The 115,343-nt window shown below is 62.5% G+C and carries 105 protein-coding genes and 2 tRNA genes (2 of these 107 running past the window's edge); 55 read left to right on the top strand and 52 right to left on the bottom strand.

Annotated features, from left to right (window positions below; all coding sequences use genetic code 11):
• The 12 genes from G489_RS0117305 to G489_RS22640 form a co-directional block, all read left to right on the top strand.
• Window positions 1-157: the 3' end of a phage major capsid protein gene (locus G489_RS0117305; protein WP_029042572.1), read on the top strand. The gene continues 1,013 nt to the left of window position 1, outside the view; only the last 157 of its 1,170 coding nucleotides appear in the window; its start codon lies beyond the left edge, outside the window; the stop codon is at window positions 155-157.
• 3 nt (window positions 158-160) lie between these two features.
• Entirely contained in the window at window positions 161-547 is a 387-nt protein-coding gene (locus G489_RS0117300; RefSeq protein ID WP_029042571.1) for a hypothetical protein, read from the top strand.
• Window positions 548-901 carry an HNH endonuclease signature motif containing protein gene (locus tag G489_RS22345; RefSeq protein ID WP_029042570.1) on the top strand — a complete coding sequence of 118 codons (354 nt, stop codon included), beginning with the start codon at window positions 548-550 and terminating at the stop codon, window positions 899-901.
• A gap of 2 nt (window positions 902-903) precedes the next feature.
• A complete protein-coding gene (locus tag G489_RS0117290; protein ID WP_029042569.1) occupies window positions 904-1,386 on the top strand; it encodes a phage tail tube protein in 483 nt (160 codons plus the stop codon).
• Between the two features lie 111 nt (window positions 1,387-1,497).
• Window positions 1,498-1,812: a head-tail connector protein gene (locus G489_RS0117285; protein ID WP_029042568.1), complete on the top strand. Its 315-nt coding sequence runs from the start codon at window positions 1,498-1,500 to the stop codon at window positions 1,810-1,812.
• Window positions 1,805-2,236, top strand: coding sequence for an HK97-gp10 family putative phage morphogenesis protein (locus G489_RS0117280; protein ID WP_029042567.1), 432 nt, complete (start codon window positions 1,805-1,807; stop codon window positions 2,234-2,236). The genes G489_RS0117285 and G489_RS0117280 overlap by 8 nt, the downstream gene beginning before the upstream one ends.
• Window positions 2,233-2,643: a DUF3168 domain-containing protein gene (locus G489_RS0117275; RefSeq protein ID WP_029042566.1), complete on the top strand. Its 411-nt coding sequence runs from the start codon at window positions 2,233-2,235 to the stop codon at window positions 2,641-2,643. Before G489_RS0117280 ends, G489_RS0117275 begins: the two co-directional genes overlap by 4 nt.
• A complete protein-coding gene (locus tag G489_RS0117270; RefSeq protein ID WP_029042565.1) occupies window positions 2,643-2,960 on the top strand; it encodes a phage head closure protein in 318 nt (105 codons plus the stop codon). The genes G489_RS0117275 and G489_RS0117270 overlap by 1 nt, the downstream gene beginning before the upstream one ends.
• On the top strand, window positions 2,957-3,370 hold the full coding sequence (locus G489_RS21290; protein WP_051332780.1) for a phage terminase small subunit P27 family: 414 nt from the start codon (window positions 2,957-2,959) through the stop codon (window positions 3,368-3,370). Before G489_RS0117270 ends, G489_RS21290 begins: the two co-directional genes overlap by 4 nt.
• A complete protein-coding gene (locus G489_RS0117260; RefSeq protein WP_029042564.1) occupies window positions 3,342-4,979 on the top strand; it encodes a terminase large subunit in 1,638 nt (545 codons plus the stop codon). Before G489_RS21290 ends, G489_RS0117260 begins: the two co-directional genes overlap by 29 nt.
• Before the next feature lie 9 nt (window positions 4,980-4,988).
• Window positions 4,989-6,869: a phage tail tape measure protein gene (locus G489_RS0117255; protein WP_029042563.1), complete on the top strand. Its 1,881-nt coding sequence runs from the start codon at window positions 4,989-4,991 to the stop codon at window positions 6,867-6,869.
• A gap of 28 nt (window positions 6,870-6,897) precedes the next feature.
• On the top strand, window positions 6,898-7,239 hold the full coding sequence (locus G489_RS22640) for a phage tail assembly chaperone (RefSeq protein ID WP_162142451.1): 342 nt from the start codon (window positions 6,898-6,900) through the stop codon (window positions 7,237-7,239).
• 1,242 nt (window positions 7,240-8,481) lie between these two features.
• Here G489_RS22640 and G489_RS0117245 read toward each other — a convergent pair.
• Window positions 8,482-8,556 (bottom strand) — tRNA-Val (locus G489_RS0117245).
• Between the two features lie 48 nt (window positions 8,557-8,604).
• A tRNA-Val gene (locus tag G489_RS0117240) sits at window positions 8,605-8,679 on the bottom strand.
• Between the two features lie 277 nt (window positions 8,680-8,956).
• On the opposite strand from G489_RS0117240, the gene G489_RS0117235 reads away from it, so the two are divergent.
• Together G489_RS0117235 and G489_RS22090 are read left to right on the top strand one after the other, a co-directional pair.
• Entirely contained in the window at window positions 8,957-9,853 is an 897-nt protein-coding gene (locus G489_RS0117235; protein WP_029042561.1) for a fatty acid desaturase family protein, read from the top strand.
• Window positions 9,850-10,812, top strand: a complete 963-nt coding sequence (locus G489_RS22090; RefSeq protein ID WP_051332779.1) for an alpha/beta fold hydrolase — start codon at window positions 9,850-9,852, stop codon at window positions 10,810-10,812. Before G489_RS0117235 ends, G489_RS22090 begins: the two co-directional genes overlap by 4 nt.
• 1,289 nt (window positions 10,813-12,101) lie before the next feature.
• Here the strand turns inward: G489_RS22090 and cpdR are convergent.
• Window positions 12,102-12,461, bottom strand: a complete 360-nt coding sequence (gene cpdR / locus G489_RS0117225; protein ID WP_029042560.1) for a cell cycle two-component system response regulator CpdR — start codon at window positions 12,459-12,461, stop codon at window positions 12,102-12,104.
• Between the two features lie 152 nt (window positions 12,462-12,613).
• Here cpdR and G489_RS0117220 point away from each other — a divergent pair, with 152 nt between their 5' ends.
• Both G489_RS0117220 and hisN read left to right on the top strand, forming a co-directional pair.
• Complete coding sequence (locus tag G489_RS0117220) at window positions 12,614-13,543, top strand: N-formylglutamate amidohydrolase (RefSeq protein ID WP_245578958.1); 930 nt, start codon at window positions 12,614-12,616, stop codon at window positions 13,541-13,543.
• A 62-nt stretch (window positions 13,544-13,605) separates the two neighbouring features.
• Window positions 13,606-14,421 carry a histidinol-phosphatase gene (gene hisN, locus G489_RS0117215; protein ID WP_245578957.1) on the top strand — a complete coding sequence of 272 codons (816 nt, stop codon included), beginning with the start codon at window positions 13,606-13,608 and terminating at the stop codon, window positions 14,419-14,421.
• Here the strand turns inward: hisN and G489_RS0117210 are convergent, their stop codons facing one another.
• Window positions 14,422-15,396 carry an alpha/beta hydrolase gene (locus G489_RS0117210; RefSeq protein WP_051332778.1) on the bottom strand — a complete coding sequence of 325 codons (975 nt, stop codon included), beginning with the start codon at window positions 15,394-15,396 and terminating at the stop codon, window positions 14,422-14,424. It lies immediately after the preceding gene.
• Window positions 15,397-15,821: 425 nt separating this feature from the next.
• On the opposite strand from G489_RS0117210, the gene G489_RS0117205 reads away from it, so the two are divergent.
• The 3 genes from G489_RS0117205 to G489_RS0117195 all read left to right on the top strand — a co-directional run bounded on the left by G489_RS0117205 (window position 15,822) and on the right by G489_RS0117195 (window position 22,890).
• A complete protein-coding gene (locus G489_RS0117205) occupies window positions 15,822-16,286 on the top strand; it encodes an Hsp20 family protein (protein WP_029042556.1) in 465 nt (154 codons plus the stop codon).
• 431 nt (window positions 16,287-16,717) lie between these two features.
• Entirely contained in the window at window positions 16,718-21,436 is a 4,719-nt protein-coding gene (gene gltB, locus G489_RS0117200; RefSeq protein ID WP_029042555.1) for a glutamate synthase large subunit, read from the top strand.
• Window positions 21,437-21,459: 23 nt separating this feature from the next.
• A complete protein-coding gene (locus G489_RS0117195; RefSeq protein WP_029042554.1) occupies window positions 21,460-22,890 on the top strand; it encodes a glutamate synthase subunit beta in 1,431 nt (476 codons plus the stop codon).
• Window positions 22,891-22,963: 73 nt separating this feature from the next.
• Here G489_RS0117195 and G489_RS21275 read toward each other — a convergent pair whose 3' ends face one another.
• The 3 genes from G489_RS21275 to galE form a co-directional block, all read right to left on the bottom strand.
• Window positions 22,964-24,205, bottom strand: coding sequence for an SGNH/GDSL hydrolase family protein (locus tag G489_RS21275; protein WP_051332777.1), 1,242 nt, complete (start codon window positions 24,203-24,205; stop codon window positions 22,964-22,966).
• Between the two features lie 76 nt (window positions 24,206-24,281).
• Window positions 24,282-25,502, bottom strand: a complete 1,221-nt coding sequence (locus G489_RS0117185) for a lytic murein transglycosylase (RefSeq protein ID WP_029042553.1) — start codon at window positions 25,500-25,502, stop codon at window positions 24,282-24,284.
• 41 nt (window positions 25,503-25,543) lie between these two features.
• Window positions 25,544-26,545, bottom strand: a complete 1,002-nt coding sequence (gene galE, locus G489_RS0117180) for a UDP-glucose 4-epimerase GalE (protein ID WP_029042552.1) — start codon at window positions 26,543-26,545, stop codon at window positions 25,544-25,546.
• Between the two features lie 156 nt (window positions 26,546-26,701).
• Here galE and galU point away from each other — a divergent pair, with 156 nt between their 5' ends.
• A complete protein-coding gene (gene galU / locus G489_RS0117175) occupies window positions 26,702-27,607 on the top strand; it encodes a UTP--glucose-1-phosphate uridylyltransferase GalU (protein WP_029042551.1) in 906 nt (301 codons plus the stop codon).
• A 15-nt stretch (window positions 27,608-27,622) separates the two neighbouring features.
• On the opposite strand, the gene G489_RS0117170 is transcribed toward galU, so the two are convergent.
• Complete coding sequence (locus G489_RS0117170; protein ID WP_029042550.1) at window positions 27,623-28,927, bottom strand: outer membrane beta-barrel protein; 1,305 nt, start codon at window positions 28,925-28,927, stop codon at window positions 27,623-27,625.
• Window positions 28,928-29,163: 236 nt separating this feature from the next.
• Between G489_RS0117170 and G489_RS0117165 the strand changes: the two genes are divergently transcribed.
• Both G489_RS0117165 and G489_RS0117160 read left to right on the top strand, forming a co-directional pair.
• The gene (locus G489_RS0117165; RefSeq protein ID WP_029042549.1) at window positions 29,164-29,934 is read left to right on the top strand and encodes a motility protein A; all 771 of its coding nucleotides are present in this window, start codon (window positions 29,164-29,166) and stop codon (window positions 29,932-29,934) included.
• A gap of 23 nt (window positions 29,935-29,957) precedes the next feature.
• Window positions 29,958-30,812 (top strand): OmpA/MotB family protein, encoded by an 855-nt coding sequence (locus G489_RS0117160; RefSeq protein ID WP_029042548.1) that lies wholly within the window; start codon window positions 29,958-29,960, stop codon window positions 30,810-30,812.
• A gap of 35 nt (window positions 30,813-30,847) precedes the next feature.
• Here G489_RS0117160 and G489_RS0117155 read toward each other — a convergent pair whose 3' ends face one another.
• From G489_RS0117155 to hemH, 3 genes are all read right to left on the bottom strand, one after another.
• Window positions 30,848-31,306: an NfeD family protein gene (locus G489_RS0117155; protein WP_029042547.1), complete on the bottom strand. Its 459-nt coding sequence runs from the start codon at window positions 31,304-31,306 to the stop codon at window positions 30,848-30,850.
• 5 nt (window positions 31,307-31,311) lie between these two features.
• Complete coding sequence (locus G489_RS0117150; protein ID WP_029042546.1) at window positions 31,312-32,292, bottom strand: SPFH domain-containing protein; 981 nt, start codon at window positions 32,290-32,292, stop codon at window positions 31,312-31,314.
• A 119-nt stretch (window positions 32,293-32,411) separates the two neighbouring features.
• On the bottom strand, window positions 32,412-33,473 hold the full coding sequence (gene hemH, locus G489_RS0117145; protein ID WP_029042545.1) for a ferrochelatase: 1,062 nt from the start codon (window positions 33,471-33,473) through the stop codon (window positions 32,412-32,414).
• Between the two features lie 278 nt (window positions 33,474-33,751).
• Here hemH and G489_RS0117140 point away from each other — a divergent pair, with 278 nt between their 5' ends.
• Both G489_RS0117140 and G489_RS0117135 read left to right on the top strand, forming a co-directional pair.
• Window positions 33,752-35,263, top strand: coding sequence for a bifunctional metallophosphatase/5'-nucleotidase (locus tag G489_RS0117140; protein WP_029042544.1), 1,512 nt, complete (start codon window positions 33,752-33,754; stop codon window positions 35,261-35,263).
• A 145-nt stretch (window positions 35,264-35,408) separates the two neighbouring features.
• Window positions 35,409-36,005, top strand: coding sequence for a LysE family translocator (locus G489_RS0117135; protein ID WP_029042543.1), 597 nt, complete (start codon window positions 35,409-35,411; stop codon window positions 36,003-36,005).
• Here G489_RS0117135 and G489_RS22085 read toward each other — a convergent pair.
• Genes G489_RS22085 through G489_RS0117120 form a run of 3 tightly spaced genes read right to left on the bottom strand, consistent with a single transcriptional unit; the run spans window position 36,002 to window position 39,311 of the window.
• Window positions 36,002-37,606 carry a HoxN/HupN/NixA family nickel/cobalt transporter gene (locus G489_RS22085; protein ID WP_051332776.1) on the bottom strand — a complete coding sequence of 535 codons (1,605 nt, stop codon included), beginning with the start codon at window positions 37,604-37,606 and terminating at the stop codon, window positions 36,002-36,004. The genes G489_RS0117135 and G489_RS22085 overlap by 4 nt on opposite strands.
• Window positions 37,603-38,502 carry a LysR family transcriptional regulator gene (locus tag G489_RS0117125; RefSeq protein ID WP_029042542.1) on the bottom strand — a complete coding sequence of 300 codons (900 nt, stop codon included), beginning with the start codon at window positions 38,500-38,502 and terminating at the stop codon, window positions 37,603-37,605. The genes G489_RS22085 and G489_RS0117125 overlap by 4 nt, the downstream gene beginning before the upstream one ends.
• Complete coding sequence (locus G489_RS0117120) at window positions 38,499-39,311, bottom strand: creatininase family protein (RefSeq protein ID WP_029042541.1); 813 nt, start codon at window positions 39,309-39,311, stop codon at window positions 38,499-38,501. The genes G489_RS0117125 and G489_RS0117120 overlap by 4 nt, the downstream gene beginning before the upstream one ends.
• A gap of 149 nt (window positions 39,312-39,460) precedes the next feature.
• Here G489_RS0117120 and G489_RS0117115 point away from each other — a divergent pair, with 149 nt between their 5' ends.
• Both G489_RS0117115 and G489_RS0117110 read left to right on the top strand, forming a co-directional pair.
• Window positions 39,461-39,901, top strand: coding sequence for a hypothetical protein (locus G489_RS0117115; protein ID WP_029042540.1), 441 nt, complete (start codon window positions 39,461-39,463; stop codon window positions 39,899-39,901).
• A gap of 87 nt (window positions 39,902-39,988) precedes the next feature.
• The gene (locus G489_RS0117110; RefSeq protein ID WP_029042539.1) at window positions 39,989-41,329 is read left to right on the top strand and encodes an MFS transporter; all 1,341 of its coding nucleotides are present in this window, start codon (window positions 39,989-39,991) and stop codon (window positions 41,327-41,329) included.
• A gap of 80 nt (window positions 41,330-41,409) precedes the next feature.
• Here G489_RS0117110 and modC read toward each other — a convergent pair whose 3' ends face one another.
• From modC to eda, 4 genes are read right to left on the bottom strand one after another with little or no spacing between them, the layout of a single operon-like run.
• Complete coding sequence (gene modC, locus G489_RS21265; protein WP_051332775.1) at window positions 41,410-42,471, bottom strand: molybdenum ABC transporter ATP-binding protein; 1,062 nt, start codon at window positions 42,469-42,471, stop codon at window positions 41,410-41,412.
• The gene (modB, locus tag G489_RS21260; RefSeq protein WP_051332774.1) at window positions 42,464-43,165 is read right to left on the bottom strand and encodes a molybdate ABC transporter permease subunit; all 702 of its coding nucleotides are present in this window, start codon (window positions 43,163-43,165) and stop codon (window positions 42,464-42,466) included. Before modB ends, modC begins: the two co-directional genes overlap by 8 nt.
• Window positions 43,162-43,941: a molybdate ABC transporter substrate-binding protein gene (gene modA / locus G489_RS0117095; RefSeq protein ID WP_029042538.1), complete on the bottom strand. Its 780-nt coding sequence runs from the start codon at window positions 43,939-43,941 to the stop codon at window positions 43,162-43,164. The genes modB and modA overlap by 4 nt, the downstream gene beginning before the upstream one ends.
• A gap of 4 nt (window positions 43,942-43,945) precedes the next feature.
• Complete coding sequence (gene eda / locus G489_RS0117090; protein WP_029042537.1) at window positions 43,946-44,584, bottom strand: bifunctional 4-hydroxy-2-oxoglutarate aldolase/2-dehydro-3-deoxy-phosphogluconate aldolase; 639 nt, start codon at window positions 44,582-44,584, stop codon at window positions 43,946-43,948.
• 146 nt (window positions 44,585-44,730) lie between these two features.
• Between eda and nadA the strand changes: the two genes are divergently transcribed.
• Window positions 44,731-45,789 carry a quinolinate synthase NadA gene (gene nadA / locus G489_RS0117085; protein WP_029042536.1) on the top strand — a complete coding sequence of 353 codons (1,059 nt, stop codon included), beginning with the start codon at window positions 44,731-44,733 and terminating at the stop codon, window positions 45,787-45,789.
• 167 nt (window positions 45,790-45,956) lie between these two features.
• Window positions 45,957-47,309: an oxygen-independent coproporphyrinogen III oxidase gene (gene hemN, locus G489_RS0117080; protein ID WP_029042535.1), complete on the top strand. Its 1,353-nt coding sequence runs from the start codon at window positions 45,957-45,959 to the stop codon at window positions 47,307-47,309.
• Window positions 47,310-47,312: 3 nt separating this feature from the next.
• Here the strand turns inward: hemN and G489_RS0117075 are convergent, their stop codons facing one another.
• The gene (locus tag G489_RS0117075) at window positions 47,313-48,011 is read right to left on the bottom strand and encodes a DUF4336 domain-containing protein (protein ID WP_029042534.1); all 699 of its coding nucleotides are present in this window, start codon (window positions 48,009-48,011) and stop codon (window positions 47,313-47,315) included.
• A 146-nt stretch (window positions 48,012-48,157) separates the two neighbouring features.
• Here G489_RS0117075 and G489_RS0117070 point away from each other — a divergent pair, with 146 nt between their 5' ends.
• On the top strand, window positions 48,158-49,747 hold the full coding sequence (locus G489_RS0117070; protein ID WP_029042533.1) for an L-aspartate oxidase: 1,590 nt from the start codon (window positions 48,158-48,160) through the stop codon (window positions 49,745-49,747).
• Window positions 49,748-49,776: 29 nt separating this feature from the next.
• Window positions 49,777-50,178 (top strand): hypothetical protein, encoded by a 402-nt coding sequence (locus tag G489_RS0117065; protein ID WP_155889430.1) that lies wholly within the window; start codon window positions 49,777-49,779, stop codon window positions 50,176-50,178.
• Between the two features lie 401 nt (window positions 50,179-50,579).
• Here the strand turns inward: G489_RS0117065 and G489_RS0117060 are convergent, their stop codons facing one another.
• Window positions 50,580-51,413 (bottom strand): TerC family protein, encoded by an 834-nt coding sequence (locus G489_RS0117060; protein ID WP_029042531.1) that lies wholly within the window; start codon window positions 51,411-51,413, stop codon window positions 50,580-50,582.
• Window positions 51,414-51,657: 244 nt separating this feature from the next.
• Here G489_RS0117060 and G489_RS0117055 point away from each other — a divergent pair, with 244 nt between their 5' ends.
• Entirely contained in the window at window positions 51,658-52,086 is a 429-nt protein-coding gene (locus G489_RS0117055) for a GFA family protein (protein ID WP_162142450.1), read from the top strand.
• 21 nt (window positions 52,087-52,107) lie between these two features.
• Here the strand turns inward: G489_RS0117055 and G489_RS0117050 are convergent, their stop codons facing one another.
• The 9 genes from G489_RS0117050 to G489_RS22080 all read right to left on the bottom strand — a co-directional run bounded on the left by G489_RS0117050 (window position 52,108) and on the right by G489_RS22080 (window position 60,481).
• Entirely contained in the window at window positions 52,108-52,989 is an 882-nt protein-coding gene (locus G489_RS0117050; RefSeq protein WP_029042529.1) for a c-type cytochrome, read from the bottom strand.
• Window positions 52,990-53,107: 118 nt separating this feature from the next.
• Window positions 53,108-53,512, bottom strand: coding sequence for a thioredoxin family protein (locus tag G489_RS0117045; RefSeq protein ID WP_035873255.1), 405 nt, complete (start codon window positions 53,510-53,512; stop codon window positions 53,108-53,110).
• A gap of 22 nt (window positions 53,513-53,534) precedes the next feature.
• Window positions 53,535-54,251 carry a cytochrome c biogenesis CcdA family protein gene (locus G489_RS0117040; RefSeq protein WP_210162627.1) on the bottom strand — a complete coding sequence of 239 codons (717 nt, stop codon included), beginning with the start codon at window positions 54,249-54,251 and terminating at the stop codon, window positions 53,535-53,537.
• Window positions 54,252-54,349: 98 nt separating this feature from the next.
• The gene (locus G489_RS0117035) at window positions 54,350-55,309 is read right to left on the bottom strand and encodes a carbohydrate kinase family protein (protein ID WP_029042526.1); all 960 of its coding nucleotides are present in this window, start codon (window positions 55,307-55,309) and stop codon (window positions 54,350-54,352) included.
• Window positions 55,310-55,312: 3 nt separating this feature from the next.
• Window positions 55,313-56,689, bottom strand: a complete 1,377-nt coding sequence (locus G489_RS0117030) for a TRAP transporter large permease (protein WP_029042525.1) — start codon at window positions 56,687-56,689, stop codon at window positions 55,313-55,315.
• Window positions 56,686-57,300 carry a TRAP transporter small permease subunit gene (locus G489_RS21255; RefSeq protein WP_051332772.1) on the bottom strand — a complete coding sequence of 205 codons (615 nt, stop codon included), beginning with the start codon at window positions 57,298-57,300 and terminating at the stop codon, window positions 56,686-56,688. Before G489_RS21255 ends, G489_RS0117030 begins: the two co-directional genes overlap by 4 nt.
• A 78-nt stretch (window positions 57,301-57,378) precedes the next feature.
• The gene (locus tag G489_RS0117020) at window positions 57,379-58,479 is read right to left on the bottom strand and encodes a TRAP transporter substrate-binding protein (protein ID WP_029042524.1); all 1,101 of its coding nucleotides are present in this window, start codon (window positions 58,477-58,479) and stop codon (window positions 57,379-57,381) included.
• 203 nt (window positions 58,480-58,682) lie between these two features.
• On the bottom strand, window positions 58,683-59,873 hold the full coding sequence (locus G489_RS21250; RefSeq protein ID WP_035873252.1) for an FAD-dependent oxidoreductase: 1,191 nt from the start codon (window positions 59,871-59,873) through the stop codon (window positions 58,683-58,685).
• Entirely contained in the window at window positions 59,870-60,481 is a 612-nt protein-coding gene (locus G489_RS22080) for a TetR/AcrR family transcriptional regulator (RefSeq protein ID WP_029042523.1), read from the bottom strand. The genes G489_RS21250 and G489_RS22080 overlap by 4 nt, the downstream gene beginning before the upstream one ends.
• Window positions 60,482-60,804: 323 nt before the next feature.
• Between G489_RS22080 and G489_RS0117005 the strand changes: the two genes are divergently transcribed.
• Entirely contained in the window at window positions 60,805-61,368 is a 564-nt protein-coding gene (locus G489_RS0117005) for a VOC family protein (RefSeq protein WP_051332797.1), read from the top strand.
• Here G489_RS0117005 and G489_RS0117000 read toward each other — a convergent pair.
• Complete coding sequence (locus tag G489_RS0117000; RefSeq protein WP_155889439.1) at window positions 61,365-61,745, bottom strand: RidA family protein; 381 nt, start codon at window positions 61,743-61,745, stop codon at window positions 61,365-61,367. The two genes, G489_RS0117005 and G489_RS0117000, sit on opposite strands and share 4 nt — an antisense overlap.
• 190 nt (window positions 61,746-61,935) lie before the next feature.
• On the opposite strand from G489_RS0117000, the gene G489_RS21240 reads away from it, so the two are divergent.
• From G489_RS21240 to G489_RS0116985, 3 genes are all read left to right on the top strand, one after another.
• Window positions 61,936-62,523: a tetratricopeptide repeat protein gene (locus G489_RS21240; RefSeq protein ID WP_051332771.1), complete on the top strand. Its 588-nt coding sequence runs from the start codon at window positions 61,936-61,938 to the stop codon at window positions 62,521-62,523.
• Between the two features lie 10 nt (window positions 62,524-62,533).
• A complete protein-coding gene (locus G489_RS0116990) occupies window positions 62,534-62,839 on the top strand; it encodes a GNAT family N-acetyltransferase (protein WP_029042520.1) in 306 nt (101 codons plus the stop codon).
• A gap of 158 nt (window positions 62,840-62,997) precedes the next feature.
• Complete coding sequence (locus G489_RS0116985; RefSeq protein ID WP_029042519.1) at window positions 62,998-63,690, top strand: nitroreductase family protein; 693 nt, start codon at window positions 62,998-63,000, stop codon at window positions 63,688-63,690.
• A gap of 23 nt (window positions 63,691-63,713) precedes the next feature.
• Here the strand turns inward: G489_RS0116985 and G489_RS0116980 are convergent, their stop codons facing one another.
• The 5 genes from G489_RS0116980 to G489_RS0116960 all read right to left on the bottom strand — a co-directional run bounded on the left by G489_RS0116980 (window position 63,714) and on the right by G489_RS0116960 (window position 69,827).
• Window positions 63,714-64,373 (bottom strand): DUF4396 domain-containing protein, encoded by a 660-nt coding sequence (locus tag G489_RS0116980; RefSeq protein ID WP_051332770.1) that lies wholly within the window; start codon window positions 64,371-64,373, stop codon window positions 63,714-63,716.
• 94 nt (window positions 64,374-64,467) lie between these two features.
• A complete protein-coding gene (locus tag G489_RS0116975; RefSeq protein ID WP_029042517.1) occupies window positions 64,468-67,008 on the bottom strand; it encodes a membrane-bound PQQ-dependent dehydrogenase, glucose/quinate/shikimate family in 2,541 nt (846 codons plus the stop codon).
• 232 nt (window positions 67,009-67,240) lie between these two features.
• Window positions 67,241-68,008 (bottom strand): MerR family transcriptional regulator, encoded by a 768-nt coding sequence (locus G489_RS0116970; RefSeq protein ID WP_029042516.1) that lies wholly within the window; start codon window positions 68,006-68,008, stop codon window positions 67,241-67,243.
• A gap of 78 nt (window positions 68,009-68,086) precedes the next feature.
• Complete coding sequence (gene arfB, locus G489_RS0116965) at window positions 68,087-68,509, bottom strand: alternative ribosome rescue aminoacyl-tRNA hydrolase ArfB (RefSeq protein WP_029042515.1); 423 nt, start codon at window positions 68,507-68,509, stop codon at window positions 68,087-68,089.
• Window positions 68,510-68,570: 61 nt separating this feature from the next.
• Window positions 68,571-69,827 carry a M24 family metallopeptidase gene (locus G489_RS0116960; RefSeq protein ID WP_029042514.1) on the bottom strand — a complete coding sequence of 419 codons (1,257 nt, stop codon included), beginning with the start codon at window positions 69,825-69,827 and terminating at the stop codon, window positions 68,571-68,573.
• A 231-nt stretch (window positions 69,828-70,058) separates the two neighbouring features.
• Between G489_RS0116960 and G489_RS0116955 the strand changes: the two genes are divergently transcribed.
• From G489_RS0116955 to G489_RS22075, 10 genes are all read left to right on the top strand, one after another.
• Window positions 70,059-71,456, top strand: coding sequence for a glycine cleavage T C-terminal barrel domain-containing protein (locus G489_RS0116955; RefSeq protein ID WP_210162626.1), 1,398 nt, complete (start codon window positions 70,059-70,061; stop codon window positions 71,454-71,456).
• A 22-nt stretch (window positions 71,457-71,478) separates the two neighbouring features.
• Entirely contained in the window at window positions 71,479-72,372 is an 894-nt protein-coding gene (locus tag G489_RS21235; RefSeq protein ID WP_051332769.1) for a methylenetetrahydrofolate reductase, read from the top strand.
• Window positions 72,373-72,396: 24 nt separating this feature from the next.
• Complete coding sequence (locus G489_RS0116945; protein WP_035873250.1) at window positions 72,397-74,130, top strand: formate--tetrahydrofolate ligase; 1,734 nt, start codon at window positions 72,397-72,399, stop codon at window positions 74,128-74,130.
• Entirely contained in the window at window positions 74,127-75,020 is an 894-nt protein-coding gene (locus tag G489_RS0116940; protein WP_029042511.1) for a hypothetical protein, read from the top strand. The genes G489_RS0116945 and G489_RS0116940 overlap by 4 nt, the downstream gene beginning before the upstream one ends.
• Window positions 75,017-77,452 carry a GcvT family protein gene (locus G489_RS0116935; RefSeq protein ID WP_029042510.1) on the top strand — a complete coding sequence of 812 codons (2,436 nt, stop codon included), beginning with the start codon at window positions 75,017-75,019 and terminating at the stop codon, window positions 77,450-77,452. Before G489_RS0116940 ends, G489_RS0116935 begins: the two co-directional genes overlap by 4 nt.
• Before the next feature lie 123 nt (window positions 77,453-77,575).
• The gene (locus G489_RS0116930; protein WP_029042509.1) at window positions 77,576-78,559 is read left to right on the top strand and encodes a GlxA family transcriptional regulator; all 984 of its coding nucleotides are present in this window, start codon (window positions 77,576-77,578) and stop codon (window positions 78,557-78,559) included.
• Window positions 78,560-78,693: 134 nt separating this feature from the next.
• A complete protein-coding gene (locus G489_RS0116925) occupies window positions 78,694-79,950 on the top strand; it encodes a sarcosine oxidase subunit beta family protein (RefSeq protein WP_029042508.1) in 1,257 nt (418 codons plus the stop codon).
• An 11-nt stretch (window positions 79,951-79,961) separates the two neighbouring features.
• Window positions 79,962-80,363: a sarcosine oxidase subunit delta gene (locus G489_RS21230; protein WP_051332768.1), complete on the top strand. Its 402-nt coding sequence runs from the start codon at window positions 79,962-79,964 to the stop codon at window positions 80,361-80,363.
• The gene (locus G489_RS21225; protein ID WP_035873247.1) at window positions 80,360-83,371 is read left to right on the top strand and encodes a sarcosine oxidase subunit alpha family protein; all 3,012 of its coding nucleotides are present in this window, start codon (window positions 80,360-80,362) and stop codon (window positions 83,369-83,371) included. Before G489_RS21230 ends, G489_RS21225 begins: the two co-directional genes overlap by 4 nt.
• The gene (locus G489_RS22075; protein WP_051332767.1) at window positions 83,368-83,991 is read left to right on the top strand and encodes a sarcosine oxidase subunit gamma; all 624 of its coding nucleotides are present in this window, start codon (window positions 83,368-83,370) and stop codon (window positions 83,989-83,991) included. Before G489_RS21225 ends, G489_RS22075 begins: the two co-directional genes overlap by 4 nt.
• Window positions 83,992-84,361: 370 nt before the next feature.
• Here G489_RS22075 and hpaD read toward each other — a convergent pair whose 3' ends face one another.
• The 10 genes from hpaD to G489_RS0116860 form a co-directional block, all read right to left on the bottom strand.
• Entirely contained in the window at window positions 84,362-85,219 is an 858-nt protein-coding gene (gene hpaD / locus G489_RS0116905; RefSeq protein WP_029042507.1) for a 3,4-dihydroxyphenylacetate 2,3-dioxygenase, read from the bottom strand.
• Between the two features lie 115 nt (window positions 85,220-85,334).
• Window positions 85,335-85,706 carry a GFA family protein gene (locus G489_RS0116900; RefSeq protein WP_029042506.1) on the bottom strand — a complete coding sequence of 124 codons (372 nt, stop codon included), beginning with the start codon at window positions 85,704-85,706 and terminating at the stop codon, window positions 85,335-85,337.
• A 148-nt stretch (window positions 85,707-85,854) separates the two neighbouring features.
• On the bottom strand, window positions 85,855-86,565 hold the full coding sequence (locus G489_RS0116895) for a DUF4386 domain-containing protein (RefSeq protein ID WP_029042505.1): 711 nt from the start codon (window positions 86,563-86,565) through the stop codon (window positions 85,855-85,857).
• A gap of 53 nt (window positions 86,566-86,618) precedes the next feature.
• On the bottom strand, window positions 86,619-87,521 hold the full coding sequence (locus G489_RS0116890) for an alpha/beta fold hydrolase (protein WP_029042504.1): 903 nt from the start codon (window positions 87,519-87,521) through the stop codon (window positions 86,619-86,621).
• Between the two features lie 116 nt (window positions 87,522-87,637).
• Entirely contained in the window at window positions 87,638-88,645 is a 1,008-nt protein-coding gene (locus G489_RS0116885; RefSeq protein WP_029042503.1) for an AraC family transcriptional regulator, read from the bottom strand.
• 105 nt (window positions 88,646-88,750) lie between these two features.
• On the bottom strand, window positions 88,751-90,265 hold the full coding sequence (locus G489_RS0116880; RefSeq protein ID WP_029042502.1) for a sugar ABC transporter ATP-binding protein: 1,515 nt from the start codon (window positions 90,263-90,265) through the stop codon (window positions 88,751-88,753).
• A complete protein-coding gene (locus G489_RS0116875; RefSeq protein WP_081691646.1) occupies window positions 90,262-91,305 on the bottom strand; it encodes an ABC transporter permease in 1,044 nt (347 codons plus the stop codon). The genes G489_RS0116880 and G489_RS0116875 overlap by 4 nt, the downstream gene beginning before the upstream one ends.
• Window positions 91,306-91,321: 16 nt before the next feature.
• Window positions 91,322-92,314, bottom strand: coding sequence for an ABC transporter permease (locus G489_RS0116870; protein ID WP_029042500.1), 993 nt, complete (start codon window positions 92,312-92,314; stop codon window positions 91,322-91,324).
• A gap of 78 nt (window positions 92,315-92,392) precedes the next feature.
• Window positions 92,393-93,190: an SDR family oxidoreductase gene (locus G489_RS0116865; protein ID WP_029042499.1), complete on the bottom strand. Its 798-nt coding sequence runs from the start codon at window positions 93,188-93,190 to the stop codon at window positions 92,393-92,395.
• A gap of 73 nt (window positions 93,191-93,263) precedes the next feature.
• Complete coding sequence (locus G489_RS0116860) at window positions 93,264-94,217, bottom strand: sugar ABC transporter substrate-binding protein (protein ID WP_245578956.1); 954 nt, start codon at window positions 94,215-94,217, stop codon at window positions 93,264-93,266.
• A gap of 265 nt (window positions 94,218-94,482) precedes the next feature.
• Here G489_RS0116860 and G489_RS0116855 point away from each other — a divergent pair, with 265 nt between their 5' ends.
• From G489_RS0116855 to G489_RS0116815, 9 genes are all read left to right on the top strand, one after another.
• Window positions 94,483-96,261, top strand: coding sequence for an ABC transporter substrate-binding protein (locus G489_RS0116855; RefSeq protein WP_245578954.1), 1,779 nt, complete (start codon window positions 94,483-94,485; stop codon window positions 96,259-96,261).
• Between the two features lie 21 nt (window positions 96,262-96,282).
• Window positions 96,283-97,089, top strand: a complete 807-nt coding sequence (locus G489_RS0116850; RefSeq protein ID WP_029042496.1) for an SDR family NAD(P)-dependent oxidoreductase — start codon at window positions 96,283-96,285, stop codon at window positions 97,087-97,089.
• Between the two features lie 79 nt (window positions 97,090-97,168).
• Window positions 97,169-98,470 carry a M24 family metallopeptidase gene (locus tag G489_RS0116845; protein ID WP_029042495.1) on the top strand — a complete coding sequence of 434 codons (1,302 nt, stop codon included), beginning with the start codon at window positions 97,169-97,171 and terminating at the stop codon, window positions 98,468-98,470.
• Window positions 98,471-98,480: 10 nt separating this feature from the next.
• Complete coding sequence (locus tag G489_RS21215) at window positions 98,481-99,509, top strand: thiamine pyrophosphate-dependent dehydrogenase E1 component subunit alpha (RefSeq protein WP_035873244.1); 1,029 nt, start codon at window positions 98,481-98,483, stop codon at window positions 99,507-99,509.
• A gap of 10 nt (window positions 99,510-99,519) precedes the next feature.
• Window positions 99,520-100,515, top strand: a complete 996-nt coding sequence (locus G489_RS0116835) for an alpha-ketoacid dehydrogenase subunit beta (RefSeq protein WP_029042494.1) — start codon at window positions 99,520-99,522, stop codon at window positions 100,513-100,515.
• Window positions 100,505-101,866, top strand: a complete 1,362-nt coding sequence (locus G489_RS0116830; protein WP_029042493.1) for a biotin/lipoyl-containing protein — start codon at window positions 100,505-100,507, stop codon at window positions 101,864-101,866. The genes G489_RS0116835 and G489_RS0116830 overlap by 11 nt, the downstream gene beginning before the upstream one ends.
• Window positions 101,867-101,882: 16 nt before the next feature.
• The gene (locus G489_RS0116825; protein WP_245578952.1) at window positions 101,883-103,346 is read left to right on the top strand and encodes an NAD-dependent succinate-semialdehyde dehydrogenase; all 1,464 of its coding nucleotides are present in this window, start codon (window positions 101,883-101,885) and stop codon (window positions 103,344-103,346) included.
• A 9-nt stretch (window positions 103,347-103,355) separates the two neighbouring features.
• Entirely contained in the window at window positions 103,356-104,264 is a 909-nt protein-coding gene (locus G489_RS21210) for a 2-oxo acid dehydrogenase subunit E2 (RefSeq protein WP_051332766.1), read from the top strand.
• Between the two features lie 7 nt (window positions 104,265-104,271).
• On the top strand, window positions 104,272-105,039 hold the full coding sequence (locus G489_RS0116815) for an SDR family oxidoreductase (protein ID WP_029042491.1): 768 nt from the start codon (window positions 104,272-104,274) through the stop codon (window positions 105,037-105,039).
• 147 nt (window positions 105,040-105,186) lie between these two features.
• On the opposite strand, the gene guaA is transcribed toward G489_RS0116815, so the two are convergent.
• The 7 genes from guaA to guaB form a co-directional block, all read right to left on the bottom strand.
• On the bottom strand, window positions 105,187-106,749 hold the full coding sequence (guaA, locus tag G489_RS0116810) for a glutamine-hydrolyzing GMP synthase (RefSeq protein WP_029042490.1): 1,563 nt from the start codon (window positions 106,747-106,749) through the stop codon (window positions 105,187-105,189).
• Between the two features lie 9 nt (window positions 106,750-106,758).
• Window positions 106,759-109,662, bottom strand: a complete 2,904-nt coding sequence (locus G489_RS0116805; RefSeq protein ID WP_029042489.1) for a DUF2339 domain-containing protein — start codon at window positions 109,660-109,662, stop codon at window positions 106,759-106,761.
• Window positions 109,663-109,745: 83 nt separating this feature from the next.
• A complete protein-coding gene (locus G489_RS0116800; RefSeq protein ID WP_051332765.1) occupies window positions 109,746-110,231 on the bottom strand; it encodes a TspO/MBR family protein in 486 nt (161 codons plus the stop codon).
• A 44-nt stretch (window positions 110,232-110,275) separates the two neighbouring features.
• Window positions 110,276-111,568 carry an RsmB/NOP family class I SAM-dependent RNA methyltransferase gene (locus G489_RS0116795; RefSeq protein WP_029042487.1) on the bottom strand — a complete coding sequence of 431 codons (1,293 nt, stop codon included), beginning with the start codon at window positions 111,566-111,568 and terminating at the stop codon, window positions 110,276-110,278.
• Complete coding sequence (locus G489_RS0116790) at window positions 111,568-111,936, bottom strand: VOC family protein (protein ID WP_029042486.1); 369 nt, start codon at window positions 111,934-111,936, stop codon at window positions 111,568-111,570. The genes G489_RS0116795 and G489_RS0116790 overlap by 1 nt, the downstream gene beginning before the upstream one ends.
• Complete coding sequence (locus tag G489_RS0116785; protein WP_051332764.1) at window positions 111,936-112,373, bottom strand: MAPEG family protein; 438 nt, start codon at window positions 112,371-112,373, stop codon at window positions 111,936-111,938. Before G489_RS0116785 ends, G489_RS0116790 begins: the two co-directional genes overlap by 1 nt.
• A gap of 14 nt (window positions 112,374-112,387) precedes the next feature.
• Window positions 112,388-113,890, bottom strand: coding sequence for an IMP dehydrogenase (gene guaB / locus G489_RS0116780; RefSeq protein ID WP_029042484.1), 1,503 nt, complete (start codon window positions 113,888-113,890; stop codon window positions 112,388-112,390).
• Window positions 113,891-114,319: 429 nt separating this feature from the next.
• On the opposite strand from guaB, the gene G489_RS21205 reads away from it, so the two are divergent.
• On the top strand, window positions 114,320-115,343 hold the 5' portion of the coding sequence (locus G489_RS21205) for a globin-coupled sensor protein (protein WP_081691644.1). It continues 542 nt past the right edge of the window; 1,024 of the gene's 1,566 nt are visible here — the first part of the coding sequence; the start codon lies at window positions 114,320-114,322; its stop codon lies off the right edge, out of view.

Here is a 115,343-nt window from a genome sequence, read left to right as displayed (position 1 = left end):
GCGGGCGTACCGCATCATTGATCGCCTCGCCATGAGCGTTTTGGTCAATCCCTACCTGCTGGCGACCAAAGGGCTGACCCGCATCCATGCCACCCGCCGCGTAGGCGGCCGGGTGATCCAGCCTTCCGCAATCCGCAAGTTTCGAATGGAGGATTAAGCCATGCGAGATCTGGCACACAATATTGGAGCCGTGGCGGCCGTCGTCCCCCAGGTGCTCAGCGCAACCGACACTTCTGCAGCAATCGACCTGTTGGGCTTCGAGTCCGCGGCATTGGTGATCAACACCGGCGCCATTGCAGGAAGCGGCAACTTTACCGCCAAGCTGCAGGAATCCGACACCGGCGAAACCGACGAATTCGACGATGTTGCCGCCGCTGACCTGATCGGCACGCTGCCGACAGCTTTGGCTGCCAGCACGGTCTACAAGCAGGGGTATATCGGCACGAAACGGTATCTCCGGACGGTGATCACGAAGAACAGCGGCACCTCGATCGCCGCCGGCGCCGTGATCGTCAAGGGCCATCCTCACGATGCGCCGGTGAGCTAAATGCCGGTCCGCGCTCCCCAGGTCTGTGGGCACTGCAACCAGGTCCACACGTCGCGGCAGAAGTGCCCAACGGCTCAGGCACTCGATAGGGCCCGAAAGGCCCGCTTCGATGCCAGGCGACCGGGGGCGCGGCAACGCGGCTACAACGCAGAGTGGGATAAGGCCCGGGGAGAATTCCTCACGGTCTATCCCACCTGCCGGCGGTGCGGATCGCCCGCATCAGTCGTCGACCACATCAAACCCCACAAAGGCAACCAGGCGCTGTTCTGGAACCGCAGCAACTGGCAGTCCCTTTGTGTCCACTGTCATTCCAGCGCCAAGCAATCCGAGGAACGGCGCCAACCGAGGAACTGATCATGTCCAACCTGTTCGCGACCGGAGGGTCGAAACTCTACATCGGTGGCGCCTTGGCCTACTCAGGCACCGACCTCAGCTCATCTGATTTCTCTGGTGAGAGCTGGACCCAGATCAAAGGGGTCACAAACCTGGGAAGTGCAGGCGACAATGCCGAACTGATCACAAGCGCCCATATCGGATCGAACCGGGTGCGGAAGATCAAAGGCACGCGCAACGCCGGCAGCATGCAGATCATGGCAGATCTGGACTATGCCGACGCCGGCCAGCTCGCACTGATCGCGGCAGAGAAGGCGCGCGACTCCTATGCCTTCAAGATCGAGTTCAACGACGCCCCGTCAGGCGGCACGCCTTCCGAACGCCTGTTCGTTGCGTATGTGATGAGCGCGGTCGATGAGATGGGCGAAGCCAACAACGCAACGCAACTCAGTGCCACCCTCGAGATCGACAGCAACATAGTGCGGGTCGCCGCTGCTGGCGCCTAACACCGGGGGCTGGTCCTGAACTTTCCGGGCGATTTGGGGACCGGCGCGGGGACCCAAACGCGAAAAAAATCGGAAATGGTCAAGTTTTGAACAGCAGCAGGAAATTGCTCGATGGCACTGACCACTGACGATCTCAAGAACCAGATCAACATGGGCGCCGGCGGCGGTGACGCCATCGACACTGCCGTGTTGCCCAAAGTCCTGGAAGCCGCAACCAAGCACGTCGAGAAGGTCATCGGGTACACCCTCGACGACACCGACAAGCTGCCGGATGGGGCACCCGGTGACCTTGAGCACGCAATCCTGATGATCGCCGCCCATTGGTACGAGGAGCGGGAGACAGTCTTGGTAGGTGTGAGCGGACAGGAGATCCCATTCGGGGCAAGTCAGATCCTCGGCGAATATCGGGAATACACCTATGGCTAAGGATGGCGGCATCAGCCGGCTGCAGAAGCGCTTTGCCGCGCTGCCCCGGGCCGTGCGTGAGGGCGTGCGTCCGGCGCTGCTCAAGTCGGGCAATGAGATGGCAGACACCATGCGTCAGATTGCGCCTGACGATCCCGCCACCGATGCGCCCGATCTGAAATCATCGATAGAGGTCACGGGGCCCGGCGAGCAAACCCCGGCTTATTCGCAGCCCGGCGGATCGCTGACCGTTCCTGAGTTTGGCGTTGCGGTGACGGTTGGCAACGCCGATGTCCGGTATCCTCACCTGGTCGAGTACGGCACCACCAAGGCGCCAGCGCAACCGTTCTTCTGGCCGACAGTCCGCCTTCTGCGCAAGCGGGTCACCAACCGCATGAAACGCGCCGTAGGCAAGGCGGTTCGAGACAACTGGGGGAGTTCGTGAGCGCATCCCTGGCCATGCAAAAAGCTCTTCGCGATCGCTTCGTCGCCACCGTCACGGTGACCGATCTGGTTCCGGCCACCTCGATCCTTGATCGCAATTCACGTCCAAATCCCGATCCATCGATCATCATTGGCGAGGATCAGGAGGTCGACGAGCAGCGCCTCGCGCGCAATGTGGTGCGGGTCTATTCCACCATCCACATCTGGAAAAAGGAAACCGGGCTCACTGGCGTGAAGGCCATCGCCGCCGCCATCCGAGCGGCGGTCCATAGTTCCAGACCTGACCCGGGGACAGGTTTCCAACTCGGTGACTGCTACGTCTCTGGCACGCGGTATTTGCGCGACCCTGATGGCGAAACCGCGCATGGCGTGGTGACGATCGAGTCCATGGTTTCGGAGGCGTTGTGATGAGAGCGGGCAAACTCGATCGGTCCATCACCATTCAGGAAAGCGCCACCGCCGTCGATGGATATGGCGTCCCAAGCGCGTCATGGTCCGATATCGCTACCGTTCGCGCTCAGATGGTCGAGAGCACGGTTGAGGAATATCAGCGAGCCTACGGCGAAGGCAGCAATACGGCTGTGATCTTCCGCATCCGCCACATCGACGACATCAGCGTGGATCAGCGCGTGCTCTACGACGGCAAGTCCTTCAACATCCGCGACATCAAAGAACTTGGCCGCCACAAGGGCTATGAGCTGCGGTGTGAGGAAGTGCGATCATGAAGGGCGCAAAGGCTCACCTGAAGGCCATAGATGGCGGGCTCAAGGGCGTTCCGAAAGTGCCCGACACCATTCCCGACGATATGGTCGACGAGTGGCAGGCCGTAACCTCCGAGATGGTCGAACGCAAGATCCTCACCACCACTGGGCTCGGCATTGTCGAAACATACATTCTCGCCCGCTGGACGGTGCGAGAGTGCCAGAAGGCGCTGGCTGAACACGGGCCACTGACCAAGACCGCGCACGGAATGCTCAAGCCGAACCCGGCTGCAGCCATCCTCAACAAATCCACCGAGGCCGTTGCCCGCCTCGGTGCTGAGCTCGGGCTCACCCCGGCAGCACGGTCGAAGCAAGGTTTCCAGCCGAAGGGAGGCAAGGCAAGCAATGGCGCGCCAGCAGACCTCCAGATTTAAGGCGACCCGACCCGAGTGGGTTTTCGACGATAGCGAGATCGACGATCCGTTTGGCCATGGTGAAAGGGCGGTGGAGTTCCTTCGCTGCCTCAAGCACCCCAAGAGCGACAGCGGCGATTTTGAACTCCCGCGGTTCTGGGAGCGAATTGTGCGCCGCATCTATGGGCCATGCTTCCCCGATGGGCGGCGGCAGGTCCGCACCGTGTTCATCCTACTGCCACGCGGCGCCCGCAAGACCACCGTTGGCGCCGGTCTGGCTCTTCTCCACACCGTGGGTTACCAGCGCGTCCCGCGCGGTCAGGCAATGGTGGCAGCATCCGCTGAGGAGGATGCGGTGATCGCCTATGAGGAGGCGGTGGGTATCATCGGCGCCACCGAATGGCTCGACGGCAAGATGAAGCTCAACGAGAGCACATTCATTCTCGAGCACTCACTCTCCGGCGCGAAGTTTCGAGCCCTGGCATCGGGTGGCAAGGGCAAGCTGGGCAAGACCCCGCAATTCGTCCTGGCCGACGAGGTGATCGCATGGGAAGGCGAAAAGAGCCGCAAGACCTGGTCGGCGCTCCGCACTGGCCTCAACAAGGCACCCGGTTCACTTCTCGTCGTCATCACCCAGGCCGGCAGGGGCCAAGAGAACCTGGCGTTCGATCTGCTCAAGTACGCCCGCAAGGTCCAGGCCGGTGAGATCGAAGATCCCGGGTTTCTACCCGTGCTGTTCGAAACCGAGCATGATGCCGATTGGGAGGATGAGGCGTTGTGGCACTACGTCAATCCTGGCCTTGCCGATGGGTATCCCGACATTGAGGGCCTGCGCCAGATGGCCCGGGAATCGAAAGAACGCCCTGCCGATCGGGATGACTTCCGGCAGTATCACCTCAACACATGGCTCGATTACAGCGCCTCGCCCTTTGTGGAGATGCCGATCTACGACGAGGGCGCCCACCCGGTAGACCTTGAGGAAAAGGACATCACCCAGGAGCCGTGTTGGCTTGCAGTTGATCTGTCTTCCAATCGAGACCTGACAGCCATCGTAGCGTGCTGGGGAGACCGAGAGGGGGGCTATGAGGTCCACCCGTGGTTCTTCTGTCCCGAGGACAACATCGTCCACCGATCTGACCGGGAAAAGGCAACCTATCCCCTATGGGCAGAGCAAGGGCTCATCATCCCCACCCCCGGCAACGTGGTCGATTTTCAGGCCGTTGAGGACAAGGTCCGAGAACTGTGCGCCACGTACCGCGTGATGGAGATCGCATTCGATCCGCACATGGCCCGCAACACGATCAATAATCTGACCGAAGACGGCTTTCCCGTGGTGGAGATGCGTCAGGGCTGGATAACCATGGCACCAGCCGTGAAAGAACTGGAGCGGGCCATAGTGGCCCGGCGCATCAAGCACGGCGGGCATCCCATCCTGCGATGGCATTTTGAGAACATCGCAGTCGAGCGGGACAAAGCCGACAACATGAGCTTTCACAAAGGCAAGTCCACCGATCGGATCGACGGCGCCGTTGCCACCGCAATGGCTGTGGCGCGGTGCAGCGAGGGCCAGACCGGTCTCAGCTCGTATGACACGTTCAACGGAGACATCGAGCAACTCGCGCTCGCATAGGAGAACCTCATGCCGCAAGGTGATGCAGAAAGACTGGTTGTCCAGCTCGAAGCCAGGATCAGGGATTTCGAGCGGAACATGGCCAAGGCCAGCGGGACCGCCACAAGGCAATACGGCCAGATAGAGCGCCGCTCGCGCTCCACCACTCGGCGTATGGAAACCGACATGATCCGATCGACCGGCCGGATCAATCGGGCACTGGCCAGCACGTCGAGCAAGATCGGCATGTTCGCCAAGAGTGTGTTGCCCGTGGCAGCGGTGGCCAGTCCGTTTATCGCTGTGGCAAGCGCGATAAATGGCGCCAAATCAGCGATGGTCGAGTTCGATCGGATCGGCAAGACCGCGAAAGCGGCCGGCCTCAATGCGGAGTTCTTCCAGGAACTGGCCTACTCGGCAGAGCTGGGGGGCGTCAGCTTCGAACAGCTCAGCTCCGCGCTCGAGGCGTTCAACAGAAACGCCGGCCGGGCCGCGGCGAACAAGGGCGAACTCGTCGAGAACCTCAAAGTCCTGCATCCGGAGCTTCTGAAAAACATTCAAGCGGCGCGCAGCCAGGAGGAGCGGATCAAGCTCGTCGCGGACGCTTTGAGAGAAGAATCGGACGCGAGCCGCAGGGCAGCGATCGCGGCGGCCGCATTTGGACGTGCCGGCGTGAAGATGGTGGAAGTATTGAAAGGCGGGGCCGATGAGCTTGCCAGAACCGCCCAAAAGGCACGCGAACTAGGCATCGTGGTCGACAACGAACTGATCGCGAGGGCTGAGGATCTGAACGACGAGTTCACCACCGCAACCAAGGTGATGGACATCCAATTCAAACAGACCCTTATCGATCTGGCGCCCATCCTGATCGAGTCGGCGAAATGGGCTGGAAATCTGGCTCGGGCCATTCGGGATATCTCCGATGCCATGCAAAGCCTGGAGGGTCCCGGCGCCGGTCGGGGTGGCAACCAGTCGCTATATGAGCACCTTCGCGCCACCGATCCGAAGGCATGGAACCAGTTGAGGTCTGACATTCAAGGTGCGTTTTATGACGTGCCCCGCACCGATTTCTATGAGGGCTTCAACTTTGGACCCGACGGCAACATCCTGGTCGATCGGGGCGGTTCGAGCGGTGGCAGTGGAGGCGGATCGTCAGGCAGCCGCAACGATGCCGCCGCCAAGGCGATCAAGGAAGCCGAAGCAGTCCAGCAACTGATCGATGGTCTGGAATTCGAGCTTTCCTTGATTGGAAGAACCGACACCGAAAAGCGGGTGATGAACGAACTGCGCGCCGCTGGCGCGGCGGCGACCGACAAAGAGCGCGAGCAGATTGTTGAACTGGTTCAGGCCATCAAGCTCGAGAATACCGAAATCGAGCGGATGAAGGATCTAATGCAGGAGGCTGAGGGGATGGCCCAGAGCTTCGCGTCATCACTTGTCGATGACCTGCTATCAGGCGCAACAGCCACCGAAGCGCTGAGCAATGCCTTTCGCAACCTAGCCAGCCAACTCCTGAAAATGGCCACCAATCAACTCATCAGCTCAATGTTTGACAGCTTTGGACTCCCTGGGGCTGGCCAATCCGGATTCACGTTCGGCGGCGCCCGGGCGGAAGGCGGACCCGTCTCATCGGGTCGAGCCTATCTCGTTGGCGAGAGGGGGCCGGAACTGTTCATGCCGCGCCAGTCGGGTGCCATCGTTCCCAATCAGTCCCTTGCGGCCAGCTCCAACACCGGCGGTCAGATCACCGTTTCGGTGTCGACTGAGGTACGGAACGGCAACCTCGTGCCGACCATTGCCAAGGTCTCTGGCGAAGTCGCCGGCAAACAGATCAAGCAGCAGGTCCCGGCCATGATCCGAAGGGGCTCCGGCCCCGCCGTGCTGGCCGCGCAGCGCAATCGCGAGGTCCGATAGCACCGGACAGACCAACAACGAGGAAATGATGAACCGGGACACGTTTCTGAAATCGATGGCAGGGGAAGTAGAGCGCTGCCTTAGAACATCGCAAGCACCGCATATGATGCCCGGATCTGCACTCTATTGGGAAGTGTTTGCCGGCCTGAACCTTGTCCGTGTTTTTGATCAGTCCGGCCCGCGGCCGATATCATATAGCGACGTTCATTCGTATTTGAGCCTTCATCGCCTGCCGCTTGGTCCGGCGCACATCGAGGTGATTTTCGTGATGGACCGAGCCTTCAGGGAACACTTCGCGTCGAGGCAGCAAAAGCCGAACATCGGACTTCATGCCATGACCCCTGCAATTTTCGACGCGGTGTTCTCATGAGTTTGCGAGGCAAAGTAAACAATCCCCTTTATCGGAATGGGCTGTTTTCCGGATATACCGAATACCGGTACGGCGATCGAAATTCCAGGGTCTACGATCCTCGAAAGCGCAAGGGTCGGCGCATCGTTTCGCCTCAGAAAAAGCGCGACGAGTTGGTTCGGCGAATCGCCATCCTTCTCGACGACTGGAAGTCTTCTCCCTTCGAACATGAAGCGCAGTGTCGCTATGGGCTCCGGATTGCGTTCTGCCGGCGTGGGCATGACTGGCATCGATCCGATCAGGAAGCGGAGATGCTTGTCCTTCAGGCGCTGGACAAGAACGGCGCCCAAAGGCCAGACTGGATGGAAGGGCAGCCGGAATTCACCTACTCGCGTGATCGATGTGCGTACTGCGGCGGCCCTATGGATATGGACGATGCAACCCCGGGCCAACGATATTGCAGCCCGGAGTGCGCGCGCTCGGCTTTGGAGCGTCGATTTGCAGGAGCGCAGGTCGGATACAACATCGTTCGACGCTCAGCCTATCGGCTCGTCTCCAAATCGAACGCCACGCCTCGACCGTGCGCACATTGCGGCAAGGACTTCAGAAGCGACGAGCCTCACGTTCGACATTGCTCCATCGTCTGCGCAAACCGGAATCGTGAAGCGAAGCAGTTGCAACGCAAGCAGTGTCCGAACTGCGGTCATGACTTTCAGCCGCGAAGGGAGACGCAACAGTGTTGCTCGTTGTCGTGTTCGTCCAGCTACATGCACAAGCAAGCACGGGAAGCAGCGAGCGAACGCGCATGCGCTGTGTGCAACACATCCTTCAAACCATCGTCTGCATCGCGGCGCTATTGCAGCAGGAGCTGCGCTCGAAGGGTAAGCAATCTGGTGCAAAGACTGCGAAAGGGCAATGCCCAACTGAACCCCTGGGCATTCGACTACATGTTCTCACAGGCGGCCTAGATTTGTGCCACATGTGGCACATTTTCTCGCGTGCGGACTGCCATCCTGATTAAAACCTGAGTGAGCCTCAGGTTAAGTCGTTGTTTCTTATGGGTCGGAAATTCGACCGGCGAAAGTCGATGAATGTGCAGCACGCTGCACAAATCGATTTGTGTACCATGGTTCACATTCTGGCTCGGGTTTGTGCAACACGTTGCACATTTCGAGGCACTGAACCCTGCCGAAAATTTGGTGACCATATGGTGACTCTCCGAGGGTACGCGGACGCCATATCGAGCTAAGTCATTGAAAAGAATGGTGGGTGTGACAGGGATTGAACCTGTGACCCCTGCCGTGTGAAGGCAGTGCTCTCCCGCTGAGCTACACACCCGCTAGCCGCCGAATTTCGGGGCGGTGAGGCACGCAAACCGGATGGAGATGGTGGGCGTGACTGGGATTGAACCAGTGACCCCTACGATGTCAACGTAGTGCTCTCCCGCTGAGCTACACGCCCAACTCCATCGGCCATCGACGGGCGGTGCCGCCGTTGCGCGCGCCGATAGACCACAAAAGCCCCATGAAGGTCAATAGGGCGATTGCGGCCTTTGCCAAGCCGTGCGAGAAAACGCGCCAGCCGGGCCGCAGACAGGGCGGAACACCGGTGCGGCGCCGCGACAACTGGACAGGCGGGCAGCCATTTTGACATATTGCCTTTCTTGGGCCGCAAGGCCCTTCTAGAAGGGCGCAATGCCGGGTCCATGGCCCGGATGACGGCATCACTGGAGCAAATGATGCAGCAGCGACAATATGCGGGCGTCGCCATGGCGATCATGAAAGAGCGGCTCGGCCGGCTGGTCTGGCCGACCATCATTGCGTCTGCAGTTCTGATTATCCTGCAGATTGCCTCCGTTATTGGCGTGCTCACCGGCGCGATCCCGCTCTGGCTCGGCTTCATCGGCGCACTGATCGCCATCCATGCCAGCTTCACCATCATTCACGAGGCGAGCCACAAGGCGCTGTCGGGCGGCAAGAAAGGGTTCGGCTGGATCGACACCATTGCCGGCTACATTCACGCCCTGATGCTGACCTACGATTTCCCGACCTTCAAATATCTGCATCTGCGCCACCACCAGTTCACCAATGACCCCACGGCCGACCCCGATTACTGGCTGCAGCGCTATCCCATGCCGCTCGTGGTCATCCTGTCGCTGGCCGTGCCGCTGCATTATCTCAAGCTCTATATCGAATGCGCCCGCAAGGGCCTGCTTACCCGGCGTGACCAGCTCTTCACCGGCATGCGCATCGTGTTCCAGGCCGGGCTCATCATCGCCCTGCTGATCATCGCGCCATGGGAAACCTTCTTCCTTTGGGTTCTGCCCTCGGCGCTGGCCTCGTCGATGATTTCGCTGTCCCACGGCATGCTGCACATGCCCGAGGTGACAGAAGACCGGAAAAAGACGGTCCGCATGATTGTCGGCGACGGCTTTTGGGAATGGATCATCTGCCCGTTCTTCTGGCTGAATAACCACCACTACCTGCACCATGAATTCCCCCGCGCCTCCTGCCTGAGCCATCCCAAGATGTACAAGGCCACGCGCGAACAGCTTGCCGCCGAGGGCGTCGAGGTCATCACGATCGGCAAGCCGCTGTTGAGCAAGCCGCCGGCAAAACCCGGAAGCGCCGCATGAACCAGTCCGCATCTCACACCGCTGCCCACAGCGCACCGATGACCGCCGCGACCGCGGACGAGGCGGTGGATCGTCTGCCTTCCGGCTCGGTGTTCCGCTCCCTGGCGGGCCGGCAGGAATATGTCGAGTTCTACAATGGCGTCCTCTCCCGGCTGGCCATGCCGCTCTCGTCCAAGTCGGTGAGCACCAGTTTCGGCAAGACCCATATCAATTTCGGCGGCAAACCCGATGGCAAGCCGGTTCTGGTCTTGCCCGGCATGTCGATCTCGAGCCCGCTCATGCTCGAGTTCTTCGACTACATGGCCGAAGATCACCTGATGATCGCCCCGGACCTCATCGGCCAGCCCGGCCTGTCCGAGGACCGCAAGTTTTCGCCCGATGACCACAATTACGGACGCTGGCTCGCCGAGGTGATGGATGCACTCGGCATCGGCCGCATCGACATGCTGGGGTCGAGCTTTGGCGGCTCGATCGCCCTCGACCTCGCCACATTCGCCCCCGAACGCGTCGGCAAGCTGGGTCTGGTTGTGACCGCAGGCCTCACCCCCAATATCCCGAAGGCGCGCATCTTCGGCGCGCTGTTCTTCACCTGGATGGCCTACCGCTATCTGCCGATCCCCGGCGCCAAGAAGATACTGCCTTCCCTCGCCCGGCCACTGGCCCGCGTCTGGCCGCAGAACAATCTCGACTATCTCGACGTGGTGATCCGTCAGACTGCGTTCTGGCGCCACCGCCCGGCCGGTCCCTTTGTCGATACCGATTTCAAATCGAGCCTCGAGCCGGTGTTCATCACCTTCTCGCGGCACGACATCATGTTTCCTTACAAGCAGACCTATCCGCTTGCTCAAAGGGTGCTGCCGATCGCCGAGGAAATCACCCTCGAAGACAGCGCCCATATGCCGAGCCCCTACGAAATGGAGCCCGTGCACAAGGCGATCCGCCGCTACTTCGCGGGCTGATCCGACCCTTTTCAATAACTCTTCAACCCGATTGATCGCCCTCGCCCTGCCTGGTTCGAGGTGAGGGTAGCAGACCCTTCGAGCATAGCTCTAAGGGTGTTCGTTGCTTCAGAAGGTCCAACGGACCTTCTGTTCGGGCTTTGCCAGACCGCTCCTCACTCTCACGGCGCGCATCGTTGGCAGTAGGTTTGCCCAACCACCGGCGTCATTCCCGTGAAAACGGGAATCCAGCTGAACTTGCACCAGAGAACTGGTGGTCATGTTTATTGCGCGCCGCCGGCGCCATCACCACCAGCCCTAACCCTCTGATTCACATAGATTCCCGCCTCCGCGGGAATGACGGCGGGAATGCTGCAGCGCCGGAACCCTGTCTCTTCACACCCTCGCCCTTCGTGGTTCGACAAGCTCACCATGAGGGCTCAGGGTGAGGGTGGAGATTTGGGCGCTACTTCCCTCCTCGTCACCCTCGGGCAGCCCGCCGGCGTGAGGCGGGTAAGACCCGAGGGTCCATGAGGCATCGCATGTGGTTCGGCGGTACTGACTAGTCATACGCGGCTCCCGCGTGGCATCTCATCATGGATGCTCGCGAATTTGACTGCCTCACGCCGGCAGGCTGCCCGAGCATGACGAAGATATGTGGGGCATCGCTTTCCGCCATTCGCTGCCTCCTGGCTTCGTCTGCCCACCCCGACAGTCCCGGCAGACGGATGTCTCCGAGTTTCAAAGAACAGAGCGGGAGAGAGGCGCAGGGCGTCTCGTCGCAAAACTAAAACAATGAGACGGCCAGCGCCTCTCTCACCCGGGGTTTTGGGCTTGGACTGCGTCAACGGGCTGGGGTCAATCCCCGCTTCCTTTCGGAAGTACGCCACCGCCTTGACGGCAGCCGGCTCCGGCGCAGTTTTGGCCTTCCCTGAGGCGACCCTCATGGAACCCGGACCGGTCTATGAAGTTGGTCGGTTGGCGAAACGGAAAACCGCTTCACACTTTTCCTGCCAACCTCCCGCCGGAGCTCGTATGCATCCGCGCCCTGTTTGCGGGACCGTTCGGGCAGGATAAGGGAGGTTTTTGGGGCGGGGATAACTTCGATCCGGCCCGAAGGGCAAAATCAGTCCGGTGGACTGATTTGAGGTGAGAAGGCCATGAGAGCTAAGCTCTAATCGCTGAAACTCGGCGCCCCACCCTTCGAGCATAGCCCTCAGGGTGTTCGTGCACTTGATTTGATCCAGCGGAGTAAATCCGCCTTGCGGCACGATTCCCAATCACAGGATGAAGGCAGCAAACGTGCCTGATCAGGCAGCGAGCAGGCGCTCGATCTCGTTGACGAGGTCCTTGAGGTGGAAGGGTTTGGACAGGACCGAGGCATCCTTGGGCGCCTCGCTGTCCGGGTTGAGCGCCACGGCGGCGAACCCGGTGATGAACATCACCTTGAGGTCCGGATCGAGCTCGGTGGCGCGGCGCGCCAGTTCGATCCCGTCCATTTCCGGCATCACGATATCGCTGAGCAATAGCGAGAACGGCTCTTCCCGCAGCCGCTCATAGGCGGACTTGCCATTGTCGAAGGCGATGACTTCGTAACCGGCCTGGGTCAGCGCCCGGGTCAGGAACTTGCGCATATCGTCATTGTCTTCGGCGAGAAGGATGCGTTGCATGGGTTCGGAATCGCTCGGCTGGGGGTCTCTTAAAGTTGCGCGCAATTTGCCCGTCTTGTCCGCCCGCTGCAAGGTGGAGATTGTAAAAAGCCTAAACGCCGCCACAGCGCTGCCCACTGGACGAATCCGCGCCCTTTGGGCACAGTGTGATCATGACAGAAGTGTTCGGCCTGCCGCTGACTGCCATGCGTTCGGATTATATCGACCGCCCCGCCTTCGAAACCGTTCGGCCGCGGCGACTGCTGGCTCCCTTTGTCTTTAATTCACCCCATTCGGGACGCGACTATCCGGCACGCTTTCTCGAGATCTCGCAACTCGACCGCACTGCGATCCGCCAGTCCGAAGACGCCTTTGTCGATGATCTGTTTTCCCGCGCGCCGCGCAAGGGCATGCCGCTGTTGCGGGCCCATTTTCCGCGCGCATATCTGGATGTGAACCGCGAGCCCTACGAGCTCGATCCGGCCATGTTCCACGAGCCGCTGCCGAGCCGGTTCAACACAAAGTCACCGCGCGTCGCCGCCGGGTTGGGCACCCTGGCGCGCAATGTCTCGGAAACCCGGCAGATCTACGGTTCGCGCCTGCATCTGTCGGACGCGCTGATGCGCATTGAAGGCATCTACAAGCCCTATCACCAGACGCTGCAAAAGCTGCTGGGCGAAACCCTGGCCGAATTCGGCGTCGCGGTGCTGATCGATTGCCACTCCATGCCCCAGCTCGGGCGGACCGGCAATCGCGCCAGCCCCGATATCGTTCTGGGCGACCGCTATGGCAGCGCCTGCGCCCCGGCACTGGTCGATCTGGCGGAGACGGTGTTTTCAGGTGCAGGCCTGCGGGTCGCGCGCAATCGCCCCTATGCAGGCGGTCACAACACCCGCACCTATGGCCGCCCGCGGCACGGCCTGCATGCGCTGCAGATCGAGATCAGCCGGCATCTTTACATGAACGAGCGGACGCTGAGCCCGAATGACGGCTTTGCCAGCCTGATGGATATTATCGAACGGCTCTTGACCGGCTTCGCGCAATTCGATTTACGGCTGCTGACGGGCACCGTCGCGGCCGACACCGCTGAAGCTGCCGAATAGCCCGCAACGCGGACCTGTCCCGCACCCGCCCGCCGATCAACGCTTTTCAGGCCGAGAGACCCGTGACCGATTTCCGTTTGCCCGACATCACGCCCGAGGCCATCGAGGCGACGCTGCGCGAAGCTGCCGACGCCGCCGCGCGGGAGACGCTTCGCCATTTCCGCACGGCACTGAATGTCGACAACAAGGAAGAGGGCGGCTTTGACCCGGTGACGGAGGCCGACCGGGGCGCCGAACTGGCGATCCGCGACGTGCTGGCGCGCAATTTCCCCGGTCATGCCATTTCCGGCGAGGAATGGGACAGAAAAGATGCCGACAGCCCTTATGAGTGGATTATCGATCCGATCGACGGCACCCGTGCCTTCATCTCCGGGATTCCGCTCTGGGGCACGCTGATCGGCCTGACGTTCGAGGGTGAAGCGGTGGCCGGCATGATGAGCCAGCCCTTTACCGGGGAAGCCTATTACGGCCTGCCGGGCCGCGCCTGGCTCGAGCACAATGGCGAGACACGCGCCATCGCGGTGAACAGGAGCGCCAAGCTCGCCACCGCCAAGATGGCCACCACCTCCCCGGCCCTGTTCGAGACCGAAGCCTCGCGCCACGGCTATCAGCGGCTTGAAGCCGCCGCCCGGCTCGCCCGCTATGGCACCGATTGCTATGCTTATGCGCTGCTCGCTTCCGGCCAGATCGACCTGGTGGTCGAAGAAGGGCTGAAGGCGGTCGATATCGCCGCACTCATCCCGATCATCGAGAATGCCGGCGGGATCATCACCAGCTGGTCCTCGGGCCGTGCCGAACAGGGCGGGCAGGTCGTGGCCGCGGCCAATGCCGAACTGCATGCTGCAGCCCTCGATATCCTCGGCGACGCGGCGGCCTGATCAGACCGGGCTCTGCTCGGTGATGAAGGCATCGAACGCGGCCAGCACCTGGCCGCGAATCGCATCGTTCTCCATGAACAATTCGTGCCGCGCCCCGGCAATTACCCCGTGCCGCCCGGTTCTCAGGCGCAAGCCGAGCTGTTCGGTCGCCGGTGTCGAGACCACCTGGTCGCGAGCCGCGGCGAGCATCAGGACGGGGGTATTGATGCGGCTCGGAAAATCCTCAGCGTTGGCCCGCGACATCGCCCTCATCGCCGCGGCGGTCCAGGCGATGGTCGGCCCGCGCACCTCAAGATCGGGCCGTTCCTTGAGCGTGTTGACCATGCGCATATAGCGATCGAAATCCGAGGTCAACGGATTGCCGGCAAAGGTATCCTCGGTCTGGGGCTTGTCCGCCCGCCGGGCGATCTCGATGCGCCCGAGACCTGCCATCTTGGCGATCTCGAGGATCGAGGCGGCAATCCCGAGCCCGATCGGAAAATCGAGTGCGATCATCGGCGAGGACAGGAACACCCGGTCGAACATCAGCCGGTCGCGCGCCACTGCCAAGAGGCTGGCGAGACCGCCCATGGAATGCCCGACAAGGAAATAGGGCGGCGGGCAATCGGGCAGAAGAATATCGGTGTGGAAGGCCTTGAGATCGGTCCAGTAGTCCTCGAACCGGTTGACATATCCGGCCTTCGAACGCGTCGAGAAGCGGTCGGACCCGCCCTGCCCGCGCCAGTCGAAAGTGGCGACGGCGAAACCGCGGCGGCGGAAATCCTCGATGGTCTCGTAATATTTCTCGATGAATTCGCAGCGCCCGTGCACGAGACAGATCGTGCCGCGCCGCGGCCCCTCGGAGCGCCGCCACACCGCATAGCGCAGGCGCACCTTGTCGGGGGTGGTGAAATAGGCGGCGCGGGCACCTTCGGGCATAGGATTGCTCGGGATATCGGCCAAAACGGCCTGTTCGCTGACGGCAAGCTCGCCCATGTGGTCCTCTTTGGTTCACCCTGGTGCGGCGGAGCGCCGCTGCCGCAATCACTTAGGATGCCTGACCCGCATCGGCAAGCGCTGGCGCGAAAACACGCCGCACAGCAAAAAGCCAGCAGTCCGGCGGGACTGCTGGCCTTTAAGGATGGGCGCCATGCGGGGGGCGGGTTATGGCGCCCGGGTTGCGGCAGCCCGGTTGCGAACCATTCGCTCCGTTGACTGCACGATCATGTCTAACAGCCTCTGCCTGAACGATTTTCGAAGCATCCATTCATCTGAGGTTCAGGCTCTTGAACTGGGTTTTTGCTCGCTTATCTATTCGGTGTAACGCGCCACTCACGGGCGTTACGCCAATCGCCGGTCCGCCCGAAAAAGGGGTGCCGGCAATGCGAAACCACTCATGTTGCTCATCAGGAGAATATGACATGCGCAATCTCGACCTTTCCCCCTTCTACCGTTCCACCGTCGGCTTCGACCGGCTTTTCTCGCTTCTTGATTCGTCCGTCGCGCAGGAAACGGGTGGCTATCCGCCCTATAATATCGAGCGCACCGGCGAAGACGCCTACCGCATCACCATGGCGGTGGCCGGCTTCTCGAATGACGACATCGCCATCGAAGCCAAGGAAAACACCCTTTCGGTGAAGGGCGCCCGCCCGGCGGTTTCCGCCAGCGACCAGCGCGAATTCCTCCATCGCGGCATCGCCGAACGCTCTTTCGAGCGCCGCTTCCAGCTCGCCGATCATGTCGAAGTGACCGGCGCCAGCCTCGAAAACGGCCTGCTGCATATCGACCTTGTCCGCGAACTGCCCGAAAGCAAGCGTCCGCGTCAGATTGCCATCACCAATGGTGATGCCGGCAAGGCCGAAATCGAGGACAATACCGCGCACTAAAACCCGGTTTTCCCGAATGTGCGTAACACGTTAAGTACAAAAAATGTGCGTTTTGAGCGCGATTCCTTACGGGATCGCGCTCTTTGTGCATTTCCCCATATTGCGACAGAAGGTGCTTGCATTCACAAACCTCTTGCCTGATGGTTGCGCCCGCGCATGATTTCTGGCAGTGTCTGCGCCGAATTAGGACAGTAATGTTGTCCATTCTCGACGGACCCGTCTCCCGGGCGGTCGAACCACCGGCTACGGTTCAAGAGCGCCAAAGCTCGCCGAGGCCGGCATTGTGAGCCGAGCGGTCGGTGCCCAGGGCAACCGCTCTTTGATAAAATGGGTATCCGCTCTCAGCGAGCCGTATGGGACATCCCCGATACGACCCGGACGAGCGAAGTGCCTGCCCAGCGGCAGGCTGCCTGAACCAGCGGGGTAGAGCCATGAGCGACAGGCTGACCGAATTCGACGAAATCAACGCCAGCACCACGGCTGCGTCGAAAACAGGCCGTCCTGACGCCACGGGTCTGTATGACCCCGCCAATGAACACGACGCCTGCGGTGTGGGCTTCGTCGCCTCGATCAAGAATACGGCCAGCCACGATATCGTGCAGAAGGGCCTCGAAGTGCTCGTCAATCTCGAGCACCGCGGCGCGGTGGGCGCAGACCCGCTGATGGGCGATGGCGCCGGCCTGCTGGTGCAGATTCCACACGCCTTTTTTGCCAAGACCGTCGATTTCGACCTGCCCGGCGTCGGCAATTATGCCGTTGCCATGATCTTTTACCCGCGCGATCGCGCCCTGCGCGATGCTTGCGCGGAGAAGGTCAATCGCTGCCTCGGCGCCGAAGGCCTGACGGTTCTCGGCCAGCGCGAAGTGCCGTTCGACAATTCCAAGCTCTCCGAAGGCGTCATCGAGACCCAGCCGATCATCGAGCAGGTCTTCATCGCCCGGCCCGACGAGCTCGACGACGAAAGCTTCGAGCGCAAGCTCCTGATCGTGCGCAAGGTCATCTCCAACACGGTCTATGGCGAACTGCCCGAAGCCGACAGCGACAACGGCTTCTACGTCGTTTCAATGTCTGCCCGCACGGTCGTCTACAAGGGCATGTTCCTCGCCGATCAGCTCGGTGCCTTCTATACAGATCTGCACGACCCCGATTTCGCCTCGGCCCTGGCGCTGGTCCACCAGCGTTTCTCGACCAACACCTTCCCCTCCTGGAAGCTGGCGCACCCCTATCGCATGGTCGCGCATAACGGCGAGATCAACACCATCCGCGGTAACGTCAACTGGATGGCGGCGCGCCAGGCGTCGGTCTCGACCCCGCTTTTCGGCGAAGACATCAAGAAGATCTGGCCGATCTCCTATGAAGGTCAGTCGGACACCGCCTGCTTCGACAACGCGCTCGAATTCCTCGTGCGTGGCGGCTACTCGCTGCCCCACGCAGCGATGATGCTGATCCCGGAGGCCTGGGCCGGCAACGTGTTGATGGATGACACCCGCCGCTCGTTCTATGAGTATCACGCCGCCCTGATGGAACCCTGGGACGGCCCTGCCGCCGTGGCCTTCACCGACGGGCGGATGATCGCCGCGACCCTCGACCGCAACGGCTTGCGCCCCGCGCGCTATTGCGTCACCCGCGACGGGCTGGTGGTGATGGCATCCGAGGCCGGCACCCTGCCGATCGAAGACAGCAATATCGTCGAGAAGTGGCGCCTGCAGCCGGGCCGCATGCTGATGATCGACCTCGAGGAAGGCCGCATCGTCTCGGATGCCGAGATCAAGAACCGGCTGTCCAACAAGAACCCTTATGCCAAGTGGCTCGCCCGCACCCAGATCGTGCTCGAGGATTTGCCGCCGGTCGAACGGCTGGCGCACAAGAGCTTCGACAGCCTGCTCGATCGCCAGCAGGCCTTTGGCTACACCACCGAGGACATCAAGTTCCTGATGACCCCGATGGCCACCACGGGCCAGGAAGCGGTTGGTTCCATGGGCACCGACACGCCGATTTCGGCGCTCTCGGACAACCCCAAGCCGCTCTATACCTATTTCAAGCAGAACTTTGCCCAGGTGACGAACCCGCCCATCGACCCGATCCGCGAGGAATCGGTGATGAGCCTTGTCTCCTTCATCGGCCCGCGCCCGAACATCTTCGACCTCGAGGGTCTGGCGACCCAGAAGCGCCTCGAAGTGCGCCAACCGATCCTGACCAATGAGGATCTCGAAAAGATCCGCACCATCGGCCGCATTGGCGACAATCAGTTCCGCACAGCCACCATCGACATCACCTATGATGCCGGCAAGGCCGCCGAAGGCATGGGCCCGGCGCTCGACGCGATCTGCGACGAGGCCGAAAAGGCCGTGCGCTCGGGCGACAATATCATCATCCTGTCGGACCGCGAGCTGAGCGCCAACCGCATCGCCATTCCGGCGCTGCTGGCGACCGCCGCCGTGCACCATCACTTGATCCGCAAGGGCTTGCGCACCTCCTCGGGTCTCGTCGTTGAAAGCGGCGAGCCGCGCGAAGTCCACCATTATGCCGTGCTGGCGGGTTATGGTGCCGAGGCCATCAACCCCTATCTCGCCTTCGAGACCATCGCGGCGATGCAGGCCGAAGGCCAGCTTCCCCCCGAGGTCGACAAGACCGAGTGCATCGAGCGTTACATCAAGTCGGTCGGCAAGGGTCTTTTGAAGATCATGTCGAAGATGGGCATCTCGACCTACCAGTCCTATTGCGGCGCGCAGATCTTTGACGCCGTGGGCCTGTCGAGCGAATTCGTCGAGCGCTATTTCTTCGGCACAGCGACCGCCATCGAAGGCGTCGGCTTGCGCGAGGTCGCCGAGGAAACCATCCGCCGGCACCTTTTGGCTTTCGGCAATGATGCGGTCCTCAAAAAGTCGCTCGATGTCGGCGGCGAATATGCCTATCGCCTGCGCGGCGAAAAGCACGCCTGGTCGCCCGAAGTCGTGGCCAATCTGCAGCACGCCGTGCGCATGGCCGAAAGCGACAAGGGCACGGCCCAGGCGCGCTACGATGCCTTTGCCAAGGCGGTCAACGACGCCTCGACCGAAGCGCGCACCATCCGCTCGCTGTTCAAGGTTGCCCCGCTGGGCGAACCGGTCTCGATCGACGAGGTCGAACCCGCTGTCGATATCGTCAAGCGTTTCTCGACCGGCGCCATGTCCTTTGGCTCGATCTCGCGCGAGGCCCATACCGCGCTGGCGCGCGCCATGAACACCATTGGCGGCAAGTCCAATACCGGCGAGGGCGGGGAAGAACCCGACCGCTTCCATCCCCTGCCTGACGGCTCGGCCAACCCCGAACGCTCGGCGATCAAGCAGATCGCCTCGGGCCGCTTCGGTGTGACTGCCGAATATCTCGTCAATTCGGACATGATGCAGATCAAGGTCGCCCAGGGCGCCAAGCCCGGCGAAGGCGGCCAGTTGCCCGGCCACAAGGTCGACGCGGTGATCGCCAAGACCCGGCACTCGACCCCGGGGGTCGGCCTGATCTCGCCGCCGCCGCACCACGACATCTATTCGATCGAGGATCTGGCGCAGCTCATCTACGACCTCAAAAACGTCAATGACCGCGCCGATGTGTCGGTCAAGCTCGTCTCGGAGGCCGGTGTCGGCACGATTGCCGCGGGCGTGGCCAAGGCCCGCGCCGACCACATCACCATTTCCGGCTATGACGGCGGCACGGGCGCATCGCCCCTCACCTCCATCAAGCATGCCGGCGCGCCATGGGAACTCGGCCTTGCCGAAACCCACCAGACCCTGGTTCTCAACCGCCTGCGTTCGCGCGTGGCGCTGCAGGTCGATGGCGGACTCAAGACCGGCCGCGACGTGCTGATCGGGGCTCTGCTGGGTGCAGACGAATTCGGCTTCTCGACCGCGCCGCTGATCGCGGCGGGCTGCATCATGATGCGCAAATGCCATCTCAACACCTGCCCGGTTGGCGTTGCCACCCAGGACCCGGTGCTGCGCAAGCGCTTCAAGGGCACGCCCGAGCATGTCGTGAATTACTTCTTCTATGTCGCCGAGGAACTGCGCGCCATCATGGCCGAGTTGGGCGCCAGGACGCTCAACGAGCTGATCGGCCGCACGGATCTGTTGAGCCAACTCAAGATGGACGACCACTGGAAGGCCAATGGCGTCGATCTCAAGAAGCTGTTCGCCAAGCCCGAGCCGCTCGGTGGCGATTCGATCTATCACACCGAATTGCAGAACCATCATCTCGAGGCCGTGCTCGACCGCACGCTGATCGAAAAGGCAAAGCCCGCGCTCGAAAGCCGTGAGGCGGTGACCATCGAGACCGAGATCTTCTCGCGCAACCGCTCCGCGGGCGCCATGCTGTCGGGCGAAGTCGCCCGCCGCTACGGCCATGAAGGGCTTGCCGAGGACACCATCTCGGTCAAGCTGAAGGGGACGGCCGGCCAGAGCTTTGGCGCATTCCTCGCCGCCGGGGTCAGCTTCGACCTTGAAGGCGATGCCAACGACTATGTCGGCAAGGGCCTTTCAGGCGGCCGCATCGTCGTACGCCCGCCCCAGGACGCCGCTTATGTGCCTGAAAACTCGATCATTGTCGGCAATACCGTGCTCTACGGCGCAATATCGGGTGAATGCTATTTCCGTGGCGTCGCCGGCGAGCGCTTCGCGGTCCGTAACTCGGGCGCCATCGCCGTTGTCGAAGGCACCGGCGACCATGGCTGCGAATATATGACCGGTGGTGTGGTCGTGGTGATCGGCGATACCGGCCGCAACTTCGCCGCCGGCATGTCGGGTGGCGTGGCCTATGTGCTCGACGAGGACGGCTCGTTCCGCTCGCGGTGCAATCTCGCCATGGTCGATATCGAGCCCGTGCTCGAGGAAGAAGACCTGATGCAGAAGCTGCATCACCATGGCGGCGACCTCGAATGGCATGGCCGCGTCGATGTGTCGGGCGACATGACCCGGCATGATGACGAGCGTCTCTACCAGCTCATCGCCAATCATTTGCATTATACCGGCTCGACGCGTGCCCGGACCATTCTCGACTATTGGGAGAGCTACCGCTCCAAATTCGTCAAGGTCATGCCCGTCGAATACCGCCGTGCCATCCAGGAACGCGAGCAGATGCGCCAGCGCATCGCAGCGCCTGAAGGCGCCGCCGCAGAATAAGCCGGAAGGATTGAGGACTAACTATGGGTAAGGTCACCGGTTTTCTCGAATATAACCGCCAGGAACCGCGCTATGAGCCGGCTTCCGACCGGGTTCGTCATTTCCGCGAATTCACCATTCCGATGAGCGACAGCGAAGTCGTCCAGCAGGCCTCGCGCTGCATGGATTGCGGCATCCCTTATTGCCATTCGGAAACCACCGGCTGCCCGGTCAACAACCAGATCCCGGACTGGAACGACCTCGTCTACAACGAGGACTGGCGCCAGGCCTCGCAGAACCTGCATTCGACCAACAACTTCCCCGAATTCACTGGCCGCATCTGCCCCGCGCCCTGCGAGGAAGGCTGCACGCTCAATCTCGAGGACAGCCCGGTTGCGATCAAGACCGTCGAGCAGGCCGTTGCCGACAAGGCCATTGCCAATGGCTGGATCCGGCCGCAGCCGGCCGAGCACAAGACCGGCAAATCGGTTGCCGTGATCGGCTCGGGCCCGGCTGGCCTTGCCGCCGCCCAGCAGCTCGCCCGCGCCGGACACGAAGTGCATGTCTATGAGCGCGCGGCCCGCGCCGGTGGCCTGCTGCGCTATGGCATTCCCGACTTCAAGATGGAAAAGCACCATATCGACCGCCGGGTCGAACAGCTCACCGGCGAAGGCGTGGTCTTCCATTACAATGAGAATATCGGGGTCACCCGCCCGATCTCCGAGCTGCGCGCCAAGCATGACGCCGTGCTGTTGTGCGGTGGTGCGGAACACCCGCGCGATCCCCAGCTGCCCGGCCAGGATATGCTCGGCGTTCATTTCGCCATGCCTTACCTGGTGCAGCAGAACCGCCGCGTTGCCGGAGAGGATATCGGCGACGAAGACCCGATCCTCGCCAATGGCAAGAACGTCGTCGTCATCGGCGGCGGCGACACGGCCTCGGACTGCGTGGGCACCGCTTTCCGCCAGGGTGCTGTCTCGGTGACCCAGCTCGACATTCGCCCCCAGCCTCCCGAGAAGGAAGACAAGCTCACCTCCTGGCCGAACTGGGCCATCAAGATGCGCACCTCCTCCTCGCAGGCCGAAGGCGTGCAGCGCGAGTTCCAGGCCGGGACGCTCGAAGTCGTCGGCAATCCGGCAGGTCACGCGACCGGGGTCAAATGCGCCCGCGTCGATGAAAAGCGCCAGCCTGTCGAAGGCTCTGAGTTCATTCTCAAGGCCGATCTGGTGCTGCTGGCCATCGGCTTTGCGCACCCGATCTCGGAAGGCATGCTCGACGAACTCGGCGCCGACAAGGATGCCCGCGGCAACCTGTTCGCGGACACCTTCGGCTACCGCACGACGGTCGACGGCGTCTATACCGCCGGCGATATGCGCCGCGGCCAGTCGCTGGTTGTCTGGGCGATCCGGGAAGGCCGCCAGGCCGCCCGTGCCATCGACATGGACCTGATGGGCCAGACCGACCTGCCGCGCTGAACCATCGGCAAGCCAGACGGGCCTTCATGGTGAGCTTGTCGAAGGGCGAGGTGCGAAACGGGAATGATTCTGCCTAGTTGACCGCCAGCTCTTCACCGGCAGGGCCTTCGGCCTCTTCGTCATCCGCGCCCGGCACAACCCCCACACCAAAGGCATCCACGCGGCCCTCAGGGGCGGTGAGCATGGTCGAGAAGTCGATCCGGGCCTCATCGGCATCGGGAATGCCTTCAAGCAGATCACCCGCCGAGCGGCTGGGTTCGTTGAGCGACGCAACGATGCCCGCCACCTCCAGCAGCCGCACCTGCCCGATCCCCTGATAAGGCGGGCGGGACATGGTCTGGGCCGGTGAGCCGGCCAGCGGATCGGCCACCTCGATCGAGACGGCGCCGCCGCGATAGAAAAGCCGCACCGCCTTGTCGATATAGAACGCGACCTTGTCTGCCCCGGCCGAGGACCAGTGAATGCCGTCGCTCTTGCGCATCAATTCGTTCTGCCCGTTGAGGTCGGGGCCATAGGCCGAGTAGTTGCCGTTCTCGTCGACAAAGCGCTCATAGATATCGACGAACTCCGCCCCACCCGAAAAGCTGGCGGTGCGGTGCAGCGAGCTGATCTGCGCAATCGCGGAAGAGTATGAGTTCGCGCGCATCGGCGGCAGCCCGACCCAGACCGCGGGGATGCCGGCACTGCGCAACTGGTTGAGAAACTCCTCGAGCCGGCTCACATATTCGGCCTTCCAGGGGTCGGTGAGCGGATCGGCACGCCCGTTCGGGGTGACGATCTCCTGCCGGTCATTGATGCCGATGGCGATGACGACCAGATCGAACTCGTCCTCTTCAATCGACTTGGCAAGGGCCGCGTTCCAGTCGAAGAAATCGTCGCGCACGAAGCCCGAGGATCCCACCCCCTTGGAGATGATCTCGAGATTGGGATCATCGGCATAAAGCCGGTCGAGCGCCTTGGCGAGATCGACCGCCAGCGAATCCCCGATCACCGCGAGACGGGTGGCGTTTTCGCTCTTCTCGATGAGATTGACGACCGACGGCGAGGGCGTGGCCCGGCGCTGGGTCTGGCGGCGCGGCGCGGCCTGCTGCTGCTGTTGGGGCTGCTGGGCCTGCGGCTCCGGCTTGTCGCGCCCGAACAGAATATCGAGCAGCGAGCGGCGTTTGCGCGGTTGCTGCTGGGCAAGCTGGATTGCTTCTCCGCCATCGAACACGCTCGCCTGACCGGGCAAACCGCCTGGCAGGTCGAGTGTTTGCGCGCCGGCTTGCGGCACAGCGATCGCGATCAGCAGGAAAAGAGCAATCAACAGGCGCATGGCGATCCCAAGGTTTCTCGCCCCACTATCGCGGCGCCATGTGGCAATTCAAGGATGGAGTGGCAAATCAAGGACATCAATTGCCGCTTCTGAGCGCCTGATAGGCTTCAAGGGTCGCGAACCCGTCGGCCACCTGCCCGTTGGCCGCTTGCCATGCGCTGAGCGCCCGCGCCGTGATCGGCCCAAGCCGGCCATCGACCTCGCCATCATAGTACCCCGCGCGCTTGAGCCGTTCCTGCAGATCGACCCGCTGCGCGCGGTTGAGGAAATGCGCATTACGCGGCCAATCATCGACAAACGGTCCGGCGCCTTTCAGCCGATCGGTGAGGTGGGCGACCGCGAGCGCATAGGAATCAGAGAAATTATAGCCCTTGAGCACCAGATAGTTGGCGGTCATCAGGAATTTCGGCCCGTTCCGGCCCGCGGGCACATAGAGAAAGACGTTTTCGTTGAGATCGGAAAACTCGCGCCCGGCGACGCGCTTCACCCCGCGCTGGGCGAAAAAGGAGGCCGGCCGGTAATGCTCGCGGCCAGCGAGGGAATAGTCAAAGCCCGAGGGCAGCTCGACCTCATAGCCCCAGTCGTGACCGGTCTGATAGCCGAGATCCCTGAGATATTTCGCGCTCGACGCCAGCGCGTCGGCCAGCGAGCCATGCGGATCGCGGCGCCCGTCGCCATCTTCATCTGTCGCGTAGCGCAAGAACGCGGTCGGAATGAGCTGCAAATGCCCGATGGCCCCGGCCCATGAGCCCACCAGCGTATCGGCACGGGCATCGCCCTGCTGGATGATCCGCAGGGCGGCGATGAACTCGGCCTCATCGGCTGCCAGACGCCCGCGCCGCTGATGCACCAGCGAGGCCAGCGAGCGGATGACAGGCTTGATATAGGTCCGGTTGGAGAGGATCGCGCCATAATCGCTCTCCATGCCCCAGATCGCGGCAAGGATATAGGGATCGACCCCGAATTCGCGCCCGATGCGGTCGAACAGCGGTTTGTTGCGCGCCACCGCCGCACGGCCATCCGACACCCGGCGCTCGCTCACACGCCCCTCGATATAGTCCCAGATCGGGGTCTCGAATTCGGGCTGTGTCGCCTGAAAGGTCGGGATCGAGGGGTCGGCGGTCAGCCCTTGTGTCGCCTGCCGATAGACGTCGCGCGAAATCCCCGCGGCGACCGCCTTGGCCTCAAAATCCCTGATGAACGCATCAAAGCTCTGATTGGGCGCGGAATGGGCCGCCCCGGCCGCAAGGCCGAGGACGAGCGTGAAAGCGGCGACGGAAGAAGCGAAGCGTTTCATCGGGTCACCCTTGGCGATTCTTGCGGCAATTTGCGGGCGCCTCAGGCGATTTCAGGCCGGTCGTTCCGGGTGAGCAGATATTTTTCCCAGCCATAAGCCGCGCCGACGATCTCGGTGAGATCGGCATGGGCGGGCTCCCAGCCCAGGACCTTGCGGATGCGATCGGCCCCCGCAACGACCGCTGCCGGATCGCCAGCCCGGCGGTCGGTCTCGATTGCCTTGAAGTCGACCCCGGACACGCTCTTCACCGTGTCGACCACCTCGCGCACCGAATAGCCATGGCCATAACCGCAATTCAGCGTCAGGTTCTCGCCGCCACCGCGCAGGTGCTCGAGCAAAAGCGCATGCGCCTCGATGAGGTCGGTGACATGGATATAGTCGCGCAGACCCGTGCCGTCCGACGTGTCATAGTCGGTGCCATAGATATACATCTCGTCCCGCTGCCCGAGCGCAGCCTGGCAGGCAACCTTGATGAGATGGGTGGCGCGCGGCGTCGACTGTCCCGACCGGCCCGCAGGATCGGCGCCCGCGACGTTGAAATAGCGCAGGACGCCGTAGGTCAGGTCGTGGGCCGCAGCGACGTCGGCGAGCATCATCTCGCTCATCAGCTTCGAGCGGCCATAGGGCGACATCGGGTTGAGCACCGCGTCTTCGCTGACCGGATCATTGCCGGTCATGCCGTAGACCGCCGCGGTCGAGGAGAAGATCATGTGCTTCACCCCCGCATTGACGGCTGCCTCGATGAGGTTGCGGGTATTGGCGGTGTTGTTGCGGTAGTATTTGAGCGGGTTTTCGACCGATTCCGGCACCACGATCGACCCGGCGAAATGCAGGATTGCCTCGACATTGTGCTGGTCCAGCACCGTCTCGACAAACCTTGTGTCGCCGACATCGCCTTCAACGAAGCTGGCCCGGCGATCGACAGCCCAGTCAAAGCCGGTGACGAGATTGTCGAGCACGACAACCTCATTGCCCGCATCGGCCAGCCGCAAAACCATATGCGAACCGATATAGCCCGCACCCCCGGTCACCAGAACGCTCATCTCGTTCCCCAGCCTCAATCTCTTTTGCTTTGTTGCGGAACAGTGTTAGCCAAGGGGAGTTTATTTAGGCTTACGAAACTTCTCCCGCCTATCCGCTGGGGGATGACACGCCGCATTACCGCGGTGCCAGAACGATGAGTCGATGAGGAACACGGCATGGTCAAACGGGTCAGAACAGCGGTCTTTCCGGTTGCAGGTCTCGGCACACGGTTTCTGCCGGCCACCAAGGCCATGCCCAAGGAGATGCTGCCTGTCGTCGACCGGCCGCTGATCCAGTATGCCATCGACGAGGCCCGCGAGGCCGGCATCGAGCATTTCGTCTTCGTCACCGGCCGCAACAAGGGCGTCATCGAAGACCATTTCGACCGACAGTTCGAGCTCGAATTCACCCTCGAACAACGTGGCAAGACGCGAGCGCTTGCCGATCTGCGTTCGGACCTGCCCAGGCCCGGCCAGACCAGTTTCACCCGCCAGCAGGAACCGCTCGGGCTCGGCCATGCGGTCTGGTGTGCGCGGGACCTCGTCGGCGGCGAACCCTTCGCGCTGCTGCTGCCGGACATGATCTTCAAATCCGAGCCCGGCGTCCTCAAGCAGATGGTCGATGCCTATGAGCAGCGCGGTGGCAATGTGATCGCGGTCGAGGAAGTCGATCCCGAAGACGTATCATCCTATGGCGTGGTGGCGCGCGGCGAAGGACCCGACGAAAGCTTTGACATTACCGGCATGGTGGAAAAGCCAGAGGTCGCGGAAGCCCCATCCAACCTCATCATCTCGGGCCGCTACATCCTTCAGCCGGAAATCTTCCAGCTGATTGCCGATCAGCCCAAGGGCGCGGGCGGCGAGATCCAGATCACCGATGCCATGCAGGCTCTGATGAAGAACCAGGACTTCACCGGGGTCAAATATGCCGGCAAGTCGTTCGACTGCGGCTCAAAGATCGGCTTTCTGACCGCCAATGTCGTGTTCGCGCTCGACCGCCCGGACATCGCCAGCGGCTTCATGGATGAACTGAAGAAATTGACCGGTGCGCTGCCACTTTCGGTCGACGATTCAGAGCACTAGGTTCACACTAGGCTTTTATCGGCTGATCGCCACCCCGGCCTCGATGGAATGCACTTCCTCGATGCCGTCGACCAGATCGTCGTTTTTCGAGTAGCCGTAATTGGCGAAGAACCGGGTGAACTCGTCGATCGTGTGATCCACACCCAGGCCGAAACGGGTTTCGTAGCGCCGGTTGGCCGCTTCCGGGTAGCTGATATCCGAATAGCCAGCGCTGCCACGCAGGGTGATCGTATCGGTCAACAGATATTCGCCCGTCAGATCAATGCTTTGCGTGACTGCCGCGCTCGCTCCGTCTTCCTCGGTCGGCGCGATTGACTTGGCCGCGCTTGCGGTCAGTACCACCCCGTCGGTCGGAACGAACCGGACAGAGCCATTGGCACCGGTGCCAATTACCGGATCCAGCCCGGGGTCATCGAAGCTGCGCCTCAGCGCCGTCAGGGCGAACTCGCCGGAAAGGGTTTCGTCACGGCTGGCGGCCAAGCCAAGCGAAGCTGTCTCGGTATTGCCGTCGAGCTTGGCGCCCAGCGAGGTCGATGGTGCATCGAACAAGGTGCGCGAAAAACTGTAATCGGCGAACACACTCAGGATCGGGGTGAGCTCGGCACTGACCCGCCCGCCGCCACCGTAACGCCAATAGCGCTGTTCGGCATTGTCGACGGTACTCAGATCCGCAAGCACGGTATCGGTCACCTGATGCCGTGCGCCATTGAGACGCAATTCGAGCGCGACACCGCCAAAGTCTTGCTGGCCGGTGACCGTGCCGTCCCAATCAAAGCTGACCGGTGCGGCCTCCGCGTCATCGGGCACACCGCCCTCACCCGGACGCCCGACAGACAGCCCAAGGCTGTGTGTCGTGGCAATGCTGCGCTGATCGCCGAATTGCCGGCCGGCTTCGAACGACCCGTCAATGCCGTCGACCACCAGTGAATCGCCTGGCCCGCGACGCAGATCGGCGCCGATCGAGGCGGCAACGCCATCGCCCTCATCGCCATAGTTCATGCCGAGACCGGGCCGGATCCGCAGGATCAGCAAACCACCATCCGCGTCTGAATTGGAGGTGCCGGCAGAAATCGTGAGATCGCGTGTGATCTCGGTGATCGGCCCCTGCCCGTTCCAGATCACCGCCTGTTCGGCGCCGGTATCGCAGGCAATGACCTCTCCGGCCTGATCGGTGCATTTGCCCGCGAAGGCCGGATAAAGCAGGTCAGGATTATCGGTCCCCACCCCGTCGCCAAACGGCCCGGCAAACCCAGGCACGCTCGACAACAGGAGAGCAATCCCGGTGGCGCCAACACATTTGATGGGATTGATACCGGCCACGCCTCTGGTTCCGCCCTGGTGGAAACACTCTGCGCGATACTAGGCAGTCATGGTTAATGAACGGTTTTGGTCTCGCAGGCTGAAACGCCCGGTAACCATGGGTTAACCACAGCCCGAAGGACAACTCCGGCAGCCCCCGCCTGCAGGTGAAACAGTGCTTCTGGTTAAGGGGTGGTTAGCCCCTTCCCCCTAGCCTTGGGCGCTGATTACCCGTTCGATTGTTTGGAGTTTCTCGGATGGATCTGGCCACCATCATCGGCATTATTGCCGGGGCCGCAGTTATCGCCTTGGCGATCTTTCTGGGCGGCTCTTTCGCCCAGTTCGTCGATCTACCCTCGATCTTCATCGTTATCGGTGGTGGCACGGCGGCCACGTTGATCCGCTTCCCCATTGCCGGGGTCGGCAATGCCTTTGTGACCGGCGGCAAGATCGCCTTCACCCACAAAAAGGTCGAGCCGCGCGAACTGATCGCCAAGATCGCGGAAATGGGTGATGTGGTGCGCCGCAACGGTCCGCTCGGCCTGGAGAACATGGAAATCGAAGAGCCGAACCTAGCCAAGGGCGGGCAGATGATCGCCGATGGCTATGACGCTGCCTTCATCCGGGAATCGATGGAACTCGAACGCGACCAGTATCTGACGCGCCTCTCCGAAGGCCAGCGCATCTTCAAGTCGCTCGGCGATGCCACCCCGGCATTCGGCATGATCGGCACCCTGGTCGGTCTGGTACAGATGCTCGCCAATATGGACGACCCCTCCGCCATCGGCCCCGCCATGGCGGTTGCCCTTTTGACCACGCTTTACGGCGCGGTGCTGGCCAACCTTGTCTGTCTGCCAATCGCCGACAAGCTGACCGCAAAACTGACCCTCGAAGAGATCAACCAGACCCTGATCATCGACGGCATCATGTCGATCCGCGACGGCAAATCCCCGAACATCATTCGCGAGATGCTGTTTGCCTATCTGCCGGAGACCCAGCGCGGCGAACTGGTGGAGGAGGCGGCCTAGCCGGCAACGGCGCCGCTTGAGCGATGGCAGCGAAAAAGAGCAAGTCGGGCTCCGAAATCCCCGAATGGCTGGTCACATTCGCCGACCTGATGTCCATTCTGGTGGTGTTCTTCGTGCTCATCATCTCCTTTTCCATCCAGGACAAGGAGAAGCTGCAGATCGTCGCCGGTTCCATGCGCGAGGCCTTCGGCATCGTGCAGGTCCAGCAAAAGGCCGGCATTATCGAACGGCGCGGCAATCCCCAACGCGACTATATGAAGAACCTGACCCTCGAAGAGGATCAGTCGAGTACGGAATTCGCCGAGGAAGATCACGACGAGAAGGAAAAGCAGGGCGCCGAGGCCAATACCCACGATTACGAGCGCACCGATATCGAGCGCCCGCAGCAATTCGCGTTGGCCGCCACCTCATTGCGTCAGGCCTGGCAGGAAATGCCTGACATCACCTATGTCGCGGACAATCTGCTGCTCGAGGAAACCGAGGAGGGCCTCAATATCCAGATCGTCGACCAGGAAGGCCGGCCGATGTTCCCCGAGGGTTCGCGCTATCCTTTTGAAGTCACGCGCCAGGCGCTGGCGGCCATGGCGCCCGTGCTCAATCGCCTGCCCAATCAGATCAAGATCACCGGCCATACTGCAGCCGGCGGCACCTATGAGAACCCGCGCTACGGCGCATGGGAATTGACCGTCGACCGGGCCAACACGACCCGGCGGATCCTTGAGGAATTCGGGCTGACGCCTGATCGCATCTACTCGGTGGTCGGCAAGGGCGAAGCGGATCCGATGTTCCCCAACGACCCCTATCTCGCAGCCAACGAGCGCATCTCCATCCTGATCATGCAGGAAGAGCCGCCCGTGCCGGTGACCCTCACGCCATAAACGAAAAGGCCGGCTGATGCCGGCCTTTGGATGGGTTATTCGGTTTCGGGCTCGACCATCAGGGTCGCGCCCTCGGCACCTACAATCTTGACCCGCGTCCCGGCAGCCAGATCGGGTCCCTTGACCCGCCAGGGGCTGTCCCCGATCCGCAACCTGCCCTGCCCGTTCTCGACAGGCTCGGAGAGCGTGTGCACCTGGCCAATCAGCCGTTTCACCCGATTGTTGAGGAAAGGCTGATCCGTATCCCCGCCGCCGCGCCGGCGCACATAGACCGACCAGGCCGTCACGGTGACGATGGACAGGAGCCCGAACAGCCCCCACTGCCATTGCCAGGCGATGTCCTGCAACACGCTGGCCAGTCCAACGATCAGGGCCGAGATACCAAGCCAGACGAAAACCCCGCCCGGCACCACCAGTTCGATCGCCAACAGGATGGCGCCGCCGATCACCCAGGACCAACCGCCATATTCCTCGATCAAAGCCAGAAAATCCATGCGCGTTACTCCGAGGTATCGCGGGAAGTAGAGGGCGGACGGCGATTGGACGTCCGCGGCACGGCAGCGTCACCGGTCCCGAAAGTCTCCTTGGCAATCTCCGCAATGCCCCCGAGCGCGCCGATCACATTGCTCGCCTCGACCGGCAGCATCAACAGCTTCTGGTTGGGCGATTTGGCGATCGATTCGAGCGCCTTGATGTAATTGTTGGCCACGAAGTAGTTCACCGCCTGCACATCACCCTCGGCAATGGCCCGGGACACCATCTCGGTTGCCCGCGCTTCCGCCTCGGCAGAACGTTCGCGCGCCTCGGCATCGCGGAACGCCGCTTCCTTGCGGCCCTCGGCTTCGAGGACCTGGGACTGCTTTTCGCCTTCCGCTTCCAGGATCGCGGCCTGACGGCGGCCTTCAGCCTCAAGGATTGTCGCGCGCTTTTCACGCTCGGCCTTCATCTGGCGTCCCATGGATTCGACGAGATCCTTGGGCGGATCGATATCCTTGATCTCAATGCGGGTGATCTTGATCCCCCAGGGGTGCACCGCCGCATCGACCACCTTGAGCACGCGTTCGTTGATCTCGTCGCGGTTCGACAGCAATTCATCGAGATCCATCGAGCCCATCACCGAACGGATATTGGTCATGGTGAGGTTGAGGACCGCGTTTTCGAGCCCGGACACCTCATAGGCCGCCGCGGCTGCATCGAGCACCTGGTAGAAGGTCACCCCGTCCGCCGCCACGGTAGCGTTGTCGCGCGTGATCACTTCCTGATGGGGCACGTCGAGCACCTGCTCCATCATGTTGATCTTGTGCCCGATCCGGTCAACGAAGGGGATAATAATGTTGATGCCGGGCTTGAGCGTGCGCATGTACCGGCCGAAGCGCTCGACGGTGTAGTTATAGCCCTGCGACACTGTCTTGACCCCGGCAAACAGCACGAGGACCGCCAAGACAACAATGGCAATCAGGGCAATAGAGAAACCGTCCATGTCATTCCCTCCGAACCGGTTTGTTCGGTCTATATGTAGGATGCGCGCCGACGCACCGCAACATAATCAGGGGCGGGTCATGCGGTTTCCGGATCGGGTCGGAAACGGGAGCGGATTGCCTAGAGCCAGCCGGAAAGTTCTCGCCTGACAAGGGTTTCGATCACATCCATGCCCGGATCGCTGTCATTGAGACAGGGGATGTAGGCATAGTTCTCGCCCCCCGCCTCAAGGAAGCTTTCACGACCCTCCATGGCGATTTCCTCGAGCGTTTCGAGGCAATCGACCGAAAAGCCCGGGGTCAGGATGGCGACATTCTTGATGCCCTTGCCCGGCAGCGCCTCGAGCGTCTTGTCGGTATAGGGCTGCAGCCACTCTGCGGGACCGAAACGGCTCTGGAACGTCAGCATCAGCTTTTCGGGCGCCCAGCCCAGCTTCTCGCGCACCAGCCGCGTCGTCTTGTGGCAGAAGCAGTGATACGGATCACCTTTGTCGAGATAGCTTTTCGGTACGCCGTGATAGGAGGTGATCACGGTCTGCGGCTCGAAATCGAGCTTGGCGAGGCCGTCGGTGATGCTTTTGGCGATTGCGGCCACATAGGCCTCATCGTCGTGATAGGTCGGGACCGTGCGCACCGCCGGCTGCCAGCGCATCGTCTTGAGCGCGTCGAACGCCTTGTCATTCGCCGTGGCGGTGGTCGAGGCCGCGTATTGCGGATAAAGCGGCACCAGCAAAATCCGGTCGCAGCCCTGGTCCTTGAGCGCCTGAAGCCGGTCGGGGGTCGAAGGATTGCCGTAGCGCATGGCAAAATCGACAACGATGCGCTCGTCGCCGGCCATGCGCGCCTTGAGCTTTTCCGCCTGCGACGTGGCAATCACGCGCAGCGGGCTGTCACCCGCTTCCCGATCCCAGATCTTGTCGTAATTGGCACCCGATTTCTTCGGCCGCACGGTGAGGATGATGCCGTTGAGGATCGGCCACCAGATCAGCCTGGGCGTCTCGATGACCCGGCGATCGGACAGGAATTCCTTGAGATAGCGCCGCATCGACCAGTAATCGGTCGCGTCCGGGGTGCCCAGATTGAGCAGCAGCACGCCGATCTTGCCCATCTTGAATCCGGGATGGTCGGCGGGCAGCGGCGAAGACTGGGTAGCGGGCGCGGTCGATTGGGTCGGCGATGTCATGAAAGCATCTCGTCTCGGTCACGGGGCGGGGTGCGCATCGCGCGCGCCGCACACTAGTCAATCATGGCGGAAAAACAAAAGGGACCCTGTGCCGCACTTCGTCCACACGCAACAGGCTCATCCGCAGGGCACGGAACGAAACGCCCACAGTGGGCTGGCGGATCACATCGGACAGCTTTTGATCGGATGGTCAAATCAAACGTGACCGACATGCCAATGTCGCATAGAGTGTTTAGCGATCGCCAGACAATGGCGACACAAAACCAGCGGAGGTCAACATGTCATTGGGAATTAAAGCATTAGCCGCGGGCGCGACCATTCTGGCGTCTGTTGGCTTCGCACCGGCCGTCTGGGCCGAGGAAGTGGACATCGATCTGCTTCTTGTTGCTGACGTCTATGTGATGAAGGTGGACGATGCGCGCGGTGGCTTCTCACGCGCGGCAGCGGTCGCCCGCGAGATGCGTGCCGAAGGCGGCAACATGCTCTATATCCACGCCGGCGATACCATTTCTCCGTCCCTGTTCTCGGGCTTCGACAGCGGCGAACACGTCATCGAGCTCCTGAACATGGAGCCGGTCGATATCTTCGTACCGGGCAACCACGAATATGATTTCGGTCCTGATGTCTTCAAGGAGCGCATGAACGCGCTTCAAGGCACCAAGCTCGCCGCCAATCTGCGCGACGAAGACGGCAGCACCGTCGACGGTTTTGCCGACACCAAGATGTACGACTTTGATGGCGTCATGGTCGGCGTTGTCGGTCTGACCGCGGGCGATTCGGTCGAAAAATCGAGCCCGGGTTATCTGCAGATCGGCGATGCGGTTTCCGCCCTCGCCGAATCCTCCGCCGCACTGCGCGAGGAAGGCGCCGACATCGTCGTTGCCGTCAGCCACTCGACCTGGGCTGTCGACCAGGAACTGATCGCGTCGGGCAATGCCGATGTGGTCCTGTCGGGCGACGACCATGACCTGCACGTTTTCTTCAACGGGGCGACGGCTTTCGCCGAGCCGCGTTCGGATGCCGAACAGCTCGTCAATGTCCGCCTCAAGGTCAATGTGGAGATGGACGAAGGCGAGCGTGACGTGAGCTGGTGGCCCGAATTCACAGTCATCGACACCGCGTCGGTCACCCCGCCGGAAGACTTCGCGACCCGCGTCGCCGAGCTCAATGCCGAGCTCGACCGCGAACTGGATGTTGTGGTCGGCACCGCTTCGACGGCTCTGGACAGCCGCCGTGCCATGGTCCGCTCGCAGGAAACCACCATGGGTAACCTGATCGCCGACGGCATGCGCTTCGCAACCAAGTCGGATGTGACCATCACCAATGGCGGCGGCATTCGTGCTGACCGCGAATATGAGGCCGGTCACGAGATCACCCGCAAGGACATCCTGTCCGAGCTGCCCTTCGGCAATGTCACCGTCAGCCTCGAACTGTCCGGCCAGGACATTCTCGACGCGCTTGAAAACGGTGTGCAATCCTATCCGGAAACCACCGGCCGCTTCCCGCAGATCTCGGGTATGAACGTTGTGTTCGACCCGAGCCAGGAACCCGGTTCGCGCGTCCAGTCCGTCACCATTGGCGGCGAGCCGCTTGATCCGGCCGGCACCTATTCGGTCGCGACCAACGACTTCATGGCCCGCGGCGGCGACGGCTACACCATGTTCGCCGGCAAGCCGATGCTGGTGAACCTGACCGATGCCAAGCTGATGGCCAATGACGTGATGGTCTATATCCGCGATCAGGGCACCGTGGCGCCCGAGATCGAAGGCCGGATGACCACCACCGAATAGTCTTCGGACAGACGCAAGACTTTGAAAGGCCCCGCCCCCGGCGGGGCCTTTTTCATGCGGTTTGGAGCGCGCGATGCCGGTCAAAACCGGGTCGACTGAAGGCCCCGGGGCGGGTTGAAAAGCCTGAAAAGACCCGGACGCTCCGATGATCGAAACCATTGCTGCCCTTTTGATCTTCCTGTTCCCGCTCGCCTACAGCCCCGGCCCGGGCAATATGGTGTTCGCGGCCACCGGTGCCCGGTTCGGTTTGCGCGCGACCGTGCCGGCCAATATCGGCTATCACCTCGCCACCTGGCTGGTGGCAGCACTGATCGGCCTGGGTTTCCTGGCCGCACTCGACCGGTTCCCCGGCCTGTTCGCGGCGCTCAATATCGGCGGCGCGCTCTATGTGTTCTGGATCGCGTGGCGCATGTTCGGCGCCGGGACCGCGCAAAAAGCCCAGAGCGCCGGCCCCATGGGATTTCGAGACGGGGTCGTGTTACTGGCCCTCAACCCGAAGGCCTATGTGATCATGGCCCTGATGTTCAGCCAGTTCATGGCGCCAGATACGCCCGACACCCTGTCGCGGGTGCTCGTGATCTCCACCGTCTTCACGCTTAACAACCTTGTCGCCTTCACCCTGTGGACCCTGATCGGCGACACGCTTGCGGCCCAGTTCAGAAGCCCCCGGCGCGCAAAGACGCTCAACCGGCTGTTCGCGGTAACGCTCGCCGGCGTCGCGCTGTGGATGTTCTTCGCCTAGGAGATGCTGGCCATCAGCAGTACGACCCCGAACGCAAACACGGCGATGGCCCCAAGGAGTTCTGCAAGGCTTACCAGCCGCCCGGCCCAGGCGTGGCCACCCTTGGCAGCGCGCCGTGCCCAGTCCTTGAAAAGAACCGCGAGTCCGGCCAGCACCGAAACCGTAAGCGCGGTACCGAGCCCCATCAACAGGGTCGCAACAATCCCGGCCAGCAAGACGCCCTGGGTGAGAGCAAAGGCAAGAACGATCAACGCCCCCGAACAGGGCCGCAGGCCAACCGCCAGCACCACCCCCGCCATTTCCCTCAGACTGCCCTTGGCCTGGCCCGGACCAACCACGTGATGATGCGCATGGCCATGGTCTTCGTGGCCGTGGTCATGGCCGTTATGGTGATCGTGGCTGTGGTCATGGTGATGATGACCGCGCCCGGTCAGCTTGCGCCAGACAAGCCAGGCCCCCAGCAGGGCGATCAGCGCATAGGAACCTGTCGCCATGCCCGCTGCCGCGTCTTCCAGCGCCAGGCTCGTCAGCCTGAGGGCGCCGGCGGCGACCAGAACAAAAGCGATGGCAACAAGCGACTGAACCATCGCAGCGGCGAAACTGAGGGCCACCCCGCGCCCGACCTCGCTCTCGCGGGCCACCACATAGGAAGAGATCACCATTTTGCCATGACCCGGCCCGGCAGCGTGGAAAACGCCATAAAGGAAACTGAGCGTGCCCAGCACCCAGAAGGCATTATTGTCTTGCTTGAGCGCCGCCAGCGTCTGGGTCAGCGAGCGATAGAACTGTTGTTGCTGGCGCTGGACCCAGCCGAGAATGCCCGTTTGCGGCGTTGCCCCGATATTGGGCTCGCTCGGCGGCACGGTGAAGGGCGTTGCCGCTTTGTTGCGCGCCTGTGACGCGACCGCCTCGCTTGCCGTTGCCGGCTCCCCATCGCAAGAGACGATAACGACGTTGGAAACATCGCGCATGGCCTGTTTGAGATCGGGCGGCAGTTCGGTCACCTCCGGGCCGAGATCGAACAGGCGATTCTCGAGCTCGGCCGAAATCGGACGCGGCTCGTTGACCTCCACCGAGCAGCTCGGGGGTGCGTTTTTCAGCACCGCGCCGTCGTTCCCCTCAAAGGCAAACGCAACGTAGTATTCCGGGTCACCGACCTCGACTTCGAGGCTCGAGGACACGGTCACCGTTTCCACCGGCGCGATGGTGAAGCTCAGCGTCACCATACCGCCTTCGAACACCATGCCCGGATCGATGGCCTGCGAGAACTTCACCTCTTCGCCATCGTCGTTGAGGGTCGTGTAGAAATCGAAATCGTAGAGCGCCGCGGTGTTGTCGTCGGCAAGTGGCTGCAGCTCGGCAGGGCTGACCGTACCGTCGCCATTTTCGTCGAGCCCCTGCACCATCCATGCCGACGTTGCCGGATCGAACCGCCAGCGATGGGTCAGGCCCGTCAGCGCGCCACTATCGTCGAATTGCAGTTCGGCGACGGCGTCGATGAAGATGTGGGGATGGGGCCATGCGCCGGCGGTCATGGCGAGCCACAGAGCAGCGGCCGACGCCAGAGCGCGAAAGCACCCGGTCCAGGAAAATGCGGTCATTGGAAGGTCGTCTCGGCAAACCAGTCGACAAGGAAATCGATCAACGCGCGCACCTTGCCCGGCAGGTGCCGGCGATGCGGATAGACGGCTTGGAAAGCCAGAGATTCTCTCATGAAGTCGTCGAGCACCGGCACCAGCTCGCCCCTGTCGATATAGTCGCGCCCCACATAAAGCGGCAGTCCGGCGAAACCGAGGCCAGCCGCTGCCGCCTCCGCAACCGACACGGGCGAATTGACAGTGACCCGTCCGCTGACATGCACGATCTGCGGTTGGCCATCGACCTCAAAACGCAAGGTCGACTGGTGCTGGGTATTTGTGTCGATGATGAAAGGCAGCCCCCTCAGATCATCCGGGTGAGCGGGTTTGCCATGTTCTTTGATCATCCCTGGCGACATCACCAGGACCGTCGGGCAATCGGTGATCTTGCGGGCAATCAGCGAGGAATCGGGCATGGAGGAAATGCGCAGCGCCAGATCGATTTCTTCGGCGATCAAATCGACGCGCCTGTCCTCGAGCCTCAGGTCGAGCGAGACCTGCGGATTCTCATTGAGAAAGGCGAACAGGGCGCGGCTCAAGACGGTCTCGCCGAGATTGCGCGGCGCGCTGATTCTGACCAGCCCCCGTGCCTCCGCCGACTGGTCGGTGATCGTGAGATCGAGATCGTCGAGTTGCCTCAGGATATCATTGACCTCGCGATAATATTGATGCCCCGCCTCGGTGAGGGAGAGCTTGCGGGTGGTGCGGTTCATCAGCCGCACCCCGAGATGGTTTTCGAGGTCGGTCACATATTTCGAGAGGAGCGCCTTGGAGCGCCCATATTGCCGGGCGGCGGCAGAGAAGCCGCCGGCCTCATAAACCTGGACGAAAGCGCGAATGCGCGAGAGATCCTGGGTCAAAACCGCCCCTCCCCCGGATCGCGAAGCCGGTTGAGGTCGAAACCGGCGATATCAGCGAGAAGCGCGGTCATCCCTTCGACGGCGTGTGCCGCGGATGCCGCGCCTTTTTCGGCGCTGGCAAGGGTCGCGTCGCCGACCACGCCTTCGGGGTTGAGGTCACGGCTCATCCAGCCGAAGTGATGCTTGCCGAAGCCGGACAGATGGGTTGTGCCCTCTTCCACGGCAGGCAGGTCGGAGGCGAAGTCGCGGATCTCGTCCTCATGCACGAGTTCGGGCGCATAGTGCTGCATCAGGCTGGTCTCGATGGCCCCGCCATGGATGCCATGCGCCAGCTCTGCCGGCGGGAACAGATCGTCTGGCTGGCCAAAACGGAGCCAGGCGGTCGAGATGGCCAGCATGTCGAGCCGGGTCCGCGCCCAACTCACCGCGATATCGACCGCTGGCGAATTACCCCCATGCGAGGAAACGATCACCGCCCGGCGGAAACCCATGGCCGCGCCAGCGGCCAGCAATTCGTACCAGCGGTTTGCCAGCGCATCGGGCTCCTGGCTCAACACCCCGGAAAACCCTTCATGCTCGGCCGACGCGCCGATCGCCTCGATCGGCAGGCAGACGACATTCGGACCACCATCGTCCATTGCATCGGCAAGCGCCGCCAGATGCCCTTCGGCGATGATGATGTCGGTGCCGAGCGGCAGATGCGGCCCATGTGGCTCGGTGGCCGCGACCGGCAGCATCAGGATCGACCGCGAACTCCCCAGTTCGGTGAGATCGTCCCGGGTGAGATCGGCGAAGAAATGCAGCGGCACGGCCTGCTCCGTTGAACAAAAGCGAACAAAGCTTCCCTATCGCATTCGGTATTACCGAACAACATACCGCGTTGGCCGCCAGGTCGTGGGTTAACGATAGATTACTGCTGCAATCGACCTCTTAACCCGATTGGCTGTAAGACAGGCGCATGGCGCGCGATATCGAAGACACATTGCTGTTCGCCCTGATTGAGGCGGGAGGTGCGGCCCGGCTGCGGCTGGCCGAGCCCTTGACCCGACGTGGCCTGCTGGCCGGCGACGATGCCATCATCCTGGCCCTGTCACGCCAGACGCCGCGCGAGATTGCGGGGCTGGGTGATGAGATCGGCATGCCGACCGACCGGCTCGACCTGACGCTTGCCCGGCTGGGCGCCGAAGGGTTGATCGAACACACCGAGATCGGCGAGGAGTATGCCCGCGCCGTGGCGCTGACACCCGAGGGCCTGCGCGTGGCCGCCCTACTTGCCGACCATTGGATGGCGCTTGAAGACGCGCTCGAAGCGGCTATCGAGAAGAAAAAGAAGCGCAAAAAGCTCAAGCACAGGATCAAGACCCTGCGCGAGGCGCTGCTGGCAGATCTCGACGACTAGAAACGGCTGACTCGGCGAAAAGATTTCAATTGCGCAGACGCGCACACGGGCATAGCTTCGCCGCCGGTTCCGCAAGCGATGCACGCCATGAAGCCGTTTCACCAGATCCTTATCAACAACCTTCTGGCCAACGTCACCAATTTCACCGTGTGGTTCGCCGTAACCTTCTGGATCTTCATCGAGACCCAGTCTGTGTTTGCCACCGGCATGGTCGCCGGGATCTACCTGGTCTTCACTGCGGCTTTCGGCTTCTGGTTCGGTTCGATCGTCGACCACAACGGCAAGATCCGGTCCATGCTCGGCTCGAGCGTCGTGTCTCTGGGCTTCTACGCTTTCGCCTTCCTGATGGTCCTGTTTGAACCGGAAGGGAGCTTTTCAAACCCCTATGGGGGCTATCTCTGGGCATTCGTGCTTCTGGTCATGCTCGGGGTGATTGCCGGTAACATCCGCGGCATCGCACTGCCCACCCTCGTAACCATCCTGATCCCGGCCGAAGAGCGTGACAAGGCCAACGGCCTGGTCGGCATGGTTGGCGGAATCGGCTTTCTCATCACCTCGGCCATATCGGGTTTTCTCGTCGCCTGGGGCGGCATGTATCTGGCCCTCATCGTCGCGCTGGTCGCGACAGTCCTTGCCATTATCCATCTCGGCACTGTCCGGGTCGATGAAGGCCGCCCGGTCCCGACCGGGGACCAGCCCGCGCCAAAGCACAATATCGATATCGCGGGTACCGTCCGCGTCATCGCCGCGGTGCCCGGACTTTTCGCGCTCATCTTCTTTGCCACCTTCAACAATTTCCTCGGCGGCATCTTCATGGCGCTGCTCGACGCCTATGGCCTTTCGCTGGTCTCGGTCGATGTCTGGGGCCTGACCTTTGCCGTCATTTCGACCGCCTTCATCATTTCGGGCATCATCATTTCGCGCACCGGGCTTGGAGGAAACCCGCTCCGGACCTTGCTTGCCGTCAATCTCGTCGCCTGGGTGGTGTGTAGTGTCTTCACTATCCAGTCCTCGTTCTGGTTGCTGGTCGGAGGGTGTTTTATCTGGATGCTGATTGGTCCGGCAGCCGAGGCAGCGGAACAGACGACGCTGCAAAAGGTCGTTCCGCTCGAAAGACAGGGACGCGTGTTCGGATTCGCCCAATCCATCGAGATGGCCGCCTCTCCGCTTACCGCCTTCCTGATCGGCCCCTATACCGAGTTCATCGTCATCCCGTTCATGACCGATGGCGCCGGCGCCAACGCGATCGGAAGCTGGTTCGGCACTGGTCCGGACCGTGGCATCGCCCTTGTCTTCACGATTGCCGGCGCGGTGGGCGTTGTAGTGACGCTTCTGGCTTTCGCATCGACCGCCTATCGCAAACTCTCGGCTCACTATCTTGCAAGTCCCGACAGCGTCGAAATGGCCGGCAGCTCCAACCCCGGCTGAACCGCCAGGGTCCGACCCGGACCACGTGCCGGTCGACGCCTATTGAGATGGCGAGGGTGACAAGGGGCAGATCTCGACGATCAGGTTTTGGTTGCGACCGGCGCCGCCGATTTGAACAGCACGACGACCTCGCTGCCTTCGTTCAAGTCCATCTCGGTCACGGTCTTGCGCATCACCCGCGCCATCAGAACCGTACCGGCTGCCTCGATGGCGATATCCGCTTCGGCCCCGGCACCCGCTTTCACCGCCTTTACCCGGCCGGTGAGGGCGTTGCGGGCGCTGATACCCTCAGGCCGGGTCTTTGCCAGCACCAGATCCTTGGCCCAAAGCCTGAGGGTCACCGGTGCACCAACCTCAAGACCGGGATCGGCGATTTCGATCTGCTCGTCACCCACCGCGACGGTGGCAAGGCCAAATTCGGCATCCCGTGCGGCGATCTCCCCGGTGATGAGGCTCGACACCCCGGCCTCGAACTGACGGGTGCTGCCATGCCGGGCGGCGATCTCCGCCACCGGTCCGTCTTCAACGACGCGGCCTTCCTCCAGCACCATCAGCCGGTCGGCCAGCTCAGCGGCCTCGTCAAAGGCGTGGGTGACATAAAGAACCGGGATGTCGAGGGCCGCCAGGGCCTCGCGCATGACATCGACCAGCGCCTGCCGCCGTGGGGAATCGAGCCCGGTCAGCGGCTCGTCGCACAAAAGCGCATTGGGCTGCCCGACCAGCGCCCGCGCGAGCATCACCCGCTGCTGTTCGCCGCCAGACAAGCCACCCACCCGGCGCTTGAGGAGCGTGTCGATCCCCAGCGCAGAGGCGACCTCGATCAGCCGCGCCTTTGGGACGCGGCGACCGAGCCGAATGTTGGCAGCAACATTGCGGTGCGGCAGCAGAAGGGGGCGCTGGAAGACCATGCCGAGCCCGCGCCTGTTCACCGGTATGTCGACATCCTGCTCATCGTCGAACAACACCCGGTCGCCCAGCTTGACGAAGCCGGCCAGTGGCGCGTCGAGCCCCGCGATCAGCCTGAGGATCGAGGTCTTGCCGGCACCCGAGGGGCCGACCAGCGCCGTGACGCCCCGGTTGAGCGCAAATCGGGTGTCGATGATCGTGTCACCCTTGCGGGCCTCGAGCCGGACTTCAAGCACGGATCGGTTCCTGCCTGCCGGTCAGCCAGGGCGTCATCACCCGCAACAGCGCTTCGGACCCCAGCACCGCGATCAGCGAGACGGCGACCGAGACCAGGCAAAGGATCAGCACCAGTCCGCCCCCATCGACCCGTTGAAGGGCCGAATGAATGGCAAGGGACAGGGTCTGGGTTTCGCCGGGAATATTGGCGGCAAAGGTGATCGTCGCCCCGAACTCGCCCAGCCCCTTGGCAAAGCCGAGCACGGCGCCCGCAACAACCCCGGGCAGGCTGAGCGGCAGGGCCAGCATGATGAATCGCCGAAACGGCCCATGACCGGCGACCGCCAGCGCTTCCTCAAGCGCGGGATCGACAGCCTCGAGAGACAGCCGGATCGGCCTGACAATCAAAGGCAGCGCAACAAGGCCCGCCGCCAGTGCAGCGCCGGCAGCGGTGAAGGCGAGCCGGATGCCGATGAGGCCAAGCAACCAGCCAATGGGGCCCTTGGGCCCAAAGCCGTAAAGCAGGAGCAAACCGGTGGCGACCGGCGGCATGACCAATGGCAGCATGACAAGAGCGGAGACCAGCGATTTGCCGCGAAACTCGAACCGCGCCAGCACGAAACCGAGCAGATAGCCGAGCGGCAACGCCCAGATCAGCGCCCCGGCACTTACCTTGAGGGACAGCACAAGAATGCCGAGCACGTCCCCGCTCATAACGGCATGCCATGGCCGGGCGAGAACCCGTAAGCCGCGAAGATCTCATCCGCTTCATCGGACCGCAGCAGTCTCACGAAAGCGTCGGCCTGCGGATTGTCCTCCCTGATCACGGTGTAATAGTCGACGGCGAAATAGCTCCACTTAGGAATCTCGGCAATAATCGAGACGCGCGGATCGCGCGCATCGCTTTCATAAACGACACCATAGGGCGCGGCCCCGGTCACGACGAAATTGAGCGCGGCGCGGACATTCTCCGCCGGCGCGGTCAGCGGTTCGATGGCCTCCCAGAGCCCAAGCTTGGTGAGCGCTTCGCGGGCATAAATGCCGGCGGGCACGCTGTCCGGTTCGGCGATGGCCAGCCGGCCACCCGCCAGACGATCAGGCAGCTGGTTGATATCCTCAAGCGGTGCAGCGCCCGCTGGCCCGATGACCACAAGGCGATTGCTGACAAACGGACGCCATTTTCCCCAGCCCGACAGTTTGATAACGGCTGAGGCCCAGTCGAGATTGGCGCTGATGAACACATCGGCAGGGGCGCCGGCCTCGATTTGCCGCGCCATCACCGAAGAAGCACCGGTCACGATAACGGGACGGGGATGGCCCTGCTCGACGAACAGATCGGCCAGCGGCTCGAGCACGTCGATCATGCTGGCGGCGGCGAATACCCTCACCGCGTCTTCCGGCAGCGCCGGGCGAACCGAAAGCAAGAACGCGGCCAGCAGGACCGCCAGCAACCGGGGGAAATGCCTCAATGCCGCATTCGCCCGGATCATCGTGCTAGCTCCTGGCGAGACCCGCCGCCTCGCGGGCCAGCGTTTCGATGCGACCCCAATCGTCTTCCGCCACCGCATCCGCAGGGGTGACCCAGCTGCCGCCCACGCAGATGACATTTGGCAGGCCGAGATAGTCGGGTGCGGTCTTGAGCGAAATGCCGCCGGTCGGACAGAAGATCAGGTCCGGCAGGGGCGAAGCAAAATCCTTGACCGCCCGCGCGCCGCCGGAGGCTTCGGCGGGGAAGAATTTGACGAAGGAATAGCCCTGTTCGGCAACCGTCATGCCTTCGGTCGCCGTCGCGACGCCCGGCAGGAGCGGAATGCCGACCTTCTCCGCATCCGCGATCAATTGCGGCGGCGAGCCGGGCGAAACGAGGAATTTCGAGCCGGCTTTCTCGGCGCGCTGCATATGGGTGAGATCGCGCACCGTGCCCGCGCCGACAATCGCGCCGGGGACCGTGGCCATCTCTTCCATGATCTGAAACGCATTTTCGGTGCGCAAGGTGACTTCGAGAAGCGGCAAACCGCCGCTGACCAGCGCCTCTGCCAGGGGCTTCGCCTTGGCCACATCGTTGAGCACGATAACCGGCACAACCGGTGCGCGCGACAACATGTCCTTGAGAAGGCTGGCATTTTGCGCCATGAACGGTCTCCCTTGGTGACGGCTGGCTTTTGGGCCGACGGGCCGGCCCGATCCGGCGCCCCTCTAGCATAGCCTTCATTGAAATGCAGGACAAAAATACCTAAGTTCCGGCAGCAACCGGACCCCGGGGGGCACTTATGGTGCAGATGATCAACGCGACAGTCCCGCTCGACAAGGCCCGTGCCGAATTGGCCGAGCATTACGATTTGTCATTTTCGCCGGCCGTGAAGGCCGAGACAGCCGACCTCTATGATCGGGTCCGTGACCAGATCCCGGAGGTGGAGTGGGCCTTTTATGCGCCGTTGATCCGCACGATCAACGCGCTCAAGAAGGAGAAGGACGCGGTCATCCTGGCGCATAACTACCAGACCCCGCAGATCTTTTTCGGCGTGGCCGATTTCGTCGGCGACAGCCTGCAGCTTGCGATCGAGGCCACCAAGGTCAGCCAGTCGGTGATCGTCCAGTGCGGCGTTCACTTCATGGCGGAGACCTCCAAGCTCCTCAATCCGGAAAAGACGGTGCTGATTCCCGACAGCCGCGCCGGCTGTTCGCTTGCCTCCTCGATCACCCCCGAGGACGTGATGGCGATGCGCGCGCAATATCCGGGCGCGCCGGTCGTGACCTATGTGAACACCTCGGCGGATGTGAAGGCGGTTACCGATGTGTGCTGCACGTCTTCAAACGCGCTTGAGATCGTCGATGGCGTCGAGGGTGACACCGTCATCATGATCCCCGACCAGTATCTGGCCCAGAACACCGCCAAAAAGACCAAGAAGAAGATCGTCACCTGGGCCGGCGCCTGTGAAGTGCACGAAACCTTCACGGCCAACGACATCGAGGAACTGCGCGCTTCTTATCCTGGTGCCAAGATCATCGCCCACCCCGAATGCCCGCCCGACGTGATCGACGCTGTCGATTTCTCCGGCTCGACTTCGGGCATGATCAACTGGGTGAAGACCGAGAAGCCGACAAAGGTCGTCATGGTGACCGAGTGCTCCATGTCCGACAACGTGGCGGCGGAAACACCGGAGGTCGAATTCCTGCGCGGCTGCAATTTCTGCCCGCATATGAAGCGCATCAACCTCGAAAATATCCTGTGGTCGCTGCATACCGGCACCGAGGAAATCACGGTGCCTGAGGACATCGCCGGCCCGGCCCGCGCCGCCGTCGAGCGCATGATCAATTTCGGCAAGAAAAGCCACTAACAACAAGAGCCACCGAGCGGGCTCAGATTGCGAAGAGTTCAAGGGCCGCCCTCAGAGGCGGCCTTTTTCGTGGGTCCGGCACAACCGCTTGGCCCCGGCCAATAAATTCGCCCACTGTTTGATTCCGATCAAGGAACGGGGCAGCGGCTCGGCATAGTGTCCCGGCCATGGACAAGACCCTCGCTCAATATGCTGAACGGCGCGTCCCGCGCTATACCAGCTACCCCACCGCCCCGCATTTCAAACCGCAGGCGGACGACACCCGCCACCGCCAGTGGCTGGGTGCCCTCGACACGCGGGCGCCGGTTTCGCTTTACCTGCATATCCCCTTCTGCCGGGAAATCTGCTGGTATTGCGCCTGCAACATGAAACTCTCGCGCCGCGACGGACCGGTGCTCGCCTATGCCCGCGACCTCGCCCGCGAGATCGACCTCGTCGCCGACGCGCTGCCGACAACGATGACGGTGAGCGAAATCCACTGGGGTGGCGGCACCCCGACCGCCATGCCCCTGCCGGCCCTGATCATGCTGACTGGCCAGCTTCAGGACCGGTTCGATATCCGCCCTGATGCGGAGATCGCGTTCGAGCTGGACCCGCGCACCTTCGAGTTCGAGATGGCGAGCGGCCTGGCTGAACTCGGCGCCACCCGGGTGTCTCTGGGCGTGCAGGAGTTCGACGCCGAGGTGCAGCAGAGCATCAACCGCATCCAGCCTTATGAAACCGTGCGCGACGCGGTGAAATGGCTGCGCGACGCCGGCATCGAGGGTATCAATTTCGACCTGATGTACGGTCTGCCCCATCAGACCCGCGACAAGCTTCTGTCCTCGATCGACAAGGCGCTGAGCCTGGCTCCGGACCGCATCGCCCTGTTCGGCTATGCCCATGTGCCATGGATGGCCAAGAACCAGCGCCTCGTCCCCGAGCAGGCCCTGCCCGATATCGACGCGCGTTATGAACAGGCCGAAGCTGCCGCAACGGCGCTGACCGATGCCGGTTATATCCGCATCGGGCTCGATCACTTCGCCCGCCCCGGCGACAAGATGGCCGAAGCAGCGAAAGCAGGCACGCTGCGCCGCAATTTCCAGGGCTACACCATCGACCGCGCCGATACGGTCATCGGCATGGGCGCGACTTCGATTTCGGGGCTGCCCGGTGCCTATGTCCAGAATATCGGCGAGACCGGTGCTTATGGCCGGGTGGTCGCGGAAGGCAAATTGCCAACCGCCAAGGCCGTCGAGCTGACCGCCGACGACAAGCTGCGCGCCCATGTCATCGAACGGCTGATGTGCGACCTGACGGTCGACCTGGCCGAGGTGACCGACAGCCACGGCGCGCGCGCCCACTATTTCGGACCGGAACTGGCCGCCTGTTGGGCCTTTGAAAAAGAAGGACTGGTGACCATCGAAGACTGGACGGTCACCGTGACTGAACGTGGCCGCACCGCCCTCAGGGTCATCGCCTCGACTTTCGATGCCTATATGGCCAACCAGCCCGAAGGCCGGCATGCGAGGGCCGTGTAACCCTCAGCGCATCAGCCACCCGAACGCATGGCGAAGAGCGGTTTGCGCGTTCTCGACGACCGGTTCGCCATGCGCCATGACCAGCTTTTCGCTGGGCCAATCGAGCACCTGTTGGGCGTTGGCGCGGGCCTTGGCCTTATCGCGGAAGCCGGTGCGGAACTTGCGCGGCACCTCCGGTTCTTTCGCTGTCATCAGATCGAGATTGGCAATAATCGCGCGCCAACCGCCAAACCAACCCTTGGGCAGATGCTGGATCAGGTCGGTCACGAGGACGGTGGCACTCTTGCGGTGCAGGAACACCGCCTCGGTTGCCAACGCATTGTGGAACAGCACATGGTCGATCTCGCCGCTCCATTCATCAAGCGGCTGCGCGCCGAGTTCCACATCGATGGTGAGATCGGGCCGCTTCTTGGCGAGCCCCGGAACGGCGACGATTTTCGCGTTCGGATATGCCGCTTTCCAGTCGCCGATCGAAAGGTGATGCAGCGAATTGGGCGCCACAAGCCAGGCGACCTGTCCCAGCCCCATCACGGCAGCGCTGAGTGAAGGCGTCAGTGCCACCGGCGACCAGACGACAAGCCTGCCACCCGAAAGCCGGATCACCGCCATGCGGGTCGGATAGCGAAAACCGAGGGCAGCCTTGATCACCGGACCCTCGGCCAGCCAGATGTCTTCACCGAAAGCAATAAGGGGATCTTCCACGTCTGGCTCCTTTGCCGATGCCGATCGACCCTAGAAACGGGCGCTCTCAGGCGCAAGGGTGGCATCCCGCCGGACGCGCAAAAGGGTGACGCCTGCCGCAAATGGCGTTACAACACGGCCTCTTAGGGGTTCGGGCGGACACTTTTATGACCATTTACGACAACACGCTGAATGCGGATGGCGCGCTGATCGTTGGCGCAGGGCTGGCAGGGCTGTTCTGCGCTCTCAAGCTGGCGCCGAGACCGGTCACGGTCCTCTCCCCCAAACCGCTCGGTTCGGGCGCATCATCTGCCTGGGCACAGGGCGGGGTGGCCGCCGCTGTGGGCCCCGGTGACAGCGCCATCGCCCACGCCCAGGACACCGCCAAGGCCGGGGCCGGGCTCGTCGACCTCAAGGTCGCGCAATCCGTCGCCCAGGAAGCGGCCCAGCGCATCGAGGACCTTGCCCGCTGGGGCACCCCCTTCGACCGCGATACCGAAGGCCATTATCAGCTGTCCCGCGAGGCGGCTCATTCGGTCAATCGCGTGGTTCGCGTATCCGGCGACCGCGCCGGCCGCGAGATCATGGCCGCGCTGATCGACGAGGTGCGCCGCACCCCCTCGATCCGTGTTGTCGAGGGCATTACGGCGGTTGATCTCGCCCGCGCCGATGGCCGGGTGATCGGGGTTTATTGCCGTAAACTCGGCGACCGCTATGTCGAACCGGTCTTCATCCGCGCCCGCGCCACCGTTCTGGCCGCCGGCGGCCTGGGCGGGCTTTATGCGGTCACCACAAATCCGCCGGGCGTGCGCGGCCACGCCATGGGCATGGCGGCAAGAGCTGGCGCCGTGATCGCCGACAGCGAATTCGTCCAGTTCCATCCCACCGGCATGGCCGTGGGGCGCGACCCGGCCCCGCTTGCCACCGAGGCCCTGCGCGGCGAAGGCGCGATTCTCGTCAATGATCTCGGAGAGCGCTTCATGCTCGATGTGCATGAAGACGCCGAACTGGCACCGCGCGACATCGTCGCCCGCGCCAATTTCCGCCAGATCCAGGCGGGAAGGAAGGTGTTCCTCGATACGCGCGAAGCGCTGGGCGAACGCATCCTGACCGCCTTCCCCACCGTTGCCAATTACTGCGCGGAGGCCGGCATCGACCCGGTCACCGAGATGATCCCGGTCGCCCCGGCGGCGCATTATCACATGGGCGGGGTCAAGGTGGACGAACGCGGCCGCTCTTCGCTCGCCGGGCTCTGGGTTTGCGGTGAAGCAAGCTGCACCGGCCTGCACGGCGCCAACCGCCTGGCCTCGAACTCGCTGCTCGAGGCCGTCGTTTACGGTGCCCGCATCGCCGAGGACATCTCCGGCCTCGAACCCATGCGCGCAGCCCTGCCGCCCTTCCCCGGCATCGAATGGGACGAGGAAAAGGGCGAGGAAGCGGAAAACATCCTCCGCAATCTCGAGGCGGTGCAGCAGCTAAGACGCATCATGACCGACCTGGTGGGCGTGGAGCGCAACGGGGCGGGCCTGCGCACCGCCTTGCGCGGGATCGCCACGCTTGAGGCCCATGCCCAGAAGGTCACCCGCTCCTATCTCAACATGACCGTCTCCGCGACCCTTGTCGCCGCCGCTGCTTTGAAGCGGACCGAAAGCCGGGGCGGGCATTTCCGCACCGATTTCCCCGACAAGAACCCCGACTTCCGCGATCACACCGAGATGACGATCGAGGAAGCATTGGAGATTCGGGCGGAGGCGTAGAACCTCATGTCACAGCAATGGCGCCACTCATGACCCGATTGCAGACATTTGGCCTAATCGCCCTCGTCATCCTTGCTCTCCTTGTCGGCCGCTTCCTCTATTCCGCCTTTGCCCTAGGCCTGCTGTTCCACCCGGAAACCAGATACCTCTATGATCAGCGTAACGCGCGGCACGGCACAGTCATCGATCTTGTTCCGGACCTCTTCGAGATCGGCGAATCCAGGAAGTCGGTTGTGTCTCGGCTTGCCACTGCCGGTTTCGAACCGTGGACCGGATTGCGGGAACCGCGGCCCGGCAATTCAGCACTGACCTTTCACATATCTGCCGGGTTCGATGTCGCCTGTCGCATCGATTTCTTTGTTGATGTTGAGTTCGATATCGACGGCAAGCTGACGGCCGCCGAAAACAGACGTAGCGGCGGCTGTCTGTAACTCCCCTGCGTCTGCCGGCCGACAGGCTCTGAATGGGCATCCATGATGAGGCGACAAGCGGGTGTCGGTCGATCCGTTTTGCGGGCTCTAAACTCGCCGCGAGGCCTTATGGACCCTCGGGTTAAGCCCGAGGGTGACAAGATGATTTGAAGCCCCCTTTCGAGGGTCGCGTCCATGGCGCTCCCGCCTCAGGATGAGGCCTCCCCAGGCCACCCACAAACTCAGGCCCTCACCCTGAGGTGCGCAGCGAAGCGAAGCCTCGAAGGGCGAGGGTGGCAGAGTCGGGAAATCTGTTCTGAATGCGCCTCCGATACTCTCCCGTCATTGCCCGGTTCACCCGGGTAATCCAGAAGGTGAAGACCACCCGAACAAACCGGGTGGCGACGCGAATTGGGTAGCCCCTACTCCCCTTTTGCCGGCTCGAGCTTTTGCGCCTTGGCGGCCTTGGCCAGCGCCGCCTCATGCTTGCGCTCGGCGAGCAGCTTGTTCTTGTAGCGCGACTGGACGACATCGACCGCCACCATCACGAACAGGACGAGATAGAAGGTCGATTTCGCCATCGGCAGCACTTCGAAGCCGAACAGCTTGAGATGCGCCAGATGCCCGCCTTCGGACACCAGCAGCACGCCGACGAGCAAGAGGATGAACAGGCCCAGCACCTCATACATGCGGTTGCGGTCGAGGAATTCGGCGACGTAGTCGGCGAGCAGCACCATCAACGCCCCGGAGGCGAGAATCGCCACCGCCATCACCCAGAACACATCCGAGAGCGCGATCGAGGACAGGATCGAATCGAAGGAAAACACCATGTTCATCGAGACGATCAGGAAGATTGCCGCACCGACACTGCGCCGGATCGCCGTGTCCTCATGCGCGAAATCGGGCTGACCGATCATGTGGTAGATTTCCTTGATCGCGGTATAGAGGATGAACCCGCCCCCGATCAGCACGATGAAGGCGTGGACGTTGAAATCCCCCTCGACGATGCCCGTCATATGCACCGAGAAGAACGGCGCCTCGAAAAGCTGGATCGCCTGCAGGACGACAAACAGCAGGATGATCCTCAGCCCTATGGCGACCATGATCCCCATGCGCCGCACAAAAGCCTGCCGCGATGGCTCGACGCGCTTCGATTCAAGCGAAATGTAAAGGAGGTTGTCGAACCCCAGCACTGCCTGCAACACGACCAGCATGGCAAGGGTGAACCAGTTTTCGAGATTGAGCAGGCTTTCCATTCCGGCCTCCGGCAAGCGCTAACGGGGACACCCAAAAGACCCGAAACCGGCGAAAGGCTCAACCCTTTGCCGGCGCTTTTGCGAAAGCCGGTCTATCTGGTTAACATCTTCGCGAGTAGCGCGACATCCTGGTTAACATCTTCGCGAGTAGTGCGACATCCTGGTTAACAACTTCGCGAGTAACGCGACTTCGGGCCGGCGTTGGGGTACCGAGGCAGAACCAATGCGAGGGGAGAGGAACGCTATGTCAGAGGAACGAAGAACGGGAGCATGCCTGTGCGGCGCGGTGACCTTCACGGCATGCGGCGAACCGGTGATCGTCGCCAACTGCCACTGCACCGTTTGCCAGCGGGTCACTGGCGCCGGCCATTCAACCGGCGCGATGTATCCGCTCGATCAGCTCGAACTGACCGGCACCACATCTGAGTTCGACGTCGAGGGGGCCTCAGGTGCGACCGTGACCCGAACCTTCTGCCCTGCCTGCGGTAGCCCTATCCATGGCCGCAACACGGGAATGCCGGGCTTTGTGACTATCAGTCTGGGCCTGTTCGACGATCCGGGCAGTTTCACCCCCGAGGTGACGGTTTTCGCCCGCGACCGGATCCGCTGGGATCAACTCGATCCAAACACCGAAAGCTTTGAGACCCAGCCCGACTGGAAGCCAGACAGCTAATACTGACCGCGAATTGCGGCGCTAGTCCGTGTCGAGCAGGTAGGCGGCGACCGCCTCGAGATCCTCGTCCCGCCACTGCGAGGTCGAGAATTCTATGACTTCGCCCATGGCACGCCCGAGCACATCGAAGCCGGGGGTGAAACCGGTCTTGAGCGTGTCGACGAGCCCCGGCATGTCATAGCCCCCTTCTTCGAGTGACGCCTTGTCGATGCCGGGCACATTGCCGGCCGGCGTGCCCGACGAGCCCACAAGCCCGAGATTGGCCTCGCGCGCGCCGAGCGGATTGCGCGGCGCATGGCAGGCGGCGCAATGAGCGGGTCCATTGACCAGATAGGCGCCCCGGTTCCAGCGCTCGGAGCGCGACGGGTCAGGCTCGAACCGTTGCGGCGCAAAGAACAGGTTCTTCCACCCCGCCATGGCCAGCCGGATATTGAACGGAAAACCGACCTGATGCGGCTCAGAGGGCGTGGCGACCGGGTCTTCTTCCATCAGCGCCGCATAGAGATCGACCACGTCCTGATCGGTCATCAGCGTGTAATTGTCATAAGGGAACGAGGGGTAATAATGCTTGATCCCCGGCCCTTCCCCGACAGACAGCGCGCGGGCGAAATCGGCGAGCCGCCAGCTCCCGATCCCGGCTTCGGGATGCGGGGTGATGTTGGGGGGAATGAAGGCGCCGAAAGGGGTTTCGAGCGGCGCACCGCCAGCCAGTCTCTCGCCATCATTCTTAGTGTCGGTGTGGCAGGTGACGCAACCGGACACCAGCATCACATAGGCGCCGCGTTCCGCATCGGCGGTGAGCGTCAAATCGCGTTCGGGACCGCCGACCGGCTTGAGCAGGAAGAATGCCGCACCGATGCCGATGATGATGAGAATGACGAGTATCGAACGCCAGCGCCGCATGAATGCACCTCCTGCCTGCACCCGGATGAAACCAGTCAAGCAACAAGGGCGCAAGCCAAAGCCCGCGCCCCGGGACTAAATCTCGCGTGATCGGAGGGCTTTGGCGCGAAGGCGTCGATCAGAACGCCTTGTCGAGAAGGCCCCTGATTTCACCCTCACCGGTCTGCGCGACAATGCGGCCCAGCTCGGTCTCACCCTTGAAAAGCACCAGCGTCGAGCGGCGCGGGATCTGCAGGTCGGCGACGAGCTGCGAGCGGCGATAGGTATCCCAATCGACCCGGATCACCTTGATCGCATTGTACTTGCTGTCCGAAGCGTAAAGGCCTTCGACCACCCGCTCCTGCGCCCGGCATGTGGTGCACCACGTGGCGTAGAAATCGAGCAGGTATGGCTCACCCGAGGCTTCGGCAGCAGCCAGAACGTCCTCGGAATAATCGGTGTAGCTGTAATTGGCGAAGGCCAGCGGAATGGCGGCGAAGGCCAGGATCAGCGCCAGTGCGCTGCGACGGAGAAGACGGGTCATTTCAACCTCCTTGGGGTTTGTGTCAGATCGCGACGGACAAATCGGTGAACCAGGCCGGAAGCGTTTCCAGCGCCCAGAACTCGATCAGCTTGTCGACGTGAAACCAGATCCCGAGCCCGACCAGAATGAGGGCGATGCCCATCATCGGCCGCGCATAGGGCATGAGCGCCATCAGCCGGTCCCGGCGGGCGCGGATCAACTCGCGCGAACCATAGCCGAGCGCCAGAACGATGGCTGCGGATCCGAGCGAGAAGAACGCCATGATCAGGAACGCCCAAAAAAGGCTTTCACCCTGGCTCGCCAGCGCAATCGCGCCGCCAAGCGTGGGTCCGATACAGGGCGACCACACAAGCCCGAGCAGCGCGCCGGAGGCGAACTGGCCAAAGACGGTGTTGCCTTCCACCGCGCCGATGGCCTTGTTGCCGCCCCCGGCAATGCCGGCCGTGGCCCGGGCGAAAGCCGCGCTGGCCTGCGGCACCACCAGCACGGCGCCGAAGGCGATCATCAAAATGGCGCCGATAGCCGAAATGTCCTCGGTCTGCAGCCCCAGCCCCTGCGCAAAGGCATAGGCGCCGAACCCGAACAGGGTGAAGCTCGCCGCAAGCCCGCCCGCCAGCGCCAGGGGTCCGAGCGGATGCTTGGAGACCGACCCGGCAAGGATGATCGGCACCAGCGGCAAGACGCAGGGGTTGATGAGGGTCAGCACCCCCGCACCAAAGGCAAGCAGCAACTCGATCAAGCGTCCAATCCTCGGGCACGCGTTTCACTCATGCCCTGAGATACGTCAGTGCAGGCGAAACTGCGTCACAAGGATTGTCAAATGGACGTGAGGGCGCGTCAGCCAGCCGTGAACACCGCATCGACCTCGGTACGCGAGGGCGGGTGGCACCCTGTTCTGGCGCAATTGAGCCCGGCGACCACGGCCCCGAACTGAAGGATTTCGTGCAGCGCATCGGCGGACAAAGCATCAAGCGCGGAATGCGCCAGCGCACCGCGTTCGCTCAGGGCAGCCAGCACCCCGGCCATCAGGCTGTCCCCGGCCCCGACCGTATCGCCGAACTCCGCCGGGGCGTAGACCGGCACCTCGACCTTGTAGTGCCCATTATAGGCCACCGAACCCTCGGCCCCTCGGGTGACGACAACCAGCCCGCAATTGCGGCGACCAAGGAGATTGCGGGCATGCGCCGCCATGTCCTTATCCGGATCGAGCACTTCGAGGTCTTCATCGCTCAATTTGACGAAATGCGTGATATTGAAAAACCGGTTGAGCCGGGCGCGATAGGCGGGAAGGTCGCCGGCAAGCGCCGGCCTCAGATTGGGGTCCATGGTGATGAGCGCGCCACGTTTCATCGCTTCGGCGGCCAGGTCGAGCCATATATCTGCGTCCCTTTCGGTGACCGCGCAAAATCCCCCGAGCTGGAGAACACGCGGACGGGCGGGCAGCGCGGCAATCAGCCCCTTCAGCGTGAAATCGCTGTCCGCGGTGCCATTTCGATAGAACTGGTATTGCGCCTTGCCTTGCGGATCGAGCGTCACGACCGCAAGCGTGGTCGGCGCAGAACTGCGCGCCTTGATCAGCGGCGCAACCCCGGCCTCCCGGAGCGGGTTGAGCAGCAATTCGCCGAACCCGTCGGTCGAGAATGGACAGAGAAACCCGGTATCCACCCCGAGTTTCGACAGCGCGATGGCGCAATTGTAGGGCGAACCGCCCGCATGCGCTTCCATGGTGAGCACGCCCTCCCGCCCGCCTTTGGCGGGCAGGAGATCGACTAGGCTTTCGCCGGCGACAACGATCATGATTTACCGGAACAACAGATTGGGCAGCCAGGTGACAATGGCAGGGAACATCCAGATCAGGGCAAGAGCAATGATCTGGATACCGATAAACGGCATGACCCCGCGATAGAGATCCCGCGTCTGGAAATCGGGTGGCGCCACCCCGCGAAGATAGAACAGCGCGAACCCAAAGGGCGGCGTCAAAAAGCTGGTTTGCAGATTGATCGCCACCATCACACCGAGCCAGAGCGGGTCATAACCGAGCGCGATCAGGATCGGCCCGACAATCGGCACCACGACGTAGATGATCTCGATGAAATCGAGGAAGAACCCCAGAACGAACATCAGGATCATCACGAGCAGCAGCGCAGAGAACGCCCCGCCCGGCAGATGGCGCAGGAACTCGGCGATAACCGCGTCACCGCCAAAACCCTTGAACACGGTCGAGAACAGCCCGGCCCCGATGATGATCATGAAGACCATCGAGGAGATCTTCACGGTCTCAAGCCCGACATCGCGGAACATCAGCCAGTTGAACCGCCCGCTGATCGCGGCCAGAACGAGCGCACCGATGGCGCCGACTGCTGCCGCCTCGGTCGGCGTGGCAATGCCACCCAGAATGGAACCGAGCACCAGAACGATCAGGATCAGCGGCGGCAACACAGCCTTGAAGATCGGGAAGAAAGCCGGACGTTCAGTGCCTTCCTGCAGCGAAGGCACGGTCTTGGGCCTGATGAAGGTCTGAAGGACGACCCAGGCCAGGTAAAGCCCGACCAGCAGCAGGCCCGGGAGCAGCGCGCCGGCGAACAGGTCGATGGCGGTTACCGGCTCGGGCACGAGGTCACCGCGCAGCATGGCCGCATCTTCATTGACCCCCTGCAGGATATTGGCCAGCAGGACCAGAACGATCGAAGGGGGAATGATCTGCCCCAGCGTCCCCGAGGCACAGATGATACCCGAGGCGATGCGCGGCGAGTATCCGGCCTTGAGCATGATCGGCAGGCTCATCAGCCCCATGGTGACAACAGTCGCCCCCACAATACCGGTGGAGGCGGCCAGGAGCGCGCCAACGATCACCACCGAAATGCCAAGCCCGCCCTTGAGCGAACCGAACAGCTTGCCCATGGATTCGAGCAGATCGCCCGCAATGTTCGAGCGCTGCAGCACAACGCCCATATAGACAAACAGCGGCACCGCCACCAGGGACTCGGTCTTCATGGTCGTGAAGATCCGGGTGGCGGCGAGATTGAGAAACAGCGACGGGCGCATCATACCCAGTTCCGCCCCGATAAAGGCGAACAGGAGCGCCGACCCGGCCAGGGTCAAGGTGACGGGAAAGCCCAGGATAAGGACGAGGATCGTCCCCCCGAACATCACGAAACTCAGGAGCTCGGGGGTCATGTCATCGGCTCCTCGTCCGCCTGCGGCAGGACGCGCGCATCGCCCGTGATCAGGGTCTCGATGGATCGAATCGCCAGTGAGACGAACTGCAGGCCCAGCAGCACCGCCATGGCGGGAATGCCGGCCTTGACCACATAAAGCGCAGGAATGCCCCCGGCCTCCGGCGAGGTCTCGAGGCTCGAATAGGAGCGCCAGAAGAAGTCGATGCCCTTGGTGTAGAACAACCACATCACCGGTAGCGCAAACACCAGTGTACCGATCAGATTGACCGCCGCCTTATAGCGCGGCGAGGCACCGGCATAGATCAGATCGATCCGCACATGCCCGTCATGCAGCAGCGTGTACCCCGCGCCCAGAAGGAAGATATAGGCGTGGGTGTAGATATAGGTTTCGGTCATCCACGGCTCGCCCAGATTGAAGACGTAGCGCAGGACGACGACGAGAAAGGTGTTGAGGACCAGCACCAGGCAAAGCCAGGCCATCACATGGCCGACCACGGCGTTGATGCGGTCGATCACCGTTGCGATCACGCGAAGAATAAACAGAAGCGCTCCCCCGCCCTGTGGCACCGCTGATGTGGCCGGCCGGTTGTGGCCCGGTTTGTCGGCCACGCGGCACGTGGCAAACCGTGGCGGCACGGGAGCGCCGCCACGAAAAGCGGGACGCGGTTACCCGCGCCCCATGTCCGATCAGATCGTCGAGAAGTTCGCCGAAGTGCGGGCCTGCATGAACTTGCCCTCGGAAATCCCCGACCACTCGACCATGGTCGAGCGCCAGCTGACGAGCGAGTTGTACAACTCGGTCGCCTCGGGCGAGGACTTGGCACGCTCGGAAAGAACGTCCGGCGTGCGTTCGCCGATTGCCTGCAGCAACTCGTCCGAATAGGGCAGCAGATTGACATCGTGCTCGTTGACCAGGGTCTGCAGCGCGGCGTTGTTCACCGCCTGGAACTGGCTCAGGATCCACAGATTGGTCGAAGCAGCGGCCCGTTCCACCGCGGCACGCGACTGATCGTCCAGCGCTTCCCAGGCGGCCATGTCGAAGAAGCCGTCAAGCACGGTCGCCGGCTCGTGCCAGCCCGGATAGTAGTAGTTGTTGACCACGCGGAAGAAGCCGGCGCCAAGGTCAGCCGCAGGGCCGATCCACTCGGTGCCGTCGATCTGGCCCGAAGTGAGGGCCGGCAGCGTGTCGGAACCCGACAGCAGGATCACGTTGACCCCGAAGGTCTTCAGCACTTCACCGCCCAGCCCCGGCATGCGGAACTTGAGGCCGGAAAGGTCATCGACCGTGTTGATTTCCTTGGCGTACCAGCCACCCATCTGGTTGCCGGTGTTGCCCATGGGCAGGAACTTCACGCCGAGCGGGTTGTAGGCGAGCTTGTCGGCCATCGCGATGCCGTCGCCGTAATAGAGCCAGGCATTCTGCTCCTGCACGTTGAGCCCATAAGGCATGGCCGCCACGAACGAGATCGAATCCGACTTGCCTTCCCAGTAATAGGGGGCGCCGTAACCCATCTGCGCGGTACCGGACTGGACCGCGTCCATGGATTCGAGGCCGCCGACCAGTTCACCGTCGTGATACGGCGTGATGACCAGCTTGCCATCGGTCATGGTCTTGACGTCTTCGGCGAATTTTTCGAGCGCCGAACCCAGAAGGCCGGCGCGGCCGAAGGCCGAGACGCAGACCCATTCTGTCATCCCTTGCGAAATGGCGGGCGTCGCCAGCGCTGAGGCGCCAGCCGCACCAGCCGTAACAGCGGTCGCGGATTTAAAGAAATCGCGTCTTTTCATGTATTCCTCCCTGTTTCACACCCAAGTGAAACCGAACGGTTCTCAGCTCAGGCGTTCGCCTCGCAGTAAACACACCGGAATGAAAAGCGGCAAGGCCGGAATCGCTTTCGCAGGCCGTCACGCACAATCGGTTGGACGGCTTGCTCTTTTCTCAATCGGGCCGGCTCCGGGATGCCTTCCTTTTGACAGCGCAAATCCCTTGATCAGAGCGAGAATCCCTTGGCACTGGGCGCCAGCAGCGGACCAATGAGGCGCGACAGGCCCGGCAGGTTCAGGATCCGCAACACGATATGGCGAATGGTGAGCCCGAAGGCTGTTTGCGGCGCGAACCAGGATGCCGCCTGCCGGCCTGCCTTCTGCTTGTCGAGAATGTCCGGCATCAACGCGGTCTCGAACGCGGCAAGCCCCTGATCGATCGCCGATCCGTCACCAAGCATCTCCGCCAGCGCCAGGGCCCCGCCAACCCCGAGCGAGGCGCCCTGCCCTGCCAGAAGGGTCACTGCCCAGGCCGCGTCGCCCAGCAGAACCACCCGCCCGTCATGCCAGCGCTCCATCTCGATCTGAGACAGGCTGTCGAAGTAAAGGTCATCGACCGTATCAAGGACTTGCAGGATGCGCGGCACATGCCAGCCGAGATCCCCATAGACACGTCGCAACTCCGCTTTCGGGTCTTCCGACGGCCGCTCTTCCTGTGCGCTGTGAACGAAAAACGCCGCCAGTTCGCCACGCGATTTGGACGCATCGCCCGAACGTTCGTCAAGCGGGTAGAGCCAGACCTGCCGACCCGGCAGGTTGAGTGCGCGCACCGCATCGCCGATCTCGCGGTGAAGGGCCTCGTCCTCGAAGACGAATGCGGCGGTGTGATACCCCAGAAATCGCGAAAACCCGGATTCGGGACCGAAAACCGAGCGCCGCACCGCCGAGTGCACGCCGTCCGCGCCAATGACGAGATCGGCCTCGACCTGACTGCCGTCGGAAAACTGCAGCACACCCTTGCCATCCTTGGACTGCGCACCTTCGGCCTTGTGCCCGTAATGCAGCGTCACCCCTTCGGGCAGCGCGGCATGCAGCACCTTTTCGAGATCGCCCCTCAAAAGCGAAATCCAGCGGTCGCCGGCAGCCTGCATGGCGTATTTGAGGTTGAGCGTCGACGCGGGCCTGTCATCTTCATTGACGAAGATCACATCATCGATCTTGAGTGCGTGTTGCCTGATGGCGGGCACAAGGCCCATTTGCTCGGCCGCATCGTAGCCCGGTCCGAAGAAATCGATGGCATAGCCCGAACTGCGTAGCCCGGGCGATTTCTCATAGACATCGACTGTCCATCCGCGCGCGGCGAGCGCGTTGGCTGCCGCAAGTCCCGCTATGCCTGCTCCAGCGATTGCTGCTTTCATGATCCTGCCTCCAGTTGCGCACAGGTCTGACGGGCGAACTCCTCCCACGCGGCCAGTGCCGCAGGCTTGCGGTCCGGGAAAAGGGCCACCTGCATGGCGAGACCGTCAAGCGTCATCAGTGTCAGCGCGGCAACGCGTTGCAACTGCTCGCGCGAGACGGGGCAATCGAGCAATTCGGCCATGGTGTCCGCGGTGGCTTCCTCGATTCCCGCAAGGGTCTGCGCAAGCCCGCTATGCAGTTCCGGGTTGAACAGAGACTGGGTGACAAACACCAGATAGGCATTGATCAACTCACGCTGCGCCTCGGCGATCGCCACAGCGTCGTGGCCCAACCGGATGAGCCAATCGCACAGGCTCATTCCATCCGGCGGCGTGATCACCGACATCTGCACGGCGAAGCTGTCGAATGCAGCGACGATCACCGCATCCAGCCCGTCGAAATGATGATAGATCGCGGCCTTGGACACGCCGGCTTCCGCAGCCAGCGCCGACGCCGTGAACCCGCTGGCGCCGCCCCGACCCAGCAGCTGGATCGCGGCATCGATGATGTCCGCGCGCGTGTTGCGCGGCGCGGTCAGCCGGCCCTTGAGAAATCTTTCCTCGGTCATCCGTTTCTCCTCGCTTGCCGCCCTCATCACCGGACGGACCCGTCTCGCCTACGGACCCCGGCTGGATCCGGGCGGCAAACCTGGGTCTCTTCGTTTGGCACATCTAATGCTGACCGAACGTTCGGTCAACCACAGGGCGAACGTTTTTTCCTCTGGGCCGGATTGCAGTTACCCTGGCTTGGCGGTGAAGATCGGCGGACGGAATGTTCGGCGAACCTGGCCTAATCGCCCCCGCCAAATGGCCTATATGTGTGAACAACGCGAAGGCAGCACCGGTTATGCGGCGCACGGCCATTCACCCGATATTCGAAGAGGACACGACAATGGCTGACCAGATCACGGCCACCACCCAGGGACCGGCCACCGGCATCGAAGCCCCCAATGCCCGCCCGATCCATCCCGAGACCCGGATCGGCCACGTTCATCTCAAGGTTGCCGACATCGACCGCGCGCTCGATTTCTATGTCGGCGTGCTTGGCTTTCAGCTGACCCAGCGCTTCGGCAAACAGGCAGCGTTCATCGCGGCAGGCGGCTATCACCATCATATCGGGCTCAACACCTGGGAAAGCCGGAACGCCCCGCCCCCGCCGCGCGGTACTACCGGGCTCTACCATCTCGCCATCCTCTACCCGAACCGCAAGGACCTGGCCGACGCGCTGATGCGGCTCATAGAAGCCCGCATTCCGCTTGATGGCGCCTCGGACCACGGGGTTTCCGAGGCCCTTTATCTGCGCGATCCGGATAACAACGGCGTCGAACTCTATTGGGACCGCCCGGGCGCCGAATGGCCGGTCGATGAAAAAGGTGAACTGGCCATGGTCAGCGACCCGCTCGATCTTGAAGGGCTGCTTGGCGAGCTCGGCGAACCGCGGCAGGCCGACCGCTAGGCTTCGGGCCGGCGCGCAATGAGATCGATCTCGACCAGCGCGTCGACCGCCAGGCCCGAGACCCCCACGCAGGTGCGCCCGGGAAGCTTGCCCGGTGTGAAGAACGCCTTGTAGGTCTCGTTCATGGCGGCATAGTCGCGCTTGAATTCTGTGAGATACACCCGGCAGAAGGTAACGTTCTCAAGTCCCAGACCGGCGCCCGCCAGCACAAGCTTCAGATTGTCCATCACCCGCCGGGTCTGCGCCTCTATGCCCTCGGGCAGCGGCGCATCCGGATCAGCGGGGTCTGTGGGCATCTGTCCGGTCACGAACAGCCATCCGTCGCACTCCACCGCATGGGAAAACGGCGCCACCGGCTGCGGCGCGCCCTCGATCATCATGTGAACCGGCATTCCCATCATCACTTCTCCTTGAAGGTTGGCAAGGGCGCCATGCTAGGTACGGACGCAACCACCTGACAATTCAGATGAAAACCGGACATGTCGCGTTGCTGCGCCGGTCCGGTTCGCCGATTGCCGGCAATTGCCAATCTCCGGACCCCGGCGCCATACTGCCTTCATGGTTCAAATGACCCGCCGCATCGCCACCCTGCTTGCCGCCCCTTTGCTGGCGCTGATCTGGCTCGGGGGCGTGGCGGCGACAGTCCAGGCCCAGCCAGCCGCGCCCTCACCCGCCTATGTCGACACCGACCGGCTGGATGCCCTTTTTGTCGAGCTGCGCAACGCACCGGACCCCGTGGCGGCCCGGGAAGCCGCCGACCAGATCTGGCAGGTCTGGCTGGCCCCAGATGATGAGGATCTTGCCCTCGCCATGAAAAGCGCCATCGAGGCCCGCTCCCGTGTGGGGCCCCGCGCCGCCATCGAAATGCTCGACCGGATCGTTGAGAAATGGCCGGACTATGCCGAAGGCTGGAACCAGCGCGCGACCATGCACTTCGTAATGGGCGATTATGATTTGTCGCTGGCCGATGTCGACGAGACATTGGCCCGTGAACCCCGCCATTTCGGCGCGCTCGCCGGTGCCGCGCTTATTCACTTGCGGCTCGGCAACCGGCAAAAGGCGCTCAACGCCATCGTTGATGCGCTCGAATATCATCCCTATCTCAATGAACGGACCCTGTTCCCCGAGCTCCTGGAACCGCAAACCCGGATTTGAGGCCTTTCTCATGACGACGACTGCACAAGATTCCACCGTCCAGCGCGAAAAGGGCGAACATGGCGGACGCTATGTGATCCGGCTCGAAAGCGACGACGAAGCGGTGATGACCTATAAGGACATGCCCGGCGACACCATCGCCATCGACCATACCTTCGTGCCGCCACGCTATCGCGGGCAGGGCCATGCCGAATTGCTGGTGCAAGCGGCCATCGACGATGCCCGCACCGAAAACCTGCGGATCATACCGGTCTGCTCCTATGTGGCAGCGCAATTCCGCCGCCACCCCGAATGGCGGGATTTGCTCGCCCCTTAGGGCACGGCAGTCGCGCCGGACCAACGATATTCGCAAGTTTCGCGCAGGCTTTTTCGACTTCTTGCATCTGATCGCTGCGCCTGGCAGCAAGGCTGGACAGAACTGCCCACCCCATGGCTTATTGCCCCGAAAATCGGATCCAATCGGAGGGGGCATCCATGTTCGCCAAGGAAAAGCTCAACTATCAGCCGGTCGCCCTGCCTGACCGTCATCACCTGACCGACGAACAGATGCTCGAAGAGGCCCGGGCCTTTCACACCTTCATGCAGCGCCGCCATACCGTGCGCGATTATTCGGACCGGCCAGTCGATCGTGCGGTAATCGAACACTGCATCGCGACCGCCGGGCTCGCCCCCTCGGGCGCCAACCACCAGCCCTGGCATTTCGTCGCCATTTCCGACCCCGCGGCCAAACACGAAATCCGCCTCGCCGCCGAGGAAGAGGAAAAACAGTTCTATGCCGGCAATGCAGGGGATGAATGGCTGAAGGCGCTCGAGCCGATCGGCACCGATGCCGACAAGCCCCATCTCGACATCGCACCCTGGCTGATCGTGATCTTCGCCCAGCGCTACGGCGTCTTTGAAGACGGTACGCGCTACAAGAACTACTATGTGCCCGAAAGCGTCGGCATCGCCACCGGCTTCCTGATCGCGGCGCTGCATCATGCGGGCCTGACCGCCCTCACCCATACGCCCAACCCGATGAAATTCCTCAACGGGCTGTGCGGACGCCCCGAATCCGAAAAAGCGGTCATGATCCTCGCCGTCGGGCACCCGGCGGAAGACGCCACGGTGCCCGCCGTGGCCAAGGTCAAAAAGCCCCTCGAAGAGATTCTGACAATCAAGGACTGACGGTCATGCGCCCGGGAGACCCATCAAGTCTCCGCGTGCTGGCGCGGATCCATCATCCCTTCCTTGATGCCGAAATGCAGTAGCGCGAGGTTGACCGGATAGGCGGCGGCCAGTCCGATCGTCAGTGACACGATCAGCGACGTCCAGAAGATGGGATCACCCATCCCTGCGTCGCCCGCAAGGGTAAGTTCGACCACGATGGCAACGATTTCCATGACGGCGATGCTCGGCGTTTCGGCATAGACCGCATCGCGGAACGCGTCGCGCAGCGACGTCCCCTCCTGAACAAGCGGGCCGACGGTCAGTGCGAAACCGGTCACATAGGCCAGAACGAAGGTGATCGCGGCCACCATCAGATTGCCCAGGGCCAAAAGTCCCGCGGCAATCAGCACCCCGGTGATCTCTCCCAGCCCGCACCCCGAATAGCAATGCGCCACGGAACGGAAGGCACGCCGCCAAAGTTTGTCATCCGGTATCGATTTGCGGCCCGTCAGCCAGTAGATGCCGAGCCCCACCGGCCCCGAATAGGCAACGGTCAGCCCCCAGACGAGCTTCATCAGCCCCATCAGATGGCTGTTGTTGCGCCTGAGATCGACAATCAGGATCGCAAGGCTCGGCACCATCAGGGCGGCCCAGCCGATCAGCAGATAGGGGTTGGAGAAGAACGCGCGCAGACCTTCCATCCTGAATGTCCTTTCAACCAGATCGAAACTCGACAGATCGGGGCGGCACACCTAGGTACCGCCCCGATCCACTCGTCAGTGCAGGATCCGGTGCTCAGGCGTTGTCGTTGCCGGGAAGAGCCCAGGCAACCACAGCATCGCTGACCCCGGTTTCCATGAAGTGATGACCCCCCGGCATCAGCACCAGGTACTGCCGGCCATCCGCTTCATAGGTGATCGGGTTGGCCTGCCCGCCTGCCGGCAACTCGTCGGTCCAGACAACCTCACCGGTCTCGATATCAATCGCCCGGATCAGATTGTCGGTGGCCGCAGCGATGAAGATCAGCCCGCCGCCGGTCACGACAGAGCCGCCATTATTGGGGGTGCCGATCGGAATGGGCAGTAATGACGGGATACCGAACGGCCCATTGGCGCGGGCCTCGCCCAAGGGGCGGTCCCAGACCGTTTCCCCGGTGGCCAGATCGATGGCCCTGATACCGCCATAAGGCGGTTGCTTGCACATCAGGCCGGTAAAGTCCTGGCGCCAGCCCGCATTCACATCGATCGCGTAAGGCGAACCGGCTTGCGGATTGTTGTGGCTTTGACCGGGAATATTGATCGGCACTAGACCACGTTCCCGGGCCTCTTCGCGAGACAGAAGCCGATTGTAGTTCGGCATGTCGTTATAGTTGGCGATCAACAGGCCGCGTTCGGGATCGACCGCGACACTGCCCCAGTCCGAGCCGCCATTATAGCCAGGATACTGAATCCAGCGCTTGTCGAGCGTAGGCGGCGTGTATTCGCCGTCATAAACCGCCTGATGGAACTGGATGCGGCAGAACATCTGGTCGATCGGCGACATCCCCCACATATCCTCGGGTTTGAGCCGATCCTTGGCAAGCGTGTGAAAGCCTGAGAAGGGCTGGGTATCCGAGAGGTTCTCGGGCTCGACACCGCCGCCCGGCACTTCGCGTTCGGCAACATCGAAGACCGGCTCCCCGGTGCGCCGGTCGAGCACGAAGATCTCGCCCTGCTTGCTCGGCAGGATCACCGACGGCACGGTTTCTCCCTCGATTGACAGATCGACCAGGGTGGGTTGCGACCCCAGGTCGTAGTCCCACACATCGTAATGCACCGTCTGGAACGTCCAGACCTCTTCGCCGGTCCGCGCATCAAGTGCGACCAGCGAACTGCTGTACTCGTTCTCGCAGGCCGAACGATTGCCGCCGAAATAGTCGACAGCCGAGTTGCCGAGCGGGACATAGACATAGCCGAGTTCCTGGTCTGCCGCGGCGGCGGTCCACATATTGGGCGTGCCGCGGGTATAGGTTTCCCCGGCCGCCGGTTTTCCTGTGAGCCCCGGCTTGCACATATCCCAGGCCCAGACCAGTTCGCCGGTCCGTGCATCGAACCCGCGAATGACCCCGGAAGGCGCATCCTCGGCCTGGCCGTCGAGCACCTGGGCGCCAACGACAACGACGCCGCGCACAATGGTCGGGACGGCGACATGCCCATACCAGCCCGGCACCACATCGCCGATGCCTTCATGCATGTCGACCATACCCGCCGTTCCGAAATCGCTGCAGGGCTGCCCGGTCTCGGCGTCGACAGCAATCAGTCGCGCATCAAGCGTGCCTTCGATGATGCGGGCCGAACAAGGCGTGTCAGGATCGGCATCGGGGACCTTGTAGTAAGAAACGCCCCGGCAGGTCGCACCATAGGGGATCGCGTCGTCGGGCACGCCGGGATCGTAGCGCCAGCGCTCGAGGCCGGTGCCGGCGTCAAGAGCAATGATTTCATTGGTCGCAGAGCACAGATAGACGCTGTCGCCGACCTTGATCGGGGTCGTTTCGGGCGAGTATTTGCCCTTGGTTTCCTTGTTGGGGAGATCCCCTGTGTGGAAGGTCCAGACCCGCTTGAGCTGGCCGACATTGTCTGCGGTAATGTCGGAAAGCGGCGAATAACGCACCGCCTGGACGCCGCCGCCATAGACCGGCCAGTCCGTGCCGGCCTCCAGCGTCTCTTCGGGTTTGGCCCGCGCGGCGGACGCGACCCTGCCCTGATCCAGAGCATCGCCGGTGTCTTCAACCGGTTGAGGCGCTTCGGCAGGTTCCAACGCCGCGGCCGGTGTCTGGGTCGTCTCGGCATCCTCGGCCTGCGATCCGGCGCTCTGCGCAGTGACCTGCGGGCTAAAACTCACATATCCCGCAGCTCCGGCCACCGCCAGGGCGACCACCGCTACTGACACCCCCGCCATGGCCGGCCTGCCTTGCGCTGATCGGCTCGAACTCCCGCGCTTCAGGATCGGGATCGAAGCCAGAACCAAGACAAGCATGACCGAGGGCGCCACCAGCCTCGGCACTTGGGCCCAACCGTCAAATCCGGCCTCCCAAAGCGCCCAGACGAGGGTGAAGGCGTAGGTCAGAAGGTAAAGCCAGACCGCCCCTATCGAGCGCCTGAAATAGAAAAAAGCTGTGGCGATCAGTCCGATGCCCGCCACCAGGTAATAGAATGTACCGCCAAGCGTGATCAGCCAAATCCCGCCAACAGACAGGATCAGACCGATCACGCCGAAAATCGCACCCAGCAGACGGCTCAGGCCGAACTGCCAGGCGGAAGGGCGTTTTGATGATTGCGGATGGGAATCGCGGGTCATTTCTCTCTCCTCTGGGGCAGTTCCCGGAGATGGCGGAGAAACGTTCGGTTCCGGAGATCTCCGGCGGGCGATTTCAATTTCCTGATTGAGGGCCAAACTCCGCTCGATGCGGTTTTGTTCCGTCGGAAACGGGCATTTCGTCGAAAATCGCCGACAGCATTCGGCAAAAAAGGGCGCGCCCTGCAGCGCGCCCAATCCTTCGGTCGAGGCTGACTCGACTGACCGAAAGCGGCTAGCCCTGCCGCTCTGCCCAGGCCTTCATCGCATCGGTCAGATAGGTGGTGAACCCCTTGGCGATGCTTTCATACCGGGCCTCGAAATCCGGGTGCGACAGATACATGTCCGCCAGCCCGGCATAGGCCTGAGGCGGGCACGGCTTGTCCCACATTCGCGCCACCCAGGCCCGGTGGATCTCGATCAGCGGGTCATTGGCAGAATCCTCGGCAGAAATGCCGCGATCCATGGCATTGGCCAGGCCCTGTTCGGCAATCGCAAGCTGCTTCATCGCCGCTTCCATATCGCCCTTGGTCCAGTCAGCCATGACCTGTTTCGACCGCTTGATATCCTCGGCCATGTCCGGCCCGTATTTTTCGACCAGCCAGGCCTCGTATTCGGCCTGCTTTTCGGCGGGCACCAGGCCCGAATAAAGATCCATGTCGCTCATCACGTCGTCTCCTTTGAGATCGGCGATCGTGCGGTCGATCGTCCTTATGAGGTCGGCATAATGTTCCGCTTCGGTCTGAAGCTTGCGCCGGTGCTTTTGAAGCGTTGCCACCCGGTCGAAATCGGGATCGTCAAGGATCGCCGAAATCTCTTCGAGCGGCAGGCCCAGCGCCCGGTGCAAGAGGATCTGCTGCAGCCGCAGCAATTCCTCCCGCCCGTAGTAGCGATAGCGGTTCTCGCCGATATGCGCGGGCGGCAGTAATCCGATCTCGTCATAATGATGCAGGGTCCGCACCGTGACCCCGGACATTCTTGCGACTTCACTGACCGTATACATAAGCTGCCTCCGCGTTCCGCAGGACCGTGAGATAGTTGCTCACGTCGCGTGAGGGTCAACACCGGTTTTGAAGTTTTTTCATTCGAAACGAGAAGGCCCCTTGCGCAGCTTCTTGATCTGGCCGCGCTTGGTTTTGGCTTCGAGCCGCCGCTTTTTCGAACCGAGCGTGGGCCGGGTCTTCTTGCGTGCCTTGGGTGGAGTCGCCGCCTTGGACAGTAAAGCCACCAGCCGCGCAACCGCATCCTCGCGGTTGAGCTCCTGGCTGCGATGCTGTTCGGCGAAGATGATGATCTCGCCATTCTTGGTCAGCCGGCTGCCTGCGAGCCGCGCGGCCCGCTCCTTGACCGCGCGGGTCAGGCTAGCCGAGCCCATCAGATCGAACCGCAACTGAACCGCGCTCGCCACCTTGTTGACGTTCTGCCCGCCCGGCCCCGAGGACCGGACAAAGGAGAAATCGAGCTCGCTGTCCTCGATGGCAACGCTGTCGGTAATCGCGATCATCGCACGCGACCATAGGGGCTCTGGTCCGTGATGCCCAGCATCGCTTCCGCCAGCATCGGCATCAGACCATCAGATCGTCTTCGAACGGGAATTCGCTGAGCAATTCGGTGCCGGTCTCGGTGATCAGGATCTGCTGTTCGAGCTTGACCCCCTCGGCCCCGCCTTCCTCCCCGATATAGCTTTCGACGCAGACCGTCATGCCCGGCTCGAGAACCCCGTCATAACCGGCATCGGGGAAATCGGCCCGGTGATAGAGATAGGGATATTCGCCGGTCATGCCGCAGCCATGGGCAGAGAGATAGTAGCGGTTGGCCCAGTATTTTTCCGGGATCGACCAGGCCTTGTCGGCATAATCGCGGAAGGTGAGACCCGGGCCGATGATCGCCATGTTGTGGGCGATCTGCTCGAGCGCGGTCTTGTAGAGTTCGCGCTGGGCAGCACTTGGCCTGCCCGGCCCCGAATGAAAGGTGCGCGAGAAATCGGCGTAATAGCCGAAACACCCCACCACATCGGTATCGAGCGCGATCAATTCGTTCTCACCGATCACCCGAGACCCGGCTTCCTGGAACCAGGGATTGCTGCGCGGGCCAGAATTCAGAAGCCGGGTTTCGATATAGTCCCCGTTCTGCTCGATCACCGCCTGATGCAGCACAGCCCACAAAGCGGTTTCGGTCATGCCGGGCCGGATCGCCCGCCGCAGTCGCGCAACCCCCACCTCGGTCGCCCGCAGCGAAGCGATCACGCATTTCATTTCCTCGGACGATTTGATTGCTCGCGCCCGTTCGACAGGCGCCTGCGCATCGACGATTTCAAAGCCTTGATCCTTCAGCGCGATTGCCGCGCCGGCATTGAGCCGTTCGAGCCCGACCCGGGCGCCAGGTTCGACAAGCTCGCTGAGAAGCGCGCCGGTCTTCCGGGCCCAGGCTTTTTCACGCTCGGCGATCTCTTCGCCTGCCGCCACATAGCTCGCAGTGACCGCGGGGCGTACCTCGGTCAGCGTTTCGAGCCCGTCGGCGAGGTGTGCGCAGCCTGTGAATTCGAACAGTATCGCGTCGTTCGAGGTCAGCACGAGATAGCGAGATGGCTGGTTGCGGGAGGTAAAGACCTGCATGTTCCGGGCGCCGGTCGCATAGCGGATATTGACCGGATCGCTGAGAATGAGGGCTCCTATCTCACGCTCGCGCATTTGCTCGCGCACCCGCCCCAGGCGATAGGCGCGAACCTTGACCATATCCACCTCGCCCTCGACCGGTGTGCGGTCGAGCTGCGCCAATTGGGCAAGGTCTGTGCGTCCCGCGTGCCAGTCGAATTCAGCCAAACAGGCCTCCCTTTTCACCCATCCTGCATGGCGTGTTTCAATTTGCCAATCACCAACCCGCGGCCAGACCCTTGATCCCCATACGGGATTCCGGCTCCCCAAGTTTGGGTCAGCATCTGCGACCGTTGTGGCGTTTTTTGAACATATTGCGTCGCCGCCGGTCTAACGCGGCGATTTCGACGGGAGCAGTCTGACGCATCGAACAACCATTGCGAGACCCGGGTGAGCCAGATGAGCATGACCGAGCAGACCGAGTTCCCTTCCGTGAGCCCCCTCAACACGGATGGCAACGTGCCCTCCACAGCCGAACTGGCCCGCCGCATAGCCGGCCAGGTCACAACTGTTGACCAGTCCGACCGCAGCGTTCCGATCAATCTGAGACAATCGGGCCGCACCCCGGTCGAGATGCTGATCTCCACCCGGGTCCGCAAGTCCCCCTACTGGCACCTCTCCCATGAAGCGGGGTGCTGGCGCGCCACGGTCTACAACCGGATCTATCATCCGCGCGGCTATGTCCGCCCCGAGGATGGCGGCGCCATGGTCGAGTATGACGCGCTGATCAATCACGTCACCATGTGGAACGTGGCCGTCGAGCGCCAGATCCAGGTGAAGGGCCCCGACGCCGAGGCCTTTGTCGACTACGTGATTACCCGCGATGCAACGCTGATCAAACCGATGCGCGGCAAATATGTGATCCTGTGCAACGAGGCCGGCGGCATTCTCAACGATCCCGTGCTGCTGCGCATCGCCGAGGACGAATTCTGGTTCTCGATCTCTGACAGCGACCTCGAAATGTGGCTGCGCGGAGTGAATATCGGCAAGGGCTTCGACGTCAGCATCAAGGAGATCGATGTCGCGCCGGTTCAAATTCAGGGTCCGAAATCCGAGGACCTGATGGCCGACCTGTTCGGCGACGCAGTTCGCGACATTCCCTATTACGGGTTGATGGCCGGCCAGGTCGCCGGGCGCGACGTGATCATTTCCCAGACCGGCTTCACCGGCGAAAAAGGCTACGAGATCTACCTCTACGACGCCACGCTCTACGCCGAAGACATGTGGAACACCGTGCTGGCCGCCGGCGAGAAGCACAATCTGATGGTGATCGCTCCGGCCCACCATCGCCGCATCGCCGCGGGCATCCTGTCATGGGGGCAGGACATCGACCAGGAAACCCTGCCCTTCCAGTGCAACCTTGCCTACCAGGTGCCGCGCAAGAAGGCCGGTGACTATATCGGCAAGGCGAAGCTCGAAGAGGTGCGCGCCGAGATCGAAGCCGGTCGTCCGCCGTTCAAGAACAAAATGGTCGGCATCACCTTCGGTGGTCTGCCGGTGACGGACTACGCTCCCGATTTCTGGCTGATCTGCCTGCCCGGCACCACCGAGCCGGTGGGCTATGTCACCTCGCCCTGGTACTCGCCTGAACTGCAGGTCAACATCGCTTTGGCCTGGGTACCGGTCGAGCACACCGACATCGGCACCAAGCTCGAGGTCTGGCTGCCCGACGAATACGCCATGGGCCATCCCGGCAATACCGTCGATGCGGAAGTCGTCGAAGTGCCCTTCCGGCCCTCGGTTAATCCCAATGCCCGCGAAGTGGCCAAGTACAAGGGCCGCGACTACGCCGACTGACCTCCATCGAGGAGTAAGCCGCATGAGTGCGCTCGAATCCGCGCCCGACCTCAAGACGGTGACAGACGAACGCGATGCGCTGGCGGCCCTGGCCGCCGGCGCCTCCTTCGAGGTCACCGCATCGGCCTATGACAAACTGCCATCTCCCGGGGCGATGCCGGCTGGAACGCGCGTCTATCTGCCTTTCCTGCCAGGCGCCGCCTTTGCCGACAATGTCGAGCTGTGTGGTCGGCTGGCAGGGGCCGGTATGCGGCCGATCCCCCACCTCGCTGCCCGTTCGGTTGTGAGCGAGGCAGAACTCGAGGCCGCCCTGCCGCGCTATGTCGAGGCCGGCGCCGATGGGATCCTGTTGATCGCCGGAGATCCGGACGAGCCGCAGGGGCCCTATGCCGACACCATGCAACTGCTTGAAAGCGGCATACTCATCCGGCACGGGATCAACCGCATCGGCGTGGCCGGCCATCCCGAAGGGCATCCCAGAGCCGGCAATGACGTGCTGCTGGATGCCCTCAGGTTCAAGCAGGCCTATGCCCGCGAGCAGAGCATCGACATGTGGGTGACGACCCAGTTCGTGTTCGAGGCGGATCAGCTCGCACAATGGGACCGCGAACTGCGCGATGCCGGGATCGACATGCCGGTTCATGTCGGCATACCGGGCCCCGCCAAAATGCGCACGCTTTTGTCCTTTGCGCTGAGCTGCGGCGTGGGCACATCGATGCGCATGCTGCAAAAGCGGCCAGGCGCTGCCAGACTGCTTGGCCGCTGGTCGCCGGACGAGCTTCTGTCAAATATCGCCGCCCATGTTGCTGCCACACCGCACAGCCTGATCGAAGGCGTGCACATCTACCCCTTTGGCGGCCTCAACGGCGCACTCGAATGGCGCGCGGGATACCTCACCACCCACGCCTGGGTCTGAAATCAAGCTCTCGGGAGCGTTCGCATGGACTACGCCCTCAAACCCGCATCGCATCAGACGCAGGCCGACGATCTGCCCCCGCCCGGTGCTCCGGACATTGAGATTGCGCGGGCCGCAACCATGCAGCCCATTCTCGGCCTCGCCGAAGAGAAAATGGGTATCCCGGCAGAGGCGCTGGTGCCGCATGGCCATTACAAGGCCAAGCTCTCCGGCGACTTCATGGCCTCGCTCAAGGATCGCCCTCGCGGCAAGCTGGTGCTGGTCACAGCCATAACCCCAACCCCCGCGGGTGAAGGCAAGACCACCACCAGCGTCGGCCTCAATGACGGGCTGAACCATCTCGGCACCCGATCCGCCGTGTGCCTGCGCGAACCGTCGCTCGGCCCGTGTTTCGGCATGAAAGGCGGGGCCGCCGGTGGCGGCCGTGCCCAGGTTCTGCCGATGGAAGACATCAACCTGCATTTCAATGGCGATTTCCACGCGATTACGGCCGCGCACAACCTGCTGGCAGCCATGCTCGACAATCACATCCATTGGGGCGGCGAGCCCGAGGTCGACCCGCGCCGGATCACCTTCAAGCGCGTGATGGACATGAATGACCGAGCCTTGCGCAACATCGTTGCCGGCCTGGGCGGCCCGGCCCACGGGGTGCCGCGGGAGGACGGGTTCGATATCACCGTTGCCTCCGAGATCATGGCGATCTTCTGCCTGGCCGAAGACCTTGCCGATCTTCAGCAGCGCCTGGGCCGCATCATCGTCGGCTATACGCGCGACAAGACCCCGGTGACCGCTGCCGAGATCGGTGCCGATGGTGCCATGGCCGTGTTGCTGCGGGATGCCTTCCAGCCCAATCTGGTGCAGAGCATCGAGCACGCCCCGGCCTTCATCCATGGCGGCCCCTTCGCCAATATCGCCCATGGCTGCAACTCGGTGGCCGCCACCAAGGCAGCGCTGGCGCTCAATGATGTGGTCGTGACCGAGGCAGGGTTCGGCGCGGATCTCGGCGCCGAAAAATTCCTCGACATCAAATGCCGCCAATCCGGCCTTGCCCCCGATGCGGTGGTGCTTGTGGCGACCATCCGCGCCCTCAAGATGCAGGGCGGGGTCGCCAAGGCCGATCTCGACCGTCCCGACCCCGAAGCGGTCAGGCGCGGCGGTGTGAACCTGCGACGCCATGTCGAAAACCTGCGCGGCTTCAACCGCGAGCCGGTCGTGGCGCTCAATCATTTCGTCAAGGACAGTGCCGAAGAGGTTCTGGCCATCGAGGCCCTGTGCCACGAGCTGGGCGTGCGGCTCGCTGTCTCACGCCATTGGGCGGAAGGCGGCGAAGGTGCAAGCGCCCTGGCTCAGGCCGTGCTCGACGCCCTCGAAACGCCGGCAGCTCCGCTCACATTTACCTATGAGGACGATCTGCCGATCACCGACAAGATCGAGGCCGTCGCCAGGAAAATCTATCGCGCCGGATCGATCTCGCTCACCGACACGGCCCGCCGCTCCATCGCCCAGATCGAAAAACTCGGCTTCGGCCATCTACCGGTCTGCATTGCCAAGACCCAATACAGCTTCTCTTCCGACCCGACCTTGCTCGGCGCGCCGGAAGGCCATGAGCTGCCCGTGCGCGATGTTCGGCTGTCCGCCGGCGCAGGCTTCGTCGTGGCCATCTGCGGGGACATCATGACTATGCCGGGTCTGCCGAGAAAGCCTGCTGCTCTTGGTATCGGCCTTGATGACAGCGGCCAGATCGTGGGTCTGTCATGACCATGGTGGCGCCGGGAGCGCCCCCACCGCCCGTCAACCTGCGCCGCGCGGCCGAGCTACCGGCGGGCGCCGCCGCTCTCAGCGATGCGCTGTTCGCCGGCGAAATGGTTGTCTATTCGGGCATTGCCCCGTTCCAGGCGCTGATCAAACGCGCCCGAGACGTGGTCGAGGATGTTTTCGGCGAGGATCCGCAAATCGCTGAACAGAGCCTCGATCCGGCGACCTTCAAAAAGCATGCATCAAACGCCCGCAAGCAGATCGTCGATCATCCGCATATCCATCGGCTCTGGGTCGAAACGCTCGAGGAGATCGGCTACGAGGCCCGCACGGTGCGCTGCGACAAGATGAGGTTGCGCATTGCGCCGTCGAGCGAAGCCATGCGCTCCCGCCTCATCCGCCCTTTGCCCGTGCACCGCGACAGCTGGGGCTCGGGGATCATGTGCCAGATCAACTGGTGGGCACCGCTCTACCGGCTGCACGAAACCCGCACCATGCTGATCTGGCCCGAAGGCTTCGATCAGCCGATCGCCAACACGACCGAGGAGTGGGACTATCACACCCTGCTCAGCGGCGAGATTCCGGACTATCCGCTTTTGCCCAGGGCCCGCGCCAAGCCGCCGGGCAAGCCCATAGCGGTCATGATCGGCCCGGGCGAATTGCTGGCTTTCTCAGCGGCCCATCTGCATGCCAGCGCCACCGACAGGAGCGGTCAGACCCGCTTCAGCCTCGACACGCGCAGCATCTGGGAAACCGATGTCTGGGCGGGGCGCGGCGCGCCCAATGTCGACAGCGCCACCCCGCCCCATTGGGACATGTTCGGGCGCGCGTCCATTGCCGACCCCGGAAACCAGGAACAGACTGACAGCAACACTCAGGGAGGATCGCGATGAAAAACCATGCCCGCGTTGTAGTGATCGGCGGTGGTGTCGTCGGCGCCGCCACCCTCTACCACCTGACCAAGAAGGGCTGGTCCGATGTCATGCTTATCGAGCGCAAGGAGCTCACCTCCGGCTCGACCTGGCATGCTGCGGGTCTCCTGCCCTTGTTCAATATGAGCTATTCGGTTGGCCAGATTCACAAATACTCGGTCAATCTCTATGGCAGCCTTGAGGAAGAGACCGGCCAGGACGTCGGGTTGCGGCGGGTCAGCAATATCCGTCTGGCAACCACCCAGGACCGAATGGATGAGTTCCGCCAATATGCCGGCGTGGCTGAAACCATCGGCGTCGAGGTCGATTTCCTTACCCCCGAACAGGTCATCGAACACTGGCCACTGGCCGTACCGGACGGTCTGATCGGTGCCATCAGGCACCCGGCGGACGGCTATGTGCAGCCAGCCGACCTGACCAAGGCCTTTGCCATCGGCGCACGAAACGGCGGCGCCCAGATCCACCGTCACACCTGCGTGCTCTCCATCGAGCAGAAGCCGAATGGCGAATGGCTGGTGAAGACCGACCAGGGCGATGTCACCTGCGAGCATGTGGTTTCGGCTACCGGAAACTTCGCACGCCAGACCGGCGCCATGATCGGGCTCGACATTCCGGTGATCCCGGTCGAGCACCAGTATATCGTCACCGAGAAACACCCCGAGATCGTCGCCCGGCATGAGCGCGGCGAACCCGAAATGGGCGTGCTGCGCGAAACCGAAGGCTCCTGGTATATGCGCGAGGAAGCCGGCGGGCTGCTGCTTGGCCCCTATGAGGTCGGTGCACCAGCCTGCTATGTGAACGGGCCATCCGCGGACAGCGAAAACGAACTGTTCCAAGAAGACCTCGACCGGCTGATGCCGCATATCGAATCCGCGATCAACCGCGTGCCGGCCTTTGGCGAAGTGGGCGTCAAACAGGTCTATAACGGGGCCATCGCCTATACGCCCGACGGCAGCCCGATCATCGGCCCGGCCTGGGACAAGAAGAACTTCTGGCTCAATGAAGGGCACAGCTTCGGCATCACGGCCGCGGGCGGCGCCGGCTGGCAGCTCGCCGAGTGGATCGTTGAAGGCGAACCGACCATTGACATGCTTGGTGTCGACCCGCGCCGGTTCGGCGACTATGCCTCCAAATCCTTCCTCATCGAAAAGAACGAGGAAGCCTATGCCAATGTCTTCACGGTCCACTATCCGGATGAGGAACGCCCGGCGGCCCGGCCGTTACGCACCACGCCCTGCTATGACCGCATGGCCGCGCTCGGCGCTGTATTCGGCCAGAAATTCGGCTGGGAGCGCCCCAACTGGTTCGCCCCCGAAGGCACGCCGCGCGAGGACGACTGGTCCTTCCGGCGGTCAAAATGGTTCGAACATGTGGGCAATGAATGCCGCAATGTGATGGAGAATGTCGGCCTGTTGGACATGACCGCATTCGCCAAGGCGCGGGTCTCGGGACCGGGCGCTGAAGCCTTCCTCAATCGGCTGCAAGCCAACACCCTGCCCAAATCCGTCGGGCGGCTGGGGCTCTGCCACGCCCTCAACACCCGCGGCGGCGTGCATTCCGAATTCACGATCTTCAGGGAAGCCGAGGATTCATTCTACCTTGTTTCGGCAGGCGCCTTCAAAAGGCTCGACCATGACTGGCTCGACAAGCATCTGCCCGATGACGGATCAGTGCGGATCGACGACCTCACGACCCGGATGGGGGTTCTGGTTGTCGCCGGTCCCAAAGCGCGTCAGCTCATGGAACGTGTTTGCGGGGACGACGTTTCCGGCAAAGCCTTCCCCTGGTTGACCGGCAAGGACACCACGATCGGTCTTGCGCCCGCCCGCGCGCTGAGGGTCAACTTCGTCGGCGAGCTCGGCTGGGAAATCCATCACGGCATCGAATATCAGAACCACATTTTCGATGCGCTGATGGATGCCGGTGCCGATCTTGGCATCAAGCCGTTCGGCATCCGCGCCATGGAATCGATGCGGGTCGAGAAGTCCTACCGCATGGTGGGCGCTGAACTCTCGATCGAATATGCCGGCTTCGAATCCGGTCTCGACCGTTTCATCAAGCCTGACAAAGGCGACTTCATCGGCCGCGACGCGCTGATGGCCTGGAAGGAAAAAGGGTTCAACAACCGCTTCGTCACCCTAGAGGTCAACGGTCCGAACGACGCCGATGCCCTGGGGAACAACCCGATCTATTCGGGCGGCGAGCTGATCGGACGCGCGACCAGCGGCAATTTCGGCTTCCGCGTCGGCAAGTCCCTTGCTCTGGCCATGGTGCGGCCGGAACTGGCCGAGCTTGGCACCGAACTCGAAATCGACATTCTGGGCCAAAGCTGCGGCGCCCGCATCGTCGAGGAAAGCCCCTATGATCCCGCCAATGAGCGGCTGAGAGCCTAGAGAAGTCAAGCAAGCAAGACGGGCGGACAGGCAGTATTGGGTTGCCCTGTCCGCGAAAGGTCTGCCACTGTATTTGCGTGAACCTTCTCAGCAGCACCGCTGAGGGGAGCCGGGAGGCGGGCGATGTTTGGCGCGGCCCTGACAAGGCTACCCGAGAAGATCGGCTTTCTGCTCATTCCCAATTTCTCGATGATGGCGTTCACGTCTTCCATCGAACCCCTGCGCGCCGCCAATAGGCTTGCCGGCGAACAGCTCTATGAATGGCGCACTTTCTCGATGGATGGCCAGCCGGTCACGGCGAGCAATGATCTCGAGGTCGGGGTGGGCGCCCCGATCGAAGAGGTGCGCGACATCACCACGCTGTTCGTGTGTGCGGGGCTCGGCGCGGCCCGGTTCCGCAATCCGCATATCGCCGGCAAACTGCGCGAACTCTCGCGCCGCGGCATCGCGCTCGGGGGCGTTTGCACCGGCAGCCTGGCGCTGGCGCGTGCCGGCCTGCTCGAAGGCTATCGCTGCACCATCCATTGGGAAAATGTCGAGGGCTTCGCCGAGGAATATCCCGAGCTCGAAATCACCGCGACCATGTTCGAGATCGACCGCAACCGCTACACCAGTTCCGGCGGCACGGCGCCGCTCGACATGATGATCAACTCGATTGCTGTCGATCACGGTGACGACCTCGCTGTCAGGGTGGCCGAGTTCCTGGTCCACCATTCGGTGCGGCACCCGCATGACATGCAGCGCATGCCCCTGCAGCACCGAACCGGCATCACTCACCCCAAACTGCTGGCGGCCATCGCGCATATGGAGGCCTATGTCGAAAGCCCGGTGCCGGTGCATGATCTCGCGGCCTCGGTGAACCTGTCGAGCCGGCAGTTCGAACGCCTGTTCCGCGAGCGGCTGGGCAAGCCGCCATCGCGCTACTATCTCGAACTCAGGCTGCAGCGCGCGCGGCTTTTGCTGCGCCAGACCTCGATGTCGGTATTGCAGATCGCCGTGGCCACCGGCTTTGCCTCGGCCTCGCACTTCACCCGCAGTTACCGGCACTATTTCGACCGCACACCCAGCACCGAGCGCCGCCAGCTTGAGCGCGTGCCGCGCAGTTGATCAAACGAGGCGAAACATGCCGGTGTCGGATCGAGGCAATCAGATGTCGGTTGAAGCACTGTGATGACACCCGCGATGGTTGAGACTCTGCGGGCGAAGCGGTTGGAATAGCGAACAGAAAAACGGCAAACAGCATGACGGCGAAACGCTATTCCCTTCTTTCCCTGTTCCGCGAAGGGCTCAATGGCCACAAGGGCTGGCAGCCGGCCTGGCGGGCCGCCGAGCCCAAACGGCGCTATGACGCCGTCATCATCGGCGGCGGGGGACATGGCTGCGCCACCGCCTATTACCTCGCCAAGGAGCATGGCCTCACCAATATCGCCGTGATCGAGAAGGGCTGGATCGGCGGCGGCAATGCCGGGCGCAACACCACCATCATCCGCTCCAACTATCTCTATGACGAGAGCGCCGCGATCTATGATCATGCCATGCAGCTCTGGAAGGGGCTGGGGCGCGAGCTCAACTTCAACATCATGATGAGCCATCGCGGCGTCCTCAACCTCGCCCATGACGATAATGAGATGCGCCAACTCAAGCGCCGGGTTGAAGCCAACCAGCTGAATGGCGTCGACGCCGAGTGGCTCGATGCGAAACAGGTCAAGGAATACTGCCCGATCATCTCTATCTCCCCCGACGTCCGCTATCCGGTTCTGGGCGCCACACTGCAGCGCTCCGGCGGGGTCAACCGTCACGACGCGGTCGTGTGGGGTTATGCCCGCGCCGCCAGCGCGCTCGGCGTCGATTTCATCGAGAAATGCGAGGTGACCGGCATCGAGATCGAGAACGGCAAGGTCACCGGCGTCAGGACCACAAAGGGAGACATCAAGACCGGCAAGCTTGCCAGCGTCACCGCCGGGCACTCGAGCGTGACCGCGAAAATGGCCGGCATCCGCCTGCCGATCGAAAGTCACCCGCTGCAGGCCCTTGTGTCCGAACCCCTCAAGCCGATCCACAATTGCGTGGTGATGTCGAATGCGGTGCATGCCTATTGCAGCCAGTCCGACAAAGGCGAATTGGTGATCGGGGCAGGTATCGATCCGCATATCTCCTACACGCAGCGCGGCGCCTTCTCGATCCTCGAAGAAGAGATTGCCGCCCTGCTCGAACTGTTTCCGATCTTCTCGCGCCTGAGGCTGATGCGGCACTGGGGCGGGATCGTCGATGTCTGTCCCGACGCCAGCGCCATCATCTCCAAGACCCCGGTTGCGGGCTTTTACATCAATGGGGGCTGGGGCACCGGCGGCTGGAAGGCGACGCCGGGATCGGGTCATGTCTTCGCCGACCTGATCGCAAACGACAAGCCCAACGACATCGCGGCCCCTTTCACCCTAGAGCGTTTCGAAACCGGCAAGCTCGTCGCCGAACACGGCGCGGCAGCGGTTGCGCATTAGGGAGGCGGATCATGCTCATCATCACCTGCCCCTATTGCGGACCGCGCGAGCAAAGCGAATTCCACTATGGCGGAGAAGCGCATATCGCGCGCCCCGCCGATCCACAGGCTCTCACCGACGGGCAATGGGCCGAGTTCGTGTTCATGCGCTCGAATGTGAAGGGTGTTTTCGCCGAGCGGTGGAACCATTCTTCGGGTTGCCGAAAATGGTTCAACGCCCTGCGCGACACGTCCACCGACAGATTCCTGGCGGTTTACGAAATGGGTGCGAAACCGCCCCAGATCGATGCGCCCGAACTCAGAACGCCCGCCGGCGAACCGCTGATCGGCTCGGGCAACGATGAAACCAAGGTGATGACCGAGGCGGAGATGACCGAGGCGGAGATGACCGAGGACCTGGGAGGCGGAAGTTGAACCAACCCTTCCGCCTCCCGGAGGGGGGCCTCATCGACCGGGACAAACCGGTCACCTTCCGCTTTGACGGCAAATCCTATGGCGGATTTGCCGGGGATACGCTCGCCTCGGCGCTGCTGGCCAATGGCGTGCATCACGTGGCCCGGAGTTTCAAATATCACCGCCCGCGCGGCATTCTTGGCGCCGGACCGGAAGACCCGGCGGCGCTGGTGCAGCTCGAGCCGAACACGGCCCGCACCGAACCCAATCTGCGCGCCACGGAAATCGAACTCTATGAGGGGCTTAATGCCGGGGCGCAGAATTGCTGGCCAAGCCTTGGTTTCGATATCGGCGCGATCAACGATGTGTTCTCACGCTTTTTCCCCGCCGGCTTCTACTACAAGACCTTTATGGGCGGGCCGGGCTGGATGTTTTTCGAGCGCTTCATCCGCGCCAGCGCCGGACTGGGCGTGGCGCCGGGCGAGATCGACCCGGACCACTATGAGCACACCAATCGCCATTGCGATGTGCTGATCATCGGCGCCGGCCCCGCGGGCCTCGCCGCCGCACGCGCCGCGGCGTCAACCGGCGCGCGGGTGATCCTTGCCGAACAGACCGCGCATCCCGGCGGCCAGTTGCTCGATGAGGCAGCGGGCCAGACAACGATCGATGGCATGTCCGCACGCGACTGGGTGAAGGCGGTGCGCGAAGAGATCGAGGCGGCGCCGGAGGCGATGGTCCTCACCCGCACCAATGGTTTCGGCTATTACAACGACAACTGGTTCGCCCTGTGCCAGCAGCTTCAGGATCATCTGCCGCTCGCCGAGCGTGATGCGAACAAACCGCGCCAGCGCCTTTGGCATGTCCGTGCCAGACATATCATTCTTGCGACCGGCGCCATCGAACGCCCGCTGGTCTTTGCCGGCAATGACCGTCCTGGCGTGATGCTGGCCGGTGCGGTGCGCCACTATCTTCACCGCCACGCCGTGCTGCCGGGTCGCCGTGCTGCCATCCTCGCCAACAACAATTCGGCCTGGCAAACCGCCTTCGATCTCAAGACTGCAGGCGCCGAAATGGCCGCCATCCTCGACACGCGACCCGACGCACCACAGGTGCTGCGCGACCGCGCCGAAGCGCTTGGCATACCGGTCAAGACGGGCGCTGCGGTGACTGGAACGTTGGGTCGGCGCCGGATCAAGGCGGCCCGCACCGGTGATATCGAAGGAGATCGTATTGCAATCGGGTCTGCGGAGATGATCGGCTGCGACCTGCTGGCGGTCTCCGGCGGCTGGTCGCCCAATGTCGCCCTGTTCTCGCAATCGCGCGGCCAACTGCGCTATGACGACGATATCGCCGGGTTCCGCCCTGCCCGCTCCTGGCAGGAAGAAGCCACTGTCGGCGCAGCCAATGGCACGTTTGACCTCGCAGCGTGCCTTGCCGAAGGGGCCGCAGCGGGCGCCAACGCCGCGCGCGTTGCAGGGTTCGACGATGCATCGCAAAGCGTCCCCAGAGTTAGCGCGCCCCATGCCATCGATTACGACATCACCCCGGCCTGGCGCCTGCCTATGGAGCGCAAGACAGACCGTGCCTTTGTCGATATGCACAACGACGTGACCTCCAAGGACCTCGATCTGGCGGTGCGCGAAGGCTATCGCTCGGTCGAACACGCCAAGCGTTACACGACCCTGGGCATGGGCACCGATCAGGGCAAGACATCGAGCGTCAACGGCTTCGGGATCCTTTCGGAAATCCTCGACACCCCGATCCCCGAGATCGGCGTCACCACCTATCGCCCGCCCTTCAAGCCGGTGACCTTCGGCGCCGTGGCGGGTCAGCATGTCGGGGCGAACTTTCACCCTCGGCGGACGACGCCGATGCACGAGGCACATGTCGAGGTGGGCGCGACCTTCGAAATCGTCGGCGACTGGTTGCGCGCCCGGGTCTACCCGCGGGCAGGCGAAGATTTCGACGCCGCCCTGCAACGCGAATGCAAGGCCGCACGAACTCAGCTGGGCATGCTGGATGCCTCGACTCTCGGCAAGATCGATATCCGCGGCAAGAACGCCCGGGAGTTTCTCAACCGCATCTATTCCAATGCCTGGCTGAAGCTGCCACCCGGGCGTTGCCGCTACGGGCTGATGCTGAATGAAGACGGTATGGTGTTTGACGACGGGGTGACCGCCTGCCTCTCCGACGATCACTTCCACATGACAACCACGACCGGCGGCGCGGCGGGCGTGCTCAACTGGCTCGAGGACTATGCGCAAACCGAGTGGCCGGACCTCGAGGTCTATCTGACCTCGGTCACCGAGCAATGGGCCGTGGCCTCGCTTTGCGGGCCCAATAGCACCGCCCTGATGGCCGAACTGCTCGATGATCTCGACCCCGATCCCGAGAGTTTCCCCTTCATGAGCTGGAGGCCGGCGCATATCGCCGGCATTCCCGTGCGCGTCTTCCGCATCTCGTTCACTGGCGAACTCTCATACGAAATCAACATCCCCGCCCGCTATGGCCGCTGGCTCTGGGACCGCTGCATGGCGCTGGGTGAAAAGCACGGCATCACCCCCTATGGCACCGAAGGCATGCACTTGCTGCGCGCCGAAGCCGGCTTCGTGATTGTCGGGCAGGATACGGACGGTACGGTGACCCCCATCGATCTCGGCATGGACTGGGCGGTGAAGAAGACCGCTGACTTCGTCGGCGCCCGCTCGCTTACACGACCTGACACCGCACGTACCGACCGGAGGCAATTCGTGGGCTTGTTGAGTGAAGACCCGACCATTGTGCTGCCCGAGGGCAGCCAGATCATTGCCACACCACATGAGACTGAGCCGCGCACGCCGATGATCGGTTATGTCACCTCAAGCTATATGAGCCCGAATTTCTCCCGCTCCATCGCCCTCGGCCTGGTGGAGGGCGGACACACCCGCATGGGCGAACCGGTCTATGTGGCGAACAAGAACGGCACCCCGCACCGCGCCAGTATTTCACCCGTCAATTTCCTGAAAGAACTGGGAGGCGCGTCATGACCGAACCTGTCGCCGCCTCTCCGCTCGCACACCGCGAGCCTCTCACCGCCGAAAGGGTGTCCGTGAGTGAGACCGCGTTTCTCGGCATGCTCTCCTTGCGCGGCAGACCCGCCACCATTGGCGAACAGGCTGCAAGCGCCTTGGGCGCGCCATTGCCGTCCGCCGTTGGCGAAACGGCCGTGGCGGGCAACATCACCGCGCTCTGGCTTGGCCCTGACGACTGGCTGTTGGTCACCCCACCGGGCAATGAGGCCGCGCTTGGCACAAAGCTGTCTGACGCGCTGACCGGCACCCATCATCAGCTCACCGATGTCAGCGATTACTACACCGCCATCGACGTCACCGGTGCCGCCGCGCGCGACGTGATGTCAAAGCTGATGGTGATCGATCTGCACCCGCGCGCCCTCAAGCCCGGCATGATTGTCGCGACGGTCTGCGCCAAGGCCAATGTCTGGCTGCATGTGACCGGAAGTGCCGATAGACCGGTTTTGCGCCTGATCGTCCGGCGTTCGCATGCGGACTATTTGTGGTGCCTCATCGCCGAATCCGGCCGCGAATTCGGTCTGCCCCCACAGCTGCCGGTCGGGCGGGTGAAGCTCCACCTGCCCCATTTCGAGTAGGGCCTCGCGGCGGCTCACGCCTACCCCCCGCGTCATTACCCGACTTGTTCGGGTAATCCACATGGACCACCCGGATAAACCGGGTGGTGACGGTAGGATTGTGCATCGCCTTCGCCCTTCGTGGTTCGACAAGCTCACCATGAGGGCTCAGGGGGGAGGGTTGTAGGGCAAGCCTTCCCAAACCCTCCCCCTTGCGGGGAGGGTGGTGAGCGAAGCGAACCGGGTGGGGGTGCTCAAAAACACATGGGCAACCACCAACATAACCCAAGGTCCCCCACCCTGCCTCGCCACGGATTTGGCATAGCCAAATCCTGCTCGTCGTCCCTCCCCGCAAGGGGGAGGGAAAGACCTTGGGGTCTAGTGCTGTGCCTTAGTCAGGCAGGTCGAACACCACATTGGTCTGGCCGGTGCCCGACGAGGGGAAATAGTCGGTGATGACGTGGCCCTTGCCCTTGTATTTGTCCCAGCCAAGCGCGCCGAACAGCATGATGGTGTCGTGCATGTCGCCTTCGCCATCGCAATATTTGGCGTAGTCCGGCAGCATTTCGAGGAACAGTTCGATGTCTCCCTCCTGCCACATCTCCAGAACCCGGCGGTCGACCACCTCGTTGAATTTCGAGGAAATGGTGAAGGTGCCGTTGTTCTCCGCATAGATGTCGTTCGGCCAGATCTGATGGCTGAGCGATCCCGAAGCGATGAGAGCGACGTTGCTGTCCGAGGCTTCGATACCCTTGCGGATGGCTTCGCCAAGTCTGCGCGACGCATCGAGCGAATGCACCGTGCACATGGCAGCGACCGAGACCACCTTGAGGCCTGCATCGGCGTTCATGTAGCGCATCGGCACCAGCGTGCCGTATTCGAGGTCGAGACTGTCGACCTGGTGGCTCAGCGTATAGACGTCCATGTCCCGCGCTGTCTTCGCGATCAGGTCGCCCAGCGCCGCATTGCCTTCGTAAGAATAGGGCAGATCCTTGATGAATTGCGGAAACTCATGGGACGTGAACATGCCCGAGAATTTGTGGTTGGCATTGATGTGATAGGACGCATTGACCAGCCAGTGCGTGTCGAGCACCACGAATGTGTCGGCGCCCGCCTCCCGCGCCATCTCCCCGATCTTCTTGTGACCGTCGATGGCAGACTGCCGCTTGCCTTTGAGCGGTCCATCCAGCTCCGACATCACCATGGTGGGGACGTGAGTGGTCTTGGCGGCGAGTACGATCTTGCCCATGGGTCTTCCCTCCCGGACTAGCTATTTAACATGTGTAATAATACCGCGTTCGACTCCGTTCACATTGATCTGGATCAAGAGGGTCGAAGCTTTGGCGGGACTGAGCGCCGGGCCGTCAGTCCCGGTCGCCCGGATAGCGTCTTGTCCCGGGAAACACCGGCAAAAAGCCCTCGCGGCGTGACGTCCAGAGTTCGTATGTCGGCACGAACTGGTCGGGCGCATCCAAGGCTCCCAGATGCACTTCGATCTCGTCGCCGGATCGCGCGAACACCGAGGATCCGCAGCGCGGGCAGAAATGCCTGCCCTGATAGGCGGACGTCTCCCCACTCACGGTGACCGCATCGGCCGGAAATACCGCTGCCGCGAAAAACAGCGCACCGTGATGTTTCCGGCAATCAAGACAATGGCAGATCCCCACACGATCCGGTTCGCCGGGCGTGACAAGCCGCACGGCACCGCAAAGGCACCCGCCTTTCACCTGAGACATTCCCGGCTCCTCCCGTTTGCAGATCCACCGCACCGCGCCCAGTGGTCTAGCAACGACTGGCCCCGGAGTGAACAAGGATCGCGTTCACACGCCAAAAGGCGCCGGCTATTCGACCGGCGCCTTTTACGTGAGTGGTAGTTCGCGCCGATCAGGCCGGCTGAACCTGCCGCCGGGGCATCACGCCCTTCAGCAGCAAGGCCAGACAGAAGGCCGTTTCGGCCAGCACCGTGATGCCATAGGCCGGTGCGAAAACGTCATAGGCTTCCGGCGCCATAAACCGCAGCGCACTGCCGGTGAGATAGATCATCCCGGCAAGTCCGAGCCCGATCCCAAGGCTCCTGTGCACAAGGCCCGAACGCCAGATCAGAACACCGGTCATCAGCGAATTGATGCCGAAGAAGACGAGCCCCAGATCATAGCCATGCGCATGCATGTTCAAAAGGAACAGGGCGATGGCGTCGCTCTGGCCCGGTGCCAGACCGGAAAGATCCTGCCCTGCCGTGACCAGCAACAGCGCCCCCTGCATGTTCATGAGATTCATCCCGATCATCACCGACTGGATCAGCCGGAAGACCATGGCCGAAAGCGCCAGCACGGGCGCTGCAGAGCGCAGCAGAACAAACAACAGGATGGCAAGGCCGGCATCAGCGATGGCCATGACCAGGTCGGCGGCGATCGAGAGTCGGAAGGCGTTGATGGCGCCGAGGATCGCTTCGGCAGTGCCACCGGCATCGGCGAAGTTCACGAGCGGGCCGCGCAAGGCGACTTCCGAAGTGATGCCGAAGATGATGATGATCAGATAGAGCACACCGGCAAAGCGGGCGATCATGGTTTCAGTGTGAGTGAGTTGAGCGTGCATGACAAACCTCCTTTTCAGGATGGCGCCGGGCGTTGGTAGCCCGGCGCGCTTGTTCAATCTTTGAGGAAAGCGGTGACTGCCTGAGCGAATTCGGGCGCCACCGGTGCGGTGAGGTGATCGGTGCCGGCGATGATGGTGACCGTCGCACCCGGCAGCGCATCGACCAGCGCCTCGACATTTCCGCGTTCGGGATCGTCTTCCCCGGCAATACCCAGAACCGGCACCGCAATGGTACCGAGGACCTCGGCATCGAGAGAGATGATGCCCGGCAGCGAAGCAGCCACTGCTGCCAGGGATGCTGCCGGCTGACCCGGATCGATGCCGTGTGCCGACAACAGATCAAGCATCGCTGCCTGGGCTTCGGGCGGCAGGTCCTGATCGGGGGGCGCCATGGACGCCATGAAGCCGCCAAACGTGTCGACCTCGGCCAGTGCCCCGGCGATGAAGCCATAGGCCTGCGCTTCGGGTTCACCGGAAAGGCCGGAACCCGCCGCAACAACGGAGAGGACCCGGTCATGATGATCGGCGGCCAGGGCAAGCGCCGTTTCAGCGCCCATCGAATAGCCGACAATATGGGCCTGCTCGATGCCGCGAGCGTCCATCAGCCCGATGACATCCTCGACGAGCCTGGCACCGTAGTCCCCTGCATCCTCGGGCTTGTCACTGCGGCCATGGCCACGGGCGTCGAACGCAACGGTGCGAAACTCATCGAGCGGCAGGAGCCCGACTGCGCTCCACATGTCCGAAGACCCTGCAAATCCGTGCAGATAGATCACGGCTTCGCCCGTGCCTTCATCGACAAAATGGATGTCGACACCATCCGCATTATGGATACCGGTTTCCGCCAGGGCGGTGAGCGGTGAAAATGCGACCGCAAGACCGAGCGGGGCAGCGAAGACCAGCTTGCGCAGGCGGCGCAGGATGGAGGTGGGGTTGTGTTGGGTAAGAGCGTGCATGGTTTTCTCCCTTCGTCAAAATGATGACCAAGGGTTAGACGAAAGCCACGCTGCCGGTATTTGCCGAGCCTGCCACGGTTTTGGCCGAGCCTGCCAATCAGCGCCGATCGGGCCAGTCAGGCGGGATGAACGCCCTTGCGGAAGGCGCCGGGGGTTTGCCCTGCCCAACGCTTGAAGGCGCGATTGAAGCTCGACTGCTCCGCAAAGCCGGTGAGAAACGCCACTTCTGCAATCGAGAACCGGTCTTCGCTCAATAGCGTCTCTGCAAGGGACTTCTGGGTGTTCTCGAGAACATCCTGATAGGAAAGACCGGCTTCCGACAGGCGCCGGTAGAGCGTGCGCTCACTCATGCCCACTGCCCGCGCGACCGACCCCGCCCTCGGAATGCCATCACTCAGGGCCTCGGCAAGGTGTTCGGCCAGCACTCGCTCGATGGTCGCCTCGGAAGAAAGCGCACCGAGTTCCGCATCGAGATGGTCGGTCAGAAACCGCGAAACGGCCGGATCGCCCAGCCGGGTCGGCAGATCGAGCACAGGCGGCTGCAGTGCAATCGCGTTCTCGTCGGCCTCAAAACGCACCGGACAGCCGAAATAGGCCTCATAGCGTTCCACTTCACCGGGCGCAGAATGCCGGAAGGACACAAACTCGAACTGGAGCTCAGGCCCGACAAACTGCCGGAAGACGCGGCAGAAACCCGCAAGCGCACATTCATTGCGCAGATTGAGCGCAGGATGCAGACCCGCCGGCTGCAGAAGCCTGAAGCGGTAAGGCGTTACGCTTTCGTCAAGCTGATAGGCAACCGTATCGGTCAACAAACGGAAATAGCGCACGGCGCGTTCCAGAGATCCGCGCAGCGTCGGTGCGGTTTTCATCGCAAGGCCCAGCGCACCGAGATTATCCACGTCAACGGCCTCGGCATAGGCAAAGGCCAGCCCGGCCCGATCCGGATATTGGCCGCTGACCCAGTCGATGATGTCAAAATAGTCCTTGTCGGACAGCCTGCCCCGGGCAGCCTCGACACGGCGGACCGCCTTCCCGCCATCGAGAAGCTGCCCATCCGCTGTGAGCTTCAGCCCCGCCGCACTCGCCAAAGCGCGCACAAATGCAACTGTCACGGTCCCCATAAGCAGAGAATATCACGGAAAACCGCAATGCGAACAACGCTCAAAACGCGGTCTGGGAGTCAGACCGGATTTCGCTTGGGGGGCCGGGTTAGCGCGACGACACGATCAGGCGGCTGCTTCGTCACCACTGATCCCGGAGATCGCCTGCACCAGATTGTCTTCATTCACCTCGGCAGCCGTGAACTCCCGGGTTATGCGCCCCTGATACATCGCAATCACCCGGTCCGACACGCGCAGGATTTCCGGCATTTCCGAGGAGATGACGATCACCGCATAACCGGACCGAGCGAGCTCGCGGATGAGATTGTGAATCTCGGCCTTGGAGCCGACATCGATACCGCGCGTCGGCTCGTCGACGATCAGCAGGCGCGGTTTCATGGCCAGCCATTTGCCGATGACGATCTTTTGCTGGTTACCGCCCGAAAGATTGCCCACAAGGCTACGCCAGGTCGGCGCCTTGATGTCGAGACGATCGCGATACATGTCGTAAATCGCGACTTCGGCGCCGTTCGAGACGAACGGCCCCGCCGTCATGTCTCCAACCTGCGGCAAGGTGATGTTGTCGCGGCAATTCATTCCGAGAACCAGGCCCTGTTCCTTGCGGCTTTCTGGCACCAGCGAGATACCGTTGGCGATCGCCTCTGCAGGAGAGGCGATGGAAACGTCACTGGAATTGAGCCGGATCGATCCGGCTGTGGGTTCGCGCAGCCCGAACAGGGTTTCGGCGATTTCGGTACGCCCGGCCCCCACCAGCCCGTAAAACCCGACAACCTCGCCTGCGCGTACGTTGAAGCTGACATCCTCGAACAGCTTGCCGCAGGACAGGCCGGCGACCTCAAGAACCAGATCGCCGAACTCGCCTGAACTTTCGTTGCGCGAATAATCAAGGCTGCGCCCGATCATCAGCTGCGTGACTTCGTCCTCATCCGTTTCGGCAGTGGTGAGCGTTCCCCGGTAGGTCCCGTCCCGGAGCACCGTGATCCTGTCGGAAATGGTGAAGATCTCTTCCATCCGGTGGGAGATATAGACGATGCCGACCCCGTCAGCCTTGAGCTCGTTGATCACATCGAACAACACCACTTTCTCGGCATCGGTCAGCGAGGCTGTCGGCTCATCGAACACGACCACACGCCCTTCATGGGTCAGGGCACGGGCGATCTCGACCATCTGCTTCTTGGCAATCGACAGCTTGCCCACCTTGGTGCGCGGCCCGAAATCGCAATTCAGTTTTTGCAGGATCGTCCCGACGCGGTCGTCGAGAATCTTCCAGTCTACAAATCCCAGCCGCGACCGCGGCAGTTCCCCCAGGAAGATATTCTCGGCAACCGTCAATTGCTCGGCCAGCGAGAGTTCCTGGTGGATCAGGATGACCCCGTTATGTTTCGCCTCGATCGGATTGGCCATAATCGTCGGCCGGTCCTCGATCAGGATCTGGCCCTCATTGGGCTGATACATGCCCGCGAGCACCTTCATCAGCGTCGACTTGCCGGCGCCGTTCTCGCCCATCAGCGCGTGCACCTCGCCAGGCCTGACCTCGAAGTCCACCCCGTCGAGCGCCCGCACACCAGGGAAGGTCTTGACGATTCCCTCAAGCCGGAGGGCCGGTTTCACGTCGCTCATAGCCGCAGCCCCTCTTCACCCTGCCGGTTCAATTGCTTGTCGAGGAACAGGACCGCGATCAGGATCGCGCCCAGGATGACAAGCACATAGAAGGCAGGCACCTGCATCAGGTTCATGCCGTTGCGCAGAATGCCGATCGCCAATACGCCGCCAAATGTGCCGATGATATTGCCTGCCCCGCCGGTCAGCTTGGTGCCGCCAAGCACGGTCGCGGTGATGACCCAGAGCTCGTAGTCCCGGCCCAGATTGGGCGTCGATGCCCCCATTTGGGTCGACAGCGTGATGCCGGCCAGTGCCGCAAAGAAACCCACGATCATGAAGTTGATCATCATGTGCGGGCCAACCCTGATGCCTGCATTCACGGCCGCTTCCCGATTGTCGCCAACAGCGTAGGTGTTCGCGCCGTGAACCGTGCGCGACAGCACGATGTGAACGAGCACGGTGAAGACGAGGAAAACCCATGCCAGTGTCGGCAAACCCAGAAAGCTGCTGGCACCGAAATCGGCATAGGCGAAGTTCATCGCGAAGAACGACTGTTCGCCGGTATAGACAAAGACCAGACCACGCACGCCGAGCATGGCACCAAGGGTGACGATGAAGGCGTCGACCCCTGTTTTCCAGACGATCAATCCATTGAGGGCCCCCAGGAGGACCCCTGCCCCGAGCCCTGCGACGACCGCCGGCAAGATCTGCAGGTTCCCCCAGCTCTCAAACACCGGCCATCCCATGATGTCGACGGTCAGGCTGGCGGCAAGCGCCACCACGGCACCCACCGACAGGTCGATATTGCCGTTGATCATCACAAGCGTCATGCCAAGAGCGATCAGCCCCAGGGTCGATGTCTGCACCAGGATGTTCTGGAAATTGCCGAGCGAGAAGAAGTCGTCGGTCATCAGCGAGAAGAAGATAAACACGATGACGACGAAGGCCCAGATCGGATGGCCGAGCAGCCACCGCAACGAGCTGCTCCACCCGGATGAGCCCTTGCCCAGTTCCCGGGGCAATTTCGAGGGCCCCTGCCCCGCGGCTGACTCTGCCATTTCCCTTACTCCTCCCTCAGCTGATCGACGACAGCAGTCGCCCGCGCTTGGCTGCAACATCGAGCCAGACAGCTAGGATGATGACGATCCAGGTCACGATCCATTGCGCGAAATAGGGGTATCCCAGCAGCAACAATCCGTTCTGGATGAAGCCCAGGATCAGAACCCCGATGACGGTCTTGAGAATGCTGCCGGACCCGCCAAGCAATGATGTCCCGCCAAGGATCACTGCAGCGAGCACCAGAAGTTCGTATCCCTGTCCGACATTATTCTGTGAGCCCATCACCCGGCTGCCCAGAATGATCGCCGCAACGCCAACGCAGAAGGACGACACCAGATAGGTCGAAAACACGACCCGGCGGCGGCGGATGCCGGAGAATACGGCGGCGGTGGAATTGCCGCCCACCGCGTAGATTCGCCGCCCATAGGGCGTGAAGGCAACGATCATGCCCACGATCAACGCCAGGCCGAAAAAGATGATGATCGGCATGTCGACACCGGCGATATCCCCGCGGCCGAACACGCGGAACCAGGTGGTATCCTGGGTGCTGGGATCGATATCGACATTCTTGCCCCCTGAATAAATCAGGGTCAGCCCCTGGATTGCAGAGAGCATGCCGAGCGTCACAATCAATGAATTGAGACGCACGAAACCGATCAGGAAGCCGTTGAAGGCGCCAAGCGCCAGAACGCAGGCCATCATGACCAGGATGGCGGGACCCGGGCCGATCTTGTCGTGCAGATCGACAACCATGACGGTGCCGAAGGACAACATCGAACCGACGGAAAGGTCGAGGTTTCCCGATATGACCACCACGGTCACGCCGAGGGCCATCACCCCGATCATGGCCGAAGACCTGACCACGCTTTCAAGGTTATCGAAGCTCAGGAATTTGTCCGAACCGATACCGAACGCGATCATGGCGGCGATGAAGGCAATGAAAATGCCGTTCCGGGCCACAAGACCCTTGAGGTCACCACCAGTCAGCTTTTGCGCAATCGAAGACATTCGCTGTGCTTCCTTGTGTGCGTGAACCGGGCTGGTGCGTATTCTTCTGATACGCACCAAACCCGGCGGTCGGACCAGTCAGACCAATGTCATTCCGCCATCGATCATCACGATCTGACCGGTCATGTAGTCGCTTTCGGGCGACGCCAGGAACGTCGTCGTGCCTGTGATATCTTCCGGTTTGGCGACCCGCCCGCGCAGGATATCGGAGGCGAATTCTTCCATCGCCTGACCCGGTTCTTCGGATGCCCCGATCTCCATGAGATCCCGGTCGACGCTGTCCCACATCTCGGTATGCACCACGCCAGGCGCGAAACCGGTGACCGTGATGCCGTGTTTGGCGAGGTCGCGGGCGCCTGACTGGGTCAGCGAGACGACGGCCCATTTCGAGGCGCAATAGGGAGCCACATTGTCAAAACCCTGTCGGCTGGCGATCGAGGCGGTGTTGATGATCTTGCCGCCATGCCCCTGGGTGATCATCTGGTTGGCAGCTTCCTGCATGCCGATCAGAACGCCCAGCCCGTTAACGCCCATGATGAAATTCCAGTTGTCCTCGGTCACATCGAGGAAGTTCATCGGCTTGTTCACACCGGCATTGTTGAACTTCACGTCGAGCCGGCCAAATTCGCCAACCACCGCTTCGATCATGGCCCGCACCGCATCGCGGTTGGTCACATCGACACCGCATGACATGACCCGGCCTCCGCCTTCTGCCGCGCGTTGCCGGTTCGTCTCGGCAACCTCACCGGCCCTGTCCGCATCGATATCGGCGAAGCAGACATCCGCGCCTTCATCAAGCAGCGCTTCACCGATGGCCCGTCCAATTCCCCGGGCTGCGCCAGTAACGAGACAAACTCGTCCGCCCACTCGTCCCATGGAAGTACCTTTGGGGTCTGGATGCATGCGCGGACCCCGAAAACGGGGCCCGCGTGCACCTAGGGAGGATTGATCAGAACACCGGCTTGGTGAACTGGTCCATGTTGTCCTGCGTGATCTTCGGCGTATCGAAGTAGTTCAGGAACGGAACGTCCTCGCCGGCGACAACCGCCTTGGCCGTGGCCAGCGCGTTCTTCGCATCATCGACCGGGGACTGATAGATCGAGCCCCAGTATTCGCCGCGGCCCATGGCCTCGTAACCGACGGCGAAGTTGGTCGCCCCCACGAAGATGATCCCTTCACGGCCTGCCGCCTTGGCCGCATTCAGGGCGCCAACGCCCATATTGTCGTCACCCGCATAGACGCCGTCGATATCGTCATATTTGACGAGGAAGGCCTCCATCACGCGCTGGGACTTCTCGCGGTTCCAGTCGCCCGGCTGTGTCTCGAGCAGTTCCACATCAGGGCAGACCTCGGGGAGACGGTCTTCGAAGCCCTGCGCCCGTTCGATGGCGGTCGTGTAGCCCGGCTGGCCGGAAATCTGGACGATCTTGGCCTCGCTCTCGATCCCCATCTCCTTGAACTTGTCACACATGATCTCCGCGGAGCGCGAACCTTGGGTGATGTTGTCCGGACCTGAGAAGGATTCGATGAAGTCGAAGCCCTCTTCGGCGATGTTGGAGTTGGTGATGACGACGGGGATGCCGGCATTGTCAGCTGCCCGGACGGCGGGCACAACGGCCTTGCCATTGGTCGGCCAGATGATCAGGGCATCGACCCCCTGCTGCACCAGATCCTGGATCTGAGCGATCTGACGGGCAACATCGCCGCCCGCATCAAGCACCACGGCCTCGACCGAGGGATCGGCCTCGGCCGATTCGATGAAGGCCTGCTCATAGGTCGTCTGATAGCTGTCGACACCCACATTGTTCTGGGTGATGCCGACGGTGATCGTCTCCTGGGCCAGAAGCGGCCCGGCATACGCGACGCCTGCCAGCGCAGTCGTCCCGGCGATCAAATTTCTCATTGTGGTGTTCATAGTGTGTGTTCCTCCCGTAACCAATTCTTGCTGGCTGCTGTTCTGGCCGATTTTGACAGCGGCAACCCCGCAGCACTGGGGGCACTCAAACAGTGCGGCGATCATTCCCTCAAAGCGCCACCAATAATTTTCAGATTGAACAATTTTTAGTTCAGAATGGACAATTCGCTTCTGTCGCCAGTTTTTCAAAATGAACAATCTGAGAGGACACGCCATGGAAGACGGCAAGAAATCCACACCGGGAAAAAACAAGATGTCTGCCTTGGCGGAAATCAGAGAGCACGAACCGGAACTCCGGCCGAATGCCCACCTGCCCCGCCAGGACCATCCAGTATCGCCCCGGACAAGGGCCGAGCTTCTGGAAATCCTCGCTTTCCTTGAGGCGTTCGAACTGGAAACCGAAACCGCGCTCGAACTCTCGACAACGGACCCCTACTTCAAGATGGCCACCTATCTCATGCGCACGCATCTGGAAGCCACAGCGGTGACACCGTCATCCCTGACCGCTGCAGCTGGCGTGCCGCATGCGACGGCGCTCAGGCGCCTGAACGAGATGATCGCCGCCGGGCTTGTCGAACAACGCCCACGCACGCGCACCGGCAAGAGCTTCACGCTGCATCCCAGCCTTCGACTGATCGAGGACTGGGCGAAGATGAGCGACCGCATCCGACGCCTGAGCATCAACACCTTTGGCGCCAGCAATGCGGAAGCGGAAACCCGCGACTACTATTTCGGCGGCTCTTATATGGGCGGTCACTCGATCCAGCCACCCAGCGTTCTTTCGGAACCGCTGACGCTGGCCGGCGGCCTGCGGATCCTGGTCCACGGCGACCCGACCTTCATGGTCATGGACACGCTCAAGCGTCAGTTCGAACAGGTGGTCGGCGCCAAGATCAGCCAGCGCGCCTTTTCCATCGACCGGCTTCATGAGGAAGCGAGGCGCAACGCCCAGCGCAAGACCAGCCGCTACGACATCATCGCGGTGGACCTGCCCTGGATCGGCGAATTCGTCGAAAACAACATGCTGCAGCCGCTCGATGAGATCATGGACACCGACCGGCTCGATCCGGGCGACTTTCACACCGCCGGCTGGCAGGCGGCGCACTGGGGCGGCAGGCCCTATGGCGTGCCCAGCCAGACAACGCCGGAGCTCCTGTTCTATCGCCGGGACCTGTTCGCGCAGGCCGGACTCGAACCGCCAACGACCACGGACGCGGTGTTGCGGGCCGCCCGCGAATTCCATGATCCCGCCCATGGCCGCTATGGAATCGCCTGGAATGCGGCGAGGGGCACGGCTCTGGGCCACCAGTTCATGATGACGCTGGCCGGCTTCGGTCAACCTGTCTTCAACCTGCGCGAGATTGCCGGCGGTTTCGACGCCCGGCATCTCGACAGCGAAACGCTACGCCCCACGATCGATACGCCCGCCGGGCTCGAAGCTGCGGAATACCTGCTGGCTCTGGCCCAATATTCGCCGCCCGACATTTTGTCGATGTCCTGGTATGAGCGCGTCCGCCCCTATGCTGCGGGCAAGATCGCGATGGCCTATGGCTACACCCTGCTCGCGCCCTATTTCGAGCTCGACCCGACCTCGCCGGCGCGCAGCCAGACCGGTTATCTGCCGCATCCCGCCGGCCCCCATGGTGCGCCGATCGCGCCGGTAGGCGGCTATGTCCTCAGCATTCCCACCAATCTGCCCGAGGAACGCCGCCGCGATGCCGTCGAGGCGCTGGTCGCCTTCACTTCGCCGGAAGCGCAAAAACTCTATGTGCAGAACGGCAGCCGGACTTCGCCACGCTACTCGGTGGGGGCCGATCCCGAAGTGCGCGGATTGTCTCCGATTTTCGAAGCAGTAGACGGAATGTCCTGGCGCGACGAACTCCAGTTCTGGCCGCGCCCCCCGGTGCCCCAGATCGGCGACATCATCGAGATCTGCGGACAGGAATTCCACGACATGCTGCGCGGCATCGCCACGCCGCGCGAGGCGCTACAGCGCGCTCAGGCCAGAACAGAAGACGTCATGAGAAACTAGAAGAATACGAGGGAGGAAGACATGGATCCGAACCGGCTCAAGGGCAAGAACATCCTGATTACGGGCGCTGCGCGCGGCATGGGCGCGGCCAACGCCGAGCATTTTGCCGAACAGGGCGCCAATGTCTGCATTGGCGACATCAACCTCGATGGCGCCCAGGAAACGGCCGAGCGGATCAACAAGGCCGGCAATGGCAAGGCCATCGCGGTCAAGCTCGACGTGACCAGTCGCGAAGACAATGCTGCCGCCGTCAAGGCGACCGTAGACGAATTCGGCATGATCAATGTCGGCCTGTTCAATGCAGGGCTCAACAAGCCCCGGTTCTTCATGGACATCGATGAGGACAACTGGGACCTGATCATGAACGTCAACACCAAGGCGATGTGGCTCGGGATGCAGGAAACCGCCCGCCAGATGATCGCCCAGGGCAAGCAGGATTACCCTTACAAGCTCATCAATGTCGGCAGCATCGCCTCGCGCAAACCGCTGGTCGACGTCACCGTCTACTGCACCTCGAAATATGGCTGTCTGGCCCTCACCCATTGCGGCGCCATCGGGCTGGCGGAGCACAACATCACCGTAAACGGATATGCCCCGGGAGTGGTGGTCACACCCCTGTGGGAACAACTCGACAAGGACCTCGTCGATATCGGCTTCAAGCAGCGCGAAGGTCAGGCCTACGAAGACATCGTCAACGATGCCCTGCAGATCAAGCGGGTCTCCTACCCGGACGACGTGAAGGGAACGGCGGCATTCCTGGCCAGCCCGGAGAGCGACTACATGACCGGCCAGATGATCCATATCGACGGCGGCTGGTGCATCCAGTGACCGGGGGCAAGCGACCCCATCACCATTTTCCGCTTCAAAGGCACAAGGCGCGCCGCGAAGGCGCCCATCGGAGGCAATCATGAATACCACCGCGCTCAATCCGCGTATCCTGCAGCCGGGCGATATCGACCCCAACTGGCGCTGGGACAAGCATTTGCCGGCGCTGGGACACACCGCTGTGGATTTCGAGCGGCGCGTCGATCACGACCGTCTCCGCCGGTATCGGCTCAGCCGCGCCAAACAGGCCCTCAAGAACTCTGAATGTGGCGCCCTTCTGCTCTTTGACGTCAACAATATCCGCTATGTCTCGGGCACCAAAATTGGCGAATGGGAACGCGACAAGATGTGTCGCATGTGCCTGCTCGCCGGCGACGAAGAACCCTGGACATGGGATTTCGGTTCGGCGGTCGTTCACCACAAGGAATTCTGCGACTGGCTCGACCCCGCCCATTGCCTGCCGGCAGTGACCGGCATGCGCGGCACAATTCCGCCGCAGCTCGGTTTGATGAAGAAATATGCCAAGCAGATTGCCGGACTCCTGAAGGAGGCAGGCGTCGCCGATATGCCCGTTGGCGTCGACTATGCCGAGACGGCCATGTTCTTCGCCCTGCAGGATGAAGGCATCAAGGTCGTGGATGGTCAGCAGGTCATGCTCGGTGCCCGCGAGATCAAGAATGTCGACGAAATCCAGCTGCTGAACCAGGCCGCCTCGATGGTGGACGGCGTCTACCACATGATCTGGGAAGAGCTGAAACCGGGTGTCCGGGAGAGCGATATCGTGGCGATGTCAAACAAGATGCTCTACGAGATGGGCTCGGACGATGTCGAGGCGATCAACGCGATCAGCGGCGAGCGGTGCAACCCGCATCCGCACAACTTCACCGACCGCTACTTCCGGCCAGGCGATCAGGCATTCTTCGACATTCTGCAGTCCTATCAGGGCTATCGCACCTGCTATTACCGGACGTTCAATATCGGCCGGTCGACCCCGGCCCAGCGGGACGCTTATGTAAAGGCGCGCGAATGGCTGGACGCCGCAATCCAGGCCATCAAGCCGGGCGTCACGACAGACAAGGTCGCCTCGCTCTGGCCCAAAGCCGAGGAATTCGGCTTTCCCGACGAACTCTCCGCCTTCGGACTTCAATTCGGCCATGGCCTGGGGCTGGCGTTGCACGAACGGCCGATCATCAGCCGGGTGATCAGCCTCGAGAACCCGATGGAAATCCAGACCGGCATGGTGTTCGCGCTCGAGACCTACTGCCCGGCCGCCGACGGATACTCCGCCGCCCGCATCGAGGAAGAGGTTGTCGTCACCGATACCGGCTGCGAAGTGATCAGCCTGTTCCCGGCTGAAGAACTGCCGATCTCCCACCGGTATTGAGGAGCCTGCCATGGCCGCCAGGAACGCAACCAGGAACGCAAGCAGGAACACAAGCAAGCGGGCAACCCGGAACAACAGCGACGCCTATGTCCGCATGTATCGCCAAATGGTCCGCATTCGCGCATTCGAGGACAACGCGAACCAGCTCTATCTGTCGGCCAAGATGCCGGGGCTGACCCACATGTATTCGGGACAGGAGGCGGTGGCGGTCGGCATTTGCGAGGCACTCGAGGACAGCGACAACATCACCTCGACCCATCGTGGCCACGGCCATTGCGTGGCCAAGGGAGCCGAGTTCAAGCAGATGTTCTGTGAACTGCTCGGCAAGGAAGAAGGCTATTGCCGGGGCAAGGGCGGCTCGATGCACATCGCCGACCAGAGCCACGGCAATCTCGGCGCAAATGCCATCGTAGGCGGGTCGATGGGTATCGCCACGGGCGCCGCGCTGACCGCCAAGCGCCTCAATACCGGCAATGTGGCGGTCTGTTTCTTCGGTGATGGCGCAACCGCGCAGGGGCTCTGGTACGAGGTCATGAACATGGCCGCGCTGTGGAAACTGCCGGTGATCTATGCCTGCGAGAACAACGGCTATTCCGAATACACCAAGACCGAGGAAATCGCCGCGGGCTCGATAACTGCAAGAGCGGAAGCCTTCGGCATCGAGGCCTTCGAGGTCGACGGCCAGGATGTACTGGCGGTCAACGACCTGACGACAAAGCTCGTCGCCCGCGCACGCAAGGGCGAAGGCCCGTTCTTCATGAACCTCTCAACCTACCGCTACCACGGCCACCATGTCGGAGACATCAACCGTGACTACTACCGCTCGAAGGATGAAGAGGCCGAATGGAAGGACAAGCGCGATCCGATCACCAATTTCGGCAAATGGCTCGAGGACGAAAAGATCATGACCGCTGAGGAACTGGTCGCGCTCAACGACGAAGTCCGCGCCGATGCCGAGGCAGCCGTTCAATACGCACTAGAAGCGAAATACCCCGACGGCAGCGAAGTCACCATGCATGTCTTCCACGAGCCGGCCTGAGGAGCACCCGATGCGAGAGATCACCCTTTCAAAGGCCGTGAACGAAGCAATTGCCGAAGAGATGCGCCGCGACGACACGGTGTTCCTCATGGGCGAGGACGTCGCCGAGGCCGGCACACCCTTCAAGGTGCTGTCCGGACTTGTCGAGGAATTCGGCACCGAGCGTGTCATCGACACGCCGATTTCCGAGCCGGGCTTCGTCGGCATGGCGGTGGGCGCAGCGATGACAGGATCGCGTCCGATCGTCGACCTGATGTTTGGCGACTTCCTGTTCCTGGTCATGGACCAGTTGTGCAACCAGGCCGCAAAGACCAGCTACATGTCCGGCGGCAAGCTGAACGTTCCCATGGTGCTCCGGACCAATCTCGGCGCGACCAGGCGGTCGGCGGCCCAGCACTCGCAGTCTTTGCATGCGCTGGTCGCGCACATCCCCGGTCTGAAGGTCGCCTTGCCCTCCTCTGCCTTTGAGGCCAAGGGCCTGATGAAGACCGCGATCCGCGATGAAAACCCGGTCGTGATCTTCGAAGACAAGCTGATGTACAACGACAAGGCGCCGGTACCCGAAGAGGAGTTTCTGCTGCCATTCGGCCAGGCCAACATCGTGCGGCAGGGCCGCGATGTCACGCTGGTGGCCACCTCCTCGATGGTGCAGGTCTGCCAGAAGGCTGCCGAACTTCTCGAGAAGGACGGCATTTCGGCGGAGATTGTCGATCCGCGCACCATTGTGCCGCTCGATGAGGACACGATCCTCGATTCGGTTCGCAAGACGTCGCGCGCGGTCGTTGTCGACGAAGGCCACCAGAGCTTCGGCGTCACCGCCGAGATTGCATCACGCATCGGCGAAAAGGCGTTCTATCATCTCGATGCACCGGTTCAGCGCATGGGGGCGATGGATGTTCCTGTGCCTTTCTCCCCCGCGCTCGAAGACCTCACCGTACCCACGCCGGAAGCAGTGGCGGAACGCGCTGGCATGATCTGCCGCGGGGAGCTCGTTCATGCCGCATGAGGTCATCATGCCCGCTTTGGGCATGGCGCAGGACACAGGCCTGCTGGTCGCCTGGCACAAGAAGGTCGGCGACCCGGTCAACGCAGGCGACGTGCTGATGGAAGTCGAGACCGACAAGTCGACCATGGAGGTCGAGGCGGGAGCAGACGGCTATCTGACCGAATTGCGCGCCGAGGCCGGTTCCGATGTCCCGGTCGGCGATGTGGTGGCCGTCATCGGCGACACCGCGGAAGAAGCCCGATCGGCGCCCGAACCAGGCAAAACCGCAACTGGGACGGACACGACAGAGCCTGAACCGACGCAGACCGGCCTCTCCGGGCCAGACGATGGCAACACGGTGATCATGCCGGCCCTCGGCATGACGCAGGACACGGGTCTTCTGGTGGCGTGGCACAAGGAGCCCGGCGATCGGGTTGAGGCAGAGGACATTCTGCTCGAGGTCGAAACCGACAAATCGACCATGGAAGTGGAAGCCGGACACAGCGGCTATGTCGCTGAACTGCGCGCCGAGGCCGGTGAATCCGTGCCCGTGGGAGACGTGATCGCGGTGATCACCGCCGAGAAGCCCATGAATGCAACCCGCACGAACGCAACCCGCACGGCACGCGTCGACGGGACGGGGCCAATGCCACTGGAGGAACAGCCCGCCCCCGCCCCGCAGCGTAAGGAGGCCCCGGCGCGACCCCGCCGGGTCACCACCACACCCACACCCCATGGCCGGATACTCGCGTCGCCGAAGGCCCGGCGGCTTGCCGCGGAACAAGGCCTCGACCTGGCGCGGCTGATCGCCGAAGGCATCGAGCAGCCCTACCATGTCGCCGACCTCGAAACGCTTCGAACCCTGCCTGATCGCGGCACCGCGACGGCTGCTGAAACGCCTGCCGCGATCCGGCTGACGGCAACTATTCCGACGAACGGGATCGAGACCCTGAGGACATGGCTGACCGAGGAAACCGGCCGTCCCGTGTCTTCGTCTGCGATCCTGGCCGGCCTCGCGACAGGGACACTTCGGAACTACGCGTCCGACCCGTCAGCGCCCATTTCGGTTGCCGTCGAGGACCCCCTGTCGGGAAGAAGTTGCTTTGTTGACGCAGACATAGCGGGCCTGGCGGGCGCGGAACCAGGCGAAGACAATGGCCCGGCTCTCGTGCTGCGCGATCTAACGGCCACAAGGCTCACCGGCCTCAGTCTCGGCGCCGGGCCGGTGCCCGTCGTGACCCTGACCCGGAGCGGCAACGAGACGGTGATCGCGCTCGAGGCGCGGCCAGACGCCCTTACCGAGAATGACGCAATCGCGTTGGTCACAGAGTTTGCCGCGCGGCTTGAAACGCCGTTGCGCCAGCTCCTGTGAGTGCAAGGAGACCATCATGCCGGACATGAATCCCCGAGCCGTGAATGCGGCCATGAATACAGACCTGTTCATTGACGGCCAGTGGCGTGAGGGCGCCGATGGCGACCGTTTCGATGTCATCAACCCGGCCGACGAAAGCGTGCTCGCGTCTGTCGCCTCGGCAACGGTCGATGACGCCAGAGCAGCCTTAGACGCAGCTCAAAACGCGTTTGCCGGGTGGGCCGCACGCACGCCGCGCCAGCGGGCGGAAGTGCTGCGCAAGGCCTTCGAGCTCTTCACCGAACGCCTCGAGGACTTCGCGCGGCTAATCACCCTCGAGAATGGCAAGGCCCGTGCCGATGCCATGGGCGAGGCCACCTATGCGGCAGAGTTCTTCCGCTGGTTCTCCGAGGAAGCGGTACGCGCGGACGGGATGATCACCCAGGCGCCGAGTTCCGGTGCGCGCATCTTGGTGCAACACAAGCCCGCGGGCATCGCGGTGCTGGTGACCCCGTGGAACTATCCGGCGGCAATGGGCACCCGCAAGATCGCCCCGGCCCTGGCGGCAGGCTGCCCGGTCATCATCAAGCCGGCATCGGAAACCCCGCTGACCATGCTTGCCCTGATGCCACTGCTCGAAGAAGCCGGTGTACCGAAGGGCGTGGTCAATGTGTTGCCGACACGCCGGACCGGTCCCGTCGTCGATGCGATGCTGCATGACCCGCGTGTTCGGGTCATCTCCTTCACCGGCTCGACCGGCGTGGGGCGGACACTGCTCAAAGCGTCGGCCGACCAGGTGCTGAAACCGGCCATGGAACTGGGCGGCAACGCACCGCTCATCGTATTCGAAGATGCCGATATCGACATTGCGGTCGAAGGCGCGATGCTCGCCAAGATGCGCAATCTCGGCGAAGCCTGCACAGCGGCCAACCGTATCTATGTTCATGAGGCCATCGCCGAAGCCTTCACCACCCGGTTCACCGCGCGCATGGCGGATCTCAAAATGGGCAATGGCCTCGAGCAAGGCGTGGATGTGGGCCCGCTCGTCAATGCCGACACCCGCAGCAAGGTGGCAGAATTCGTCGACGACGCCATTGGAAAAGGTGCCGAATTGCGTCTGGGTGGAAAGACGCCGTCAGGCAAGGGGTATTTCTATCCGCCAACTGTGCTGCTGGGCGTGCCCGAAGACGCCCTTTGCGTGCATGACGAAATCTTTGGTCCGGTTGCGGCGATCCAGACCTTCTCCGATCAGGACGATGTCATTCGCCGCGCCAACGACACCGAATATGGCCTCGTCGCCTATGTCTTCACCGAAGATATGAAGCGTGGCCTGCAGGTCTGCGAGAAACTCCAATACGGCATGGTTGGCCTTAACCGTGGACTTGTCTCGGACCCGGCAGCCCCGTTTGGCGGCGTCAAGCAGTCCGGACTTGGCCGCGAGGGCGGCCATGAGGGCATGCTCGAATTCATGGAAACCCAATATATCTCGGCAAGCTGGTAGGGCCGCGCCATGTCCAACCCCGGCCCCCAATCACCGATCGCCAGCCCCGCGACCCGCGCCTTTGCCGGCCGCAAGGGCGTCGATATCGACGCGCTGGCTGCAGAGATCGGACGTGAATCGATCGCCCGCGAGGATGTCGAGCGCAAACTGTCGGGCGACAGCCCGGCGCCAGCGCCGACCGGCACCCACACCCGCTACTGGGATGTAGATCATGCTGAATATGGCCCCGTCTCCGAAGAGCCTTTGTCGCGTTTTGCCCAGGTAGCAGCCGGCAACATGGCCGCAGCCCAGGCGCTGATCCCGGCAGTGACCCATCACGACCGCGCCGACATGACGGCGGTCGAGACGTTCCGCAAATCGATGAAAACCGAGGCCGCCGAACGCGGCATCCGGCTGACGGCGCTTTGTTTTCACGTCAAGGCGCTGGCGCGGGCGCTCACCGCCTTCCCGCGATTCAACGCCTCATTATCGCCGGACACCAAGACACTCATCCTGAAGCACTATGTTCATATCGGCATCGCGGTCGACACGCCGCATGGCCTGACGGTTCCGGTGATCCGCAACGCGGACCGCAAGGGGCTCTGGCATATCGCGCGGGAGATCGCCGAGCTGGCGGCCAATGCTCAGGCACGCAAGATCCGCCCGGACGATATGGGTGGTGCATCCATGACGATTTCCAATCTCGGGGGGATTGGCGGCATTGGATTCACCCCGATCGTCAACCCGCCGGAACTGGCGATCCTGGGCATCACCCGCACCGAAACTGTACCTGTCTGGAACGGAGAAGCCTTCGAGCCGACCGAGATGGTGCCGCTCGATCTGAGCTACGACCATCGGGTGATCAACGGCGCCGACGCAGCGCGGTTTCTTGCTCATTATGCGCGGCTATTGGCCGATCCGCGCCGCATGCTGGTCTAGCCCGGACATGTCCGATGAGCCCACAGGCATCGATCTGAGCGCCAGGATTGCACTGGTCACCGGGAGCAATCGCGGCATCGGCCGGGCAATCGCAACGGCCCTCGCCGCGGCCGGCGCCGACATTATCGGGGTCAGCGCCAGCATGAAAGCCGATGGCGGAGAGGTGGGTGAAGAGATCCGCGCCATGGGGCGCAGCTTCGCCGGCATGGCATGCGATTTCTCCGAGCGTGCTGACCTCTATCGTCTTGTCAGCGCCCTTGAAGACCGCGACATCGATATTCTCGTCAACAATGCCGGTATCATCAGGCGGGCGCCGGCAGCCGAGCATGGGGACGAGGACTGGGATCACGTGATCGCGGTCAACCTGACCGCCCCCTTCATCCTGTCGCGCGAGATCGGAAAGCGGATGATCGAGCGCGGCAGCGGCAAGATCATCTTCATCGCATCGGTTCTCAGTTTCCAGGGTGGCATCAACGTGCCGGGCTACGCCGCAGCCAAGGGCGGGATCGCGCAACTGACCAAGGCGCTCGCCAATGAATGGGCCGGCAAAGGAGTGAATGTAAACGCCATCGCCCCCGGCTATATCGCCACCGACAACACAGCCGAGCTACAGGCTGACAAAGAGCGCTCGGCCGCATTGCTGGCGCGGGTTCCGGCAGCCCGCTGGGGTGTCCCTGCCGATATCGGCGCGATGGCTGCATTTCTGGCAAGCGATGCAGCAGCCTTCATCCACGGCACGGTCCTGCCGGTCGATGGCGGCTGGCTCGGACGCTAGCGACCCTTCGAGCATAGCTCTCAGGGTGTTCGCAGGTGAAACCAAAATGCTTGCGAGGGGCCCGATGCCTTCGGCATCTCCCTCGCGTTCGCAAGCTGCCGACGATTCACAGGATCGTCGGCTTGGCGCAAAGCGCCAACCGCTTGCTCACTCCCATTCGATCGTGCCGGGGGGCTTGGAGGTCACGTCATAGACAACGCGGTTGATACCCTTGACCTCGTTGATGATCCGGGTCGCAGCCTTGCCGAGAAAATCCATCTCATAGGGATAGAAATCCGCGGTCATGCCATCGACCGAGGTCACGGCGCGCAGGGCGCATACGAACTCATAGGTTCGCCCGTCACCCATCACACCGACGGTCTGGACGGGCAGCAACACGGCAAAGGCCTGCCAGATCTTGTCGTAGAGACCGGCCTTGCGGATCTCGTCGAGATAGATCGCGTCGGCCTTGCGCAGGATCTCAAGCTTGTCGCGGCTCACCCCGCCCGGACAGCGGATGGCGAGACCCGGCCCCGGGAACGGATGCCGGCCGACAAAGCTCTCGGGCAGGCCGAGCTCACGTCCCAGTGCCCGGACTTCGTCCTTGAACAATTCGCGCAACGGCTCAACCAGCGCCATGTTCATGCGCTCGGGCAACCCGCCCACATTGTGGTGCGACTTGATGGTAACCGAGGGCCCGCCGGTGAACGACACGCTTTCGATCACGTCCGGGTAGAGCGTGCCCTGGGCGAGGAACTGCGCCCCGCCGATCTTGTTGGCCTCCGCCTCGAAGACCTCGATGAACAACCCGCCAATGATCTTGCGTTTGGTCTCGGGGTCGGACACGCCCTCAAGCTTGCCAAGGAACAGGTCCTGCGCATCGGCATGCACCAGCGGAATGTTGTAATGCTCGCGGAACAGCGAGATCACTTCGTCCGCCTCGTTCATACGCATCAGGCCATGATCGACAAAGATGCAGGTGAGCTGATCGCCGATCGCCTCGTGGATCAGTACCGCCGCGACCGAACTGTCGACTCCGCCGGACAGGCCGCAGATCACCTTGCCGTCGCCAACCTGCTCGCGGATCTTTTCGATCGCATGGTCGCGATAGGCGGCCATGGTCCAGTCGCCGGCGCACCCGGCGATCTTGTGTACGAAATTCGAGATCAGGGCGGCACCATCCGGGGTGTGCGCTACCTCCAGATGAAACTGGGTGCCGTAATAGCGTTTGTCTTCATTCGCGATCATCGCGAAGGGCGCGCCGGTGGAGGTGGCGATGACCTCGAAGCCTTCGGGCAGCGCGGTGACGCGGTCGCCATGGCTCATCCAGACAGGGTAATGACCGGCCTCGGTCCATACATTCTCGAGAAGCGGCCCCGCCTTTTTGACCTCGACGGTGGCGCGGCCGAATTCGCGCCCTTCCTCATCGCCCGGTTCCACCCGGCCGCCCAGTGCCTGGCACATGGCCTGCTGGCCATAGCAGATGCCCAGAACCGGCACCCCGCTCTCCCAGACAAAGTCCGGCACGCTCGGCGCATTCTCGTCGACAACACTGGCCGGCCCGCCCGAGAGGATGATCGCCTCGGGTTTGAGCGCCTCATAGGCGCCGTCGACATTGTTGAAGGGATGGATTTCGCAATAGACCCCGGCTTCACGAACCCGCCGCGCGATGAGCTGGGTGACCTGTGAACCGAAATCGATGATCAGAATGGATTGGCTGTGGTCCGACATTGCCGGGCTTTATCCCTGCTTTGGCGATTCCGCAAGACCCTCGTCCCCGTCCAGCGCGGGCGAATCGCCGCTCCCGGCGCTCGGCGGGCCGGGCCGCGTGGGTGGCCGCTTGGACAGCCCGAACGCGAAGCGGGCATAGAACCAGCTCACCGCCAAAAGCGAGAGCCCGAGCGCAAAGAACGACAACACCCGCAGCAACCCGTCGAGCACCTGCGCATCGACGAGGAAGGCCTTGGCAAGCGTGGCGAGGATGAAGGCGAAGGACGCCGCCCGTGCCGGCAGGGAACGGAATATGATTCCGCCGGTCAAAAGCACCAGCCCGAACACCAGCAACAGGACGGAGTAGGCGTAGTTCTCGGCCTCGAACACCTCACCCTGCAGGCCGGTGCCGTGGAAGCCGAAACGGATCCAGAGGACGCCCATGGCCAGCATCAGCGCCAGCCCCAGCACATAGATCGCCCAGCGTGCGAATGGGTGAATGCCCACAGTGCCCCAGCTTTCCGCCAGCGCATAGGTTGAGGCCACGAGGATCGCCGTCGTTCCGAAGGTGACTGGCAATATGTTGATGTAAACATTGCCCGGCACCTCGACGAGCGGCCAGCCCTGCAGGAGCGGAAGCAACAGCCCGAACAGCATCAGGCCGGCAGACGACCCCGCGACCACGAACAACGCCGAGCGGGCCACGACCATTCGCCCGAGCAGGTGACCCGCGGCTGCAAATGTCAGCGCCAGCGCCAGCTCGGTATTGTGCAATTTGGCTGCCGCCACAAAGCTCGTGCCGCCAATCAGATCGAACCAGTTGGGCAGAACCACGAAACCGAGACCGAGCGCAGCAAGGATCGGCGCCGCGATATCGAGCAGGTCGATCAAACGCGTGCGCGTGCCCGGACCGAAGGCAGACCCTGCGGCGAAAAGCACCGCCGCCGGCAGGATCAGCATCATGCCCGGCGCATCCCAGAATGGCTTGGCGGCGAGGATCTGTTGCGCCACCAGAATTTCTTTTGTCGCGGGATCGTTGACCAGCACGCCGCTCAACAGCAGCAAGCCGCCATAAATGAGGGCGAACAGCCAGCCCACCCATTCGAGCGCCGGCTCGCTCAACCGGCGGTGCAGCAGCGCCAGGGCCAGCACCTGCAGCGCTGCCGCGGCCGGATAGGCCAGCGGATCGAGCAGCAACACCACCGCAATCGAAACAAAGCCCGTGACCGCTGTCGCGAGCGCCGCAAAGGTATGGCTGCGCGAGGCGTCATCGGTGACCCGGCGAGCCGCATAGACAAGCGTGCCGAGATAGAGAACGGCAAGACCCAGCGCCAGGGCAGCCCACATGGTCGCGTTTTCCTGCGCCACCTGCCAGCCCGCGTGTTTGAGCAGTGCCAGCCCGTAAAACAGGAAACCGGTCGCCGCACCGAACGCCGCCCAATGCCCTGCCCGCACGCTGCGCGCAATGCCGCTGAGCGCGGTAACGCCGAACAGGCCCGACAGCACCACAAGGCTCAACAGGAACAGTCCCGGCTCCGGATTTTCCCAGCCGAGCAACACCGCGCCGCCGGCAATCAGCGCGATGGTCGCTGCGCGTCGGACCGTCGCGGGTACCAGAAGCGCCATCAGACAGGCAATGCCGGCCAGGACATAATAGATCTGCCAATAGCCAAGCGCATGGCCGCTCTGGTGCACCATCCAGGCCGAGGCAACCAGCGACAGGGTAATCGCAGACAAGAGCTGCAGCGCAGCCCCGTCGTTCGCACCGCGCCGCCGCCCCGCCTGTTCGCTTTCCTCACGGGTGCGATTGGCAGCCGAAGCGCCAAAGACGAGTGAAAACAGCGGCAGCGCGGCCAGGAAAATGCCAAGGACGAGAGTTTCCTCCGGCACCATTTCGGCGAGCGGCACCAGATAGAGCGCCGGCCCCGCAAGCGCCAGCGTCGCCAGCACCCACCAGTCGCGGTGACGCGCCACCGCGAGCACGGCGAAATAGATCGCGGCGAGATAGCCCAACAAAACGGAAAGACTGCCCTCGGTGCTGGCAAAAAGCGCCGGGGTCAGATTGCCGCCCACCAGCGCAACCACAACGATCACGCGGCCGAAGCTCAACGAAATCGAGATCGCCACAAAGGTCACCGCAGCCATGGCGGCGAAACCGGCTATCGGCGGGATCAGCCCGTAAAGATTGGCCGCGGCATAAGCCGAAACATAAAGCGCGGTGATGCCCGCTGCCGCGATGGCCGCGGCGATGGCACCCGCATTGCTGGTGGTCAGCCAGCGGCGCACCAGAGGCGCGGCGATCAGCGCGAAAAGGCCGGCCAGAACACCGGCAACGACCCGTGCGGTCGGGCCGAACAGCCCGGATTCGATCGAGAAGGAGACGAGGAAATACATGCCGACGCACAAGACCACCGCGCCGATCCAGACCGGCAGCTGCACACCGAGGAACCGCTCCCAGGCCCGGGGCGGTTCGTCGTGATGGCGCTCCGGCTCGGGAACCGCCGACGTTGCGGGCTTTTCGGGCGCAGATTTTTCGGGCGCAGGCGTTTCCAAGGCCGGCTCGGTGTCAGCCGCCGTAATCTTTTCCTCGTCCGCCTCTTCAGTCGCGTCTTGCTCTGCACGGTCCTGATCTGCGCCGTCTTGTGCCGGTTCTTCGGCTCTGACGGAGGGCGAAGGTTCGGAAACGGCGGGCACAGAAACGGGTTCGGATTCCGCGCGCTCTTCAGCCTCGGAGGCGTCGGCATCAGCTAACGGCGTGGGGACCGGCGCCTGCCGGGCCCTGAGCGCGTCGAGATCGCGCTGCAGCTGGGTGATGTCGTCCTTGAGGCGGTCGATCTCGCTGGAATCGCGTCCGCGAGTCAGGGCGATAATGGACAGAATGAAGGCCGCGAGCGCGGCGATCAGCGCGATTCCAAAGGATCCAGTCGGATTCATTTATGCTTCCCTGCCCGCCCCGCGGCATAAATTCACAAGGCGGACCAAGGGTCAAGCAGGGGAAACCCGATCTCCCCGACAGGTCAGTTGAGGATCGCGACCGATATGTTCAACAGGCTCGCAAACCCGACCCATGCTGCATAGGGCATGAACATGAACGAGGCGCGCTTGTCGATGCGCCAGGCCAGGGCAATGAAGCCGATGATCACCGCAAGCAGACTGACGATGATCACGGCTGCCGGCCATAACATTTCCCATGAGAAAAACACGGGCGACCACAGCCAGTTGAGTGCAAGTTGCGCGACCCAGAGGCCGAAGACCGGCGTTCGCCAGTCCCGCCGCCAGATCAGCCAGCCCGCGGTACCGATCAGCACATAGAGCACGAACCAGACCGGCGCGAAGATCCAGTTGGGCGGATTGAAGGGCGGCTTGTCGAGCCCCTGATACCATGCACCGGGCGCTGTCTGGGTGCCGATCAGGGCGCCCATGGCAACAACCAGAAAGACAAAGCCCGCCAGGGCAATCCATTGGCGGGGCGCAGATTCGTGGCGTGGTGCTGTTTGAGTCATGATTCTAGAACGCATGACCGGGCGTTTGGTTCACAAAAATCGGGTCAGCCGCGCTGCATCACCGCAAAGAAGAACCCGTCCGTGCCGGTCGAAGCCGGCGTCAGCGTGATCGAATTGAGGTCCGCCGACCACGGGCTCGGCTTGTCGAAACCGAACAGGTCCTGCCAGACCTCTCCCGCCGAGACGAGCTGGAAGGACGGCTGGTCGGTGAGGAAATTCTCGAGCTGAGCCTCGTTCTCCTCGGGCAGCACCGAACAGGTGATGTAGACGAGAAATCCGCCGCGCTTCACATAACCGGCCGCCTGGCCGAGGATTTCTTCCTGCTCCTCGATCCGCGCCGCAAGTTGCTCGGGCGTCAGCTTCCATTTGGTTTCCGGGCGCCGGCGCCAGGTGCCTGTCCCCGTGCACGGTGCATCGACGATCACCCGGTCCATGCGGTCGAGAAGGTCTTCTGGGAGCCCCTCATCGGGCTTGCGCACCTGGATATTGCGCACGCCGGCCCGTGCGATGCGGTCATAGATCGCCGCCAGCCGCGTGTGATCCGCGTCATAGGCATGGATCTGACCCTTGTTCTCCATCGCGGCGGCCAGGGCGAGGCTCTTGCCCCCGGCGCCGGCGCAAAAATCAAGCACCTGTTCGCCGGGCCGCGCGAAAACGAGGTCCGCCACGATCTGGCTCCCCTCGTCCTGCACCTCGAACCAGCCCTTCTTGTAGCCTTCCTCGAACTGTACATTCGGGGTGCGCGATCCCTTGCTGCCGGCGGCAAAACGAATGCCATGCCGCGCGATCCGCGTCGGTTGCGGCGAAAAGCGCTTGAGCGCGTTCATCACCTTGTCGCGCCCGGCCTTGAGGGTGTTGACGCGGATATCAAGCGGCGGGCGTTCGGCCAGCGCCTGTCCCTCGGCCACCCAGTCACCGTTGAAATTGCCTTCAAGCGAGGGCGCCAGCCATTCGGGCACATCGGCGCAAACGAAATCGGGGGCGTCCTTGAACGGCTTGGCGCGGGTGAGTGTGGCCGCCTCGGCTTCGCTCAGCCCGTCCGGCGCGAACTTGTCGCCTTCGAACTGGGCGGCGAGGCTTTGCGGCGTCTCCCCCCAGTCGCGCAACACCGCCGCCATGACGAGGCTGCGGGCATCATCGGCTCCAGCGAGATGCCCGTTGGAGAGCTTCTTGCGCAACACGTCATAAACAAGATTGCCGATCGCGGCACGGTCGCCCGCACCCGCAAAGCGGTGGTTGAGACCCCAATCCTTGAGCGCGTCGGAAACCGGGCGCTTGCGCGTTTCGATATCTGCGATCACTTCGATGGCCGCTGCCATCCGCCCGGGCAGTCGCATCAGTGTCCACCCCCCATATGGCACACACCGACCCAATTGCCGGAACAGTCCCTGAACTCGAAGAACTTCAAAGGCCCGCGATTATCAATGGCCGTTGCCTCCACACCCTCGTCGGCGAGGGCCGCGTGAAGAGCCTCAGCGTCGGGAGCGTAGAGATTGAACGCATAATGGCGGTCACGGTCGATGCTGTCGGCCGGATAGAGCGTCAATGCCGCCTGACCCGGCGCCCCCTCTGCAAATCCGAGCCCGACATAGCCGGCGGATTCAAATATCTCGTTCATGCCGAACATTCGCTTGTACCATGCGGCAGCGGCTGCGCTGTCGATCGCCGGCACGAAGATGCTGTCGATGCGCGTGGCCAGGGCCATCACTGCCCCCCGAAAACGAACCGCACCAGAAGCGCAATCCAGATGATGGCGAGGAACGCAAATCCGGCGAAAAACGCCGCATGACGGTGCCGGACATTATTGGTGGTGATGTGGATCCCCGCATGGACATAACGCGAAATCACGAACAGCCAGGCGAGGATCGCCTCGATCATCGAAATCCGCATCCACAGCGCGATCAGGCACGCAACATAGAACAGCACCGGAAGCTGGAACTGGTTGTTGACCGAGTTGGAAGCCTTGCGGGCATTGTCCGACCAGGCCTCGTCCTTGAGCGCAATCTCGTCGCTTTGCACCTTGTGCCCGAAAAACTCCGCATAGCGCCGCCGCCCAAGCTCGACATAGAGCCCGAAGGTCAAAATGACCTGCGCAAACAGCGCGGCCAGCATGATGGTTTCAACGGCGTTGAGCGGATACATGGAACGCGGTCCTCCTAATTGCCGGCCCGGTAGTTGGGCGGCTCACGGGTGATGGCCACATCATGCACGTGGCTTTCGCTGAGCGAAGCCCCTGAAATGCGCACGAATGTGGCGGTTTCCCGGAACTCGTTGAGCGTGCGGGCACCGGTATAGCCCATGGCGGCACGAAGACCACCCGCGAGTTGGTGCAGCACATTGCCCGCTGGCCCCTTATACGGCACCTGGCCTTCGATCCCCTCGGGCACCAGCTTCATGGTGTCGCGCACTTCCTGCTGGAAATAGCGGTCCGCAGATCCCCGGGCCATCGCGCCGACCGAGCCCATACCGCGATAGGATTTGTAGGACCGGCCCTGATACAGATAGACCTCGCCGGGGCTTTCATCCGTGCCGGCGAGCAAGGAGCCGATCATCACGCAGGACGCGCCACCGGCCAACGCCTTGGCCAAGTCGCCCGAAAACTTGATGCCGCCATCCGCGATCACAGGAACGTCCTGCTTGTCAGCCTCTTCGGCGCAGCCCATCACCGCGGCAAGCTGCGGCACGCCGACACCAGCCACGACCCGCGTGGTGCAGATCGAGCCCGGCCCGATGCCGACCTTGATGCCGTCGGCGCCCGCATCGATCAAAGCCTTGGTGGCTTCGGCAGTCGCGACATTCCCGGCAAGGATCCGCGTCGAATTCGATTCTTTCTTGATCCGGTTCACGGCCTCGGAAACGCGCACCGAATGCCCGTGGGCAGTGTCGATCACCAAAAGATCGACCCCGGCATCGATAAGACGCATCGAACGCTCATAGCCGGCATCGCCGACGGTCGAGGCTGCCGCAACGCGCAGCCGACCCTGACGGTCCTTTATAGCCTGGGGGTTGAGGGTCGCTTTCTCGATGTCCTTGACGGTGATCAGCCCCACGCAATTGCCGGCATCGTCGACAACCAGAAGCTTTTCGATCCGGTGAGCGTGCAAGAGCCGCTTGGCTTCGTCCTGCGCGACACCATCGCGCACGGTGACAAGGTTTTCCCGCGTCATCAGTTCGCGCACCGGCTGGTCTGAATTTCTGGCAAAACGCACATCGCGATTGGTCAGGATGCCCACAAGCCTGCCGGTAACCCGGCCGCCGCTGCCGCCATTCTCAACCACGGGGATGCCCGAAATCCGGTTGCGCTCCATCAGGGCCAGCGCATCGGCAAGCGTTGCGTCCGGTCCGATGGTGATCGGGTTGACCACCATGCCGCTTTCAAAGCTTTTGACCTGCCGCACTTCCTCGGCCTGCTCCTCAGGGGTGAGATTGCGGTGAATGACGCCAATACCACCGGCCTGTGCCATGGCGATGGCCATGCGCGATTCGGTCACCGTATCCATCGCCGAGGACAGGATCGGCAGGTTCAACGCAATGTCCTTGGTCACCCGGGCGCGGATATCCGCGTCGGTCGGCAGCACCTCCGAACGCGCGGGTTGCAGCAGCACGTCGTCAAATGTCAGTGCGGCATCGCCGGTAATACTGGAAATGATTTTGGCCACGGCCAACCTCCGTTCATGCAGGCGCGATGAGGGTAAGAAGCGGCACGGGTCAAAAGGGCAGACCGACCGCAGGTTGGCGAGGGTCAATATCATGGGGATGCGCGCTTGCAAAGCGCCAACCCACGGTATTTTGCCGGATCGGCCAACCCATGGATGCTACCCGGTGCCGCACCCCCGCCCGATTAATTAATTAACATCAAAACTATATTGGGCGCGGCTGAAATCGAACACGAAATCAACTATTTGATGAAGCAGGAACAGAACTGAACACTTCGGAACAACTATATAGACTTGTTCATATTTCACATTAACTGAAAATTACCCATTCAAATCCAGAATTGTCGAGATTCCCAAGGGTCTTGCGAGCGCAGCGCGGACCTCGCACGGACACCCTTTGGCTCACACCCGACAAGCGGCGGAAAAGCAATTATGGACAAGGCCACCGAACCATCTTCCTCTCAAACCCTCGAGGACCGACTCGATTTCATCGGAATCGACGATGCAGCGCGGCGGCGCCTTCAGTCGCTGTCGGGGATCGTCGAAAAAGCGATCGGCCCGGCCCTCGATACGTTCTATACAAAGGTGCGCGAAACACCCGAAACGGCGGCCTTCTTCTCCGATGAAGGCCATCTGCAATCGGCCAAGGCGAGACAGGTCAACCATTGGGGCATCATCGCCGCAGGCGCATTCGGCGGCAATTACGTCGACGGGGTCAACAAGGTGGGCTTGGCCCATGCCAGGATCGGGCTTGAACCATCCTGGTATATCGGCGGCTACGGGCTGATCATCGAACAATTGATCGCCTCGGTGCTGGCGGAAAAGTGGCCCGAGCTCAACAAGAAGAACAAGACGACATCCGATGAGACCGCAGCCGACATCGCGGTGCTGGTCAAATCCGCCCTGCTCGATATGGACTATGCAATCTCGGTCTACCTCAAGGCGCTGGCCGATGAGCGCGAACGCGCCCGCGCCGAACGCCGCAAGGCCGAGGCCGATCGCCAGTTGGCGCTCGATGCCCTCGCCAACGCCCTGTCGGAACTGGCTACGGGCGATCTCGAAGTCCGCCTGTCCGATGACATTCCGGACGAGTTCGTCGAAATGGCCCACAGCTATAACCAGGCCGTCGAATCCCTGCGCGTGACGCTGCAAAGCTCGCGCCGCACCTCCGAGCAAATCGTTAGGGGCATCTCCAAGATCACCGAGGCCACAGGTGAACTTTCCGACAGGACGGTCAAGCAGGCAGCGAGCCTCGAACAAAGCTCGGCAGCCCTGCACGAATTGACCGAAAGCGTGCGCTCGGCAGCCGAAAGCTCCGAGAATGCATCAAGCATCGTCAGCGGAGCGCAGGCCGACGCCCGCACCTCGGGCGAACTGGTGGCCAACGCGGTCACCGCCATGGGCGAGATCGAGAAGTCATCCGACCAGATTGCACGCATTATCGGGGTTATCGACG

Source organism: Cucumibacter marinus DSM 18995, assembly GCF_000429865.1.
In the GTDB taxonomy this organism is placed as follows: domain Bacteria; phylum Pseudomonadota; class Alphaproteobacteria; order Rhizobiales; family Devosiaceae; genus Cucumibacter; species Cucumibacter marinus.
Note: the sequence above shows the minus strand (reverse complement) of the source record. Positions and strands in the feature narration are given on the sequence as shown.

Excerpts from the sequence above, each read along its gene's own strand:
- G489_RS0117300 (WP_029042571.1), top strand. The coding sequence starts at position 161 with ATGCGAGATCTGGCACACAATATTGGAGCCGTGGCGGCCGTCGTCCCC.
- G489_RS22345 (WP_029042570.1), top strand. The coding sequence starts at position 548 with ATGCCGGTCCGCGCTCCCCAGGTCTGTGGGCACTGCAACCAGGTCCAC.
- G489_RS0117290 (WP_029042569.1), top strand. The coding sequence starts at position 904 with ATGTCCAACCTGTTCGCGACCGGAGGGTCGAAACTCTACATCGGTGGC.
- G489_RS0117285 (WP_029042568.1), top strand. The coding sequence starts at position 1,498 with ATGGCACTGACCACTGACGATCTCAAGAACCAGATCAACATGGGCGCC.
- G489_RS0117280 (WP_029042567.1), top strand. The coding sequence starts at position 1,805 with ATGGCTAAGGATGGCGGCATCAGCCGGCTGCAGAAGCGCTTTGCCGCG.
- G489_RS0117270 (WP_029042565.1), top strand. The coding sequence starts at position 2,643 with ATGAGAGCGGGCAAACTCGATCGGTCCATCACCATTCAGGAAAGCGCC.
- G489_RS21290 (WP_051332780.1), top strand. The coding sequence starts at position 2,957 with ATGAAGGGCGCAAAGGCTCACCTGAAGGCCATAGATGGCGGGCTCAAG.
- G489_RS0117260 (WP_029042564.1), top strand. The coding sequence starts at position 3,342 with ATGGCGCGCCAGCAGACCTCCAGATTTAAGGCGACCCGACCCGAGTGG.
- G489_RS0117255 (WP_029042563.1), top strand. The coding sequence starts at position 4,989 with ATGCCGCAAGGTGATGCAGAAAGACTGGTTGTCCAGCTCGAAGCCAGG.
- G489_RS22640 (WP_162142451.1), top strand. The coding sequence starts at position 6,898 with ATGAACCGGGACACGTTTCTGAAATCGATGGCAGGGGAAGTAGAGCGC.
- G489_RS0117235 (WP_029042561.1), top strand. The coding sequence starts at position 8,957 with ATGCAGCAGCGACAATATGCGGGCGTCGCCATGGCGATCATGAAAGAG.
- G489_RS22090 (WP_051332779.1), top strand. The coding sequence starts at position 9,850 with ATGAACCAGTCCGCATCTCACACCGCTGCCCACAGCGCACCGATGACC.
- cpdR (WP_029042560.1), bottom strand. The coding sequence starts at position 12,461 with ATGCAACGCATCCTTCTCGCCGAAGACAATGACGATATGCGCAAGTTC.
- G489_RS0117220 (WP_245578958.1), top strand. The coding sequence starts at position 12,614 with ATGACAGAAGTGTTCGGCCTGCCGCTGACTGCCATGCGTTCGGATTAT.
- G489_RS0117210 (WP_051332778.1), bottom strand. The coding sequence starts at position 15,396 with ATGGGCGAGCTTGCCGTCAGCGAACAGGCCGTTTTGGCCGATATCCCG.
- G489_RS0117205 (WP_029042556.1), top strand. The coding sequence starts at position 15,822 with ATGCGCAATCTCGACCTTTCCCCCTTCTACCGTTCCACCGTCGGCTTC.
- gltB (WP_029042555.1), top strand. The coding sequence starts at position 16,718 with ATGAGCGACAGGCTGACCGAATTCGACGAAATCAACGCCAGCACCACG.
- G489_RS0117195 (WP_029042554.1), top strand. The coding sequence starts at position 21,460 with ATGGGTAAGGTCACCGGTTTTCTCGAATATAACCGCCAGGAACCGCGC.
- G489_RS21275 (WP_051332777.1), bottom strand. The coding sequence starts at position 24,205 with ATGCGCCTGTTGATTGCTCTTTTCCTGCTGATCGCGATCGCTGTGCCG.
- G489_RS0117185 (WP_029042553.1), bottom strand. The coding sequence starts at position 25,502 with ATGAAACGCTTCGCTTCTTCCGTCGCCGCTTTCACGCTCGTCCTCGGC.
- galE (WP_029042552.1), bottom strand. The coding sequence starts at position 26,545 with ATGAGCGTTCTGGTGACCGGGGGTGCGGGCTATATCGGTTCGCATATG.
- galU (WP_029042551.1), top strand. The coding sequence starts at position 26,702 with ATGGTCAAACGGGTCAGAACAGCGGTCTTTCCGGTTGCAGGTCTCGGC.
- G489_RS0117165 (WP_029042549.1), top strand. The coding sequence starts at position 29,164 with ATGGATCTGGCCACCATCATCGGCATTATTGCCGGGGCCGCAGTTATC.
- G489_RS0117160 (WP_029042548.1), top strand. The coding sequence starts at position 29,958 with ATGGCAGCGAAAAAGAGCAAGTCGGGCTCCGAAATCCCCGAATGGCTG.
- G489_RS0117155 (WP_029042547.1), bottom strand. The coding sequence starts at position 31,306 with ATGGATTTTCTGGCTTTGATCGAGGAATATGGCGGTTGGTCCTGGGTG.
- G489_RS0117150 (WP_029042546.1), bottom strand. The coding sequence starts at position 32,292 with ATGGACGGTTTCTCTATTGCCCTGATTGCCATTGTTGTCTTGGCGGTC.
- hemH (WP_029042545.1), bottom strand. The coding sequence starts at position 33,473 with ATGACATCGCCGACCCAATCGACCGCGCCCGCTACCCAGTCTTCGCCG.
- G489_RS0117140 (WP_029042544.1), top strand. The coding sequence starts at position 33,752 with ATGTCATTGGGAATTAAAGCATTAGCCGCGGGCGCGACCATTCTGGCG.
- G489_RS0117135 (WP_029042543.1), top strand. The coding sequence starts at position 35,409 with ATGATCGAAACCATTGCTGCCCTTTTGATCTTCCTGTTCCCGCTCGCC.
- G489_RS22085 (WP_051332776.1), bottom strand. The coding sequence starts at position 37,606 with ATGACCGCATTTTCCTGGACCGGGTGCTTTCGCGCTCTGGCGTCGGCC.
- G489_RS0117115 (WP_029042540.1), top strand. The coding sequence starts at position 39,461 with ATGGCGCGCGATATCGAAGACACATTGCTGTTCGCCCTGATTGAGGCG.
- G489_RS0117110 (WP_029042539.1), top strand. The coding sequence starts at position 39,989 with ATGAAGCCGTTTCACCAGATCCTTATCAACAACCTTCTGGCCAACGTC.
- modB (WP_051332774.1), bottom strand. The coding sequence starts at position 43,165 with ATGAGCGGGGACGTGCTCGGCATTCTTGTGCTGTCCCTCAAGGTAAGT.
- modA (WP_029042538.1), bottom strand. The coding sequence starts at position 43,941 with ATGATCCGGGCGAATGCGGCATTGAGGCATTTCCCCCGGTTGCTGGCG.
- eda (WP_029042537.1), bottom strand. The coding sequence starts at position 44,584 with ATGGCGCAAAATGCCAGCCTTCTCAAGGACATGTTGTCGCGCGCACCG.
- nadA (WP_029042536.1), top strand. The coding sequence starts at position 44,731 with ATGATCAACGCGACAGTCCCGCTCGACAAGGCCCGTGCCGAATTGGCC.
- hemN (WP_029042535.1), top strand. The coding sequence starts at position 45,957 with ATGGACAAGACCCTCGCTCAATATGCTGAACGGCGCGTCCCGCGCTAT.
- G489_RS0117070 (WP_029042533.1), top strand. The coding sequence starts at position 48,158 with ATGACCATTTACGACAACACGCTGAATGCGGATGGCGCGCTGATCGTT.
- G489_RS0117065 (WP_155889430.1), top strand. The coding sequence starts at position 49,777 with ATGACCCGATTGCAGACATTTGGCCTAATCGCCCTCGTCATCCTTGCT.
- G489_RS0117060 (WP_029042531.1), bottom strand. The coding sequence starts at position 51,413 with ATGGAAAGCCTGCTCAATCTCGAAAACTGGTTCACCCTTGCCATGCTG.
- G489_RS0117055 (WP_162142450.1), top strand. The coding sequence starts at position 51,658 with ATGTCAGAGGAACGAAGAACGGGAGCATGCCTGTGCGGCGCGGTGACC.
- G489_RS0117050 (WP_029042529.1), bottom strand. The coding sequence starts at position 52,989 with ATGCGGCGCTGGCGTTCGATACTCGTCATTCTCATCATCATCGGCATC.
- G489_RS0117045 (WP_035873255.1), bottom strand. The coding sequence starts at position 53,512 with ATGACCCGTCTTCTCCGTCGCAGCGCACTGGCGCTGATCCTGGCCTTC.
- G489_RS0117035 (WP_029042526.1), bottom strand. The coding sequence starts at position 55,309 with ATGATCGTTGTCGCCGGCGAAAGCCTAGTCGATCTCCTGCCCGCCAAA.
- G489_RS0117030 (WP_029042525.1), bottom strand. The coding sequence starts at position 56,689 with ATGACCCCCGAGCTCCTGAGTTTCGTGATGTTCGGGGGGACGATCCTC.
- G489_RS0117020 (WP_029042524.1), bottom strand. The coding sequence starts at position 58,479 with ATGAAAAGACGCGATTTCTTTAAATCCGCGACCGCTGTTACGGCTGGT.
- G489_RS21250 (WP_035873252.1), bottom strand. The coding sequence starts at position 59,873 with ATGAAAGCAGCAATCGCTGGAGCAGGCATAGCGGGACTTGCGGCAGCC.
- G489_RS22080 (WP_029042523.1), bottom strand. The coding sequence starts at position 60,481 with ATGACCGAGGAAAGATTTCTCAAGGGCCGGCTGACCGCGCCGCGCAAC.
- G489_RS0117005 (WP_051332797.1), top strand. The coding sequence starts at position 60,805 with ATGGCTGACCAGATCACGGCCACCACCCAGGGACCGGCCACCGGCATC.
- G489_RS0117000 (WP_155889439.1), bottom strand. The coding sequence starts at position 61,745 with ATGATCGAGGGCGCGCCGCAGCCGGTGGCGCCGTTTTCCCATGCGGTG.
- G489_RS21240 (WP_051332771.1), top strand. The coding sequence starts at position 61,936 with ATGACCCGCCGCATCGCCACCCTGCTTGCCGCCCCTTTGCTGGCGCTG.
- G489_RS0116990 (WP_029042520.1), top strand. The coding sequence starts at position 62,534 with ATGACGACGACTGCACAAGATTCCACCGTCCAGCGCGAAAAGGGCGAA.
- G489_RS0116985 (WP_029042519.1), top strand. The coding sequence starts at position 62,998 with ATGTTCGCCAAGGAAAAGCTCAACTATCAGCCGGTCGCCCTGCCTGAC.
- G489_RS0116980 (WP_051332770.1), bottom strand. The coding sequence starts at position 64,373 with ATGGAAGGTCTGCGCGCGTTCTTCTCCAACCCCTATCTGCTGATCGGC.
- G489_RS0116975 (WP_029042517.1), bottom strand. The coding sequence starts at position 67,008 with ATGACCCGCGATTCCCATCCGCAATCATCAAAACGCCCTTCCGCCTGG.
- G489_RS0116970 (WP_029042516.1), bottom strand. The coding sequence starts at position 68,008 with ATGTATACGGTCAGTGAAGTCGCAAGAATGTCCGGGGTCACGGTGCGG.
- arfB (WP_029042515.1), bottom strand. The coding sequence starts at position 68,509 with ATGATCGCGATTACCGACAGCGTTGCCATCGAGGACAGCGAGCTCGAT.
- G489_RS0116955 (WP_210162626.1), top strand. The coding sequence starts at position 70,059 with ATGAGCATGACCGAGCAGACCGAGTTCCCTTCCGTGAGCCCCCTCAAC.
- G489_RS21235 (WP_051332769.1), top strand. The coding sequence starts at position 71,479 with ATGAGTGCGCTCGAATCCGCGCCCGACCTCAAGACGGTGACAGACGAA.
- G489_RS0116945 (WP_035873250.1), top strand. The coding sequence starts at position 72,397 with ATGGACTACGCCCTCAAACCCGCATCGCATCAGACGCAGGCCGACGAT.
- G489_RS0116940 (WP_029042511.1), top strand. The coding sequence starts at position 74,127 with ATGACCATGGTGGCGCCGGGAGCGCCCCCACCGCCCGTCAACCTGCGC.
- G489_RS0116935 (WP_029042510.1), top strand. The coding sequence starts at position 75,017 with ATGAAAAACCATGCCCGCGTTGTAGTGATCGGCGGTGGTGTCGTCGGC.
- G489_RS0116930 (WP_029042509.1), top strand. The coding sequence starts at position 77,576 with ATGTTTGGCGCGGCCCTGACAAGGCTACCCGAGAAGATCGGCTTTCTG.
- G489_RS0116925 (WP_029042508.1), top strand. The coding sequence starts at position 78,694 with ATGACGGCGAAACGCTATTCCCTTCTTTCCCTGTTCCGCGAAGGGCTC.
- G489_RS21230 (WP_051332768.1), top strand. The coding sequence starts at position 79,962 with ATGCTCATCATCACCTGCCCCTATTGCGGACCGCGCGAGCAAAGCGAA.
- G489_RS22075 (WP_051332767.1), top strand. The coding sequence starts at position 83,368 with ATGACCGAACCTGTCGCCGCCTCTCCGCTCGCACACCGCGAGCCTCTC.
- hpaD (WP_029042507.1), bottom strand. The coding sequence starts at position 85,219 with ATGGGCAAGATCGTACTCGCCGCCAAGACCACTCACGTCCCCACCATG.
- G489_RS0116900 (WP_029042506.1), bottom strand. The coding sequence starts at position 85,706 with ATGTCTCAGGTGAAAGGCGGGTGCCTTTGCGGTGCCGTGCGGCTTGTC.
- G489_RS0116895 (WP_029042505.1), bottom strand. The coding sequence starts at position 86,565 with ATGCACGCTCAACTCACTCACACTGAAACCATGATCGCCCGCTTTGCC.
- G489_RS0116890 (WP_029042504.1), bottom strand. The coding sequence starts at position 87,521 with ATGCACGCTCTTACCCAACACAACCCCACCTCCATCCTGCGCCGCCTG.
- G489_RS0116885 (WP_029042503.1), bottom strand. The coding sequence starts at position 88,645 with ATGGGGACCGTGACAGTTGCATTTGTGCGCGCTTTGGCGAGTGCGGCG.
- G489_RS0116880 (WP_029042502.1), bottom strand. The coding sequence starts at position 90,265 with ATGAGCGACGTGAAACCGGCCCTCCGGCTTGAGGGAATCGTCAAGACC.
- G489_RS0116875 (WP_081691646.1), bottom strand. The coding sequence starts at position 91,305 with ATGGCAGAGTCAGCCGCGGGGCAGGGGCCCTCGAAATTGCCCCGGGAA.
- G489_RS0116870 (WP_029042500.1), bottom strand. The coding sequence starts at position 92,314 with ATGTCTTCGATTGCGCAAAAGCTGACTGGTGGTGACCTCAAGGGTCTT.
- G489_RS0116865 (WP_029042499.1), bottom strand. The coding sequence starts at position 93,190 with ATGGGACGAGTGGGCGGACGAGTTTGTCTCGTTACTGGCGCAGCCCGG.
- G489_RS0116860 (WP_245578956.1), bottom strand. The coding sequence starts at position 94,217 with ATGAGAAATTTGATCGCCGGGACGACTGCGCTGGCAGGCGTCGCGTAT.
- G489_RS0116855 (WP_245578954.1), top strand. The coding sequence starts at position 94,483 with ATGTCTGCCTTGGCGGAAATCAGAGAGCACGAACCGGAACTCCGGCCG.
- G489_RS0116850 (WP_029042496.1), top strand. The coding sequence starts at position 96,283 with ATGGATCCGAACCGGCTCAAGGGCAAGAACATCCTGATTACGGGCGCT.
- G489_RS0116845 (WP_029042495.1), top strand. The coding sequence starts at position 97,169 with ATGAATACCACCGCGCTCAATCCGCGTATCCTGCAGCCGGGCGATATC.
- G489_RS21215 (WP_035873244.1), top strand. The coding sequence starts at position 98,481 with ATGGCCGCCAGGAACGCAACCAGGAACGCAAGCAGGAACACAAGCAAG.
- G489_RS0116835 (WP_029042494.1), top strand. The coding sequence starts at position 99,520 with ATGCGAGAGATCACCCTTTCAAAGGCCGTGAACGAAGCAATTGCCGAA.
- G489_RS0116830 (WP_029042493.1), top strand. The coding sequence starts at position 100,505 with ATGCCGCATGAGGTCATCATGCCCGCTTTGGGCATGGCGCAGGACACA.
- G489_RS0116825 (WP_245578952.1), top strand. The coding sequence starts at position 101,883 with ATGCCGGACATGAATCCCCGAGCCGTGAATGCGGCCATGAATACAGAC.
- G489_RS21210 (WP_051332766.1), top strand. The coding sequence starts at position 103,356 with ATGTCCAACCCCGGCCCCCAATCACCGATCGCCAGCCCCGCGACCCGC.
- G489_RS0116815 (WP_029042491.1), top strand. The coding sequence starts at position 104,272 with ATGTCCGATGAGCCCACAGGCATCGATCTGAGCGCCAGGATTGCACTG.
- guaA (WP_029042490.1), bottom strand. The coding sequence starts at position 106,749 with ATGTCGGACCACAGCCAATCCATTCTGATCATCGATTTCGGTTCACAG.
- G489_RS0116805 (WP_029042489.1), bottom strand. The coding sequence starts at position 109,662 with ATGAATCCGACTGGATCCTTTGGAATCGCGCTGATCGCCGCGCTCGCG.
- G489_RS0116800 (WP_051332765.1), bottom strand. The coding sequence starts at position 110,231 with ATGACTCAAACAGCACCACGCCACGAATCTGCGCCCCGCCAATGGATT.
- G489_RS0116795 (WP_029042487.1), bottom strand. The coding sequence starts at position 111,568 with ATGCGACTGCCCGGGCGGATGGCAGCGGCCATCGAAGTGATCGCAGAT.
- G489_RS0116790 (WP_029042486.1), bottom strand. The coding sequence starts at position 111,936 with ATGGCCCTGGCCACGCGCATCGACAGCATCTTCGTGCCGGCGATCGAC.
- G489_RS0116785 (WP_051332764.1), bottom strand. The coding sequence starts at position 112,373 with ATGTATCCGCTCAACGCCGTTGAAACCATCATGCTGGCCGCGCTGTTT.